The sequence below is a fragment of the Pseudomonas sp. NFX71 genome (assembly GCF_048079215.1).
Lineage (GTDB): Bacteria > Pseudomonadota > Gammaproteobacteria > Pseudomonadales > Pseudomonadaceae > Aquipseudomonas > Aquipseudomonas fluorescens_B.
In genome coordinates, this window is sequence record NZ_CP182230.1 from 649,042 (window position 1) to 764,384 (window position 115,343).

The 115,343-nt window shown below is 59.9% G+C and carries 91 protein-coding genes, 1 other RNA gene and 3 pseudogenes (2 of these 95 only partly in view); 48 read left to right on the forward strand and 47 right to left on the reverse strand.

Annotation, left to right across the window (positions count from 1 at the left end):
* Window positions 1-619, reverse strand: partial view of an HD domain-containing phosphohydrolase gene (locus ACM1ZW_RS03000; RefSeq protein WP_416740145.1) — the beginning only. 761 nt of this gene lie to the left of the window's left edge; the window shows 619 of its 1,380 coding nt (coding positions 1-619); the start codon lies at window positions 617-619; its stop codon lies beyond the left edge, outside the window.
* Window positions 620-878: 259 nt separating this feature from the next.
* On the opposite strand from ACM1ZW_RS03000, the gene ACM1ZW_RS03005 reads away from it, so the two are divergent.
* The 5 genes from ACM1ZW_RS03005 to ACM1ZW_RS03025 are packed head-to-tail and all read left to right on the forward strand — an operon-like array spanning window position 879 to window position 9,229.
* Window positions 879-3,143, forward strand: a complete 2,265-nt coding sequence (locus tag ACM1ZW_RS03005; RefSeq protein WP_416740791.1) for an EAL domain-containing protein — start codon at window positions 879-881, stop codon at window positions 3,141-3,143.
* The gene (locus ACM1ZW_RS03010; protein ID WP_414880571.1) at window positions 3,140-5,014 is read left to right on the forward strand and encodes a putative bifunctional diguanylate cyclase/phosphodiesterase; all 1,875 of its coding nucleotides are present in this window, start codon (window positions 3,140-3,142) and stop codon (window positions 5,012-5,014) included. Before ACM1ZW_RS03005 ends, ACM1ZW_RS03010 begins: the two co-directional genes overlap by 4 nt.
* Window positions 5,015-5,058: 44 nt before the next feature.
* Window positions 5,059-6,018, forward strand: coding sequence for a cytochrome-c peroxidase (locus tag ACM1ZW_RS03015; RefSeq protein WP_017340599.1), 960 nt, complete (start codon window positions 5,059-5,061; stop codon window positions 6,016-6,018).
* Window positions 6,015-7,826 carry a DAHL domain-containing protein gene (locus ACM1ZW_RS03020; protein ID WP_017340600.1) on the forward strand — a complete coding sequence of 604 codons (1,812 nt, stop codon included), beginning with the start codon at window positions 6,015-6,017 and terminating at the stop codon, window positions 7,824-7,826. The genes ACM1ZW_RS03015 and ACM1ZW_RS03020 overlap by 4 nt, the downstream gene beginning before the upstream one ends.
* The gene (locus ACM1ZW_RS03025) at window positions 7,823-9,229 is read left to right on the forward strand and encodes an ATP-binding protein (RefSeq protein ID WP_017340601.1); all 1,407 of its coding nucleotides are present in this window, start codon (window positions 7,823-7,825) and stop codon (window positions 9,227-9,229) included. The genes ACM1ZW_RS03020 and ACM1ZW_RS03025 overlap by 4 nt, the downstream gene beginning before the upstream one ends.
* A 175-nt stretch (window positions 9,230-9,404) precedes the next feature.
* Here ACM1ZW_RS03025 and ACM1ZW_RS03030 read toward each other — a convergent pair whose 3' ends face one another.
* Together ACM1ZW_RS03030 and ACM1ZW_RS03035 are read right to left on the reverse strand one after the other, a co-directional pair.
* Window positions 9,405-10,730, reverse strand: a complete 1,326-nt coding sequence (locus tag ACM1ZW_RS03030) for an APC family permease (protein ID WP_008032234.1) — start codon at window positions 10,728-10,730, stop codon at window positions 9,405-9,407.
* A gap of 118 nt (window positions 10,731-10,848) precedes the next feature.
* The gene (locus tag ACM1ZW_RS03035; RefSeq protein ID WP_414880569.1) at window positions 10,849-11,670 is read right to left on the reverse strand and encodes a carbon-nitrogen hydrolase family protein; all 822 of its coding nucleotides are present in this window, start codon (window positions 11,668-11,670) and stop codon (window positions 10,849-10,851) included.
* Between the two features lie 126 nt (window positions 11,671-11,796).
* On the opposite strand from ACM1ZW_RS03035, the gene ACM1ZW_RS03040 reads away from it, so the two are divergent.
* On the forward strand, window positions 11,797-12,597 hold the full coding sequence (locus ACM1ZW_RS03040; protein WP_017340603.1) for a helix-turn-helix transcriptional regulator: 801 nt from the start codon (window positions 11,797-11,799) through the stop codon (window positions 12,595-12,597).
* Window positions 12,598-12,807: 210 nt separating this feature from the next.
* Complete coding sequence (locus ACM1ZW_RS03045) at window positions 12,808-14,427, forward strand: FMN-binding glutamate synthase family protein (RefSeq protein ID WP_017340604.1); 1,620 nt, start codon at window positions 12,808-12,810, stop codon at window positions 14,425-14,427.
* Window positions 14,428-14,442: 15 nt separating this feature from the next.
* Here ACM1ZW_RS03045 and ACM1ZW_RS03050 read toward each other — a convergent pair whose 3' ends face one another.
* Together ACM1ZW_RS03050 and ACM1ZW_RS03055 are read right to left on the reverse strand one after the other, a co-directional pair.
* Window positions 14,443-15,951: a glucosyltransferase domain-containing protein gene (locus ACM1ZW_RS03050; RefSeq protein WP_416740146.1), complete on the reverse strand. Its 1,509-nt coding sequence runs from the start codon at window positions 15,949-15,951 to the stop codon at window positions 14,443-14,445.
* A gap of 1 nt (window position 15,952) precedes the next feature.
* Window positions 15,953-16,894: a glycosyltransferase family 2 protein gene (locus ACM1ZW_RS03055; RefSeq protein ID WP_017340606.1), complete on the reverse strand. Its 942-nt coding sequence runs from the start codon at window positions 16,892-16,894 to the stop codon at window positions 15,953-15,955.
* 261 nt (window positions 16,895-17,155) lie between these two features.
* Between ACM1ZW_RS03055 and ACM1ZW_RS03060 the strand changes: the two genes are divergently transcribed.
* Window positions 17,156-18,286 carry an OpgC family protein gene (locus tag ACM1ZW_RS03060; protein ID WP_414884209.1) on the forward strand — a complete coding sequence of 377 codons (1,131 nt, stop codon included), beginning with the start codon at window positions 17,156-17,158 and terminating at the stop codon, window positions 18,284-18,286.
* Window positions 18,287-18,377: 91 nt separating this feature from the next.
* Here the strand turns inward: ACM1ZW_RS03060 and ACM1ZW_RS03065 are convergent, their stop codons facing one another.
* Complete coding sequence (locus ACM1ZW_RS03065) at window positions 18,378-19,799, reverse strand: amino acid permease (protein WP_414880566.1); 1,422 nt, start codon at window positions 19,797-19,799, stop codon at window positions 18,378-18,380.
* Window positions 19,800-20,480: 681 nt separating this feature from the next.
* On the opposite strand from ACM1ZW_RS03065, the gene ACM1ZW_RS03070 reads away from it, so the two are divergent.
* The 3 genes from ACM1ZW_RS03070 (at window position 20,481) to ACM1ZW_RS03080 (ending at window position 29,529) form a co-directional block, all read left to right on the forward strand.
* A complete protein-coding gene (locus ACM1ZW_RS03070; RefSeq protein WP_414880584.1) occupies window positions 20,481-20,939 on the forward strand; it encodes an REP-associated tyrosine transposase in 459 nt (152 codons plus the stop codon).
* Window positions 20,940-21,182: 243 nt separating this feature from the next.
* Window positions 21,183-24,299, forward strand: a complete 3,117-nt coding sequence (locus tag ACM1ZW_RS03075; RefSeq protein ID WP_017340610.1) for a transglycosylase domain-containing protein — start codon at window positions 21,183-21,185, stop codon at window positions 24,297-24,299.
* A 154-nt stretch (window positions 24,300-24,453) separates the two neighbouring features.
* Window positions 24,454-29,529, forward strand: coding sequence for an NEL-type E3 ubiquitin ligase domain-containing protein (locus ACM1ZW_RS03080; RefSeq protein ID WP_416740147.1), 5,076 nt, complete (start codon window positions 24,454-24,456; stop codon window positions 29,527-29,529).
* Between the two features lie 45 nt (window positions 29,530-29,574).
* Here the strand turns inward: ACM1ZW_RS03080 and ACM1ZW_RS03085 are convergent, their stop codons facing one another.
* The 6 genes from ACM1ZW_RS03085 to ACM1ZW_RS03110 all read right to left on the reverse strand — a co-directional run bounded on the left by ACM1ZW_RS03085 (window position 29,575) and on the right by ACM1ZW_RS03110 (window position 36,603).
* Complete coding sequence (locus ACM1ZW_RS03085) at window positions 29,575-30,822, reverse strand: hypothetical protein (RefSeq protein ID WP_416740792.1); 1,248 nt, start codon at window positions 30,820-30,822, stop codon at window positions 29,575-29,577.
* 66 nt (window positions 30,823-30,888) lie between these two features.
* Entirely contained in the window at window positions 30,889-31,389 is a 501-nt protein-coding gene (locus ACM1ZW_RS03090) for a CS1 type fimbrial major subunit (RefSeq protein ID WP_416740148.1), read from the reverse strand.
* Window positions 31,390-31,394: 5 nt separating this feature from the next.
* Window positions 31,395-32,135 (reverse strand): molecular chaperone, encoded by a 741-nt coding sequence (locus ACM1ZW_RS03095; RefSeq protein WP_414880563.1) that lies wholly within the window; start codon window positions 32,133-32,135, stop codon window positions 31,395-31,397.
* Window positions 32,136-32,178: 43 nt separating this feature from the next.
* Window positions 32,179-33,450 (reverse strand): hypothetical protein, encoded by a 1,272-nt coding sequence (locus tag ACM1ZW_RS03100; protein WP_193393038.1) that lies wholly within the window; start codon window positions 33,448-33,450, stop codon window positions 32,179-32,181.
* 35 nt (window positions 33,451-33,485) lie between these two features.
* Window positions 33,486-36,008, reverse strand: coding sequence for a TcfC E-set like domain-containing protein (locus ACM1ZW_RS03105; protein WP_416740149.1), 2,523 nt, complete (start codon window positions 36,006-36,008; stop codon window positions 33,486-33,488).
* A 103-nt stretch (window positions 36,009-36,111) separates the two neighbouring features.
* Window positions 36,112-36,603, reverse strand: a complete 492-nt coding sequence (locus ACM1ZW_RS03110) for a CS1 type fimbrial major subunit (protein ID WP_017340617.1) — start codon at window positions 36,601-36,603, stop codon at window positions 36,112-36,114.
* A 506-nt stretch (window positions 36,604-37,109) separates the two neighbouring features.
* Here ACM1ZW_RS03110 and ACM1ZW_RS03115 point away from each other — a divergent pair.
* A complete protein-coding gene (locus ACM1ZW_RS03115) occupies window positions 37,110-37,685 on the forward strand; it encodes a PadR family transcriptional regulator (protein ID WP_017340618.1) in 576 nt (191 codons plus the stop codon).
* The gene (locus tag ACM1ZW_RS03120; RefSeq protein ID WP_416740150.1) at window positions 37,682-38,467 is read left to right on the forward strand and encodes a siderophore-interacting protein; all 786 of its coding nucleotides are present in this window, start codon (window positions 37,682-37,684) and stop codon (window positions 38,465-38,467) included. The genes ACM1ZW_RS03115 and ACM1ZW_RS03120 overlap by 4 nt, the downstream gene beginning before the upstream one ends.
* Before the next feature lie 35 nt (window positions 38,468-38,502).
* On the opposite strand, the gene ACM1ZW_RS03125 is transcribed toward ACM1ZW_RS03120, so the two are convergent.
* Together ACM1ZW_RS03125 and ACM1ZW_RS03130 are read right to left on the reverse strand one after the other, a co-directional pair.
* Complete coding sequence (locus ACM1ZW_RS03125; RefSeq protein ID WP_031319104.1) at window positions 38,503-39,138, reverse strand: Pr6Pr family membrane protein; 636 nt, start codon at window positions 39,136-39,138, stop codon at window positions 38,503-38,505.
* A 2-nt stretch (window positions 39,139-39,140) separates the two neighbouring features.
* The gene (locus tag ACM1ZW_RS03130) at window positions 39,141-39,371 is read right to left on the reverse strand and encodes a VF530 family DNA-binding protein (RefSeq protein ID WP_017340621.1); all 231 of its coding nucleotides are present in this window, start codon (window positions 39,369-39,371) and stop codon (window positions 39,141-39,143) included.
* A gap of 285 nt (window positions 39,372-39,656) precedes the next feature.
* Here ACM1ZW_RS03130 and ACM1ZW_RS03135 point away from each other — a divergent pair, with 285 nt between their 5' ends.
* Complete coding sequence (locus ACM1ZW_RS03135; protein WP_017340622.1) at window positions 39,657-41,039, forward strand: carbohydrate porin; 1,383 nt, start codon at window positions 39,657-39,659, stop codon at window positions 41,037-41,039.
* Window positions 41,040-41,151: 112 nt separating this feature from the next.
* A complete protein-coding gene (locus ACM1ZW_RS03140) occupies window positions 41,152-43,560 on the forward strand; it encodes a glucose/quinate/shikimate family membrane-bound PQQ-dependent dehydrogenase (protein ID WP_017340623.1) in 2,409 nt (802 codons plus the stop codon).
* A 144-nt stretch (window positions 43,561-43,704) separates the two neighbouring features.
* Here ACM1ZW_RS03140 and ACM1ZW_RS03145 read toward each other — a convergent pair whose 3' ends face one another.
* Both ACM1ZW_RS03145 and purL read right to left on the reverse strand, forming a co-directional pair.
* Window positions 43,705-44,016, reverse strand: a complete 312-nt coding sequence (locus ACM1ZW_RS03145; RefSeq protein WP_416740151.1) for an NGG1p interacting factor NIF3 — start codon at window positions 44,014-44,016, stop codon at window positions 43,705-43,707.
* Between the two features lie 5 nt (window positions 44,017-44,021).
* Complete coding sequence (gene purL, locus ACM1ZW_RS03150; RefSeq protein WP_017340625.1) at window positions 44,022-47,918, reverse strand: phosphoribosylformylglycinamidine synthase; 3,897 nt, start codon at window positions 47,916-47,918, stop codon at window positions 44,022-44,024.
* Window positions 47,919-48,192: 274 nt separating this feature from the next.
* On the opposite strand from purL, the gene mltF reads away from it, so the two are divergent.
* Window positions 48,193-49,653 (forward strand): membrane-bound lytic murein transglycosylase MltF, encoded by a 1,461-nt coding sequence (gene mltF, locus ACM1ZW_RS03155; protein WP_017340626.1) that lies wholly within the window; start codon window positions 48,193-48,195, stop codon window positions 49,651-49,653.
* Between the two features lie 85 nt (window positions 49,654-49,738).
* Here the strand turns inward: mltF and pdxJ are convergent, their stop codons facing one another.
* From pdxJ to lptF, 8 genes are all read right to left on the reverse strand, one after another.
* Window positions 49,739-50,485, reverse strand: a complete 747-nt coding sequence (gene pdxJ, locus ACM1ZW_RS03160) for a pyridoxine 5'-phosphate synthase (RefSeq protein ID WP_008151581.1) — start codon at window positions 50,483-50,485, stop codon at window positions 49,739-49,741.
* Window positions 50,486-50,534: 49 nt separating this feature from the next.
* Window positions 50,535-51,218, reverse strand: a complete 684-nt coding sequence (gene recO, locus ACM1ZW_RS03165) for a DNA repair protein RecO (RefSeq protein ID WP_031319106.1) — start codon at window positions 51,216-51,218, stop codon at window positions 50,535-50,537.
* 162 nt (window positions 51,219-51,380) lie between these two features.
* A complete protein-coding gene (era, locus tag ACM1ZW_RS03170) occupies window positions 51,381-52,283 on the reverse strand; it encodes a GTPase Era (protein ID WP_017340628.1) in 903 nt (300 codons plus the stop codon).
* Window positions 52,276-52,965 (reverse strand): ribonuclease III, encoded by a 690-nt coding sequence (gene rnc, locus ACM1ZW_RS03175; protein WP_017340629.1) that lies wholly within the window; start codon window positions 52,963-52,965, stop codon window positions 52,276-52,278. Before rnc ends, era begins: the two co-directional genes overlap by 8 nt.
* 184 nt (window positions 52,966-53,149) lie before the next feature.
* Window positions 53,150-54,004: a signal peptidase I gene (lepB, locus tag ACM1ZW_RS03180; protein ID WP_017340630.1), complete on the reverse strand. Its 855-nt coding sequence runs from the start codon at window positions 54,002-54,004 to the stop codon at window positions 53,150-53,152.
* Window positions 54,005-54,009: 5 nt separating this feature from the next.
* Window positions 54,010-55,809 carry a translation elongation factor 4 gene (gene lepA / locus ACM1ZW_RS03185; protein WP_017340631.1) on the reverse strand — a complete coding sequence of 600 codons (1,800 nt, stop codon included), beginning with the start codon at window positions 55,807-55,809 and terminating at the stop codon, window positions 54,010-54,012.
* Between the two features lie 171 nt (window positions 55,810-55,980).
* Window positions 55,981-57,042, reverse strand: coding sequence for an LPS export ABC transporter permease LptG (gene lptG / locus ACM1ZW_RS03190; protein ID WP_017340632.1), 1,062 nt, complete (start codon window positions 57,040-57,042; stop codon window positions 55,981-55,983).
* On the reverse strand, window positions 57,035-58,153 hold the full coding sequence (gene lptF / locus ACM1ZW_RS03195) for an LPS export ABC transporter permease LptF (protein WP_017340633.1): 1,119 nt from the start codon (window positions 58,151-58,153) through the stop codon (window positions 57,035-57,037). The genes lptG and lptF overlap by 8 nt, the downstream gene beginning before the upstream one ends.
* A gap of 303 nt (window positions 58,154-58,456) precedes the next feature.
* Between lptF and ACM1ZW_RS03200 the strand changes: the two genes are divergently transcribed.
* From ACM1ZW_RS03200 to ACM1ZW_RS03210, 3 genes are read left to right on the forward strand one after another with little or no spacing between them, the layout of a single operon-like run.
* Window positions 58,457-59,947, forward strand: coding sequence for a leucyl aminopeptidase (locus ACM1ZW_RS03200; protein ID WP_017340634.1), 1,491 nt, complete (start codon window positions 58,457-58,459; stop codon window positions 59,945-59,947).
* Window positions 59,948-60,007: 60 nt separating this feature from the next.
* A complete protein-coding gene (locus ACM1ZW_RS03205; RefSeq protein ID WP_017340635.1) occupies window positions 60,008-60,436 on the forward strand; it encodes a DNA polymerase III subunit chi in 429 nt (142 codons plus the stop codon).
* A gap of 8 nt (window positions 60,437-60,444) precedes the next feature.
* Window positions 60,445-60,834: a hypothetical protein gene (locus tag ACM1ZW_RS03210; RefSeq protein ID WP_017340636.1), complete on the forward strand. Its 390-nt coding sequence runs from the start codon at window positions 60,445-60,447 to the stop codon at window positions 60,832-60,834.
* Window positions 60,835-60,920: 86 nt separating this feature from the next.
* On the opposite strand, the pseudogene ACM1ZW_RS03215 reads toward ACM1ZW_RS03210, so the two are convergent.
* A pseudogene (locus ACM1ZW_RS03215) lies at window positions 60,921-61,079 on the reverse strand (IS5/IS1182 family transposase); the annotation flags it as partial.
* 219 nt (window positions 61,080-61,298) lie between these two features.
* On the opposite strand from ACM1ZW_RS03215, the gene ssrA reads away from it, so the two are divergent.
* The 3 genes from ssrA (at window position 61,299) to rlmF (ending at window position 66,320) form a co-directional block, all read left to right on the forward strand.
* Window positions 61,299-61,704: a transfer-messenger RNA gene (gene ssrA, locus ACM1ZW_RS03220) on the forward strand.
* Between the two features lie 481 nt (window positions 61,705-62,185).
* Window positions 62,186-65,032 (forward strand): valine--tRNA ligase, encoded by a 2,847-nt coding sequence (locus ACM1ZW_RS03225; protein WP_416740152.1) that lies wholly within the window; start codon window positions 62,186-62,188, stop codon window positions 65,030-65,032.
* Window positions 65,033-65,297: 265 nt separating this feature from the next.
* Window positions 65,298-66,320 carry a 23S rRNA (adenine(1618)-N(6))-methyltransferase RlmF gene (rlmF, locus tag ACM1ZW_RS03230; RefSeq protein WP_414880555.1) on the forward strand — a complete coding sequence of 341 codons (1,023 nt, stop codon included), beginning with the start codon at window positions 65,298-65,300 and terminating at the stop codon, window positions 66,318-66,320.
* 135 nt (window positions 66,321-66,455) lie between these two features.
* Here the strand turns inward: rlmF and ACM1ZW_RS03235 are convergent, their stop codons facing one another.
* Window positions 66,456-66,737, reverse strand: a complete 282-nt coding sequence (locus tag ACM1ZW_RS03235) for an HU family DNA-binding protein (protein ID WP_007905514.1) — start codon at window positions 66,735-66,737, stop codon at window positions 66,456-66,458.
* Between the two features lie 406 nt (window positions 66,738-67,143).
* Here ACM1ZW_RS03235 and yejK point away from each other — a divergent pair, with 406 nt between their 5' ends.
* On the forward strand, window positions 67,144-68,148 hold the full coding sequence (gene yejK / locus ACM1ZW_RS03240) for a nucleoid-associated protein YejK (protein ID WP_017340640.1): 1,005 nt from the start codon (window positions 67,144-67,146) through the stop codon (window positions 68,146-68,148).
* Window positions 68,148-68,498 carry a glutaredoxin family protein gene (locus tag ACM1ZW_RS03245; RefSeq protein WP_414884200.1) on the forward strand — a complete coding sequence of 117 codons (351 nt, stop codon included), beginning with the start codon at window positions 68,148-68,150 and terminating at the stop codon, window positions 68,496-68,498. Before yejK ends, ACM1ZW_RS03245 begins: the two co-directional genes overlap by 1 nt.
* 134 nt (window positions 68,499-68,632) lie before the next feature.
* On the opposite strand, the gene ACM1ZW_RS03250 is transcribed toward ACM1ZW_RS03245, so the two are convergent.
* From ACM1ZW_RS03250 to ACM1ZW_RS03265, 4 genes are all read right to left on the reverse strand, one after another.
* Window positions 68,633-69,568 (reverse strand): glutathione S-transferase family protein, encoded by a 936-nt coding sequence (locus tag ACM1ZW_RS03250; protein ID WP_031319108.1) that lies wholly within the window; start codon window positions 69,566-69,568, stop codon window positions 68,633-68,635.
* Window positions 69,569-69,656: 88 nt separating this feature from the next.
* The gene (locus ACM1ZW_RS03255; RefSeq protein WP_017340643.1) at window positions 69,657-69,974 is read right to left on the reverse strand and encodes a GIY-YIG nuclease family protein; all 318 of its coding nucleotides are present in this window, start codon (window positions 69,972-69,974) and stop codon (window positions 69,657-69,659) included.
* 40 nt (window positions 69,975-70,014) lie between these two features.
* Complete coding sequence (locus tag ACM1ZW_RS03260; RefSeq protein ID WP_416740153.1) at window positions 70,015-70,485, reverse strand: nuclear transport factor 2 family protein; 471 nt, start codon at window positions 70,483-70,485, stop codon at window positions 70,015-70,017.
* 115 nt (window positions 70,486-70,600) lie between these two features.
* Window positions 70,601-71,233: a response regulator gene (locus ACM1ZW_RS03265; RefSeq protein WP_416740154.1), complete on the reverse strand. Its 633-nt coding sequence runs from the start codon at window positions 71,231-71,233 to the stop codon at window positions 70,601-70,603.
* A 352-nt stretch (window positions 71,234-71,585) separates the two neighbouring features.
* Here ACM1ZW_RS03265 and ACM1ZW_RS03270 point away from each other — a divergent pair, with 352 nt between their 5' ends.
* The 8 genes from ACM1ZW_RS03270 to ACM1ZW_RS03305 all read left to right on the forward strand — a co-directional run bounded on the left by ACM1ZW_RS03270 (window position 71,586) and on the right by ACM1ZW_RS03305 (window position 79,557).
* Window positions 71,586-72,215: a DUF1120 domain-containing protein gene (locus ACM1ZW_RS03270; RefSeq protein ID WP_414884199.1), complete on the forward strand. Its 630-nt coding sequence runs from the start codon at window positions 71,586-71,588 to the stop codon at window positions 72,213-72,215.
* A gap of 66 nt (window positions 72,216-72,281) precedes the next feature.
* Window positions 72,282-72,902 carry a DUF1120 domain-containing protein gene (locus ACM1ZW_RS03275; protein ID WP_414884198.1) on the forward strand — a complete coding sequence of 207 codons (621 nt, stop codon included), beginning with the start codon at window positions 72,282-72,284 and terminating at the stop codon, window positions 72,900-72,902.
* Window positions 72,903-72,951: 49 nt separating this feature from the next.
* The gene (locus ACM1ZW_RS03280) at window positions 72,952-73,668 is read left to right on the forward strand and encodes a fimbria/pilus chaperone family protein (protein ID WP_017340648.1); all 717 of its coding nucleotides are present in this window, start codon (window positions 72,952-72,954) and stop codon (window positions 73,666-73,668) included.
* 111 nt (window positions 73,669-73,779) lie between these two features.
* On the forward strand, window positions 73,780-76,245 hold the full coding sequence (locus ACM1ZW_RS03285; RefSeq protein ID WP_416740155.1) for a fimbria/pilus outer membrane usher protein: 2,466 nt from the start codon (window positions 73,780-73,782) through the stop codon (window positions 76,243-76,245).
* Between the two features lie 10 nt (window positions 76,246-76,255).
* Window positions 76,256-77,398 carry a DUF1120 domain-containing protein gene (locus ACM1ZW_RS03290; protein WP_416740156.1) on the forward strand — a complete coding sequence of 381 codons (1,143 nt, stop codon included), beginning with the start codon at window positions 76,256-76,258 and terminating at the stop codon, window positions 77,396-77,398.
* An 82-nt stretch (window positions 77,399-77,480) separates the two neighbouring features.
* Window positions 77,481-78,101 carry a DUF1120 domain-containing protein gene (locus ACM1ZW_RS03295; RefSeq protein ID WP_414880551.1) on the forward strand — a complete coding sequence of 207 codons (621 nt, stop codon included), beginning with the start codon at window positions 77,481-77,483 and terminating at the stop codon, window positions 78,099-78,101.
* 74 nt (window positions 78,102-78,175) lie between these two features.
* Window positions 78,176-78,799 carry a DUF1120 domain-containing protein gene (locus ACM1ZW_RS03300; protein WP_416740157.1) on the forward strand — a complete coding sequence of 208 codons (624 nt, stop codon included), beginning with the start codon at window positions 78,176-78,178 and terminating at the stop codon, window positions 78,797-78,799.
* A gap of 107 nt (window positions 78,800-78,906) precedes the next feature.
* Window positions 78,907-79,557: a DUF1120 domain-containing protein gene (locus ACM1ZW_RS03305; RefSeq protein ID WP_416740158.1), complete on the forward strand. Its 651-nt coding sequence runs from the start codon at window positions 78,907-78,909 to the stop codon at window positions 79,555-79,557.
* Here ACM1ZW_RS03305 and ACM1ZW_RS03310 read toward each other — a convergent pair whose 3' ends face one another.
* From ACM1ZW_RS03310 to ACM1ZW_RS03335, 6 genes are all read right to left on the reverse strand, one after another.
* Window positions 79,558-80,865, reverse strand: coding sequence for a CynX/NimT family MFS transporter (locus ACM1ZW_RS03310; RefSeq protein WP_017340654.1), 1,308 nt, complete (start codon window positions 80,863-80,865; stop codon window positions 79,558-79,560).
* A complete protein-coding gene (locus tag ACM1ZW_RS03315; protein WP_017340655.1) occupies window positions 80,855-81,514 on the reverse strand; it encodes a FadR/GntR family transcriptional regulator in 660 nt (219 codons plus the stop codon). Before ACM1ZW_RS03315 ends, ACM1ZW_RS03310 begins: the two co-directional genes overlap by 11 nt.
* A gap of 280 nt (window positions 81,515-81,794) precedes the next feature.
* Window positions 81,795-82,559 (reverse strand): amino acid ABC transporter ATP-binding protein, encoded by a 765-nt coding sequence (locus ACM1ZW_RS03320; RefSeq protein WP_017340656.1) that lies wholly within the window; start codon window positions 82,557-82,559, stop codon window positions 81,795-81,797.
* Between the two features lie 29 nt (window positions 82,560-82,588).
* Complete coding sequence (locus ACM1ZW_RS03325) at window positions 82,589-83,686, reverse strand: amino acid ABC transporter permease (protein ID WP_416740159.1); 1,098 nt, start codon at window positions 83,684-83,686, stop codon at window positions 82,589-82,591.
* 10 nt (window positions 83,687-83,696) lie between these two features.
* Window positions 83,697-84,878 (reverse strand): amino acid ABC transporter permease, encoded by a 1,182-nt coding sequence (locus ACM1ZW_RS03330; RefSeq protein ID WP_017340658.1) that lies wholly within the window; start codon window positions 84,876-84,878, stop codon window positions 83,697-83,699.
* A gap of 65 nt (window positions 84,879-84,943) precedes the next feature.
* A complete protein-coding gene (locus tag ACM1ZW_RS03335; protein ID WP_017340659.1) occupies window positions 84,944-85,975 on the reverse strand; it encodes an amino acid ABC transporter substrate-binding protein in 1,032 nt (343 codons plus the stop codon).
* Between the two features lie 467 nt (window positions 85,976-86,442).
* On the opposite strand from ACM1ZW_RS03335, the gene ACM1ZW_RS03340 reads away from it, so the two are divergent.
* The 5 genes from ACM1ZW_RS03340 (at window position 86,443) to ACM1ZW_RS03360 (ending at window position 91,700) form a co-directional block, all read left to right on the forward strand.
* Window positions 86,443-87,099, forward strand: a complete 657-nt coding sequence (locus ACM1ZW_RS03340; protein ID WP_017340660.1) for an alpha/beta hydrolase — start codon at window positions 86,443-86,445, stop codon at window positions 87,097-87,099.
* Window positions 87,100-87,197: 98 nt separating this feature from the next.
* Window positions 87,198-88,685, forward strand: a complete 1,488-nt coding sequence (gene rhlB / locus ACM1ZW_RS03345; RefSeq protein WP_017340661.1) for an ATP-dependent RNA helicase RhlB — start codon at window positions 87,198-87,200, stop codon at window positions 88,683-88,685.
* A gap of 127 nt (window positions 88,686-88,812) precedes the next feature.
* A complete protein-coding gene (locus tag ACM1ZW_RS03350; protein WP_017340662.1) occupies window positions 88,813-89,760 on the forward strand; it encodes an ornithine cyclodeaminase family protein in 948 nt (315 codons plus the stop codon).
* A 95-nt stretch (window positions 89,761-89,855) separates the two neighbouring features.
* Complete coding sequence (locus ACM1ZW_RS03355; protein WP_416740160.1) at window positions 89,856-90,983, forward strand: NAD(P)/FAD-dependent oxidoreductase; 1,128 nt, start codon at window positions 89,856-89,858, stop codon at window positions 90,981-90,983.
* Window positions 90,984-91,073: 90 nt separating this feature from the next.
* On the forward strand, window positions 91,074-91,700 hold the full coding sequence (locus ACM1ZW_RS03360) for a helix-turn-helix transcriptional regulator (RefSeq protein ID WP_017340664.1): 627 nt from the start codon (window positions 91,074-91,076) through the stop codon (window positions 91,698-91,700).
* A gap of 120 nt (window positions 91,701-91,820) precedes the next feature.
* On the opposite strand, the gene hmpA is transcribed toward ACM1ZW_RS03360, so the two are convergent.
* On the reverse strand, window positions 91,821-93,002 hold the full coding sequence (hmpA, locus tag ACM1ZW_RS03365; protein WP_416740161.1) for an NO-inducible flavohemoprotein: 1,182 nt from the start codon (window positions 93,000-93,002) through the stop codon (window positions 91,821-91,823).
* Window positions 93,003-93,158: 156 nt separating this feature from the next.
* Between hmpA and norR the strand changes: the two genes are divergently transcribed.
* The 5 genes from norR to ACM1ZW_RS03390 all read left to right on the forward strand — a co-directional run bounded on the left by norR (window position 93,159) and on the right by ACM1ZW_RS03390 (window position 97,474).
* Window positions 93,159-94,709 (forward strand): nitric oxide reductase transcriptional regulator NorR, encoded by a 1,551-nt coding sequence (gene norR / locus ACM1ZW_RS03370; RefSeq protein WP_017340666.1) that lies wholly within the window; start codon window positions 93,159-93,161, stop codon window positions 94,707-94,709.
* Between the two features lie 165 nt (window positions 94,710-94,874).
* Window positions 94,875-95,777 (forward strand): chemotaxis protein CheV, encoded by a 903-nt coding sequence (locus ACM1ZW_RS03375; protein WP_017340667.1) that lies wholly within the window; start codon window positions 94,875-94,877, stop codon window positions 95,775-95,777.
* Window positions 95,778-95,803: 26 nt separating this feature from the next.
* On the forward strand, window positions 95,804-96,262 hold the full coding sequence (locus ACM1ZW_RS03380) for a GNAT family N-acetyltransferase (protein WP_416740793.1): 459 nt from the start codon (window positions 95,804-95,806) through the stop codon (window positions 96,260-96,262).
* A 52-nt stretch (window positions 96,263-96,314) separates the two neighbouring features.
* The gene (locus ACM1ZW_RS03385; protein ID WP_416740162.1) at window positions 96,315-96,641 is read left to right on the forward strand and encodes a hypothetical protein; all 327 of its coding nucleotides are present in this window, start codon (window positions 96,315-96,317) and stop codon (window positions 96,639-96,641) included.
* A gap of 83 nt (window positions 96,642-96,724) precedes the next feature.
* Window positions 96,725-97,474: a YkgJ family cysteine cluster protein gene (locus ACM1ZW_RS03390; RefSeq protein ID WP_416740163.1), complete on the forward strand. Its 750-nt coding sequence runs from the start codon at window positions 96,725-96,727 to the stop codon at window positions 97,472-97,474.
* Here ACM1ZW_RS03390 and ACM1ZW_RS03395 read toward each other — a convergent pair.
* The 4 genes and pseudogenes from ACM1ZW_RS03395 to ACM1ZW_RS03410 all read right to left on the reverse strand — a co-directional run.
* Window positions 97,471-98,517, reverse strand: coding sequence for a methyl-accepting chemotaxis protein (locus ACM1ZW_RS03395; protein WP_416740794.1), 1,047 nt, complete (start codon window positions 98,515-98,517; stop codon window positions 97,471-97,473). The genes ACM1ZW_RS03390 and ACM1ZW_RS03395 overlap by 4 nt on opposite strands.
* Before the next feature lie 255 nt (window positions 98,518-98,772).
* Window positions 98,773-99,054: pseudogene (locus tag ACM1ZW_RS03400) on the reverse strand (PAS domain-containing protein); the annotation flags it as partial.
* 152 nt (window positions 99,055-99,206) lie between these two features.
* Window positions 99,207-99,464, reverse strand: a complete 258-nt coding sequence (locus ACM1ZW_RS03405; RefSeq protein WP_008026610.1) for a hypothetical protein — start codon at window positions 99,462-99,464, stop codon at window positions 99,207-99,209.
* Window positions 99,465-99,785: 321 nt separating this feature from the next.
* Window positions 99,786-100,247, reverse strand: a pseudogene (locus tag ACM1ZW_RS03410) (transcriptional regulator); the annotation flags it as partial.
* Window positions 100,248-100,439: 192 nt separating this feature from the next.
* On the opposite strand from ACM1ZW_RS03410, the gene ACM1ZW_RS03415 reads away from it, so the two are divergent.
* The 6 genes from ACM1ZW_RS03415 (at window position 100,440) to ACM1ZW_RS03440 (ending at window position 109,030) form a co-directional block, all read left to right on the forward strand.
* The gene (locus ACM1ZW_RS03415) at window positions 100,440-101,600 is read left to right on the forward strand and encodes an efflux RND transporter periplasmic adaptor subunit (RefSeq protein WP_017340674.1); all 1,161 of its coding nucleotides are present in this window, start codon (window positions 100,440-100,442) and stop codon (window positions 101,598-101,600) included.
* Window positions 101,597-104,704: a multidrug efflux RND transporter permease subunit gene (locus ACM1ZW_RS03420; RefSeq protein WP_414880543.1), complete on the forward strand. Its 3,108-nt coding sequence runs from the start codon at window positions 101,597-101,599 to the stop codon at window positions 104,702-104,704. The genes ACM1ZW_RS03415 and ACM1ZW_RS03420 overlap by 4 nt, the downstream gene beginning before the upstream one ends.
* Window positions 104,705-104,713: 9 nt before the next feature.
* Complete coding sequence (locus tag ACM1ZW_RS03425) at window positions 104,714-105,391, forward strand: heavy metal response regulator transcription factor (protein ID WP_007916978.1); 678 nt, start codon at window positions 104,714-104,716, stop codon at window positions 105,389-105,391.
* Complete coding sequence (locus tag ACM1ZW_RS03430) at window positions 105,381-106,745, forward strand: heavy metal sensor histidine kinase (RefSeq protein ID WP_017340676.1); 1,365 nt, start codon at window positions 105,381-105,383, stop codon at window positions 106,743-106,745. The genes ACM1ZW_RS03425 and ACM1ZW_RS03430 overlap by 11 nt, the downstream gene beginning before the upstream one ends.
* A gap of 275 nt (window positions 106,746-107,020) precedes the next feature.
* A complete protein-coding gene (locus ACM1ZW_RS03435; protein ID WP_017340677.1) occupies window positions 107,021-107,245 on the forward strand; it encodes a hypothetical protein in 225 nt (74 codons plus the stop codon).
* A 282-nt stretch (window positions 107,246-107,527) separates the two neighbouring features.
* On the forward strand, window positions 107,528-109,030 hold the full coding sequence (locus tag ACM1ZW_RS03440) for a diguanylate cyclase (RefSeq protein WP_416740164.1): 1,503 nt from the start codon (window positions 107,528-107,530) through the stop codon (window positions 109,028-109,030).
* A 113-nt stretch (window positions 109,031-109,143) separates the two neighbouring features.
* On the opposite strand, the gene lpxC is transcribed toward ACM1ZW_RS03440, so the two are convergent.
* The 6 genes from lpxC to murC all read right to left on the reverse strand — a co-directional run.
* On the reverse strand, window positions 109,144-110,055 hold the full coding sequence (lpxC, locus tag ACM1ZW_RS03445) for a UDP-3-O-acyl-N-acetylglucosamine deacetylase (protein ID WP_017340679.1): 912 nt from the start codon (window positions 110,053-110,055) through the stop codon (window positions 109,144-109,146).
* A gap of 112 nt (window positions 110,056-110,167) precedes the next feature.
* Window positions 110,168-111,361 (reverse strand): cell division protein FtsZ, encoded by a 1,194-nt coding sequence (gene ftsZ, locus ACM1ZW_RS03450; RefSeq protein ID WP_017340680.1) that lies wholly within the window; start codon window positions 111,359-111,361, stop codon window positions 110,168-110,170.
* A gap of 69 nt (window positions 111,362-111,430) precedes the next feature.
* The gene (gene ftsA, locus ACM1ZW_RS03455) at window positions 111,431-112,690 is read right to left on the reverse strand and encodes a cell division protein FtsA (protein ID WP_017340681.1); all 1,260 of its coding nucleotides are present in this window, start codon (window positions 112,688-112,690) and stop codon (window positions 111,431-111,433) included.
* A gap of 15 nt (window positions 112,691-112,705) precedes the next feature.
* Entirely contained in the window at window positions 112,706-113,575 is an 870-nt protein-coding gene (locus tag ACM1ZW_RS03460; protein WP_017340682.1) for a cell division protein FtsQ/DivIB, read from the reverse strand.
* Between the two features lie 4 nt (window positions 113,576-113,579).
* Window positions 113,580-114,536: a D-alanine--D-alanine ligase gene (locus ACM1ZW_RS03465; RefSeq protein ID WP_017340683.1), complete on the reverse strand. Its 957-nt coding sequence runs from the start codon at window positions 114,534-114,536 to the stop codon at window positions 113,580-113,582.
* Window positions 114,533-115,343, reverse strand: partial view of a UDP-N-acetylmuramate--L-alanine ligase gene (gene murC, locus ACM1ZW_RS03470; protein WP_416740165.1) — the 3' portion only. Its footprint extends 650 nt past the window's final position; only the last 811 of its 1,461 coding nucleotides appear in the window; the start codon falls outside the window, past its right edge; the stop codon is at window positions 114,533-114,535. The genes ACM1ZW_RS03465 and murC overlap by 4 nt, the downstream gene beginning before the upstream one ends.

Here is a 115,343-nt window from a genome sequence, read left to right on the forward strand (position 1 = left end):
TGGCCGGCGGCATGCGCAGGTTGGCCAGCAGCGAGAACATCTCGGTGCCGGTGACGTAGCTGTGCTTGAGCTCCTCATAGGCCAGGTCGAGCATGTCGGCGGTCTGCTGCAGCTCGGCAGTGCGGGAGGCGACGCGTTTGTCCAGGGTGGTGTTGAGCCGCCTCAATTCCTCGTTCTGATCCCACGTTTCCTGGACCAGACGCAACCTTTCACGTTCGGAATGCTGGTACGCGAGTGATTGCCGCAATATCAGCAGCATTTCCTCATCGTGCCAAGGCTTGCTGATGTAGCGATGAATCTGCCCCTCATTGATGGCTTTGATAATGGCTGACGGGTCGGCATAACCGGTGAGCATGATCCGCACGGTATCGGGATAGAGCTGGTGGATATGGGCCAGCAGCGTGGCACCGTCCATGTTGGGCATGCGTGCATCGCTCATCACCAGATCGATGGACTGTTGCGCCATGATTTCCAGGGCCTGGGCGCCGCTGGTGGCCAGCAGCACGTCGTAGGGCTGGCCGCGTAACAGGCGACGCAGGCTGTTGAGAATGGGTTCCTCATCATCGACCAGCAACACCTTGGGTTTATAGACGGACGTCGCGGGGAGTTGCTCTTCCATGGCATTACCTCAGGCGAAAACGGGTACAGCATCATGTCGGAATCCGGGCAAACATCCGCTATTGCCGGATCCTGACCTTCAGGCTAGATGATTTTCGTGCCATCACCGCAATGATTCGTTTCAGTCAGTTGCGCGAACTCTGGTCCGGGCGACTATGCTCTGGTGACTCGGATCCATAATCTGTACGTTCGGCCAGGTGGTCAGGGAAAAGGATGACCCTTATGAACACTGCGCATCAAACCGCTGCCGGTCCAGGGATCTGGCGATGAATACGCTGCTGGCGCGAACCAACCGGCGAATTCTCATCGTCGACGACACGCCTTCAATCCATGAGGACTTCATCAAGATCCTCAGCCCGCCATCGTCCGATGACGACAGCCTCACCAGCTCGGAACAAGCCCTTTTCGGCACTGCGGTGACGGCCACGCTCCAGCGTTTCATACTCGATTCAGCCTTCCAGGGCCTCGAAGCGCTGGACAAGGTCGAAACGGCCCTGGCCAACGATATGCCCTACGCTATGGCGTTCATCGACATGCGCATGCCACCAGGCTGGAACGGCCTGGAAACCATCGAACGCTTGTGGCAAGTCGACCCCAAGTTGCAAGTGGCGCTGTGCACGGCCTACTCCGACTATTCCTGGGAAGACATCGACGAACGCCTGGAGCTGGGCGACCGTCTGCTGATTCTCAAGAAACCGTTCGATGCGATCGAAATCCGCCAGATGGCCAGCGCGCTGACCGCCAAGTGGCAAATGACCGAAGATGCGGAGCTGAAGATGTCGCTGCTCGAGCAAGCGGTCGAGGAGCGCACCCGGGAACTGTCCGATGCCAACATCATCGTGCAGAACAGCCCGACCATTCTGTATCGGCTGCGGGGCGAACCGTCGTTTCCGTTGATGTACATCTCGCACAACATCACCAAGTACGGGCATGTCGCGGCGAAACTGGTCGCCTCGGCCAATTGGGCCCGGGAGTTGATACATCCCGAAGATCAATTGAAGGTCGACACCGCCATGGCCCGGGTGCTGGACCGCCACGCTGCCGGCGCCTCCATCGAGTTCCGGATGCGCACCGGCAACGGTGACTGGCGCTGGGTGGAAAACCGCTACATCCCGGTACGCGACGACGAAGGCCGCCTGCTGGAAGTCGAAGGCATCATCATCGACGTCACAGAACGCAAGGTGGCCGAAGAGAAAATCTTCCTGCTGGCGCGCACCGACGGACTGACCGGACTGGCCAACCGCGCCACGCTGATCGAGCGGCTGCACCAGGCCTTCGCCGCCGCACGTCGCGGCGCGACGCCATTCGCCATGTTTTACCTGGACCTGGACCACTTCAAACGCATCAACGACACCCTCGGGCACCCGGTGGGTGACTTGTTGCTGCAAGAAGTGGCCCGGCGCATCAAGGCCTGCGTGCGGGAAAACGATGTGGTCGCCCGCCTCGGCGGCGACGAGTTCGCGATCCTGCAGCTGGACGTCAGCGACCCGACCCATTCCGCCGCCCTCGCCACCAAGGTCCGGGATGCACTGGTGCTGCCCTACTCCCTGGCCAGCAACGATATACGGGTATCGGTCAGTATTGGCATCAGCAGTTACAGCCCGACCATCACCAGTGCCGACGGCATGTTGACCCAGGCCGACATGGCGCTCTATCGCTCCAAGGAAAAGGGCCGCAACCAGTACCACTTCCATTCAGAGGAGATCAATCAGGAAGTGGTCGAACGCATGACCATCGCCAGCGAGTTAAGAGAGGCCATCGAACACAATGAACTCGAACTGTGTTACTGGCCGGAAGTCGACCTGACCAGCGGCAAGATCCTCGGAATGGAAGCGCAGGTCACCTGGAACCACCGCGAGCGCGGTTTGCTGGAAGCCACTGCGTTCCTGCCCGCCGCCGAAAAGACCGGCACGATCATCGCCCTCGGTCATTGGGTGCTGGATCGAGCCTGCCGGCAAATGCGCCAGTGGCGGGATGAAGGTGTCGCGCCACCGGTGATTGCGATCAAGCTGTCCCTGGCCCAGCTCAAGAGCGGCCCCGAGCTCATCTATGACGTGCTGCGCACCACCGCACGCTGGGAGCTCTGCGCCGCGGACCTGCGGTTCGACGTCACCGAAGCGACGCTGGCCCAGACCAAATGGACCCACAACGACGTGTTGCCACGCTTGCGTGACCTGGGCGTGAAGATCGCCATCGACGACTTCGGCACCGAGTATTCTTCGTTCGATTACCTCAAGACCTATCAGGTCAATCACCTGAAACTCGCCCAAGCCTTCATCGACACAGCCGCTCGCGATCCGTCCAGTGCCAACACGTTGCGCGCCATCATCAACTTCGCTCGGGATGTCGGGATCGGCATCATTGCCGAAGGCGTCGAGACCCAGGAACAGCGCAGTTCGTTGATGGCCACCGGGTCACCGATGAACGCCCAGGGTTTTTTCTTCAGCAAGGCCGTCAGCAGCCAACAGGCTGCCGAGTTGCTGAAAGCCGGGAGAATCATGCCGTCCACGGAGGACAAAGGATGAAAACCCCTTTCGTGCGGACCAACCGGCGCATCCTGATCGTCGACGACACACCCTCTATTCATGATGATTTCCGCAAGATCCTCGGCGCCGAAACGGAAGGTGAACTGAGCCTGGCCGGCACTGAAGCAGCACTGTTCGGCACGCTGCCGATGGAACGGCTGACGTTCCAGCTCGACTCGGCCTATCAGGGGCAAGAAGCCCTGGAGCTGGTAAAACGCGCATTGGCCGAAGGTCACCCTTACGCCCTGGTGTTCACCGACATGCGCATGCCTCCGGGCTGGGACGGGCTGGAGACCATTGAACAACTGTGGAAGGCCGATCCACACCTGCAAGTCGCCTTGTGCACGGCGTATTCGGATTACACCTGGGAAGCCATGGCCGAACGGCTGGAGTTTGGCGACCAGATGCTGGTGCTGAAAAAGCCCTTCGACAGCCTGGAAATCCGCCAGATGGCCAGCGCCCTGACCTGGAAATGGCAGATGGCTCAGGACGCGGCGATGAAGGTGCTGAGCCTGGAGCAAACCATCGAAGCGCGGGTTCACGAATTGCTCAAGGTGTCTCATCTGTTGCAGTACGACGTGTTGACCGAGTTGCCCAACAGCACGTTGCTGGGTGACCGGCTGAACCAGTCGCTGGCGTTGTCCCGACGCCATGACAAGCAACTGGCGGTGATGTTTCTGGGGCTTGATCGCTTCAAGCGCATCAACAATGCCCTCGGCCATCCGGCCGGTGACGAAATGTTGAAACAGGTCAGCCGCAACCTGGTGGCCACCGTGCGCGAGTCAGATTCGGTGTTTCGCTATGGCTCCGACGAATTCGTGGTGATCCTCGCCGATATCCGCCATCCCCAGCAGACAAAGGGCATCGCCGAAAAACTCTTGAACGCCATTCGCGCCCCCCTGCACATCGCCGGGCATGACCTGAGCGTGACCGCGAGCCTGGGCATCAGTATTTATCCCGATGACGGTTTCGACGCCATCGAGCTGATCAAGAAAGCCGAAACCGCGATGCGCAACATCAAGGAAAGCGGCCCGAACGATTTCAGTTTTTTCATCGATGAAATGAACAAGCGGGCCCGGGATCAGCAAAGCATCGAAACCGGTATTCGCCTGGCGCTGGAGCGCAATGAGTTTGTCCTGCATTACCAACCCAAACTGGATCTGGGCAGCGGCATGGTAGTCGGCGCCGAGGCCTTGATCCGTTGGCAAAGACCCGGGCACGGCCTGGTCTATCCGTCGGATTTCATCGCGGTGGCCGAAGACAGCGGCCTGATCGTCCCGCTGAGCAAATGGGTGCTTGCCGAGGCCTGCCGACAAGCCTGCGCCTGGCAAGCGCGCGGGCTGCCAAATCTCTGCATGTCGGTGAACATGTCAGCCATCGATTTCCGTCAGCGGGACTTTGTCGATGGCATCGAACAGATCCTCGAACAGACAGGCCTGGAGCCGTCCTTGCTGGAGCTGGAGATCACCGAAGGCGTGTTGATGCAAAACATCGAGACCACCGTCAATTCCCTGAACCGACTCAAGGCGCTGGGTGTGCGTCTGGCCATCGATGACTTCGGCACCGGCTATTCCAGCCTGAGTTACTTGCAGCGTTTTCCAATCGATGTACTGAAAATCGACCAGTCGTTCATTCGCGGCTTGAGCAACGACAGCAACGACGCTGCCCTGGTCAGCGCCATCATCAGTCTTGGGCGCAGCCTCAAACTGACCATCATCGCCGAAGGCGTGGAAACCCTCGAACAATTGAATTTCCTCAGGGCCCATCATTGCGAGGAAGGCCAGGGTTACTACTTCAGCAAAGCCGTGGAAGCGGACAGCTTCGTGCAGTATCTGTGTTCCGTGAAACCTGCTCCATTTACCGCCACGTGAACGATGCGTAACGACACATGGGCTATTAGCCAAGGAATCATCAGATGTCGCCATCCATTCACCACCAGCTCCTGGTGCCGCTGCTCGGATTCTGTCTGAGCGCGGTCGCGGCACCGCTGGATGAACCGCTTAAACCACTGCCTCCGGTGCCACAACAAAACCCGCTGCGGGTCGAACTCGGTCGCCAGTTGTTCAATGAACCGCGCCTCTCAGTCAACAACACGCTGTCCTGCGCCAGTTGTCATCATCTGGACAAAGGGGGTGCCGATTCCGTACCGTTTTCCATCGGCTTCAACGGTGTGCCGGTGACGATCAACACCCCCAGCGTGTTCAACGCCACCCTGAATTTCAGGCAGTTCTGGAACGGCCGCGCCAACTCCCTGGAATCCCAGATCCATGAAGTGGTGAAGAGCCCCAGCGAAATGGGCAGCAACTGGGAGCACGTGGTGCAAGTGCTGTCCGCCGACCCTGCGTACCACAGCGCATTTGGCAATGCCTACCCGGACGGCGTGACCATGAACAATGTGCAAAACGCCCTGGCCGCCTATGAACGTACGCTGCTCAGTAGCAACTCGCGGTTTGATCAATACCTGCTGGGCGACACCGACATCCTCACGACCGAGGAAAAATACGGTTACCAGCGTTTCAAGGACTACGGCTGCATCGCCTGCCATCAAGGCGTGAACATCGGCGGCAACATGTTCCAGAAGTTCGGCGTCATGGGCGATTACTTCAAGGTTCGCGGCAACCCGACCGACACCGACCAGGGTCGCTATCTGGTGACCGGGGAAGAAGAGGACCGCAATGTGTTCAAGGTACCGAGCCTGCGCAATGTGGCAGTAACCGCACCGTACTTTCACGACAGTTCGGCCAAGACCCTCGAAGAGGCCGTGGACGTGATGTTCAAGTTCCAGCTCGGGCGCATTCCTTCCGCCGAGGACAAAACCCTGATCATCAAATTCCTCAAGACCCTGACCGGTGAATGGGGAGGCAAACCCTTATGAAAATGTCACGCCGTCGCAGTCTTGCCCTGCTGGGGGCCGTCGCTTTGTTGCTGGCCTCGACGCTGCTGTTCCTGTACATCAAATCGAATTCGAACCAGACATCGACCTACGCCGAATCCCGTGACCTGATCGGTCGCATCAAGCAGTTGAACGCGCAATGGGAAACCGAGATCCTCAAGGCCCGGATCACCATCAACCACAATTACGATCCGCTGGTCACGCCGCTGATCGAGATGACGCAGCTGTGGGAGCGGTTCGATACCCTGGAATCGAACCACGGCCGCAACGATTCGCCGATCTGGCGTGCCAGCCATGAAACGTACCTGACCGCCGTCCAGGAAAAGACCCGGCTGGTGGAGCAGTTCAAGTCCCACAACGCTGTGCTGCGCAACTCACTGGCGTTCCTGCCCACCGCCGAGGACGATATTCAGGAGCAGTTGGCCCGGCTGGTCGATGGCGACAAACTGCAACTGCAGAACATCGCCACCGACACTTACGATCTGCTGCTCAGCAGTCTGGAGTTCGCCCAGGTCACCTCCGACGACAGGGCCGCGGACATTTTGGTCGGTCTGAACAAGCTCGGGGTGAACAAGTTGCGCCTGCCCGAACAGTTTCACAGCCCGATCGATATTTTAAGCAACCACATTTCACTGATTCTGCGCGAACAGCCGGTGGTCAACCGTTTGCTGGAAAACATCGAAGCGATTCCCGTCGCCGAGCGTCTGGACGACATCACCAGCCTGTTGAACACTGACCAGCAACAGGCCGATGCGGTCGAGCAGCGCTACCACTTTTACATGTTGGTGTTTTCAGTGCTGCTGGTCCTGTTGCTGGTGTACCTGGCGATTCACCTGATGCGCAGTTTCACCACCATCAATCGCGTCAACAAGGCCCTGAAAACCGCCAATGACGAACTGGAACTGCGCGTGGAAGAACGCACCCGCGAGCTCAAGGATACCCAGAGCGAACTGCTCGACACCGCACGCCAGGCCGGCATGGCCGAGATCGCCACCAATGTGTTGCACAACGTCGGCAACGTGCTCAACAGCGTCAACATTTCGGCCGATCTGGTCAGCCGCAAACTGCGCGCCAGCAAGGCCCAGGGGTTGGGCAAGGCCATGCAGCTGATCAACGAACACCCGGATGACCTCGGTGCCTTCCTGACCCGGGACGAGAAAGGCAAATTGCTTCCCGGTTACCTCAATCAACTGGTGGAGGCCATCGCGCTCGAACAACAGAGCATGACCGACGAACTCGCGCAGTTGAGCAAAAGCGTCGACCACATCAAGGACATCGTCGCCACCCAGCAATCCTACGCGGGCGCCAACAATCTGATGGAGCCGCTGCACATCAGCGAATTGCTCGAGGACGCCCTGCGCATGAACGCCGGTGCGCTGACCCGGCATCACGTCAAGGTGGTCAAGGAGTACGGCGAGGTGCCGCAGGTCATGGGCGACAAACACCGCTTGCTGCTGATCCTGATCAACCTGATCAGCAACGCCAAATACGCCATGTCCGACCTCAGCAACCGCCCGCGGCAAATGACCCTCGGGGTCAAAATCGTCGACGACGCGACACTGCAAGTCAGCGTCAAGGATGACGGTGAAGGCATTGCCCCGGAAAACATGACGCGCATCTTTGCCCACGGTTTTACCACGCGCAAGGAAGGTCATGGCTTCGGCTTGCACAGCTGTGCCCTGGCCGCCATCGAAATGAACGGCCACCTGACCGCCTACAGCGACGGGCCGGGCAAGGGCGCGCAGTTCACCCTGCAGATCCCGCTGAAAACCGTCACGGAGGAAGCATGAGCGAACAGTCGAACCGGCGCATTCTGCTGATCGACGACACACCGTCCATTCATGAGGATTTCCGCAAGATCCTGACGCCGACGCCGGTGCCGACTGTCGAGCTGGACGCGATGGAAGCGGCGCTGTTTGGCAGTGAACTGAAATCCACCCGCGCCCTGTTCGAGCTGGATTCGGCGTATGGCGGGCAAGAGGGCCTGGGCAAACTCAAGGATGCCTTGCAGGTAAAGCATCCCTACGCGCTGGCCTTCGTCGACATGCGCATGCCGGAGGGCTGGGACGGCGCGAAGACGATTGAGCATTTGTGGCAGGAAGACCCGCGCCTGCAAGTGGTGGTGTGCACCGCATATTCCGACTATTCGTGGGATGATCTGCTGGACCGGTTGCAGGCCCATGACCGGCTGCTGATTCTGAAAAAACCGTTCGACAACATTGAAGTCCAGCAGATGGCCAACACCCTGCTGACCAAATGGGACATGACCGAACGGGCCTTGGTGCAGATGAGCCACCTGGAGCATCTGGTGGATCAACGCACGGCCCAGTTCAAACAGGCCAGCGAGGCGTTGCAGCGGGAAATCGACGAGCGCAAACAGCTTGAGTCACAACTGGTGCAATCGGAGAAACTCGCTTCACTGGGGCAACTGGCGGCCGGTGTCGCCCATGAAATCAACAACCCCATCGGTTTCATTTCCTCCAACCTCGGCGCCCTCGATGGCTATTTCAAACAGCTGCAGGAAATGCTCGACGCCTACCGTGATGCGGAAAAGGCGATGGGTTCCAGCGAACTGGTCGAGCGTTTGCAACAGCTTCGTGACCGGGTGGAACTGGAATTCCTGCGCGACGACATACCGTTGCTGATCAAGGAATCCAAGGACGGTATCAACCGCGTCGGGCAGATCGTCAGGGACTTGAAGGACTTCTCGCGGGTGGATTCCAACCAGGAATGGCAGTGGGCGAATCTGCAAAACGGCATCGAATCGACGCTGAACATCGTGGCCAATGAACTGAAGTACAAGGCCGATGTGGTGAAGGACTATCAGGCCCTTCCCGATATCGAATGCCTGCCTTCGCAGATCAACCAGGTGATCATGAACCTGATCGTCAACGCGTCGCAGGCCATCGGCGCGGAACGCGGCACCCTCACCCTGCGCACCGGGTCTGAAGGGGAAACCGTATGGATCGAGGTCGCCGACACCGGCACCGGCATCCCGCCGGAAAGCCTGCAGAAAATCTTCGACCCGTTCTTCACCACCAAACCGGTCGGCCAGGGGACAGGGCTGGGGTTGTCCCTGTCCTATGGCATCGTGAAGAAACACCGGGGGAATATCCTGGTGCGCAGTGAAGTCGGCGTTGGCAGCACTTTCCGCGTCGAATTGCCGATCCACCAATCAAAACCGGCTGCCTGAAGACAACTCCACATGTGGGAGCGCCCCCTTGTGGCGAGGGAGCTTGCTCCCGCTGGGTCGCGAAGCGGCCCCAAAAGCATTGCGACTGCTACGTCCGGACGCGGATCGGCCGGCGGGAGCAAGCTCCCTCACCACAAAAGGCTCGCTCCCACAGCGTTCTTCATCAGTCCGGTGGTCAGGTGGCTTCCTGAAAATCCATCTCCGGTGGCTGACGACGGAATCCGCCCGTCAGCACCGCCAGGTACACCACGCCAATCGCCAGCCAGCTCAGCCCCAGATAGATCGCCAGGTGATCGAGGCTGACCATCAGCCACAAATCCGCCGCCAGGCCTATGAACGGGAAGATCAGGAACAGCACCAATTCACGCAGGCCTTTCTTCTCGCCGCCGATCCAGTAGTGAAAGATCACCGACAGGTTCACCAGACTGAACGCCAGGAACGCGCCGAAGTTGATGAAGGACGTCGAGGTGGTGACGTCCAGTTTCAACGCCAGCAACGCTACCACTGCGCACAGCAGGATGCTGTTGATCGGCGTCCCGAAACGTTCATGCAACGTACCGAAGAAGGATTTCGGCAGCACGCCGTCCCGGCCCATGGCATAGAGCAGGCGCGAACCGCTGGCCTGAGCCGACAGCCCCGAGGCAAATTGACCGACGATCAGACCGATCAGGAAGATCGACACAAACAGGTCGCCACCGATGTTGCGGGCAATTTCATAGGCCGCCGAATCGACGCTGTCGAACTGGAACGACGGGTGCGCAATCTGCACGAAGTACGACACGCCGACGAAGATCAGCCCGCCGATCAGGGTAATCAGCATGATCGCCCGCGGGATGGTGCGGCGCGGGTCGCGGGTTTCTTCGGTGAGGGTGCTGACCGCGTCGAAACCGAGGAACGAGTAACAGGCGATAGCGGCACCGCTCATGATCAGTGGCATCTGCATGTCACCGTTGAAGAACGGTTTGACCGACCACAACGGCGTGCTCGCATCGCCGCCGACGTAATGCACGCACAGCGCAACGAAGGCGATCAGCACCAGAAACTGCACCAGCATCAGCAAGGCGTTGATACCGTTGGCCAGTTTCAGGCCGACGATGTTGATCGCGCTGGTGATGCCGATGAACGCCAGCACCCAGATCCACTGCGGCACCGCCGGGAACGCGGAGTTGAGGTACGCCGCGCCGATCAGCCAGATCGCCATCGGCAGGAACAGGTAATCGAGCAGCACCGCCCACCCGGCGATGAAACCGAGTTTCGGGCTGATCGCCTTGCGCACATAACTGTACGCCGAGCCCGCCACGGGAAATGCCGAAGCCATTCGGCCGTAACTCATGGCGGTGAAGAACATCGCCACCAGCGCCGCGAGGTACGCGGCCGGCACCATGCCAGCGGTGGATTGAGCAAGGATGCCGAACGTGCCGAGCACAATGATCGGCGTCATGTAGGCGATGCCAAACAGCACCACCGACCCTAACGAGAGGGTGCGTTGCAAACGAGCCATGAGCGACTACTCCGGATTTTATTGGATTTATGGCAGAGCCGAGTTCGGCGCAAATTACGGGTGTTGCGTTTGTTGTTTTGAAGTTTTTCAGATGAATTGTGGGGCGCCGCAAAGATCTTCAGCTCCGAGGAATCAACAGCTCCCGAAGTCCAGAAGCATGTTCAACCCTCTCCCCCGGCAACTTCAGCCGCTGATCATCCAGGTACCGATAATCCTGTCGCGCCGCTTCCAGCTGACTGAAGTCCAGCTCCACCGCAAACTGCCCCTCATCGCGTCCGGCCTCGAACAACAGCGTGCCCAGCGGATTCACCAGCGCACTGCCACCGGCGAACAACAACCCGCCATCGCCCTCTTCCACCCGGTTGACCATCAGCGCAAATGCCTGGTTTTCCTGGGCGCGGGCCATGATGGCGGTACGGTGAGTCGGGCCGTACGGGTCCATGTTGCCGTTGGTGACGATCAGCAGTTCGGCGCCCAGTTGCGCCAGGGCGCGGGCGGTTTCCGGGAACTCGATGTCGTAGCAAATCAGCAGGCCGACCCGCACGCCATTCCACAGGCACGTGGCGTAGCGGTCGCCCGGCTCGTACACACCGCGGTCCGACGCCCACAGGTGGGTCTTGCGATATGTCAGCGCGATGCCTTCAGGGGTGATCAGCAACGTGGTGTTGAAGAAGCGACCGTTGTCGTTCTCGGCCGTACCGATCACCACGGCGATGTTGCGCTCGCGGGCAGCGGCGACGATCGCGCTGACGGTGGGGCCGGTCAGGGGTTCGGCGACCGCCGCGACGGTCTCGGCGGACGGGAAGCCCATCAGATGGCTTTCCGGAAACATGATCAACTGTGTGTCGCTCGCGCAGGCAGCAATGGCCGCCAGCGCGTGTTCGAGGTTGTAAGCCGTGTCGTTGTCACGGCCCGCCAGTTGGGCGAGTTCGACCTTCATGGGTAGTCCTTGTTCGAGTGGCCGGGCGGCAGAAAGATTGCCCGGCCGTTGTCTGTGCGCCAGTATGCGCAGCAAGCAACCGGCCAGGGAATCACGCGGCCGGGGTAACCCGATAGGGGTAGACCCATGACACTCTCGTTAGACGACATCGCCTGGCACCGTTCGGTCGGGCAACTGATCGACGCCCTCGACAAGCCCAATTTCTGGACGCAGCTGGTGCGCCTGCTGGATCAGTACGTGCCTTTCGACAGCTGGGTGGCGCTGCTTTTCAGCGCCGACCAGCACCCGCAAGTGTTCGCCGAATGCCCGGGCGAGGACGGCAGCCCGGATCAGTTGTTCCAGGATTACCTGCGCGGCTTGTACCTGCTCGACCCGTTCTACATCGCCTGCCGCGAGCAGTCGCGCACCGGGCTCTATCGCCTCTCGGAAGTGGCGCCGGAGCACTTCGAGCTGACCGAGTATTACCAGCGCTACTTTCGTCTGAATGTGGTGGCCGACGAAATCCAGTTCAATTGCCAGCTCGAGGGTGACCGTACGCTGTGCCTGTCGTTGGGCAGCAAGCAGCGTTTCAGCAGTCAACAGATTGCCTTGCTGTCGTTGATTCAACCGTGGGTGCTCGGCCTGTTGCGCCAGCGCCTGCCTTACGAAATCAACGAAGTCGTGGCCCTCGCGCCGGCGCCGGTCCAGGGTGACTGGCGCGTTCAACTGGAAGCTTCGGTGCAGCAACTCAAAGGTGCACAACTGACCGCGCGCGAGCTGGATGTCGGACGCTTGATGCTCAGCGGTTGCTCCAGTAAAGAAATCGCCCGTAAGCTGGAAATCTCTGTTGAAACCGTGAAAGTCCATAAGAAACACATGTACAGCAAACTGGGGATCAAATCCCAGTCCGAGCTGTTTTCGATTTTTCTCCAGGCCCAAAATGCCTGACAACCGCTGCGGCGCCGCAAACGCCTGTGGCGAGGGAGCTTGCTCCCGCTGGGCCGCGAAGCGGTCCCGATACAGGCACCGCGTGCAGCCAGACAGAACCCGTCAGCAGGTTTTGCGGTTGCTGCGCAGCCGAGCGGGAGCAAGCGCCCTCGCCACAGAACTTGAACAGCATTGCCAAACAATGACCGAGTCCGAACCCAAGGAAACCGTATGAGCCTGTCACTCCTGAGCCGCTACGCCTTCTTTGCCGCTTGTGTGATCTTCACCCTCGCCAGCCTGCCGTTCCTGGCGCACGACTGGCTCTGGCCGATCACCGCCGTCACCGGCGTGCTCAGCCTCGTGGGCCTGTTCGATCTGCTGCAAAGCCCCCACGCCGTGCGTCGCAATTACCCGATCCTCGGCAACATCCGCTATCTGGTGGAGGGCATCCGTCCGGAGATCCGCCAATACCTGCTCGAGTCCGACAGCGACGCCCTGCCCTTCTCCCGGGCCCAGCGTTCGCTGGTCTATTCGCGCGCCAAGAACGAAAGCGCCGACAAACCCTTCGGCACGTTGATCGACGTGTACCAATCGGGTTTCGAATTCATCGGCCACTCCATGCGCCCGGCACCGTTGAGTGACCCGAGCAGTTTCCGCACCCTCGTCGGTGGCCCGCAGTGCACCCAGCCGTACTCGGCATCGGTGTTCAACATCTCGGCCATGAGTTTCGGCTCCCTCAGCGCCAACGCCATTCGCGCCTTGAACCAGGGCGCCAAGCTTGGCAACTTTGCCCATGACACCGGTGAAGGCAGCATCAGCGCCTATCACCGGGAAAACGGTGGCGACCTGACCTGGGAGCTGGGCAGCGGCTACTTCGGTTGCCGCACCGCAGACGGGCGCTTCGATCCGGAACGCTTCGCCGCACAAGCGCAGACGCCGCAGGTGCGGATGATCGAAATCAAGATGTCCCAAGGCGCCAAACCGGGCCACGGCGGGATTCTGCCCAAGCACAAAGTCACCAAGGAAATCGCCGAGACCCGCGGCATCCAGATGGGTGAAGACTGCATCTCGCCGTCGCGGCACAGTGCATTCTCCACGCCAATCGAACTGATGCACTTCATCCAGCAATTGCGTGAACTGTCCGGCGGCAAACCGGTGGGCTTCAAGTTCTGCCTCGGCCATCCGTGGGAATTCATGGGCATCGCCAAGGCCATGCTGGAAACCGGCATCCTCCCGGACTTCATCGTCGTCGATGGCAAGGAAGGCGGCACCGGTGCGGCGCCTGTGGAATTCACCGACCACATCGGCGTGCCGATGCGCGAGGGCCTGCTGTTCGTGCACAACACGCTGGTGGGCCTGAACCTGCGGGACAAAATCAAACTCGGCGCCAGCGGCAAGATCGTCAGTGCCTTCGACATCGCCAGCGTGCTGGCCATCGGTGCCGACTGGGCCAACTCGGCGCGCGGCTTCATGTTCGCCATCGGTTGCATCCAGTCGCAGTCGTGCCACACCAACAAATGCCCGACCGGCGTCGCCACCCAAGACACCTTGCGCCAGCGCGCCCTCGTCGTCCCGGACAAGGCCCAGCGCGTGTTCAACTTCCACCGCAACACCCTCAAGGCACTGGCGGAAATGCTCGCCGCCGCCGGCCTCGAACATCCGTCGCAGTTGTCGGCCAAGCACCTGGTGCGGCGCATGTCGGCGACCGAGATCAAGCTGTTCTCGCAGCTGCATGTGTTTTTGAAACCGGGGGAATTGCTCACCGGCGAGGTCAACGGCGAGTTTTATTCGCGGATGTGGCAGATGGCGCGAGCGGACAGTTTTGAACCGAATGAAATGGCAGCAGCTTGAGTCCAACGGGGCGCTTCACCAGCGAAGCGTCTTGATCGGGGCGGGTTCTTTCATGACGATGAAACCGTAATCACCGATCAGATAAATCCGGTAGTACTGGCGCTCCAGCAACGGTGGATAGCCCTGATAACCCACGCGCGTCGCATTGCGGCGCTCCTTCTCCGCGACCACATTGGTAATGCCCACTTTTGGCAGGTTCTCGGCCAGCATGAAAAAGTCGATGTTCAGCAAATAGCGCAACACCGGCATCTGTTTGAACGAACCCGCAGCCCCCCGCAACCAGTGATCGGAGTACGTCACCGACATGTAAATCCGCTTGGCCTCGCGCAATTGTCGATGAGTCGCTATGTCGCGCTCCAGGCTGAACAGCGCACTGGTCGTGAAGGCTTTCTGCACCGTCAGTACCCGACCGTACGCGAACGACAACGACAACATCGCTAGCAATGGCACCATCAGCAACAGCGGCAGCCGTTCGTGGATCTGCGCCAGCGCCAGGCGGCTCAAGTAGAACAACAGCACCAGCAACACGGCGAAGCCCATCAAGGTCCGGGCGCCCTCGTTGAAGTCGCGAAAAAACAGCGCGACGCCCGACACCAACAGCGTCACCACCGGCAAGGTCAGCAAACACAACAGGCCGATCAGGCTTTTCTTCACTCCGCTGTCCTGACGCGCACGCACCTTCAGCCCCACCTGGACAGCACCGGCAATGGCGCAGAGCAACAGTGCGGCGAACACCCAGGCGAATCCGCCATGAAACAGGAGCACGACTTTTTCCAGCACTCTGCCGATGTTGACGTGCAGTTGCAGCAGCGGCGCGGCGGCCCAGTTCAACAACAACGCGCGATCCTGACTCATGAACGCCACGGCACTGCCGCAATACATCAGCCAGCCCATGGTCACCTGCGCCACTTTCCAGCCAACCAATTCGCACAGCTGCGGCCAGGCCAATCGGTCATTTGCGCCCCTGAGCAACTCCAGGCAACACAAGCCCAGAAACACATTCAGGCTGATCTGATACAGCCCCAGCGCCAGCGCAATCAGCAACGCTGGCACCAGCCATTGCCAACTGCGCGAGGGGTGACGAAAAGTGATCGCATAGATCATCGCCACCAGGCTCAAGGCCATGGCGGGACCGTCATATTGATAGGACAGGTTCTGCAGAAAAAACGGGTTGTACCAAAGTGGCAGCGGCACCAGGCAACAGGCTATCGTTGGCTGTGGAAAGTAATGAAACGTCAGCCGGGTCAATGCCGTGGCCATGCCCAGCGTGGCAATCAACAGTGGCAATGGAAAGATGTTTGGCGCGGCGTTGCCGAACGTCAGCAGGTTATAGAACAGCTGGGTAAACAAGCGTCCCTGTTCCGCCCACGCCATGCCGGCCGACAGCGAACGCCAGTTGTCATCGATGTACGGGTAGTCTGCGAGGATCAGAGGCACGACATACAGCAACGTCGCCAGCAGAAAAAACAGCCAGACCTGGCGTGCCCCCAGTTCTTTACCGAGAAAATCGCTGAACCGGCCCATGCTAGAGCCCGAGCCGGTCTTTGCCGCCGACGATGTCTCGCACCACATAGCGCGGTCGATGCTTGGCTTCGATGTAGATCCGCCCGACGTACTCGCCAAGGATGCCGATACCGATCAATTGCACACCGCCGAGAAACAGAATGGCGGTCATCAACGACGGGTAACCCGGGACGCTGTTGCCGAAGAAAACCTTGTCCAGGACCATGTACACCGCGTAAAGCACCGCGAAGATCGAAATGCCGCCGCCGATGTACGTCCATAAACGCAATGGCACGGTGCTGAACGAGGTCACGCCTTCGAGCGCCAGGTTCCAGAGTTTCCAGCCATTGAACTTGCTGGCACCGGCCACCCGCCCGGCTCGCTCGTATTCGACCACCGCCGTGGTGAATCCGGCCCACGACAGCACACCCTTCATGAACAACTGGTGCTCGGGCAGTGCGCGGATCACGTCGACCACCTTGCGATCCATCAACCGGAAATCGCCAACGTTTTCCTCTATCCGGGTGTACGAAATACGGTTCAGCACATGGTAGAACAGCGATGCCGTGAGGCGTTTCAGGTAACCATCGGTGGCACGATTGCGGCGCTTTGCGAGCACCACGTCCGCGCCCTTCTGCCACTCGTCTATCAGCAGGGGAATGACGCTGATCGGGTCTTGCAGATCGACGTCCATCGGGATCACCGCGTCGCCGGTCGCATATTCCAGACCGGCGAACAGTGCCGGCTCCTTGCCGAAGTTGCGCGAAAAGTTGATCAGCAGCACCAGATCATCGACCCGCGCCAGCGCTTTGGCCTGCTCTGCCGTGCCATCGGAACTGCCGTCGTTGATGAACACGATCTCGACCTCGTTGCCGCCAAGCCTCAACTCGTGGCGCACCGCCTGATAGAACAGGCCGATCGCCTGCTCTTCGTTGAACACCGGAACGATCAGCGAAACCTTCACGTTTCACGCTCCTGAACAATGCCGTGTAACCGTTCGACAGAGTCCGTTCGCCGTCGTTCTTGTGCGCCGTCGCCCCGCCAGACCGGTGGGCGGATTCGTACATCCAGCTTAGGTCAAGGCGGGCATTTGAGACATTCAGTAATATCGGGATTTTGCAATTGCCCACGAATCGCGCCACCCTGCGCGCCGCCGATGTGCGGCGCGCAACCTTTTGCGGCGCTGGCCACTCCTTATTCAACACCCGTTCACGAGCCCGCTGTCATGACGTTTGAACGCGATCATCGAATCGACTTTTTTCGAGGCCTGGCGCTGATCTTCATCTTCTGGGATCACGTGCCCCACAACCCCCTCGGTCAAATCACCCCGCGTAACTTCGGTTTCAGCGATGCCGCCGAAATTTTCGTGTTTCTGGCCGGTTATGCGGCGGCCCTGGCCTACGGCAAAATCCTTCAGCGCGATGGTTACCTGATCGCCTGCGTGAAGATCCTGCGCCGCGCCTGGGTGCTCTACGTGGTGCATATTTTCCTGCTGGCGATGCTGATGGGCATCGTGTTCTTCGCCAACAGCCATGTGGAAACCCGGGATCTGGTGGAAGAAATGGGCATGCACCATTTCATCACCAACCCGCAGCAAGCCCTGGTGGATGAACTGCTGCTGCGCTTCAAACCCAACCTCATGGACCCGCTGCCGTTGTACATCGTGCTGCTGGCCGGTTTGCCGCTGGTGTTGCCGATGCTGGTGCGCAAGGCCTGGGCGGTGGTGGCGGTGTCGTTGACGGTGTACCTGCTGGCGCCGTGGTTCGGCTGGAACCTGGCCGCCATCAAGGACGGCGTGTGGTACTTCAACCCGGTCGTCTGGCAACTGTTGTTTGTACTCGGCGGTGCCGCTGCGACTCACGGGCAGCGGCCACGGTTACCCGAGACTCGTGCGCTGCGGCGTCAGCCATTGTTTATCAGTGCGTTGATGTACGTGGTCATCACCGGCGTGATTACCGTCTCGTGGCGATGGCCGGAAATTCATGACGCGGTCATGCCGGGCTGGCTGAGCAACCTGATATACCCGATCAGCAAGACCGACCTGTCGCCGGTACGGCTGCTGCACTTCCTGGCGCTGGCGTACGTCACTGCGAAATTGTTGCCGGATAACGGCTGGACCCAAAACTGGCTGGCGCAGCAAAGTTGTCGCATGGGGCGTTACTCGCTGGAAATTTTCTGCCTCGGCGTGTTGTTGGCGCCACTGGCCGATATGGTCAACGCCATGACCGACGATGCCTTTGCCATGCAGATATTCACGGCGCTGGTGGGGCTCGGGTTAATGGCTCTGCTGGGAGCATGGCTTGATTTCAACAAACGATTGACCGCTCCGGCACAGGTCGCCGCCGCCCGATACTGACTGTGTAAATCCCCTCGCCACAGGAGATCTCATCAGCCAATAAAAAGCCCCGGTCAATTGACCGGGGCTTTTTCATTTCAAGCGTAACGATTTACGAAGCCGAAGGCACCGCACCTTGCGATACGTTGGTCGGTTGCAGCTTGAACACGTAGAACAACACTGTCAGCAACACCAGGAACGCCGGCCCCACATACAGCGCAACGCGGGTGTCCGGGAAGTAAGCCATCAGGCCGACCACCAACACCAGGAACGCCAGCGCCAGGTACGAGCTGACCGGGTACAGCCACATCTTGTATTTCAGGCCGGCCCGTTCGCTGGCGCTCAGGCCTTTACGGAATTTGAGCTGGGCCAGCAGGATCATCACCCAGGTCCAGATGGCGCCGAAGGTGGCAATCGCCGTCACCCAGACGAAAACCTTCTCAGGCACCAGGTAGTTGAGCAGTACGCCCAGCAGCAAGGCGAAAATCGACAGCAGCAGTGCACGACGCGGCACGCCGTTGTTCGAAGTCGTGGCGAAACCGGCCGGGGCCTGGCCGTTCTGCGCCAGGCTGTAGAGCATGCGCCCGGTGCTGAAAATGCCACCGTTGCAGGACGACAGCGCCGCGGTGATCACCACAAAGTTGATGATGCCGGCGGCGGTCTTGATGCCCAGACGCTCGAACGTCATCACGAACGGGCTGCCCTGGGTGCCGATTTCATTCCACGGGTAGATCGACAGGATCACGAACAACGCACCGACGTAGAACAGCAGGATCCGCCAGAACACCGAGCCGATGGCATTGGGAATGGTCTTCTGCGGGTTCTTCGCTTCACCGGCGGTCAGGCCGATCATCTCGACGCCGAGGTAGGCGAACATCACCATTTGCAGGGACATCAACACGCCTTGCACGCCGTTGGGCATGAAGCCGCCATGGGCCCAGAGGTTGGAAACCCCCAGCGCCACGCCGTCGTTACCGAAACCGAACGCGATCACACCGATGCCGCCAACCACCATCGCAATAATGGTGACGATCTTGATCAGGGCGAACCAGAACTCGAATTCACCGAAGGCTTTCACTGCGATCAGGTTGATCGAGCCCATGCTGACCAGCGCCGCCAGCGCCCAGATCCAGCGCGGCACCTCGGGGAACCAGACGCCCATGTACACCGCCACCGCGGTGATTTCCGCGACGCAGGTCACCAGCCACAGGAACCAGTAGTTCCATCCGGTCAGGAAGCCCGCCAGGGGACCGAGATAATCCTGGGCATAACGGCTGAACGAGCCGGCGACCGGGTTGTGCACCGCCATTTCGCCGAGGGCACGCATGATCACCAGGATCGCCAGACCGCCGATGATGTAGGACAGCATGATAGCCGGGCCGGCCATTTCAATGGCCTTGGCCGAACCGAGAAACAGACCGACGCCGATACAGGCACCGAGCGCCATCAAGCGAATATGCCGTTCGCCGAGTTCGCGTTTAAGCGGGCCGCCTTGAGCGGTCTCGCCGTGGGGCAGGTGATTGCCGACTGGCATAGGGGTACAACCTCGTCTTGTTATTGGATATGACCACCGAGTGTCGAAGCACTGACCGATAAGCCAGCGCTTGCCTGAAACCGGCCCTGCTTCGTGGGCAGAACCGTCCTGTAGGACAAAACCTCCAGGATCAGCGGGGCATGCAGTATAAAAAGCTGACAGCAGAGATTTTCACTCTATAAATCACAAAATTCAGGCGTACATCTCGATAAAAATGCGATTTCAGGAGATGGATTGTCTGGATTTGTAGGATTTTTCGCCATTTGAAACACCGCCGAGTATTGCACGGTATTGGTGCAGCGTCATGCCCCTGCCTACGCGGAATTTACCTGCCGACCCCTCTACCTCAACGATTTCAGACCAATACGTTGCCTTTTGGGTGAGGTTGTCGTTGTGGCGAGGGGATTTATCCCCGTCCGGCTGCGTAGCAGCCGTAAACCCTTCAAACGCGATCTCTTTGAAAGAACGGGGATGACTGATTTGGGGCGGCTGCGCCACCCAACGGGGATAAATCCCCTCGCCACAAAGGCACTTTCACCACAAGGGCAGCTTCAGCACAAACGCATCCTCGCCACATCCTTCTCAGGAAACAGAATTTTCGCTCAACAATTGCAGCGCCGAACCGGCCTATCGGGCACTAGCCTGAAAGCGTCATCCGACGATCCCCAAGGAAGCAATGGATTGCCTACTCAACCTAACTCTCATCGTCTGCGCTTCGGCCGACATTCCGAAACCGGTCGTGCCTATCTCATCACCGCAGTCGTCCATGATCGCCAACCTGTATTTTCTGACTGGCGATTGGGTCGCCTTCTCGTCGCAGAAATGCAATGGACTCATGATTCGGGTGTTGTAGATTCACTTGCCTGGGTTGTCATGCCCGATCACTTTCATTGGCTGATGCAACTGCAAGACAGCAATTTAGGGAATGTCATCGGCGCTACCAAGGCACGCTGTACCCAGGCAGTGAACAAAATGACCGGACGACGCGGCCCCCTGTGGCAAACCGGCTTTCACGACCGGGCAATCCGTGATGGCGAAGAACTCCTGCCCTATGCTCGCTACATTGTTGCCAACCCATTGCGTGCTGGGTTGGTGAAAAAAATCGGCGATTACCCGCTCTGGGACGCCTGCTGGCTCTAACATCGAACACCACTTCTGTGGCAGCCCCCTGTGGGGAGGAGACTTATTGTGGAGAGGGGATGAAGGGTTTACGACTGCTGCGCAGCCGAACGGGGATAAATCCCCTCGCCACAACCGCTCCGTCTTGCCAAAAATTTCGACACTCCACGCATCATTTACTACTCCACAATTTTTTCACCATCGCCAACCACCGTCTAAGCTTCAAACAAGTCCGATCAATCTGCGTGAATGGATCAGTCGACTATGGGTGCTTTGTGGCAAACCGATTCGAGTAAAACTGTGGTTCCGACTGAACGTTTGGATGAAGCGCCTTTACCTGAAAAACCTCGCCGTAGTCGCACGAAACACGGCTGGGGCGCCTTCTGGTTGTTGCTGTTGATTATCGCGATTGTCGTGGGTCTGGCTGCCGCCAAGGAAATGCGCACCTCGAAGCTTCAATCCCGGGAAGCCAGCAAATTTGCAGCGACCCTGAAATATGATTTGCAACCCGGTCCCAGCGACGCCATTCGCTACCCCGGCACCGGGCCGTTCGATCTGCGATTGGGCTACAGCTCGCTGGGTGAATTCCTGCCGCGATTGCTCAAGCGTGATTACGTCATCTCGGCCCAGACCCGATTTTCCCAGGCGCTGATGGACTACAGCGACAACGGTCTTTTCGTGCCCTACCCGGAGAAGATCCAGGCCGGGTTGTTGATCACCGATTGCCGGGCGGCACCGTTGTATCAGTACAAATATCCGCAACAACTCTATTCGAGCTTTGATGCAATTCCACCCGTGGTCGTCAACAGTTTGCTGTTCATCGAAAACCGCTTCCTGCTCGACCCTCGTCAACCCCGGGCCAACCCCGCCGTGGATTGGCCACGGTTCGGCATGGCCGCGTGGTCGCAGGTTGCCAAGTTGCTGCACATGCCCGGCCAGTCAGCGGGCGGCAGTACCCTGGCGACGCAACTCGAAAAATACCGTCATTCACCGGATGGCTTAACGGTGTCGGGTGGGGAAAAAATCCGCCAGATGATTTCCGCCACCGTGCGCGCCTATCAGGCCGGCCCGGAAACCCTTGAGGCTCGCAAGAACATCGTGCGCGATTACCTTAATAGCGTGCCGCTGTCGGCCGTGCCGGGGCACGGCGAAGTCCATGGCATGGCCGAAGGTCTACGTGTCTGGTACGGCGCCGATTTCAACAAGGCCAACGAGGCGCTGGCCAGTACTGCCACGGACCCGCAGAGCCTGGCCGCCAAAGGCCTGGCCTTGCGTGAAATGCTGTCGTTGATGATCGCCCAGCGCCGCCCTTCCCACTACCTGACCAAGGGCCGTGACGAACTGGCCGACCTCACCGACAGTCACATTCGTCTGTTGGCACAGAACAATGTCATCGATGCGCCGTTTGCGGCAGCCGCACTGGCCAGCAAAGTGACCTACCGCGACTGGCAGACCCAGCCGACCATTCAACCGATCGAAACCAACAAAGGCATCAGCGTGGCGCGCAGTCGACTGGGCGGCTTGCTCAATCGGCCGCTGTACGACCTCGATCGCCTCGATCTGTCGGCCACCACCACCCTGCAAGGTGACCTGCAAACCCAGGCCACCGAATACCTCAAGCATTTGGCCGACCCCGCCTTTGCCGCGCAAATCGGCCTGATGGGCGAACGCCTGCTCACGCCCACCAGCACCACGCAAGTGCGCTATAGCTTCACGCTGTTCGAACTGACCCCGGACGGCTCGCGGGTGCGGGTGCAGACCGACAGCACCGATCAGCCATTCGACATCAATGAGGGCAGCAAGCTGGAGTTGGGCTCCACCGCGAAAATGCGCGTGCTGACCACTTATCTGCAAATCATCGCCGAGCTGCACGACAAGTACGCCGAAATGACCGTACCGGAATTGAAGAAAGTCGACGTCCCGGATCAGGATCGCCTGAGCCGCTGGGCTGTCGATTACCTGATTGAGAACAAGGACCGAAACCTGCCGGCCATGCTCGGCGCCGCGCTGGACCGCAAATACTCCGCCAGCCCCGGCGAAGCTTTTTTCACCGGTGGCGGGCTGCACACCTTCGTCAACTTCCGCAAGGAAGACAACGGCCGCCTGCCGACCCTGCGCGATGCCCTGCGCGAATCGATCAACCTGCCGTTCATTCGGCTGATGCGCGATCTGGTGCGCTACACCACCTACTCCGGCCCGAACAACAGCGCTGCACTGCTCGGCGACGACCGCGATCCCCGGCGTCAGGAATACCTGGCCGAGTTCGCCGACCGCGAGGGCACTTCGTTCCTGCTCAAGTTCTGGAAAAAGTACAAGAACAAGGACACCCAGGCACGGCTCGAAACGTTCCTCGACAGCATGCGCCCGACGCCGATCCGTATAGCCGCCGTGCATCGTTATCTGCTGCCGCAGGCCAGCCAGGAAAGCTTCAACACCTTTGTGCGCGCGCACCTCACAGGCGTCAAGCTCACCGAAAAACTCACGGATGAACGCCTTCAACGGCTCTATGAAAATTACAGTCCCGGCCGCTACGACTTGCCGGATCAGGGCTTCATCGCCAAGGTTCACCCGTTGGACTTGTGGCTGATGGGCTATCTGCTGAACAACCCGGATGCCAAGTGGAGCCAGATCGTCAAGGCCAGTCAGTTCGAGCGTCAGGAAGTCTACAGCTGGCTGTTCAAGAGTCGTCACAAGGGCGCCCGCGACAGCCGTATCCGCACCATGCTGGAAATCGAGGCGTTTCTCGACATTCACGCGCGCTGGCAGAAAGTCGGCTATCCGTTCGATCACCTGGTGCCCTCGCTGGCCACCGCCATCGGCAGTTCCGGCGACCGTCCGGCGGCGCTGGCGGAGCTGATCGGCACCATTCTCAATGACGGCGTGCGCATGCCGACGTTGCGCATCGACAGCCTGCATTTCGCCGCGAATACGCCCTATGAAACCAAGCTGATCAACGATCCGGATGTGGGCAAACGGGTGATGCCCTCCGAAGTCGCCACGGCCATGCGCGAGGCCTTGTCACAAGTGGTCGATGCCGGTACGGCGAAACGCGTTTCCGGCAGCTTCATCACACCCGATGGCAAACCGTTGGGAATGGGTGGCAAAACCGGGACCGGGGACAACCGCATCGAAGCCATTGGCTCCGGTGGGCGAATCCTGAGTTCGAAGTCGATCAACCGTACCGCCACCTTTGTGTTCTTTATCGGTGAAAGCCACTTCGGCACGATGACCGCGTTTGTGCCCGGGCGCACGGCCGAAGCCTTCAAGTTCACCTCGGCGCTGCCTGTGCAGGTGCTCAAGGGCATGGCACCGATTCTCACGCCGTATCTGCAACCCGGCACGCATACCCAATGCCTGCCGGTGGAGGTGGCGCGACGCTGATAAACAATGGCGGTAATTAATTATTTTCGGCATTGATAATTCCAATGTCTTTTCACAGAGGAACGCGGATCAAGCAGCGGTAATTCAAACTTTTACTTTGAGCCTCGGGCGTTAGGCTGGTCACTCCACTTAATGCTCAAGGTTTATTAAAAGCATGACTGACTTACACGGACGTATATCAGCGCTACCGACACCCGGGGACGACGACAACAAAGGCCGCCACTACGCGTTCATCAAGCGCCGTATCCACCCCGCTTTCAAGGGAGCTTCGCTGCGACGGATTCGGGAGCTGAGCCTCACTCGAGCGACTTCGGGGCATTGGGTACAGACCACCAGGGATTTCGATCACACGCCGTTACAGGAAGCCAACCTTGAACTCTGGTCCGCTCAAGACACAGTCGACCAGGTCATGGAAAAGGTGCAAGGCGTTTACGAGTTCGCCGAACCGTTGCTGACCGACGCGTTACTGAAACAGTTCGGTGTCGACGTCAATGTAAAGACAACCTGCTTGTACCTTTATCTACCCAAACAGCTTCCCTGGTATGCCAGCAACATCAACGGCGTGGTGACCCGAACCGTTTCCTTGCTGGACGCGGCACTGCATAACTTCTCGAGCAAGGAAACCTGCGAGGTCGACTCGAATTACATCAGCCAGCCTGATGCGCTCGGGCACTTCGACATCCTGCCGATCAAACGCAAAATGCCCATTGCCCGGTTCCAGAGCCTCTGTCGCGAACTGGATATCGGGGCGCGTTACACGAAGTACCTCGAAGAACAGTTGCTGCCCAGTGACGGCCTCGCGCAGGTTGTTTTGAAACGCAAGATCGTCGAGAGCGAAAAAGCCGCGTTCAAAGCGGCCGCTGAACTGGCCGTTCTGACAGGCGAGATCGATGCCGAGGCCCGCGACCTGGTCCTGAAGATGCTCGATGGCCAGCGCAACCTGACCCGCAAAGGCCGGGTGATGCACTTCGCCGAATTGTCCATTCTCGACAGCCTGCTGACCGGAATCGTGTTGATCGCACCGAGGCCGGAACAACGCATCCGTGACGTGACACCGGTGATTGTTTACGTCCCGCAGGACCCTGAGCACCCGTTGAAAGAGTACCCCTCGACCGTCGCGTTCATGAATGAACTGACGCGTCAGTTGCGCGACAACGACATCGCATCGTCCACCGGCATGACCTACCAGCAATACTTCAGCCGGTTCGTCGATCAATCAGATCGAGGGCATTTTTTCGGTGGGCTGCAACAACGTCTGTTCGAGGTGAAATCGCATCAGAAAGAGCCGCTGGACCAGGGGCCGAGTTGGCGGGAAGTGCCGGTTGACAACCCTAATCTGCATGTCAAAGCCGCACCGATTCCCGGCGAACTCTGGGAGTACCTCTTCCAGCAAAAACTCAACAAAGTCCTTAATGACGCCCGGCACATTGCGGTGTCCACCGCCGATGCCGATTCCAATGCCCGATGGGCCTGGTGGGATAACTTCAAGAAAATAGTCTCGGACATCTTCAACATCGCCCTGATGGTCGTCACGCCGTTCGTTCCCGGGCTGGGTGAAATGATGATGGCCTACTCCGTGTATCAGATGACCAGCGACGTCGTCGAAGGCATTGTCGACATGACCTTCGGGATGTGGACCGAAGCCGGCGAACATATTGCCGGTGTGGTCTCGGACGTTCTTTCGCTGGTGGCGTTTGCCGCCGGCGCGAAGATCGGAAACCTTGCACGCCTGAAACTGTCGCCGCTGATCGAAGGCATGAAACCGGTCACCCTGCCCAACGGCGAACCCCGGCTGTGGCATCCCGACCTCAAGCCTTATGAGCGGGCCGATGTGAAGTTGCCGGCTGACGCCAGCCCTGACGCGCTGGGACTGCATGCCCACGAAGGCCAGGACATTCTGCCACTGGACGACAAGCACTACGCCGTGCAAAAGGACCCGCAAACCGGCAACTACCGTGTCAAACACCCACATCGCGACAATGCCTATTTACCCGAGATAAGACACAACGGCCGCGGTGCCTGGACTCATGAAGCCGAGAACCCGCGAGCATGGGATCGACCGACATTGATGCGTCGCCTCGGCCACTCGGTGGATGGCTTCAACGACCTGCAACTGGACAACGCTCGCATCGCCAGCGGCACTGACGACGCTGCGCTGCGCCGGATGTACGTCGACAACACCGCCCCGCCACCGCTACTGGACGACAGCCTCACACGCCTGAACATCCAGCAACAGACCCGACAAGCCATTGAACGGATTCGCACCGGCCAGCCCCTGGATCCTGCCTCCTGGTGGTTTGAACCCCTGGCGACTTACCTGAACGGCTGGCCGGCGGATAAAGCCCTGAAGGTTTACGAAGACGTCGACATGAGCGGCCGGTTCCGCCAGTACGGCAATGCCGAGGCGAGCGAGGCGCAGACGCTGTCCACCAGCCAGTCGCAGCTCATGAGCGAGCAGTTTGCGCCCAGGCTTGTCGAGTTCCTCAGCGAGGAAGAGCTGCAAGCGGTGCTCGGCCGGTCAACCGTCAAAAGCGAACGGGTGCAAGCATTGCGTGATCGTCTGGCGGACGAAGCCAGTCGACTGAACGCTGACATCGTCAATCAGCTTTACCAAGGTGCCCAACCGTCCGACGATCCGCAGATCCGGCTCGTTCGCCAGGCATTTCCCGAGCTGCCAAGCCGTGCGGCACAGACGCTGCTGAACAGTGCCGACGCTGCCGACCTCATGCGCCTGACCGAGGAGCAACGTCTGCCGTTGGGCCTGAAAAGCCGAGCGCGTGAAGCGGCCTTCGAAGCCCGGACCAACCATGCGTACGAAGGCTTTCATGACGGCGCGCAGTGGGTAGCGGAAACCGAACGCCTGGTGCTGAACGCATTGAGGATTCATACCGACACGTTCGCGCAATTGCGCATCGAGGTTCGCGAAGGCAACGATGCCGGCCCCTTGCGCAGCAGCGTGGGTGCACACGATTCGGCGACGGTCCGGGTGCTGGTCAAGGATGATGTGAACCAGTTCGAGGTCTGGGACGCCGCCAACCACAAACTGCACGAAGCCACGGATTTTTACGAAGCGGTCCTCAACGCGTTGCCGAAAGACAAACAGGCGCAGTTGGGTTATCGGCCGGGCCAGGGTGCCTTTCTCAAGCAATGGGTGATGGCCAAGACCGAGACACCGGCGCAGCGCCGCACTGCCCTCGCCGCACCGCCGATCCGCCCGACGGCGGACCACGAAGCCATGACGCTGTTGCGCGGCCCCGGTTTCTCCACGACAGCCGCCACACTCACCGAACGGGTGCAGGATATATACCCCCACTTCAACGAACGCGAGGTCAATACCTTCGTCCGCTCCCTGGGATCGCAGGAACAGGGGCATCAGACACTGACCCGACTGGACCGCGAACTGGATGACCTGCGGGTACTGTTCAATCGCTGGCGCTACCAGCAGCCGGACAGTTGGGGCCCGGATCAACGCGGATTCATGAACAGCGGCGGGTTGCACATCGTTGAACGGTTCATCGATTGTTTCAAACGCAAGTCCACGGTCTTTGGTGAGCGCAGTCTCACAGCCGACGGCGGTTATGCGCTGGACCTGTCCACGGAGTTCGAGGTGCTCGACCTCGAACGCTGGTGGAAGGATCTGCCGGACATCAAACACTACCTCGATCAGATCAGCACCTTGAATCTCGACCGCACGACCTTTTCCGAAACCGCCTCCGGCCTGTTGAACGACTTCCCTCATCTGCGGCAACTGAGCGCCCGCAGTTGCGGGTTGACGCGACTGCCCGAAACCATTGGCAAGATGCACCACCTGCAAACCTTGCGGCTGATGAACAACGACATCACGTTGACCCCGTCCGCCGTCGAGCAACTGCGCAACCTGACACGCCTGGAATCCCTCAGGCTCGATGACAACAGGCAACTGGGCAGGCTCCCGGACGTCGGGCGCATGCCCAAACTGAGAATCCTGAGCTTGAGCAACACCGGGGCCACCACCTGGCCCGATGGCCTGTTCGGCCCCTTCAACAAGCGTCGACCCCGTGGCTTTTTTCTGGATTTGCAGGAGAACCCGATCAGCGTCATTCCGACGGTTGTACCCGGCTCCGAGGATGCCTTCCTCCTGGCGCGGACCCGCTTGTACGAAAAGCAACTCTCGGACAAAAACCTGGTCATTTTCAAAGCGTATCGACGGTCAGTCGGCATCGCACCCAAACAGGTCTACGCCGACGCTGCACGAGACACGATGAACCTGTGGCCGATGAAAGACGACTCGGTCTGGTGGAGTGCCGAGGTCTCAGGGCTGGGGACTTTTCGGGAGGAAGCCTGGCACGATCTGATGACCGAGCCTGGCTCTGAAGATTTCTTTGCCTTGATCCAGAAGCAGACCCGCTCGGCCGATTACCGGGCCGGCGGCGAATTGCGCCAACAGCTCAGCAGCCGGGTATGGCGCATGATCGAAGCCATCGATCTGGACACCGGGTTGCGCAAGGATCTGTTCGAAATGGCCAGGGCGCCCACCACCTGCGCCGATGCCGGGGCCCAGGTGTTCAACCACATGGGCATCAAGGTGCTCGCCTCCGAAGCCTATGCCCTGTCGACGTCCAACGCCGTCCTTGAAAGCAAACTGGTGAACCTGGCAAAGGGCGCCGCTCGCCTTGCGCGCGTGGATGACATTGCCCGTGCCGATTTCGGCAGCCGGCCCGGCAATCCCGATGAAGTGGAGGTGTACCTCGCCTACGAAACCGGCCTGGCCCAGCGCCTCGGTTTACCCTGGCAATCGGAGTCGATGCTGTATCGCCGTGTAGCCGGCGTAAGCGCAGAAACCCTCGACACGGCCTTCGAGACGGTGATGTCGATGGAAGCAGGCGATGGCTTGGTCAACGACATGCTGGAACAGCCGTTCTGGCAGAAATACCTGCGTGACACCTACCCGAACGAGTTCCGGCGCAACACCCGGCTGTACGAAGCCAGGAGCGACTTGCTGGAAGAGTTGCGCGAAGTCCAACACGCCTGGGCCAACGCCAAAGGCCAGCAGATTGCGCAACGACGCGCACTCAAACAACGCCTGCTGGACCTCGCTCGCCGACTGGATATTGATGAGAGCGTGGTACTGACTGATCAAGACATGACCGATGAGGTCTACGGCGGATTGCTTCACGACATGGGCTACGAAGAAAAAGAGCTGAGCAGAAAGCTGACCCGTGCAGCGCTGCAAAAAGACGCACAGCCGTAATCGGCAAAACCCTGATGCATCGAGTGATGCATCAGGGTTCAACCCTTAACCCACTTCCGAATCCCAGACGACCGTGACAAGGCCGGAATAGGATCGGGCGGTACCGGGCTTGATCATTTCGTCGACCTCGTCCCGGGCAATCTCGAAGTGCAATGTTCCCGGCCTGCGATCGACATAAAAGTGTGGCAGGAACAGCTCGGTTCCAATGCCGTCGCGCCGCAACGGTCGGCGGTTGACCGGTTGCGCGGTGGCATCCACCAGGCCATTGGGCAGGGTCACGCTGACGTCGAGCGGTACGAAATGACCGGAAACCGGGTCGCGCACCGAACAGCGGTTACCGTCCATGGTGTACTGGCAGTCGAGGTTCATCTTGAAGCGACTCGACGAAGACACATTGAACGTCTGATCCCGGAACAGCCGTGTCGGCTTGCGCCCCTGCGTCAGCCACGCTTGCCAGCCGCCCTGCGGGACCAGTTCAACGCGATTGCCACCCGGTGGGATCTCGACCTTGAGGGTGTGTTGCACTTCCAGCGTGAAATTCAGCAGGAGTGTCGAATCGGTTGGCTGCATGACGTCACCCATATCGAAATCGCCGTTCGGTCCGACGCTGTAGGTCAGGCGTCCCGAATAACGGCCCGAAGACATGCCCAACGGGTTCGGTGTGATCAGTTCATAGGCGAAATCCAGATAGCTGTAACGCAACCAGGGCACGTTGAACCTGGCCTGCTTATCGCAGCTGGCCTCCGCGGGTGTTTTCCAGAAAAAGCCATAGGTATTCGACCCCACAAGCCCTACGCCACTGTAAAGACAGGGAGCGGGCGCATACACCCAACTGGCGCCCCAGAGTTGAGCGTGAGCAAGTTGATAGCTGCTCCCTCCACCGACAAGACTGAGAACGTCCTCCGTCACATACCGGGAGCCCAGACCTGCAATTCGAACCTTGACCGTCTCGGGTTCGCCCGTCGTTTCATGCACCACGGACAACTCACGCCACTGTGCAGGGACCTTGAACGTGGCACCCTGGCGCGACGACGGGTGATTCGCCTGGATCGGCGCATTGGAGCTGAACTGAATCGGCACGCGCAGGCTGAACATGTCGTTGTCACGGCACTCGCCAGGGTAACTCGCGCAATAACCACTGGAAGGTGTGTCATTCCTGAATTTATTCTGCTGAGGGTTTGCAGAATCCGGTCTGAACGACGCCAGGATCGAGACTTCTTCCGACCAGGCTGAAGAACAGGTGAGCAACGATAAAATCCCGATCCCGACACAGCAAAGTACCTGCCGCCCCATGCCATGTGAATGATTCATGTTTTTTCCTCTGAAACGAGTCAGGTCAACAGCCAATCCTGCATGGCATCACGCACCCGGCAGCACTGCGTTGAAAATCAAATTGACGCTGCCGAAATAGCTGCCCGGTTTATAAATCCCATCCACAGGCGGCATCGGCACGATCTCCAGCAACACACGTTTACCCGGCGCGGCATCGCTCATCGACACCACCTCGCTACTGTTCAGTTCATTCAGCACATGGCCGTTGAACAGCACGCGCAAACCAATGTCATGGGCATCCGTCCCGTTGGACAGATAGGGCCTGCCCTCAAGGCGGGCTTCGATGGAACCGGACTCATTCTTGACATCGAAATACTTGCGCAAGCTGCCCAACGTCGAGGTCGACAGATTCCATGGCAATTTCTGTTCGCGGTGAATCCAGCCAGGGTCAGCGGGGATGACGTAGAACGCCTGGCTCGGGATCGTCACGAACACGTCGAATTGATGCACCTCGCGAGCGGCAAACGCCGAACTGCTTGCCCACAGAACCAGCGCTGGCATCAGCAATACCATCAGTTTTCTGAACATGATCATCAGCCTTTCACGTCGAGTTTCTTGCTGCTCTCGCCTTCAACCAGGGTGAAGCGATACTCGCGACCGGCCTGTTTCTCGAACTCGAAACTGCGGCCCGCCAGAATGTGATGCTTGGTAGTCGGCTGGCAGTCCTGTTCTTTCTTGACCGCGCAGTCCTTGAATTCGTCGATCACCACCACGGTGTTGCCGTTGTTGCGGATACGGTAACGGCTCGCGTCGTTCTCGATCACGCTGGCGTAACGCGTATCCTTGGGACGGACGAAAAACACCGCGCCATACCCGGCCAGCACCGTGACGCCGGCGGAGAGGGTTTTCTTGTATTCCTCGCGTTCTTCACCCGAGACCGCGAATTCGTCTTCCTTCTCGGGCACCACCGGCACGAAACGCACGCGGAAGTATCGCTCGCGATCACGCTCGCCCATGTACAGCAGTCGCGTGCCCTGCATGCCACCGGCGGGCACGATCAGCCGCGCCGGGCTGGCCATCAAGCCGTCCCGGGCGCTGCCGTCGGCACTGGATTCGAGCGGCACTTCCTGCGACTTGCCGTCGGCGTCATAAAGGATTTCCAGGATGTTGACCTTGACGAACGCGGTGCTGTCGCCGCCGTTGAACACGCGTTTCAAGAACGTACTTTTGTCGCCATCCAGATAGTCGTAAACCGTGCCGATATTGATGCTCGGCCCAGCGTGTGCGATTTGTGCAACCAGTAAAAAACCAAACAGTGCCAACAGGGATTTCATTGTTCTGAACCTCGTCAAATGAACTACAGCAAAGTGCGACCCGCTAAACTTCCGAATCCCAGACAACCGTCACAGTCCCGGAATACTGTCGCTGATGACCCGGTTGCAGCATCTGCTCCACTTCGCGGGAAGGAATCTCGAAGTGCAGCGTTCCGGGTCTGCGCTCCACGTAAAACGCCGGCTGGAACAGTTCGGTACCGCTGCCATCCATCAGCAAGGGCCGCCGTTCGACGGCTCTGCCGCTTGCATCGCTCAAGCCACGGGGCAGGCTGACGCTGACGTTCAGCGGCACGAAATTGCCGGATACCGGCTCGCGCAACGAGCAAGTCCTGCTGTCTTGGGTGTGCTCACATTCGAGTTTCATCTTGAAGCGCGAACTGGCCGAGATGTTGAAGGTCTGGTCACGGAACAGCCGCGTGGGTCTGCGGCCCTGTTGCAGCCAGGCCTGCCAGCCGCCTTGTGGCACCAGTTCGACGCGATTGCCACCCGGCGGGACTTCGACTTTGAGGGTGTGCTCGACGGTGAGGGTGAAGTCGAGCTGGATGATGTTGTCCGAGGGCACAACGATGTCACCCAGATCGAAGTCGCCGCCCGGGCCGATCGTGTACACCTGGGTCCCGGTGTACACCCCGGTGGACATTTTCAGCGGGTCAGGGGTGCGCAGCTCGTAGGTGAAATCCAGATAGCTGAAATTGAAACCGGGAATAAGAAACTTCGCCTGTTTCGCACACACCGTTTCCTGAGGCGTCAGCCAGAAGAACTGATAACCGGTAAATCCGTATTGATTATTTGGGCCAATCGCCACGCATGGACTGGGCGCCGTTTGCCAACTGGTGCCACCCCACAGCACGCTGTGAGCCATATTGGTGTTTGTTTCGCCGGTAAGCTGTCTTACATCATTACTGAGGTTGTGAACACCGCCCAGCCCGGCTATACGGATTTCCACCTCGGCGAGCTCGCCGGTGTCACGATTAAGGACCGTCAACGAACGCCACGCGGCGGGCGTCTTGATCATCGCGCCCTGTCGCACATCCTGGTGATTGGGCAGGATGGGACCACCGAACGGAACATTCCCCACGTGGGAGCGCAGGCTGAAAATATTGTGAGTCTTGCAGATGGCGGGATAGTTGCGACAGAAGCCCTGATTAGGCGTGGTATTCCTGAACTCATTCTTCTGCGGATTGCTCGGGTCAGGGTTGAAGGTGGCTGTAATCGGCATAACCCTGGCCTCGATCTGCGGAGCCGAAACGATCAGGCAGGCGCCAAGGAGCAAGGCGCTGGTGCTCGTACGCCCGAGGGCAGTCAATGATTTCAGCACATTAAAAACTCCAGAAAATTGAGCAGCGTCCATCAACCCGCCCTCTGCACGGCATCGGCGACGTCCGCCAGGGTGTCCGGCGTGCAACGCAGGTCGCCGATCATCAGCACGTTGTTTTCCGCGCGACCATTGCTCGGGTCGAGGCGGAACTGGCACAGCAACTGGTTGCCGTGGCGCACTTCCAGGGTCGGGGAACCAGCGTTCATTTCCATGGAGAAGAAGCCGTCCACTTCACTCACCCCACGGCTGGCGTGGTTGATGATGTGGTGGCCCTTGAGCGGCTTGCCCTGAGGGTCGATCAGACGACCGAGCACGGTGAGAGTTTTCATCACGCGAATCTGGCGATAGTCCACGCCGCCCTTGTTCAGGTGGTAGCTGGAGCGCGCCGGCTGGATGGTTGCAGCCGGAACGTGATTGCCCTCGAAATCGAAACTGACCGAGCTGCTTTTGTAAGCCGTGATCGGTACGAAATTGCGCCCCGGCTTGAGTATCGCGCTGCCGCCGCTCAAGTCGTCGGCACGCAGGGCGATGTCATCGATGTCCGATTCGACATCGATGATCATGCCCGCACCGTTGCGGTGGTACTGGCTGGTCATGACCATTTTTTGCCCGCCGACGGCGACGGTGCTGTCGAGGTTCAGGCCACCGGTGAAGTCGTTGTTGTAAGAGGAACGCTGGATAAATCCGTCGGCGTTGGCCAGGTCCGATTGCATCGTCGCCATCGCGTTCATGCCGATGCCATAGGTGTCGGTGATGGCCGTGGCGGAAACGCTTTGCAGCAGGTGATCCTGCAAGTCTTTGCGGTAGGTGACCGAAGCATTGTTATCGCGCCCGCCGTCGCGATCGGTACGAGTGCCGATGCTGCCGGAGATCTGTTCGCCCGGACCGCCCAGGGCAATGTTGAGGCTCAGGTCGACGCCGCGATTACGGTCATTCCCCGAGCTGAAGCTGCCCGGTCTGTCGAACAGCGACAGCCGCCAGTTGGCGTCGCTGCCGAACAATCGGCCGCGCTGGCTCCAGCCCAGATCCACGCCAACGCCTTCGGTGTTGCCCTCGCTGTGGGACACCCGGGCATTGACCGAACTTTTACTGGTGAGCCGATGGTTCACCGACAGCGAAGAGTTACTGGTCTGGCCGATAAATACGTTGCGTTGCCGCACTCGCGTGCCGTCCGGCAGCGTGTCGTAGAGCCGGGTGGTGTCGAGCCAGCTGCGATTGTGGCTGGCGACGATACTGCCGCTGCCGTAGGAATACAGACCCTGCACGTCGAGGCCGGTGCCGTAGTCCTCGGTCTTGTAGACGTTGGCATAGACACTCGCGTTGTTGACGATCGCCCAGTCGACCGACGTGCCGTATTGCAGGGTGTCTTTCACCTGTCGGCCCGACAGGCCGAGGATCACCCGCGGGTGCAGCAGGAAGTTGAATGCGGCGCCGGCCGTCATCTCGCCGTCAGCCTGATCATCCCAGTTGCTGAGCATTTTCGATTCACGCCCGGCGAACAGGTTGTAGCGCCAGCGCTCGTCATGATTGCGCCAGTTGTTGGGTTTATAGACCAGTTCCTGCGTGCTGGAGGTGATCTGGCCATCTTCGATCAGACGCACTTCCACTTCATAAATGCCACCGGGCAGTGGCCGCGTATCGAGGGTCTGCAAACCGGCCGGTATCGCCTGAGTATTGATCAGCAAACCGTCGCGATAGATTTCCACCGAACCCTGCCGATTGGCCGTGACGTAGATCGGGTAGACCGCCGGTTTCGGGTTGTTGATGGCCAGGCTGTCGGAGCTGCCGTACATGACGCCCAGCGCGGTGTCGGGGCTGGCGCCAAAGGAGCGCGGCTGACGGGTCAGGCCTTCCGAGTTGGGCGTGAATAAACCCAGGCGCAGAAAATTGCCTTCCAGTTCGCGCTGAGTGAAAAGCTCGTGCACGGCGTGATAAAGCTGATTGTCCACACCGCCCAGTCGCGACAGTTGCAGGTTCACCGCTTGAGTCCAGTTACCGAGACTGCTGCTGGCTTCCAGACCGTAACGACCACCGAGGTCCTGGTTCTGGCCACCGTTGAGGTTCAGCTGATTGCGCACGATCAACCCGGTGCTGCCGCCTTCGGGCTGGTTGTAGTAACGCTGGACCTGATCGTCGCGTTCGGCGTTTTCCGTGAGAATCGACACCAGCGAGTTTTCCAGGCTGTAGTACACGGCCAATAGCTGCTCGGGGCATTTCGCCTTGCAGTCGCCCAGCGCCACGCCTTGTTTCAGGTAATTGGTCCAGGTCTCGCGTTCACTGGCTTTGATCGTGCTGTCGCTGACATCGGTGAAGTCAACGAGGGTGATGCGGTCGTCGCGGGTTAACACGACCATCGCCTCACCGAGAAATTGTTGGTCACGTTCCACGCGCACCGCCAGCGGCACATCAAAGAAGTGTTCTTCAAACTCGCTTGGCAGCCCCTTGGCCTGCGCCAACAAACTTCTCGGTGTATTGCCGTTTTCCATGGGTGCGGCCAAGGCCGATGCGCAAAAAAAAAGGGCAAGCGCCGTCGCGATGGGAGTCATCGGGAACATGAACAAAATACTCAATGGATAAATTCGTTAAAGCCGATCGACAGACAAAAACTTGCCTGCCGACCGGTCAGGCTACCAAGCAGGACGAGCCTTGGTTCAAGACTTAAATGCGGGGGACAGCATCGAAAATCACAGTAGGACTAACGGTGTACAGGCCGTTCTGGTCGGCAGCCGGTTTGGCGGCGGATATACGCAGTTCCGCGCGCATGCCGCCATTGGATTCGGCGTCACCTACCACCTCCTGAGTGGTACCGGTCAATACTTTTCCATTGAAGGTGTAAGTCAGGGGAATGTTTTTCGCCGTATTACCGTTGAACAAGGGTTGCGGGCCGCCTTCGACGTAAGCGTTCACCGAACCTTCGGTGTGTTTGATATCGTACATGCCAACCACGTCTGTCAGGGTTCCGTCAAGGACGCGGTATTGCATTCTCTCGTCTTTACCAAAGTCCGGGTTTACAGGCTGGGCATAAAAGATCGAGCTCGGGATTTCCGCGGTAATGTTGATCGAGGAGCGCGATTCTTCCGCAGCGAACGCCATCGAAGAACTCAGGGCCAGGAGGGTCATCGGAACGGCGATTGCAAACTTCTTGAACATTGTTGAGTACCTGTCTTTTTCAAAGTGATTGGTCCGTGGAAAGCGTGAGCGATGCAAATAGCGGACTTAGATAGTGGCAATTTGGCTCAACTTTCAACGCAGAGAATGATCGACCAATTTTCGTAGAAAGTAAGTACGAAACTTCCGAAGAACATGTAGTCACAACAGCCCATAACAAGAAAGAAAAAACCTGAAATTCAATAATTAATCCGTTAACCCGACAGAAACATACTACAAACAGTTTTAATAAAAAAAGCATACAGACAAATAGAAACAAATGTTCCGTGAGAAAAAGACTACTCAGGCGTAACTATTAAAAATTCCCGCTGTTAGTTGCGCACAATTAGATCAACCACTCTAAAACAGCAAGCCACAAAACGGCGTTTTCCCACCCCTGCACTGAAATCCGCCCTACGTCCTTCGGCGACGACCGTTGGTCCTGTTCGCTTGCCTTGCCATTACGATATATCTTAAGTTGTATCTAAACACGCCAGAGACAAGGAAAAATGAGAGACCATCATTCCCCCCACCGCGAACACGGTGACGGCCGCGACGGCTTCGAGAAACGCCCCGGTCGCGAGCGTGGCGGCCGAGGCCCCCGGGTGTTTGCCCCCGGCGATCTGAAATTGCTGCTGCTCGCGCTCATCGCCGAACGGCCCTGCCACGGCTATGACTTGATCCGTCAGATCGAAGGTATGTTCGACGGTGCCTACAGCCCCAGCCCCGGCGTGATCTACCCGACCCTGACCTTCCTGGAAGAAAGCGAAATGATCCAGGGCGACGCCGAAGGCGGGAAAAAACGCTACAGCGTGACCGAGACCGGACGTCTGTCTTTAAGTGAGCAAGCGGTTGCACTGGACGGGGTGCGCATGCGCATCGATGTCAGCAAGCGCTCGTTACGCGGCCATGACCGTCCGGCCGAAATTCACGAAGCGGTGCATAACCTGCGTCATGCGTTACAACTGCACCACGGTCGCTGGAGTCCCGAAGAAATCCTGCGGGTCGCCGCTTTGCTCAACGACACCGCCAAAGCCATCGTTGATGGTCCCTTGGTTCAATCCCCTGCGGAGAAAGCTGAATGACTGAAGTGATCGAGCACACCATTCACCGCGTCATGCATGAAATCAAACGCCGCCGCCTGCAAGTCTTGCGCGTGGTTGACCTGACCCCGCGCATGCGCCGGATTACCCTGGGCGGCCCTGAACTGGCCGGCTTCATCAGCCTGGGCACAGACGACCACGTCAAACTGCTGTTCCCGCAGAACGCGGCAGAACAAGCGGCGCTGGAAACCCTGGTTCTCGGTGCGGGCAAAGACAACGGGCCGATGCCGGCGATGCGCGACTACACCCCGCGGCGCTATGACCTGGACACGCTGGAACTGGACATCGACTTCGTCCTGCACGGCGACGGCCCTGCCTCGACCTGGGCCGAGCAGGCCAGGCCGGGGCAATTCCTGCACATCGGTGGGCCACGGGGATCGATGATCGTACCGGACATGTTCGACAGCTATTTGCTGATCGGCGATGAGACGGCAATTCCCGCGATTGCGCGGCGTCTGGAGGGTTTGGCGGCCAATCGGCGAGCGCTGGTGATCATTGAGGTGGAGAACGGCGCGGAACAGCAAAAGCTCGAAAGCCCGGCGCAGGTCAATGTGATCTGGGTGTTGCGCGACGGTGGCACGAACAATCTGCTGACCACGGTGAAGGAATTGCAGATACCCGCCGGCCATCTGTACACGTGGGTGGCCACAGAGAGCAAAGTGTCACGGCAGATTCGTCGGGTATTGCTGGACGAGCACGGGCTGAACGATCAATTCCTCAAAGCCGTCGGCTATTGGCGGCTGGACGACAGCGACGAGGAGTAACAACGCAGGTCAGGGTTGATCAGACGTCAGTGTGATCAGCCTCGACGGCGATCCAACGCGATCACCACCAAGGCAATCAGCACAAACCCCGCCAACAATCCCCCGGCATTCACAAACACCTGTGGATAACCCAGCGTATCCACATCAATGAACGGGTATGGATAAGTCGCCAGCAGATGCCCGCGCAGCAGTGCATACGCGAAATACACCAACGGGTAAATCACCCACAGCGCGATGTGCCGCAGACGCAAGGTGCCTTTGGGCACGCACAACCACCACCAGGCCAGAAACAGCAACGGCATGACATCGTGCAGCAGCTCATCGGCCAGCCATTGCCAGCCTTCGGGATGCCACAGATGGCGCAACAGGACGTTGTAGGCCAGGCCGACCACGGCGATGCTCACGGCAATCCCGCTGCTCACCCACGGTTGCAAAAACCAGCGCCGTGCAGCGGATTCGCGGGACGTCAGTGCGCAGGTCAGCACAGTGGCCACCAACGTATTGGTGAGCACAGTGAAATAGCTGAAAAAGCTCAGCAGCCCACCCAGCAAACTGGCGCCCAGGGCCCAGCGCGAATAGAAAATCAGGTACAGCTGAATGCTCAATCCTGCCCAGCCGAGCAGCACCGCCACCGCCACAAAACGACGCCTCGCGGCAGACTGGCTGACCATGTTCAGAGCGGTCGCTTGGTGCGCATCAACTTCACATACAACCGCTCGACTTTTTCCCGCGCCCACGGGGTCTTGCGCAGGAACGTCAGGCTCGACTTGATGCTCGGATCACTCTTGAAGCAGCGGATATCGATGCGCTCGGCCAGCCCCGTCCATTCGTAATGTTCCACCAGAGTGTTCAGGATCTGCTCCAGCGTCACGCCGTGCAGCGGGTTGTTGTTCTGTTCGGTCATGCCGGGCCTTCGAGCGATGAATGAAATGCAAGGCGCGCACCTTATCCGAGGGGGTGGTCCGGTGGAAGGGCTGTGCGCGCTATCTGTTAAATGTAGGTGAACTGCGACAGATCGCCCCGCGACACTGTTACCAAATCCGAAAGAATTCATGTCGGTAAAAGCGCTTTCTCTATTTGTAACAGAACATTATCCTTGCGCCCCGACAAGCTGAAACGATTCTTCCATTCGCTTCAATCCTGCTGTTCCCCGTTCACTCCCTAGAAAAAGACCAAGAATTTCTTCTCTATGCCTTATTTTCAATCTTCGCGAGACAGCGCTGTCTGCCTTGCTGTTGCCAGCCGAAAAGCCTTGAACCTGGTCGGCGGATTCACCGCAATGGGTCTCGCCACCTGCGCTCAGGCTGCACCGGCCTTTGATAGCGAATCGCCTTGGATGCTCGGCGACTGGAACGGCACGCGCACCGAGCTTTCGGAAAAAGGCTACGACTTCAAAGTCGATTACACCGGCGAAATGGGCAGCAATCTGCACGGCGGCTACGACCACGATCGCACCGCACGCTACAGCGATCAGTTCGGCCTCGGCGCACACCTCGATCTGCAAAAGATCCTGGGCTGGGACGACGCTGAATTTCAGCTGACCATCACCGAGCGCAACGGCAACAACATCAGCAACGACCGCATCAACGATCCACGGGTCGGTGGTTTCACTTCCGCTCAGGAAGTCTGGGGCCGCGGGCAAACCTGGCGCCTGACGCAGATGTGGTATCAGCAGAAATTCTTCGACCGCAAGCTCGACATCAAGGTCGGCCGTTTCGGCGAAGGCGAAGACTTCAACAGCTTCCCCTGCGACTTCCAGAACCTGGCGTTCTGCGGCTCTCAGGTCGGCAACTGGGTCGGCGGCATCTGGTACAACTGGCCGGTCAGCCAATGGGCGATGCGGGTCAAATATCACCTGACGCCAGAGCTGTACGCGCAAGTCGGCGCGTATGAGCAGAACCCGTCGAACCTGGATCGCGACAATGGTTTCAAGCTCAGCGGCAGCGGCACCCAGGGCGCGATCCTGCCGGTGGAACTGGTCTGGACACCCAAGCTCAACGGCCTGCCGGGGGAATACCGCGCCGGTTATTACTACAGCAACGCCAACGCCACCGACGCCTACAAGGACCGCAATGGCCAGCCCGCCGCCCTGAGTGGCGAGGCCTACCGCAGCGCGTCCAGCAAGCACGGCGTGTGGCTCGGTGTGCAGCAGCAACTGACCAGCCGTGCCAGCGACCACTCCCGTGGCCTGAGCGTGTTCGCCAACGGCACGATGCACGACAAGAAGACCAACGCCATCGACAACTATGTGCAGGCGGGCGTCGTCTACAAAGGCTTGTTCGATGCACGGACCAAGGATGACATCGGTTTCGCGATGGCCCGGGTTCATGTCAATCCGGCGTACCGCAAGAACGCCGAGGCGAGCAATCAGGCCCGTGCAGTCTACGACTTCGACGACCCGTCCTTCCTGCCACCGCAAGACACCGAATACAGCGCCGAACTCTATTACGGCGTGCACGTCACGAACTGGCTGACCGTGCGCCCGAACCTGCAATACATCCGCCACCCCGGTGGCGTGGACAAGGTCGATGACGCGCTGATTGGCGGGATCAAGGTCCAGTCGTCGTTCTAACCCACAGGGACTTGCATCAACGAACCCAATTGATATGAACCATGCCCGCGCCGGATCGTCATCTACAGTGAACTTGCGCGGGACTACTTGAAACGTCACGGAGAACCACACTATGAGCACTGATGGTGCTTTGAGTCGAAGCCGTCTATTGCCGACCCTGCTCGGCATTCTGCTTCTGCTAATGGGCCTGGCCATGCTGGCCGGGGGGATCAAGCTGAGCATGCTCGGCGGCTCGCTGTATTACCTGCTGGCCGGTATCGGCCTGGCACTGACCGGCGTGCTGCTGATTCTGGCCCGCCGCGCCGCCCTCGGGCTTTACGCACTGGTGCTGTTCGCCAGCACCGTATGGGCCTTGTGGGAAGTTGGCCTGGACTGGTGGCAACTGGTGCCGCGCCTGGCGATGTTGTTCGCGCTGGGTATTGTCATGCTGCTGCCGTGGTTCCGTCGTCCGCTGCTGCGCGAAGGCGAAGCGAAGACGGGCACTGGCGCGCTCAGCATCGCTGTGGTGCTCGCCGGTGTTGCCGCACTGGCCAGCCAGTTCACCAACCCCGGTGAAATCAAGGGCCAACTGGACCGCGACAGCGTCCCGGGCATGACCAACACCGCGCCAGCCATGCCGGATGGCGACTGGAACTCCTACGGCCGCAGTGCCCACGGTGATCGTTACTCGCCTCTGACGCAGATCACTCCGCAGAACGTAAACAAGCTCGTTCCGGCCTGGACCTACCGCACCGGCGACCTGCCGGGGCCGAACGATCCGGGTGAAACCACCGCCGAAAACACCCCGCTGAAAGTCAACGGCATGCTCTACGTGTGCACGCCGCACAGCCAGGTGATCGCGCTGGACCCGGACACCGGCAAGGAAATCTGGCGTTTCGATCCGAAGCTCTCCACGCAGAACGCGGCGAACTTCAAGGGTTGGGCGCACATGACCTGCCGTGGCGTGTCGTATCACGATGACGCCGTCTACGCTTCCGAGCAGAGCCCGACCGGCAGCGCCAGCGCTCCCGTCGCCAGCGTCTGCCCGCGCCGGATCTTCCTGCCGACCGCCGACACCCGTCTGATCGCCCTGAACGCCGACACCGGCAAGATGTGCGAAGACTTCGGCAACAAAGGCCAGGTCGACCTGAGCGCCAACATCGGCGGCTTCAATGCCGGCGGTTACTACTCCACCTCGCCTCCAGCCGTCACCAAAGACCTGGTGGTGATTGGCGGCCACGTCACCGATAACGTTTCCACCGACGAGCCGAGCGGCGTGATCCGCGCGTTCGACGTGCACACCGGCAAACTGGTGTGGAACTGGGACAGCGGCAACCCGGACGACACCACGCCGATTGCCGAAGGCAAGGTCTACACCCGCAACTCGCCGAACATGTGGTCCATGTTCGCCGTCGACGAAAAACTCGGCATGCTTTATCTGCCGATGGGTAACCAGACTCCGGACCAGTTCGGTGGTGCGCGCACCCCTGAATCGGAATTGCACGCCGCCGGCCTCACCGCCCTCGACATCGCAACCGGCCAGGTTCGCTGGCACATGCAGTTCACCCACCATGACCTGTGGGACATGGACGTCGGTGGTCAGCCAACCCTGATGGACCTGAAAACCGCTGACGGCGTGAAGCCGGCGGTCCTCGCGTCCACCAAGCAAGGCAGCATCTACGTGCTGGATCGCAGCACTGGCCAACCGATCGTGCCGATCAACGAAGTGCCGGTGCCTCAGGGCGCTGTCGAAGGTGATCACACGTCCCCGACCCAACCGAAATCCGACCTCAACCTGATGCCACCGCCGCTGCAAGAGCGCGACATGTGGGGCGTCACCCCGTTCGACCAACTGATCTGCCGGATCGACTTCAAATCCATGCGCTACGACGGCCCGTTCACCCCGCCGTCGCTGCAGGGTTCGATCGTTTACCCAGGCAACTTCGGTGTGTTTGACTGGGGCGGTTTCTCGGTCGACCCGGTGCGTCAGATCGCTTTCGTGAACCCGAGCTACATGGCGTTCAAATCGAAAATGATCCCGGCCGCCGAAATCGCGGCCCAAGGCCCGCGCAAAAGCGAAACCGAAGGCGTGCAGCCGAACAAAGGCGCGCCGTACGGCGTGGTCCTCGAAGCACTGCTGTCGCCAATGGGCTTGCCGTGCCAGGCGCCGGCGTGGGGCTATGTGGCGGCGATCGATCTGACCACCGCCAAAGTCCTGTGGAAGCACAAGAACGGCACCGTGCGTGACAGCTCGCCGGTTCCGATCCCGCTGAGCATGGGCGTGCCTAGTCTGGGTGGCACCATCACCACGGGTGGTGGCGTTGGTTTCCTGAGCGGCACCCTCGACCAGTATCTGCGTGCCTACGACGTGAAAAATGGCAAACAGTTGTGGGAAGGTCGCCTGCCTGCAGGCGCGCAAACCACGCCAATGACCTACACCGGCAAGGACGGCAAGCAATACGTGCTGGTCGTCGCGGGCGGTCACGGTTCGCTGGGCACCAAGCAAGGTGACTATGTGATTGCGTACAAACTGTCCGAGTAAGTTTTAGCGGCGGTAAAGGAAAGGCGACTCCTGTGAAGGGGTCGCCTTTTTTGTGGGTGAATGAACGCAATCCTTTGTAGGTTTATAAATACTGGGCAACAAAAAACCCGCCTTGGCGGGTTTTTCATTACAGCGGCCAGGGGATCAAAAATCCTCCAACCGCCACACTTCGTAAGCCGGTGTCTCGTAGGGATGGCTCTGTTTCAAAGCCGCCACCACCTGCCGGATCAACTCATCCGCCACCACCAGCTCAACTTTCCATTCATCAACCTGTTCGACCTGCCCCGCTTCGCCAATGAACGGCTGGCTGCCATCCAATGGGCGAAACTGGCCCTGGCCCAACACTTGCCACGCGCAGTGATCATAAGCCCCGATCCGTCCGCCACCGGCGGCGAATACGGAGCTTTTGACCCTTTCGACATGACTGTCGGGAACAAAAAAGCTGAGCTTGTACACGGCGCTTAGTTCACCCACACGCGAGCGTTACGGAACATGCGCATCCATGGCGCGTCTTCGTTCCAGTCTTCCGAACGCCACGAGTTCTGCACGGCGCGGAACACTCGCTCCGGGTGCGGCATCATGATCGTTACGCGACCGTCGCGGCTGGTCAAACCGGTGATCCCGCGCGGCGAACCGTTCGGGTTGGCCGGGTAGTTTTCGGTGACCTTGCCATGGTTGTCGACGAAACGCATCGCCACGCAACCGGACAGATCGGCTTCCAGCAACGCCTCTTCGCTTTCGAACTCGGCATGACCTTCACCGTGTGCGATGGCGATCGGCATGCGCGAACCGGCCATGCCCTGCAGGAAGATCGAATTCGACTCCTGGACCTGAACCATCGCCACGCGGGCTTCGAACTGCTCGGAACGGTTACGCACAAAGTGCGGCCAGAACTCGCTGCCCGGAATCAGCTCGTGCAGGTTGGACATCATCTGGCAACCGTTGCACACGCCGAGGGTGAAGCTGTCGTTGCGTTCGAAGAAGCCCTGGAATGCATCGCGAGCACGGCTGTTGAACAGCGCGGACTTGGCCCAGCCTTCGCCGGCACCCAGTACGTCGCCGTAGGAGAAACCACCGCAAGCCACCAGACCTTTGAACTCGTTCAGGTCGACACGGCCGGCGAGAATGTCGCTCATGTGCACGTCGATCGCGTTGAAACCGGCGCGGTCGAACGCGGCGGCCATTTCCACCTGACCGTTGACGCCCTGCTCACGCAGCACGGCAACCTGTGGGCGGATGCCTTTCTTGATGTAAGGCGCGGCGACGTCCTGGTTGACGTCGTAGCTCAGCTTGACGCTCAGGCCCGGGTTGTCTTCTTCCAGCAGCACGTCGAACTCTTGTTCGGCGCAGTCGGCGTTATCGCGCAGACGCTGGATCTGGTAGCTGGTCTCGGCCCACTGACGTTGCAGCAGACGACGCTGACCTTCGAACACGGTGTCACCGTTGAAGGTGATGTTGATCTCGCCGTTGTTTATCGGCTGACCGATCACCGACACGCACTCGCCCAGGCCGGCAGCGCTGAACTGCGCGAGGATGTCCGGGGTGGCGTCCTGGCGAACCTGAATCACGGCGCCCAGTTCTTCGTTGAACAGGATCGCGGCGATGTCGGCGGAAGTTTCTGCCAGACCGTCGAGGTTCAGGCTCAGGCCGCAGTGGCCGGCAAAGGCCATTTCCACAACGCTGGTCAGCAAACCACCGTCGGAACGGTCGTGGTACGCCAGCAGGTGACCGTCGGCGTTGAGGCCCTGGATCACCGCGAAGAAGGCTTTCAGGTCTTCGGCATCATCGACGTCCGGCGCTTGCGAGCCAAGCTTGCCGTGAACCTGGGCCAGGATCGAGGCGCCCATGCGGTTCTGGCCACGGCCCAGATCGATCAGGATCAGGTCGGTGGTGCCCTTGTCCATGCGCAGTTCCGGGGTCAGGGTCTGACGGATGTCAGCCACTGGCGCGAAACCGGTCACGATCAGGGACATCGGCGAAGTCACGGTCTTGTCGACCCCTTCGTCGTTCCAGCGGGTGGCCATGGACATGGAGTCCTTGCCCACCGGGATGGTAATGCCCAGGTCAGGGCACAGTTCCATGCCGACCGCTTTCACGGTGTCGTACAGGCGCGCGTCTTCACCCGGGTGACCGGCTGCGGACATCCAGTTCGCCGACAACTTGATGTCGGAAATCTTGTTGATGCGCGAAGCGGCGATGTTGGTCAGGGTTTCGCCGATGGCCATGCGGCCCGACGCCGGAGCGTCCAGCAGTGCCAGCGGAGTACGCTCGCCCATGGCCATCGCTTCACCGGTGTAGACGTCGAAGCTGGTGGCGGTGACGGCAACGTCGGCCACCGGAACCTGCCACGGGCCGACCATCTGGTCACGGGCCACGAGGCCGGTGATGGTGCGGTCGCCGATGGTGATCAGGAAGCTTTTGCTCGCCACGGCCGGGTGATGCAGAACGCGTTCGACGCAGTCTGCAATTTCCAGCGTGGCTGGATCGAAATCGTCACCCAGTTCGTTTTCACGCACGGCCGAACGGTGCATGCGCGGGGCTTTGCCCAGCAGCACTTCCAGCGGCATGTCCACCGGGCTGTTGCCGAAGTGGCTGTCGGTGACCGTCAGTTGCGGCTCTGCGGTGGCTTCGCCGACCACGGCGAACGGGCAACGCTCGCGTTCGCAGATTGCCTGGAAGCGTTCGAAGTCCGCCGGGCCAACTGCCAGAACGTAACGTTCCTGGGATTCGTTACTCCAGATTTCGTGCGGGGCCATGCCCGGCTCGTCGTTTGGAATGTTGCGCAGTTCGAAGCGGCCGCCACGGTTGCCGTCGTTCACCAGTTCCGGGAACGCGTTGGACAGACCGCCCGCGCCGACGTCGTGGATGAAGCTGATCGGGTTCTTGTCACCCAGCTGCCAGCAACGGTCGATGACTTCCTGGCAGCGACGTTCCATCTCAGGGTTTTCGCGCTGTACGGACGCGAAGTCCAGGTCAGCCGAGCTGGTGCCGGTGGCCATGGAGGAAGCCGCGCCGCCGCCCAGGCCGATCAACATCGCCGGGCCGCCGAGTACGATCAGCTTGGAGCCGACGGTGATTTCGCCTTTCTGTACGTGTTCGGCACGGATGTTACCCATGCCGCCGGCCAGCATGATCGGCTTGTGGTAGCCACGAACTTCGTCGCCACGCGGGGTGGTGATCGACTGTTCGAAGGTACGGAAATAACCGGTCAGGGCCGGACGGCCGAATTCGTTGTTGAACGCGGCGCCACCCAGTGGGCCTTCGATCATGATGTCCAGCGCGGTGACGATGCGCTCGGGTTTGCCGTACGGCACTTCCCACGGCTGTTCGAAGCCAGGGATCTGCAGGTTCGAAACGGTGAAGCCGGTCAGGCCAGCCTTTGGCTTGGCGCCGCGACCGGTAGCGCCTTCGTCGCGAATCTCGCCACCGGAACCGGTCGACGCGCCCGGGAACGGGGCAATCGCGGTCGGGTGGTTGTGGGTTTCGACTTTCATCAGGATGTGCACCGGTTCCTGCACCGCGCCGTACTGGCGGGTTTCAGGGTCCGGGAAGAAACGGCCGGCAACGTTACCGACGATCACCGAAGCATTGTCCTTGTAAGCGGACAGAACGCCTTCGCTGTGCATCTGGTAAGTGTTCTTGATCATGCCGAACAGGCTTTTTTCCTGGCTCTGACCATCGATGTCCCAACTGGCGTTGAAGATCTTGTGACGGCAGTGCTCGGAGTTCGCCTGGGCGAACATCATCAGTTCGATGTCGTGCGGGTTGCGCTTCAAACCAACGAAGGCGTTGACCAGGTAGTCGATCTCGTCTTCGGCCAGGGCCAGGCCCAGCTCGGTGTTGGCTTTTTCCAGCGCGGCGCGGCCGCCGCCCAACACGTCGATCGCGGTCAGCGGCTTCGGCTCGGCGTGGCTGAACAGACCGGCAGCCTGTTCCAGGTTGCCGAGGACGATCTGGGTCATGCGGTCGTGCAGCGCATCAGAGATCAGCTGCGCGTCGGCGTCGCTGAACTGGCCGGCCACGTAGAACGCGATGCCGCGCTCCAGGCGCTGGATCTTGCTCAGGCCACAGTTGCGAGCGATGTCGCTGGCTTTACTGGACCACGGCGAGATAGTGCCGAACCGCGGCAACACCAGGAACAGGCGACCGGTCGGTTCCTGGACCGGAACGCTTGGACCGTACTTCAGAAGGCGCGCGAGCACCTGCTGTTCGTCGCCGGTCAGGACGCCGGTAACTTCGGCGAAGTGAGCGAATTCAGCATACAAGCCGCTGACAGCCGAAACCTTCTGGCTCAGTTGCTCAAGGAGTTTGCTGTGGCGAAAGGCAGAAAGGGCAGGAGCGCCGCGCAGGATCAACATCTTCGGGACAGCCTCGGGAAGGGGTGTGCTTTGAGGCCGTGCATTCTAGCCTAAACCGCCCGCGACATCACCCGAAACGGTACGCACGGCCGTACCCGAACGTCGGGCCGGGTATTCGGGCCTGCAACAGCGGTCCGTCAGGTGTTATTTTTTGTGTCACAAATTGCGGTTCAAGCCCATTCCTGCGGGCTCCAGAGCGGTTTTTCACTCTCTAGCAGACAAGGCCTTCGCTGTCGAGATATGGCGCTCGTGGTCCTTTGCGTATACTGCGCAGATGTTTTCCCCAACGGCTTTGCGTCCGCGGTACGCCAAATGGCTGATCGCAACCGGACTCTTCCTGGTGCTCAGTGGCTGTGTTGATAAACCCAACACGCTGGAGCGCGTAAAGGAGGATGGTGTGCTGCGGGTGGTTACCCGAAACAGCCCCGCCACCTACTTTCAGGATCGCAACGGTGAAACCGGCTTCGAATACGAGCTGGTGAAGCGCTTCGCCGACGATCTGGGGGTCGAACTCAAGATCGAAACCGCCGACAACCTCGACGACCTGTTCAACCAGGTGGGCAAGCCCAACGGCCCGGTCATCGCGGCGGCCGGCCTGGTCAGCAGCGAATCGCGCAAGAAGCAGGTGCGGTTTTCCCACCCCTACCTGGAAGTCACCCCGCAGGTCATCTATCGCAACGGCCAGTCGCGGCCGACCGATCCAAAGGATCTGGTCGGCAAGAAGATCATGGTGCTCAAGGGCAGCACCCACGCCGGGCAACTGGCGGAGCTGAAACAGAAATTTCCCGGCATTGAATACGAAGAGTCCGACGCGGTTGAAGTCGTCGACCTGCTACGCATGGTGGATGAAGGCCAGATCGATCTGACCCTGGTCGACTCCAACGAAGTGGCGATGAACCAGGTCTACTTCACCAACATTCGGGTCGCCTTTGACCTCGGTGACGCCAGCAATCAGAGCTGGGCCGTGGCGGCCGGCGACGACAACAGCCTGCTCAACGAGATCAACGACTACCTCGACAAGGTGAAGAAGAACGGCACCCTGCAACGCCTGAAAGACCGCTACTACGGGCACGTCGATGTGTTGGGCTACATGGGCGCCACCACCTTCGCCCAGCACTTGCAGCAACGGCTGCCCAAGTACGAGCAGCACTTCAAAACCTACGCCAAGAAAGAAAAAGTCGACTGGCGCCTGCTGGCGGCGGTCGGTTATCAGGAATCGCTGTGGCAGGCAGCCGTCACCTCGAAGACCGGCGTCCGCGGCCTGATGATGCTGACCCAGAACACCGCGCAGGCCATGGGCGTGTCCAATCGCCTCGATCCGAAACAGAGCATCATGGGCGGCGCCAAGTACCTGGCTTATATGAAGGACCAGCTGGACGAATCGATCCAGGAACCGGACCGCACCTGGTTTGCACTGGCGGCCTACAACGTCGGCAGCGGTCACCTGGATGACGCGCGCAAACTGGCGGCCAAGGAAGGTCTGAATCCGGACAAGTGGCTGGACGTGAAGAAAATCCTGCCGCGCCTGTCCGAAAAGAAATGGTACAGCAAAACCCGTTACGGCTACGCCCGGGGCGGCGAGCCGGTGCATTTTGTGGCGAACATCCGTCGTTACTACGACATCCTGACGTGGGTGACGCAACCGCAGCTGGAAGGCAATCAGGTCGCCGAAGGCAACCTGCATGTGCCGGGGGTCGACAAGAGCAAGCCGAATCAGGAAACCCCGCAGCTTTAAAAAAGAAAAAGATCGCAGCCTTCGCTAGCGCCTACAGGGTATGTGTACACCTGCAGGCGCTAGCGAAGGCTGCGATCTTTTGATCTTAGCCTTTCAAGGCCGCAGCCAGAATCAGCGCCTTCATTTCCGACACCGCCGACTTGAACCCGACAAACAACGCATGCGCCACCAGCGCATGGCCGATGTTCAGTTCATTGATACCCTTGATCGCCGCGACGGCTTCGACGTTGTGATAGTGCAAACCGTGGCCGGCATTGACGATCAGCCCCTGGGCCAGGCCAAACGCCACACCATCCGCCACGCGCTTGAGCTCTTCAGCCACATCCGTCGGTGTCTCGGCGTCCGCGTAACGACCGGTGTGCAGCTCGATGGCCGGCGCACCAACACGGCGGGACGCTTCGATCTGCCGCTCGTCTGCATCGATGAACAGCGACACTTCGCAACCGATCTTCGCCAGGCGATCCACCGCGGCCTTGATCCGTGCTTCCTGCCCCGCCACGTCCAGACCGCCTTCGGTGGTCAGTTCCTGACGCGTTTCCGGAACCAGGCAAATGTGCGCCGGACGGATGCGTTCGGCGAACGCCATCATTTCTTCGGTGACGCCCATTTCAAAGTTCATGCGGGTCTGCAATACATCCTTGAGCAGCAGTACGTCACGTTCCTGGATGTGCCGACGGTCTTCACGCAGGTGCACGGTGATGCCGTCAGCGCCCGCCTCTTCCGCGTCCAGTGCAGCCTTGACCGGATCGGGATAGCGAGTGCCCCGGGCCTGACGCAGGGTGGCAACGTGGTCGATGTTCACGCCAAGAAGAATGCGATTGCTGGTGGTCACGGAAGCGCTCCAGAAGTAGAGAAAGTTCGGTGCACAGCATACGGGGTGATCAGGGCTTGCGAAACAACTCGCGACTGACCAGGGGACGACCGCCCAAGTGAACGGCCAATGCCTGACGCATCAAACGCTTGGCGGCGGATAACGCGCCAGGGGCTGACCAGTCGGCATCGGCCATGGCCAGCAGCTCGGTGCCGTTGAACAGACCGGGTTGCAGCAAGTAAACCCGCTCCAGACCAGCATCGACCTGCAAGCGATAGAGGCCGTCCGGTGCGACGGGTGCGTCATGGATGTCAGTCGTCAGGGCAAAGCCGTAACCGAGATCGTCGAGCAGGCGCCATTCGAAGGAACGCAACAACGGCTCCAGCGGACGACCTTCGGCCAGCGCAAGCAACGTCGCGGCGTAGTGATCGAATACAGCGGGATGGGGGTCTTCGGAGGGCAACAGACGAATCAACAGCTCATTGAGGTAAAGACCGCTGAACAGCGCTTCGCCGTTGAGCCAGGTGGAAACGCCAGCACTTTCCATGCGCCCGACATTCTTCAATTCCCCGCGACCGCGGAACTCGACCTCCAACGGCACGAATGGCCGCGCCAGCGTCCCGGCCTTGCCCCGCGCACTGCGCAACACCGCCCGCAGCCGACCTTGCGGCGTGAGGAAATCCACCAATGCGCTGTTTTCACGGTAGGCACGGGAGTGGAGGACGTAGGCGGGTTGGCCGATGGGTTGGGACATGGAAATCGCAGATCTCAATGAAGGAGCGCAGTTTTACAAACAGCCCAAAACCATTGTGGGAGCGAGCCTGCTCGCGATAGCGGTCTGTCAGTCAACATTGATGTTGAATACCAGGCCCTCATCGCGAGCAGGCTCGCTCCCACGGTGGATCTTTATGCAGGACTACAGGTCGCCGTAACCCAGCGAACGCAGCGCGCGCTCGTCATCGGACCAGCCACCTTTCACTTTCACCCAGAGGTTGAGCATGATCTTGGAGTCGAACAGCAGCTCCATGTCCTTGCGCGCCTCGGTGCCGATGCGCTTGATGCGCTCGCCCTTGTCGCCAATGATGATTTTCTTCTGGCCATCACGCTCGACGAGGATCAAGGCGTGAATGTGCAGGGTTTTGCCCTGCTGCTTGAACTCTTCGATTTCCACGGTGATCTGGTATGGCAGCTCGGCGCCCATCTGGCGCATGATTTTCTCGCGCACCAGTTCAGCGGCGAGGAAACGGCTGCTGCGGTCGGTGATCTGGTCTTCCGGGAAGAAGTGATCGTTTTCCGGCAGGTGCTCGGCGATCACCCGCTCCAGCGTTTCGAGGTTGTGCCCGTGCTGCGCCGAGATCGGCATGATCTGCGCGTTCGGCAGTTGTTCCTGCAGCCAGGTCAGGTGGGGCATCAGCTCGGATTTGTCTTCGATGCGGTCGGTCTTGTTCAGCGCCACGATCAACGGGCCGGTCACGTACTGGACGCGCTCGAGAACCATCTGGTCTTCGTCGGTCCATTTGGTGCGATCCACCACGAAGATCACCACGTCGACGTCTTTCAACGCTGCCGAAGCGGTCTTGTTCATGTAGCGGTTCAAGGCCTTTTCGCCGCCCTTGTGCATGCCCGGGGTGTCGACGTAGATCGCCTGCACGGCGCCTTCGGTCTTGATGCCCAGCATGTTGTGGCGGGTGGTTTGCGGCTTGCGCGAGGTGATCGCGAGCTTCTGGCCGAGGATGTGGTTCAGCAGCGTGGACTTGCCCACGTTGGGACGGCCGACGATGGCAACATAGCCACAGCGTGTTGCGGTTGAATCAGTCATTGCCATTCTCCACACCCAGGGCAATCAGTGCTGCGGCGGCCGCTACCTGTTCGGCAATACGACGACTCACACCCTGACCTCGGCTTTTTTCATTCAGTAAGGTGATTTCACATTCGACGAAGAACGTCCGGCAATGCGGCTCACCCTGGATATCCACCACTTCGTAACGCGGCAGCTCACAACCACGCGATTGCAGGAATTCCTGCAAGCGGGTTTTTGGATCTTTGTTGGTGTCGACCAGCGTCAGGCCTTCGAACTCTCCGGCCAGCCAGGCCAGCACGCGCTCGCGCGCCACGTCCATGCCCGCGTCGAGGTAGATCGCACCGATCAACGCTTCCAGGGCATCGGCCAGAATCGACTCGCGACGGAAACCACCGCTTTTCAACTCGCCGGAACCCAGACGCAAGTACTCGCCCAGATCGAAACCGCGGGCCAGTACCGCCAGAGTCTCACCTTTCACCAGGCGTGCGCGCAATCGCGACAACTGGCCTTCGCGGGCCAGGGGGAAGCGATCGAACAATGCCTCGCCAGCGACGAAGTTGAGGATGGCGTCACCGAGGAATTCCAGGCGTTCGTTGTTGCGCCCGGCAAAGCTGCGGTGAGTCAGGGCCAGGACCATCAGTTCCTGATCCTTGAAGGTGTAGCCGAGCTGACGCTCTAGACGGCTTAAGGAGACGCTCACGGTTTATCCACGCTGAGTTCGTGGCTGGATTCCACCGCCATCGCCGTGGTGCGGCGCAGGCTTGGGACAATTAACGCTGTGTTCAAAAATTACATCCTGAATATCATTGTTTTCATGCCTCTGGCGCCGATTGTGGCGGTTCCAGAAATGCATTCGGCGCTGTGTTCAACAGCGCCGTGTGTGATTACTTGATCAGGCCAACCCGCGAGAAATTCGGCAGGTGACTGAGTTTGGGTTCCGGCCAGCTCATCCAGACTGCGAAAGCCTTGCCGACGATATTCTTGTCGGGAACCATGCCCAGCAGATCCTTGGGAATGTTCGGATCATCCCAGTAGCGACTGTCGTTCGAGTTGTCGCGGTTGTCGCCCATCATGAAGTAGTGCCCGGCAGGCACGGTCCAGGTATGGTCCGGCGATGCGCGATAGCGGCTCATTTCCTTGCGGATCAGGTGCTCGGCGACGCCGAGTTTTTCCTTGTAGAGCTCGGCACTGCCCAGCGTGCCCGGCTCGGAGCCGACGAGTTGCTCGGCGATCGACTCACCGTTGACGAACAGACGCTTGTCAGCGGTGTAGCGAATCTGGTCACCCGGCAGGCCGACTACACGCTTGATGTAGTTGACGTTCGGATCGCTCGGGTAGCGGAACACCATCACGTCGCCGCGCTGCGGATCACCCACTTCAATGACTTTCTTGTCGATCACTGGCAGGCGGATGCCGTAGGAAAACTTGTTCACCAGAATGAAGTCGCCGACGTCCAGGGTCGGTTTCATCGAGCCGGAAGGAATCTGGAACGGCTCCACCAGGAACGAACGCAGCACCAGCACGATGAACAACACCGGGAAGAACGACTTGCCGTATTCGACCAGCAACGGCTCTTTGTTCAGTTTTTCGACCACCACCCCATCAGGCTGGCTGACGCTGCCCTGATAGGAGGCAATGGCCGCACGCCGACGCGGCGCCAGGAAAACCAGATCGAGCAACGCCAACAGGCCGCAGACGAACACGGCGATGACCAGCAACAGCGGGAAATTTAGTGACATAGGACCTAACTATCCAACCTGAGCACTGCAAGGAAGGCTTCTTGTGGAATTTCCACGTTGCCGACTTGCTTCATGCGTTTCTTACCGGCCTTTTGCTTTTCCAGCAGTTTCTTCTTACGGCTGACGTCACCACCGTAGCATTTGGCCAATACGTTCTTTCTGAGTGCCTTGACGGTTGTCCGCGCCACAATCTGACCGCCAATGGCGGCCTGGATTGCCACGTCGAACATCTGCCGTGGAATCAGTTCTTTCATCTTCTCGGTCAACTGGCGACCTTTGTAGTTCGCATTATCGCGGTGCACGATCAGCGCCAGGGCGTCGACCTTGTCACCGTTGATCAGCACATCCAGTTTCACCAGACTAGCCGATTGATAACGATCGAAATGGTAATCCAGCGAAGCATAGCCGCGGCTGGTGGACTTGAGACGGTCGAAGAAGTCCAGGACCACTTCGTTCATCGGCAAATCGTAGGTCACCTGGACCTGCGAACCGAGGAACAGCATGTCGTGCTGCACGCCACGCTTCTCGATGCACAGGGTAATGACGTTGCCCAGGTGCTCTTGCGGCACAAGAATATTGGCCCGCACGATCGGCTCACGCATGTCTTCGATCGAGGACAGGTCAGGAAGCTTCGACGGGTTATCGACGTAAATCGTTTCACCGGTTTTCAGCAACAGCTCGAAAATTACCGTCGGTGCCGTGGTGATCAGGTCCAGGTCGTACTCGCGCTCCAGGCGCTCCTGGATGATTTCCATGTGCAGCATGCCGAGGAACCCGCAACGGAAGCCGAAGCCCAGGGCGTCGGAGCTTTCCGGGGTGTACTGCAGGGACGAATCGTTGAGCGTGAGCTTTTGCAGGGCTTCGCGGAAGTCTTCGAAGTCGTCGGAGCTGACCGGGAACAGACCGGCGTAGACCTGCGGCTGAATGCGTTTGAAGCCGGGCAGCACGTCAACGTCCGGCGTGGAGCTCAAGGTCAGGGTGTCACCGACCGGGGCACCGTGGATGTCCTTGATGCTGGCAATGATGAAGCCTACTTCACCAGCCTTCAGGTCAGCGGTAGGGGTATGTTTCGGGTTGAACACGCCGACGCTGTCCACCAGGTGGATCTTGCCGGTGGATTTGACCAGGATCTTGTCGCCCTTCTTCACACGACCGTGACGCACACGTACCAGGGAAACAACGCCCAGGTAGTTGTCGAACCAGGAATCGATGATCAACGCTTGCAGCGGATCTTCGATGTTGCCGGTCGGCGCAGGAATGGTGTGAACCAGACGCTCGAGCACTTCATCGACGCCCAGGCCGGTCTTGGCCGAGCACTCGACGGCGTCGGTAGCATCGATGCCGATGATTTTTTCGATTTCTTCCTTGACGCGCTCCGGATCGGCCTGTGGCAGGTCGATCTTGTTCAGGACCGGCATGACTTCCAGGCCCTGCTCGATCGCCGTGTAGCAGTTGGCTACCGATTGCGCTTCAACGCCCTGACCGGCATCGACTACCAGCAATGCACCTTCACAGGCCGCCAGCGACCGGCTGACTTCGTAGGTGAAGTCAACGTGGCCCGGGGTGTCAATGAAGTTCAACTGGTACTTAATACCATCGCGAGCGGTGTAATAGAGGGTGACGCTGTGGGCCTTGATGGTGATCCCGCGTTCACGTTCCAGGTCCATGGAGTCCAGCACCTGGGCTTCCATTTCGCGCTCGGCAAGGCCGCCGCACATCTGGATGAAGCGATCGGCCAGCGTCGACTTGCCATGGTCAATGTGGGCGATGATGGAGAAATTGCGGATATGACTCAAATCACTCACGGATCAACACTCAAAAAGGCTGCAGGCATAGCCCGCCGAAAAATAGCCGGGAATTGTACCTGATCCACGGCGCAAGCGTCACGTTCGCAGGTCAGACGGCACCTACAAAAAACGCCCCGGTCTTGCGACAGGGGCGTTTTTATCGGCGTCGAGGACGGGAAATACCCGTTATCAACCGGCCCGGCGTAACAACCAGACCCCGGCCAGGGCGCACACACCCGCCGGCACCAGCACCGCAAACAGCGGCGAGAAACCGAACACCAGGCTCGAAGGCCCGAGCAGATCCTGGACGATGCGGAAGGTAAAGCCCACCAGTACGCCAGTGAAGACCCGCTGACCGAGGGTCACCGAGCGCAGAGGACCGAAGATGAAGGAAATCGCCATCAGTACCAGCGCGGCAGTGACCAGCGGTTGCAACACCTTGACCCAAAATGCCAGCCAGTACCGGCCATTGTTCAGGCCCTGATCCGCCAGGTAGTGGATGTATCCCCACAGACCGGTGATCGACAGCGAATCCGGCGACATCACCACGGTACTCAGCAACTGCGGGCTCAACGCCACGTTCCAACGCTCGACCGGAGTCGTCACCACTTCAGTGCTCTTGTCATGGAACAGCGTGGTGGTGACATCGCTCAACTGCCAGTGATCCTTGTCGAACTCCGCACGCTTGGCGAAGCTCGAGGACAGCATATGGCGCTGATCGTCGAAGCGATAACGGGTCACGCCATACAGCAGACCGTTGGGCTGCACCGAGTTGACGTGGATGAACTCGTCGCCCTGACGGTGCCACAGGCCATGCTTGGCGCTTTGTGCATCGCCACTGCCCTGAGCCAGCGAGCGGTTGGCCTGCGCCGTGCTTTCGGTCGCCGGCGCGATGTACTCGCCGATCAACAGACCGACCAGCATCAGCACCAGCATCGGCTTCATCACCGCCCAGACGATCCGCCCGACCGACACGCCCGCAGCGCGCATGATGGTCAGTTCGCTGTGGCTGGCCAGACTGCCGAGGCCGATCAGGCAGCCGATCAGTGCCGCCATCGGCAACATGTCGTACAGACGGCGCGGTGCCGTCAGCAGGACGTAGCTCAACACATCGACCAGGGTGTAGGTGTCGCTGGCGTCACCCATCTCGTCGATGAAGGCAAACAGTGTCGCCAGGCCGAGAATGATCCCCAGTACTGCCAGGATCGCGACGAAGACGCTGCTGCCGATGTAGCGATCGAGCTTAACCACGGGCCACCTCCAGCGCGCTGCGGCGACTTGCCCGCTTCAACTGCAAGGGTTCCCAATAGAGCAGCCCCAGGCCGATGGCCAGGAAAATCCCATGAACCCACCACAGGCCCAGCGCAGGCGGGATCTTGCCCTTTTCGAGGGCGCCGCGAGCGGCAATCAGGATGCTCAGATAAGCCATATAAAGAAGAATCGCCGGCAACAGCTTGAGGAAACGGCCCTGGCGCGGATTGACCCGCGACAGCGGCACCGCCATCAAGGTCACGATGAAGACCAGCAACGGCAACGACAGTCGCCATTGCAGTTCGGTGCGAGAACGCAGGTCGTCACTGCCGAACAAGGAACTGGTGGGCATTGCATCACGGTCGGTGACTTCGCTGCTCACGTCCGGTTTAGGCAGCAATACGCCGTATTCGTCGTACTTGATTGCACGGTAGTCGGCCTGCCCCGGGTTACCGTCGTAGCGATAGCCATTGTCGAGAATCAGGTAGCGGTTACCGTCGGGACGGATTTCCTGACGGCCCTTCTCGGCCACCAGCACGGAAATCCCGCGATCCTTCTTGTCCGACGAGATGTTCTTTTGCGAAATGAACACGCCGCCGAGGTGGATGCGGTCATCCGACAGCGTTTCGGTGTAGGTCACCCGGGTTCCGTCGCGCAGCGCCTGGAAGCGACCCGGCTCAAGGGTATCGAACTCGGTCAGGGCGTCCTGTTTGTTCAGCAGCAACTGGAACTGATTGGCCCCTTGTGGCGCCAGGCTCAGGCTCAGCCAGGCGACAACCAGCGCAACCAGCGTGGCCGGAAACAGTGTCATGGTGAACAGACGTTGCTGGCTCATGCCCGTGGCCGACAGCACCGTCATTTCGCTTTCGAGGTACAGGCGACCGTAGGCCAGCAGAATCCCGAGGAACAGGCCCAGAGGCAGGATCAGCTGCAGAAAGCCTGGCAGACGAAAGCCCATGATCAGGAACAGCGAGCCCGGATCCAGAAGGCCGGCAGCCGCCTGGGCGAGGTATTTGATGAAGCGTCCGCTCATGATGATGACCAGCAGCACGGCGCTGACGGCGCTCAAGGTCAACAGGACTTCGCGGGACAGATAACGGAAGACAATCAAACCAGACACTCCAGGGTTGTCAGGCTAAGGCGGCCAAACAAGCAAACGTATCAGGCAGCCCGCAGGGCAGAGCCGCCGAAAAAAGTTGGCGCATTATCCTGTGATTGGGTGCGCCTGTCACTGCGCACGCTCAAGCAGGCGGCTAAAGCGTAGAAGATCGTACAACCGAGGGTTGTCAGGCTCGGGGCCCGAGGTTCAAACTGCGGCCTTTGTCGCAAGCCGTGACTTGCGTCTTTCTATCTATAAGCAGGCTCGAGCGCAGGTCGTCGAGCACTGGTTGACCCATCACTCAGGGACCCCGACATGGAACTGGTTGTAAAAAGCGTTAACCCGGAAACGTTGAAAACCTCCACCCTGGTAGTCGCCGTCGGCGAAGGCCGCAAGCTCGGGGCCGTTGCCAAGCAACTCGACGAACTGAGCGGCGGCGCGATCAGCGCTGTGCTCAAGCGCGGCGATCTGGCCGGCAAAGTCGGCCAGAGCCTGCTGCTGCACAGCCTGCCGAACCTCAAAGCCGAACGCGTGCTGCTCGTGGGCGTGGGCAAGGACGAAGAACTGGGCGACCGTCCGTTCCGCAAAATCATCGCCGGTGTCCTCAACACCCTCAAAGGCCTGGGCGGCAGCGATGCCGTGCTGGCGCTGGACGAAGTCGTGATCAAGGGTCGCGACAGCTATGGCAAGACCCGCCTGCTGGCGGAAACCCTGGTGGACGGCGAATATTCCTTCGAGCAGTTCAAGAGCCAGAAAGCCGAACCGCGCGCCCTGAAGAAAATCACCCTGGTGACCATCAAGGCCGCCCAGGCTGAAGTGCAACGCGCCGTGGCCCACGCCACCGCCATCGCCAACGGCATGGCATTCACCCGTGACCTGGGCAACCTGCCGCCGAACATCTGCCACCCGACGTTCCTCGGCGAACAAGCCAAGAACCTCGGTAAAGAATTCAAAACCCTGAAAGTCGAAGTCCTTGATGAGAAGAAGATCAAGGAACTGGGCATGGGCTCGTTCTACGCCGTCGGCCAGGGCAGCGCCCAGCCGCCGCGCCTGATCGTCATGCAATACAACGGCGGCAAGAAATCCGAGAAGCCGTACGCGCTGGTCGGCAAAGGCATCACCTTCGACACCGGCGGCATCAGCCTGAAGCCGGGCGCCGGCATGGATGAAATGAAGTACGACATGGGCGGCGCCGCCAGCGTCTTCGGCACCCTGCGTGCCGTGCTCGAGCTGAAGCTGCCGATCAACCTGGTGTGCATCCTGGCCTGCGCCGAGAACATGCCGAGCGGCAACGCTTCGCGTCCGGGCGACATCGTCACCACCATGAGCGGCCAGACCGTGGAAATCCTCAACACCGACGCCGAAGGCCGTCTGGTGCTGTGCGACGCCCTGACCTACTCCGAGCGCTTCAAGCCACAAGCCGTGATCGACATCGCGACCCTGACCGGCGCCTGCGTCGTTGCACTGGGTTCCCACACCTCGGGCCTGCTGGGCAACAACGACGAACTGATCGGCCAGCTGCTGAGCGCCGGCAAGGCTGCCGACGACCGTGCCTGGCAACTGCCGCTGTTCGATGAGTATCAAGAGCAACTGGACAGTCCGTTCGCCGACATCGCCAACATCGGCGGCCCGAAAGCCGGCACCATCACCGCCGCCTGCTTCCTGTCGCGCTTCACCAAGAACCTGAACTGGGCGCACCTGGACATCGCCGGCACGGCCTGGACCAGCGGCGGCAAGGACAAGGGCGCCACTGGCCGTCCGGTTCCCCTGCTGACCCAATACCTGCTGGACCGCGCCAAAGCCTGAAACCGATGACCTTGGGCGGCGTTACTCTCGAGTGACGCCGCTCCAGGCTCAGGAACCGCAATGACCAAAGTCGACTTCTATATCCTGCCCAGTGCCGATCCTTCGGCGCGACTGGATTTCGCCTGCAAGCTCACCGAAAAAGCCTGGCGCATGGGACATCGCATCTACCTGCATTGCAGCGATGTCGCCCAGCGCGACGATCTCGATGCGCGCCTGTGGGCCTTCAAGGGCGAAAGCTTCGTGCCCCACGGCCCCGCCGAAAGCGAGCCCGACGGTTTGATTGTGCTCGGACTTGGCGATGACTGCGGTCAGCATCAGGATTTGCTGGTCAACCTTGACCTGAAAGTCCCGGCCTTCGCCAAACAGTTCGCCCGCGTGGCGGAAGTGGTGGTCGAAGATCCGACGATTCGTGCCGCGGCGCGGGAGAGTTTCCGTTTCTACCGCGAACAGGGCTATCCTCTGCAAGATCACCGTTTACAGCGACTCTGAGCATTCCGATGGACACTCCAAAACCGCTGCAAAAGTCCGCGCACCTGCTGGACGACCTCGAGTCGATCCGCCAGTTGCTCGGCGATGACAACCTGCAACCACCTCTGCTGACCGACACGGTCGAGGACGGAGACCAGGAACAGATTCCGATGTTGTTCGACACGGTCAGCGCGTCTCAGCCGACCGTAGAACCGACTCCACCCGCCGCTGCCACCTCGCCGGCAGCCGCCCCCGGCAAGAACCCCGACGACCTGCTGCACCTGGACAGCGAACTGCGTGCCGCCGCGCAATTGATCATGCAAGACGTGATCGACGACTTCGCCCCGCACATCGAAACCGAAATCAAACGCCGCCTCAGCGCGCGTCTGGAACGGTTGTTGAGCCAATACAACGACTGAGCCACCTGCGGGAGATTCTATATTTGCCCCCCAAATATAGAATCTGGCTCCCGGCATTGGCACTCCTGATCGCGCACGATTGGGGGGATCCACAAAATTCCGCTTGCCAGTTCGCCTTTTTCCAATAGGCGACTGAAGTTGAGTACTGTCGCTTCATCGAAAATCCCGATCCAGATGCAAACCCGAGAACGGACGCAAATCGTGGTTTCGTAAAACGCATCTTCCACTGCCGGATCGCTGCAGCCCGAATAAAGGCGGACACTCCACCAATTCTGGACGTTTCTTTCAGCATTTCCCCTTTGGAAAATAACGTTCCATACAACAATTCGAATTAGTAGCTTAGTTCCCCCGTCAATTACCGCATCCGCCAACTAAATACTGTCAAAAACCGCTCAACAGCCAACAAATAAATCTGTTGATTATTCAACTAAGCCTTCTTATATTTGCCCTGCCTTAGCGCACTTGGGGTCGATCAGGATTCGACGTCGGTAACAAAACTCTAGGGGCATGCCGAGTGGGTAACAGCACTCGTAAATCCACTGTTGCATACTTGATAGTTGCCAAACTTGCCAACTACGGTGCTCCTGCAGTGAACGATTCCTTCTTCAAGGAAAAGCTCTACGCTTAAGCACTTCTGGCTGCCTCGGCGCCAGCAATCACAAGGGGATTTCTGTAAACCCGACCTGATTGTCATACAGAACAGAATCGCCGCGTAGTGTGCTGTGGACGTAACGGCTAAATATTACACAGCTCGCCCTTAGCACCCTGCCCCTCGGGCGGCGACGGGTTAACTCAATTGAACGGGCTAAGCATGTAGAACCGACAGCGGAGTACTGGCGGACGGGGGTTCAAATCCCCCCGACTCCACCAAATGAAGTCAACACTTCACCCGTTTGCTGACAAATGTCATTGGCAGCGAAAAAGGTCATCTGGAGAGGTGACCGCCAGGTCGTCAGAAGTGATGACCGATTTAAAGCCATCCCTAGGGGTGGCTTTTTTTTTGGTTTTTTTACCGTACTCAAGAGACAACAAAAATAAGTAAGCCAATTTGATTGATGCTCTTTTACAAGCAAACACATTAACCAAAAGACATACTTATGCTCTATACAATCAACTACTTTTCTGGAGGGATGGTCTACCGTCTCGATCAAGCCTGATGGCGAACGCCAGGGTCCCCTCTGAAACCCGGAGCTATCTGCCTCCTTTCCAGTGGTTGACGCCAAAAGGACGTTCCGACAAATCCCGTCGCCCAAATCACCCTGCGCCTGTCTACCCCCGCTCGCCCTGTGCCCCATGCCCCGCTATACTCGTCGGCTTTTCCTGAATTAATGCCAATAGGGTCCCGCCGCGCATGGATAAGACCTACCAGCCGCACGCCATTGAAACTTCCTGGTACAACACCTGGGAGTCAGAGAATTACTTCGCCCCGCAAGGCGCGGGCGAGTCCTACACCATCATGATCCCGCCGCCGAACGTCACCGGCAGCCTGCACATGGGTCACGGCTTCAACAACGCGATCATGGACGCCCTGATCCGTTTCCGCCGCATGCAGGGTCGTAATACCCTGTGGCAGCCGGGTACCGACCACGCCGGTATCGCCACGCAAATGCTGGTGGAACGCCAACTCGAAGCCCAAGGCCAGAATCGTCACGACCTGGGCCGTGAGAAATTCCTCGAGAAAGTCTGGGAATGGAAGGATCAGTCCGGCGGCAACATCAGCCGTCAGATCCGCCGCCTCGGCTCGTCCGTGGATTGGGGTCGCGAGCGCTTCACCATGGACGACGGCCTCTCGGAAGCCGTTAAAGAAGCCTTCGTACGTCTGCACGAAGACGGCCTGATCTATCGCGGCAAGCGCCTGGTCAACTGGGACACCAAGTTGCACACGGCGATTTCCGACCTCGAAGTGGAAAACCACGACGAGAAAGGTTTTCTGTGGAACCTGAAGTACCCGCTGGCCGACGGCGTGAAGACCGCTGAAGGCAATGACTACCTGATCGTCGCGACCACTCGCCCGGAAACCATGCTCGGCGACGCCGCCGTGGCCGTTAACCCGAACGATGAACGCTACAAAGCCTTGATCGGCAAATTTGTCGAGCTGCCGCTGGTCCGCCGCCGCATCCCGATCATCGCCGACGATTACTGCGATCCGGAATTCGGCACCGGCTGCGTGAAAATCACCCCGGCCCACGATTTCAACGACTATGAAGTCGGCAAGCGCCACAACCTGCCGCTGCTGAACATCTTCGACAAGAACGCCGCCGTACTGCCGGCCTGTCAGGTGTTCAACCTCGACGGCACGCTGAACGAAAGCATCGACGGCAAGATCCCGGCCGAATACGTCGGCCTCGACCGCTTCGAAGCGCGCAAGCAAATCGTTGCGGCGTTCGATGCGGCCGGCCTGCTGGTCAGCGTCAACGATCACGCGCTGAAAGTGCCGAAAGGCGACCGTTCCGGCACCATCATCGAGCCGTGGCTGACCGACCAGTGGTACGTGTCCACCAAGCCGTTGGCCGAGCCTGCAATTGCCGCCGTTGAAGACGGCCGTATCCAGTTCGTGCCCAAGCAATACGAAAACATGTACTTCTCGTGGATGCGCGACATCCAGGACTGGTGCATCAGCCGCCAGCTGTGGTGGGGCCACCGGATTCCGGCCTGGTACGACGAGTCGGGCAAGGTCTACGTCGGTCGCGATGAAGCCGAGGTGCGGGCCAAGAACAACCTCGGCCCGGACGTTGCGCTGCAACAGGACAACGACGTTCTCGACACCTGGTTCAGTTCGGGCCTGTGGACGTTCTCCACGCTCGGCTGGCCTGAGCAGACCGAATTCCTTAAGAAATTCCACTCCACCGACGTGCTGGTGACCGGTTTCGACATCATTTTCTTCTGGGTTGCCCGGATGATCATGCTCACCATGCATTTGGTGAAAAACGAAGACGGCACACCGCAGGTTCCGTTCAAGACCGTTTATGTGCACGGTCTGGTGCGAGATGGCCAGGGCCAGAAGATGTCCAAGTCCAAGGGTAACGTCCTTGACCCGCTGGACATCATCGACGGTATCGAGCTGGAAGATCTGGTGCAGAAACGCACCTCCGGCATGATGCAGCCGAAACTGGCGAAGAAGATCGAGAAGCAGACCCGCGAGGAGTTCGCCGACGGCATCGCCAGCTACGGCACCGACGCCCTGCGTTTCACCTTCTGCTCGCTGGCGTCCACCGGTCGCGACATCAAGTTCGACATGGGCCGCGTCGAAGGCTATCGCAACTTCTGCAACAAGATCTGGAACGCCGCGCGCTACGTGCTCGACAAGGGCGAAGACTGCGGCCAGAACGGCGAAGCCTACGAGCTGTCGCTGGCGGATCGCTGGATCATCTCGCAGCTGCAACGCACCGAAGCCGAAGTGACTCGTCAACTCGACCAGTTCCGCTTCGACCTCGCGGCACAAGCCTTGTACGAGTTCATCTGGAACCAGTATTGCGACTGGTACCTGGAACTGTCCAAGCCTGTACTGTGGGACGAAAACGCGCCGGTTGAACGTCAGCGCGGCACACGTCGCACGCTGGTTCGAGTGCTGGAAGTTGCCCTGCGTCTGGCGCACCCATTCATGCCGTTCATCACCGAAGAGATCTGGCAGCGCATCGCGCCGCTGGCCGGTATCGAAGGCAAGACGATCATGCTGCAGCCTTGGCCAGTGGCCAATGAAGAGCGCATCGATCCGGCGGCCGAGAACGATATCGAATGGCTCAAGGAACTGATGCTCGGCACGCGCAACATCCGTGGCGAAATGAACATCGGGCCAGGCAAGCCGCTGAACCTGTTCCTGAAAAACGTCAGCGCCGAAGATCAGCGCCGCCTCACCGAAAACGAAGCCCTGTTGAAAAAACTGGCGCGCCTCGAATCGATCACCGTGTTGGCTGCCGGCGAAGAAGCACCGCTGTCCGCCACCGCGCTGGTGGGTGAGATGGAAGTGCTGGTGCCGATGGCCGGCCTGATCGACAAGGACGCCGAACTGGCACGTCTGGACAAGGAAATCCTGCGTCTGCAGGGCGAAGTCCAGCGCGTGGGCGGCAAGCTGTCCAACGCCGGTTTCGTCGACAAGGCCCCGGCCGAAGTCATCGAGAAGGAACGCGCCAAGCTGGCTGAAGCCGAACAGGCTTTGGGCAAGCTGGCCGAGCAGCACGCGCGGATTGCCAGTTTGTAACGGCAGATCGCAATGGAAGAGGGAGGCCCGAGTGGCCTCCCTTTTTTGTGCCTGCTCCGTTATTCCATGCATCGAAAATCCCCTGTGGGAGCAGCCTGCTCGCGAAAGCGAGTTGTCATTCAACATTGATGCTGGCTGACACGGCCTCTTCGCAAGCAGGCTCGCTCCCACAGGGGTATGGCGCTGTTATTCACAATTGCGTTCACAACAGCTGGATGTGGGACAATACCCGCCACTTTTAGCCATACCCGAATCGACCACGCCCATGACTGCCCCCCGCACACCCCGCCCTGCGCGCAAGAAGCCTGACTCCGCCACCCCGGCCAAAACCGTGGAACCGCGTGAAAAGGCCAGCCTGCACCCGCGCAATCGCCATCAAGGTCGTTACGACTTCCCGGCGCTGATCAAAACCACGCCGGAACTGGCGAAGTTCGTGATCATCAATCCGTATGGCAAGGAAAGCATCGACTTCGCCAGCCCGGACGCGGTGCGGGTGTTCAACCGGGCGCTGCTCAAGTCGTTCTATGGCATTGCTCACTGGGACATTCCGGCGGATTACCTCTGCCCGCCGGTGCCGGGCCGTGCCGATTACGTGCATTTCCTGGCCGACCTGCTGGCCAGCGTCAACGACGGCGAAATCCCGCGTGGCGCGCCGGTCAAGGTGCTCGATATCGGCATGGGCGCCAACTGCGTCTACCCGTTGATCGGCTACAGCGACTACCGCTGGCACTTCCTCGGCTCGGAAATCGACCCGACGGCCGTGGCTGCCGCCAAAGCCATCGTCCAGTCCAACGGGCTGAACAAGGCCATCCAATTACGCCAGCAGACTAACCCCAAGCACATTCTGCTGGGCTTGCTCGAACCCGGCGAACGTTTCGACCTGACCATGTGCAACCCGCCGTTCCACGCCTCGATGGACGAAGCGACCAAAGGCAGCGAGCGCAAATGGCGTGCACTGGGCCGCGCCGACCCGAAACGCAAACTGCCGGTGTTGAACTTCGGCGGGCAATCGGCGGAATTGTGGTGTGAAGGCGGCGAAGCGCGTTTTGTGACGCAACTGATCGCCGAGAGCGCGCATTTCCAGCACAAAGTGCTGTGGTTCAGCACCCTGGTCTCGAAAGCCTCGAACCTTCCGGCGATTCAGACGGCGCTTAAAAAGGCCGGCGTGCTGGAAAGCCAGGTCGTGGAAATGTCCCAGGGCCAGAAGCAAAGCCGCTTCGTTGCCTGGACCTTCCAGACCAAATCCGAACAGCAGGTGTGGCGCGAGCGCTGGATAAAGAAAAGCTAACTGAATACTCCAGCCCTGTGATGAACCTGTGGGAGCGAAGCCCGCCCCCACAGGGATCTGCGGTGTTTGAAGAATTCAAGGCACAAAAAAACCGTGCCCGGATCGCTCCGGAGCACGGCTTTTTTTTACTGCGTCTTACTTGTTAACAGCGTCGGTCAGGCCTTTGGCCACAACCAGCTTGATAACTTTCTTGGCAGCGATTTCGATGGCAGCGCCAGTCGAAGGGTTGCGGCCGGTACGGGCAGGACGCTCAGTCACTTTCAGTTTGCCGATACCTGGCAGAGTGATTTCGCCGCCGTTTTCCAGCTGATCGGCAACGATTTGGCCCAGTTGGTCCAGAGCGTTACGCGCGGTGGTTTTTGGCGCGTCGATAGCTTCAGCGATGTCGGCGATCAGTTGGTCTTTAGTAAGAGCCATGTAGTGTTCCTTCCCTATCAAATTCATATGGATTGCAGAGTGCAGTGTCAGCCATCGAGCCCGATCTTCTGGATCTGGCACCCTCGGCCAATAACCACGGGATCGGGGTTATAGATACCGAAATCAGGGTTTGGTTCGACCTGACAAATGCTGAATGCACGCTTAACGCAGTGACTTCGCGTAAGACGGGGCAAAACTAGCACAGAGACGGGGAAATATCCGCCTCTAGCTACCCATTTGGTCAGCTTTATTGCTCTAAAACAGGAAAAAAACGCACAAGGCCCGCCAGACGACTGCGAATTGTCGTTCGCACCGCGCCAAAACCAGTGGTTGCGGTACACTTGGCACTTTTTCGGGAGCCTGCCCTGCTCTCTCCAACCAGCCGCTTCAAACAGCCGAGAAGCCCATGCCGATCCGTCATTGCATCGTCCACCTGATCGACAAAAAACCCGACGGCACGCCCGCAGTTCTCCACGCTCGTGATTCGGAACTGGCCGAGTCCAGCGCCATCGAGAACATGCTTGCCGACCTCAACGAGAGCTACAACGCCAAGCAAGGCAAGGCCTGGGGTTTTTTCCATGCCGAGTCCGGGGCGCATCCGTTCAGCGGCTGGCTGAAGGAATACCTCGACGGTGGCAAGGATTTCACGGCGTTCAGCCGTGTGGCGGTGGAACACCTGCAAAAGCTGATGGAAGAATCGAACCTCTCTGTGGGCGGCCACGTGCTGTTTGCGCATTACCAGCAGGGCATGACCGATTACCTGGCGATCGCGCTGCTGCACCACAGTGAAGGCGTTGCAGTGACCGATCAGCTGGACGTGACACCGTCCCGCCACCTCGACCTGGGGCAATTGCACCTGGCGGCGCGGATCAACATCTCCGAGTGGCAGAACAACAAGCAGTCCAAGCAGTACATTTCGTTCATCAAAGGCAAGAACGGGAAAAAGGTTTCGGAGTACTTCCGCGACTTCATCGGCTGTCAGGAAGGGGTCGACGGCCCGGGCGAAACCCGCACTCTGCTCAAGGCCTTCAGCGATTTCGTCGAAAGCGAAGACCTGCCGGAAGAGTCCGCCCGCGAGAAAACCAAGACCCTGGTGGACTACGCCAGCAGCCAGGCCAAAATGGGCGAGCCCATGGGCCTCGAAGAGCTGTCGGAGCTGATCGACGAAGAACGCCCGAAGGCTTTCTACGATCACATTCGCAACAAGGACTACGGCCTGTCGCCCGAGATTCCGGCGGATAAACGCACCCTGAACCAGTTCCGCCGCTTCACTGGCCGCGCCGAAGGCTTGTCGATCAGCTTCGAAGCGCACCTGCTGGGCTCGAAGATCGAATACGACGAAGAAGCCGGCACGCTGATCATCAAAGGCCTGCCCACCCAGCTGACTGACCAGCTCAAGCGACGCAACTGATGCTCGGCAGCGTACTGAAGAAATTCCTGCTGATCCTGCTGGTGGTCGTGGTCTATCAGAACTGGGGCAAGATCGAGCGGGTGTTCACCCCCTCGCAGGTGGTATCGGAGCAAACACAGGCAAAGGCCAGTGTCGTGCTCTACGCCACCGAGTGGTGTGGTTACTGCAAACTGACCCGGCGCTTTCTTGACCAGAAAGGTATTCCATACAGGGAGTTCGACATCGAGAAAGATGCCGAGGCGCGCAAGGCTTATGAAGCGCTGGGTGGCGGTGGGATTCCGATCATCGATGTGAACGGGACGTTGATTCGCGGGTATGACCCGGATGCAATCCTGGCAGCCCTCAAATAACCCGACTGCCCTCACCAAATCCCCTGTGGCGAGGGCGCTTGCTCCCGCTTGAGTGCGCAGCGCTTACAAAATAGTTGGGCCTGCTGCGCAGTCCTGCGGGAGCAAGCGCCCTCGCCACAGGTGTGTGTGGTTTATCAGCTTTTTTCGATGCTGAACCCAAACCGCGGAAAGTGCACATGCACCACGCCGCCACGTTCGTCTTCACGACGCAGAATCAATTCTTCCCTGCCCGCAAACAACAACTCCCCGGCCACCGGATCAACGCCATAATCGGTCGCGGCGATGACCACCTGCTGACCCGCCTCAAAACCATTCGGTTCATCAAACTGCTCATCCGGCAACGCGGCCGGTGTCGCATTGCGCGCCACGTCCAGCGCCTCTTCGGACGTCATTTCGCTGGACGCGCCATGACCGAAGCCCATCACCCGTCCCAACCACGCGGAAACCGCCGGATAAGCATCGACCAACGGCGCGGTCACCGGCGTAGCCTTGAGGAACCACAGACAATGAGCCAGGGCAAAGTCGGCAATCGATGGCTCGCCTAACAGGAAATCACCCTGCTCGCGCTGAAGCTGTTGCTCCAGGCGCCCCATGATCGTCGGCCATTGATGCCGGGCTTGCTCAGCGGACAACCGGGTAGCGCTGCCACCGCTAAACAGACCGGCGCGATCGGCGATGAACGCCTTGATCGCTTCCGGTGGCATATTGCCGAAGCGCACGGCAATCGATTCCGGTTGAAACACCAGGCTGACCGCATGCTGGAACACCACCGAATCGGCCCAGGCGGCGAAGGTCGCCGCGATCATTTCCTGACCTTCCGGGAAGAACGCCGGCAGGGCTTTTTCCTGCTCCAGACGACGGGCGATCAGCGCGGTGTCGCAATAAATATCAGCGCCAATCTGCAACACCGGGGTCTTGCGATAGCCGCCAGTCAGGGCCGTCAGATCAGGCTTCGGCATCACCGGCGAAATGTTCACCGAGCGCCAGGACAACCCCTTGAAGCCCAGCAGCAAGCGGGCCTTTTCGGCGAAAAGGGACGTCGGGTAATGATGAAGAATCAACTCTGACATGCTCGGCTCCGCCGCACGGAAAATGAAGCCGCAGCTTAACGCGCATTCAGCGAGCATCCCACCCATCCGCCTGATGGGAACTTATCACTCAGATTGATAAGCCGGCAGCAAACGTCGCCACCAGGCATTCCTTGGCGCTTTTCTTGAGTTTTTTGATCAGCCGCTCCTGGCGCAGCGCTTCGCTTTTATCGCGACAGACTTCGGTATAGACCAACGCCACGGCCGGACTGGAAAGGAAAAATCGCGCGCCTTTGCCGCTCTGGTGAGTGGCAAAGCGGCGGACGGGATCGTCGCTGATCCCGCAATAGAGCGAACCATTCTCCGCACGAACGAGGTAGACAAACCAGGGTTTGCTGACGGGCAGCGGTTCGGCGGCAAGAACGGAAGATTCGCTCGGGTTGTTCACGTGACGATCAAGGCTTGAAAGGAAACAAGCCGCGATCTTATCAGCGACTGGCCTGAAATGCCTTCAGCCCCTTCAACGCCTGAGCGCGAACGGCGTTTCTCACCAAAGGCGTCCAGCCCAGCAGCAGGCCCTTGAACCCCAGCGCCTGACGCGACCAGGTCCACAGATCGAAACTGTCGTGATGCTCGCAGATCTTGCCGTCGCGAAACACAAAGCGTGCCTGAATGTCGTTGACCACGGTGTTGCCGGTCTGGCTGAACAGGTACGTCGCCACCCAATGCGCACCGCCGGTGCGTTCATCGCTGCGCACGTTGTCGAAGGTCAGGGAAAAATCCTTGGCCCGAGTGGTGAGCATGCGCCACATGTCGCCCGCGTCGCGCCCGCGCAATTCGCCGAACGCCGGGTCACTGAACACCACGTCATCGGTGTAGCAGGCGCTCATGGTTTCGGCATCGAGGCGCTGGAAGGCCTCGTAGAACCGGGTGATCAAGGCGTTGTGGGCATCACTCATGGACAGGCTCCCTGGTTTGAAAAACGAGTTTCGTAGAATGGCCTGCACGATAGTCAACTAATGACCGGAACACTACCGGCATTCGTGGCGCAAATACCCTCTGGTGTGCCCAAGCCTAATGCACCATGCCACTCTCACGGGCATAGGCAAACAGGTCCACATCCGTAGAAATACCCAGACGCTGCATGGCCATGCTTTTCTGTTTGCTGATGGTGGAAACGCTGCGTTTGAAGTAGCCGGCGATTTCACTGACGGTCATGCCGCTGGCGAGCATTCTGACCACTTCGTGCTCTTTTGCGGAAAGCACGGCGGAACTCGACTGAGCCAGAGCGTCCGCCTGAAGCAGCGCCGTGCGCAATGACTCGCTGATATAACGGCGCCCTTCACCCACCGATTTGATCGCCAGAGGCAACTCCTTTGCCGACGCGCCTTTGTCGATGATCGCCACCACGCCTTGTGCGAACGCCGCCCTCAGCGTGGTGACGTTGGTAAACATCGTGACCAGAATGATCGGCGTTGTCGGGTAGCCACGTCGCAAGCGGCTTAGCATCTGCAGCCCGTCGGCCTGCAGGTTGCCCGGCATGCAAAAGTCGGTGATCAACAGATCACAAGGCGTCGTGCACAGTAGACTCGACAGACTGTCGGGCCCCTCCGCCTCCCCGACCACCACACATGTTCGGTTCAGATCGACGAGCATCCGCAAGCCGATACGAACGACCGGATGGTCGTCAGCAATGATTACGCGCATTGTCGGATTTATCCTGTTTGGTGACTGGAATGCGCGAAAAATAGCGCCGTCCGGGTCCTACCACAACGCCCTTTTCCGAGCGAAAAGCCACCTCACCCAATGTAACCGGGGGCCTGTTCTTTCTCCTATGAAACAAAAAGAACCGCCCTACATTTGCAAGCTACATCGGCGACACAGAAGGACTACAGACAACGCTACGCAGCAGGGCGATTTTTAACCCGCAGCACTCTTTCATACACCGGCCCCTCCGTTTTCGTATTAGTTGCATTCCGCCTGGCAACCTCGACCGATAGATTGCGCCCTGCCCACTCAGGGCAACTCCAAACCATCGTTCATCAAGGAAGAGCCATATATGAACAAGCGTTTACCCCTTCTGACCGCTGCCTTGCTGCTGACCGTTTCCTCATCCGCCTTTGCTGCCTCCAGCACGGACCTGACCGTGAAAGGTCTGATCACTCCGAATGCATGCACGCCAGTACTGGCCGGGGGCGGCATCGCCGATCACGGCAAGTTTTCCGTACAAGACCTCAATCCCGACAAACACACTTACTTGCCTGAAATAATCATGCAAATGACAGTGAACTGCGATGCGGCTACGCCGTTTGCCATAAACCCGATTGATAACCGTGCAGGCACAAGCACTGCGGGCAATTACTTTGGCCTGGGGCTGATCAATACCCACGAAAAGCTGGGCCACTTTCGCGTTGTTCCGCGCAATGTGATGGCGGACGGCACCCACGCTCAAGCCATTCTCTCCACTGATGGTGGCGAGACCTGGCTTAAGGAAGGGTCTGCGGCATTCTGGGGGGCCAACAACATCTGGAGTGTCGGTGCTCCGGGTGCCGTCATTGCTCCCATCGCGATGAAGGAGTTGAACCTTGATCTCCATGTGCGTACCGGCATCGCCCCCGCCAACAGCCTGACCCTGACCGACGAAGTCACACTCGACGGCTCCGCAACCCTCCAGATCAAGTACCTGTAACCCTCCGTCATCAACGAGCAACGCCTGGCACACAGCGTTGCCCGCTCACTCAAAGGACGACCCATCATGGAAAGATGCTCCCTCGCTCTATTGGTGCCGCTGTTGATCGCCTGCGCCCCCGCGGCCTTCGCCGCCAGCAGCGCCGACCTGAGTGTCACCGGCCTGATCACCCCGAGCGCCTGCACACCCAGCCTGTCCGGCGGAGGCATCGTCAACCACGGCAAAGTCACGGTGAAAGACCTGAGACCGGACCAGCCCACAGCCCTGGACAACGGCACGCTGTACCTGGAGGTGAATTGCGATGGCGCCACGCCGTTTACCCTGACGACGATCGACAACCGCGAAGGCACTTCCGCCATCCACCCCAATAGTCACGGGCTGGGGGCCATCAACGACGACCAGAACCTGGGTAGCGTTGCACTGGGCCTGTTCGATACGGTGGCCGATGGGGTCGCGGTAAAACCCATCATTTCCCTCAACAACGGTGCCACCTGGCGAGTGTCCTCCTACCTGGGGCATGCCGGCCGGACCGGGTTCGCGGCGCTTAGCGACCTGAGCACCCCGATTGCCATCAAGGATTTACGCGCACGGCTTACGGCGTTCACCACCATCGTTCGCGCGAACGACCTGACGCTGACCGACGAAATCCCCATCGACGGGCACGTCACTGTGCAACTGAATTACTGATCGGCCGGTGTTTCCGGCTCCATTTTTCGAACATTCAACGAGACACGTCATGACGATGTTTTCCAAAGTCACCCGTCATCTGTTCCATTCCGGCCTCGGCGCATTTGCGCTGCTGCTGACCGCACACGCTCAGGCCGACGGCATGGTGCCGAACACCTCGGTGGTTATCGTCAACGAGGCTGACGGCGAAGCGTCCGTGTCCGTGACCAACACCGATGCCAACCTGGCGTTGATGCACGTCACCCTCGAAGACATTGCCGAAGACAGCGAATCGCTGGTGTTCGTGACGCCACCGCTGGCGCGCGTCGAAGCGGGCAAAACTCAATTGGTGCGGTTCATTCTGCAGTCGGAAAAACCTTTGCTGACCCAGCGTTTGAAACGGGTGATCTTCGAAGGCATACCCCAGGGCAAAGCACCCGCCGAGGCGGGTCAGGCGCGGGTCGGCGTGACGGTGCGGCAGAATTTGCCGGTGATCCTGCACCCCAAAGGCCTGGCGCCCAATCGCACGCCATGGACCGACCTGCAATGGTCGCTGAAGGACGGTCAACTGACCGTGCGCAATGACACGCCGTATGTGGTCCGTCTGGGCCAGGAAGTGCAATTGTTGCCGGCGGCGAGCAACGCGATGTTGCCGAAAACCTACGTGCTTCCCGGTGAGCACATCAGCATCAAGGTGCCCGAAGGCGCCGCCACACAAGTGCGTTTTCAACCGGCGACGGTTTATGGCTTCGCGGTGCCGCATTACGAGGCGCCGATCCAGTCCTGACAGCGCCATGAAGAAACCGTAAGCGCCAATGTTTTCAAGGCGACGGCTCAATGGCCGTTGCCCCTGGCGTACCTGTAATCCCGGTACGCCGCAATAACCCAAGTGAACCCGATGACCACAGTATCCATTTACCGTGACGGCGAAGCCGTGCCCGTTATTCGGGGCCGCGCTCGCTCTCATCCATGGCGGCGGACCCCATTGGCGTTGCTGCTGAGCAATGCGCTGATGATGCTCGACGCCTACGGTGAGGTGTCGCTGCCGGCGTCGTTCGACAAAGACACGTTGCTGCAGCGCGGCATCGATCCGGCGCTGGCGACGTTACTGATGCAGGCGCCGCAGTTCACGGCCGGCCGCCACCCGGTCACGCTCACCGTCAACGGACAGCGCCACGGCCGGGTCGACGTCACGTTCGATCGCGAAGGTGCGTTGTGTTTCGATCGCACGCTGCTCGATGCGGCGAACCTTACGGTGCCTGCGCTTACGCTGGACGATAGCCAGTGCCACGATTTCCTGGGTAGCGCGCCGCAGACCGTCATCGAACCGGACCCTGCCAACCTTGCCCTGTCGTTGATCGTGCCCACCGACGCGATACGCCCCACTGCCCGGGATTTTTCCGGCTATCAAACCGGTGGTGTCGCCGGTTTGATCAATTATGACGTCACCGGTTTGCACAGCCGTTCTGGCGACAGCACCAACCGCTATGCCTCGGCCAACACCGAACTCGGCTTCAATGCCGGTGACTGGATCGTGCGCAGCCGTCAGGTACAGACCTGGCAGGACGACCTGTCCACAACGACTCATATTGCGGCGTACGCCCAGCGTACTTTCGCCAGCCAGGAAGCGGTGCTGCAGGCGGGTCAGATCAACCTCTACAACCCGGTGCTCGCCGGTGCGCAGATCACCGGTGTGCAAGTGCTGAATGAACAAGCACTGCAAGTCGAAGGGCAAAGCGCGGTCATTGAAGGGATCGCCAACAGTCAGGCCCAGGTCGAGGTCCGCCAGAACGGTTCGCTGATCCATTCCACGGTGGTGCCGGCCGGCCCGTTCGCGCTTACCAACGTGCGGCGGCTCAACACGCGCTCCGACGTGGAAGTCACGATCAAGGAAGACGATGGCAGCGAGCGCAGTTTTACCGTGCCTGCCGTGATGTTGGGAGGCAGTTTGCCTGCGCCCGGTTATTCGCTGGGCGCCGGTCAGGTGCGCAGTGTCGGTGACGCGCAGGGTGGCGATCCCTGGGTCATCAGCGGCGGCTGGAGCGGTGCGCTCACCCCGCAAGTGTTGCTCAGCGCGGGCCTGACCGGCGCCGCCGACTATCGCGCGGCGGGCGCCAGCGTCGGCCTGCTGCCCTCGCCCGTCACCCAGGTGCAAGCCACGCTGACCGGCGCGGACGCCGCTGGCAAACAAACCAGTCAGGGACTTCAGGCGGACCTGAGTGTCTCGCATCGTTTGAACGAGCAGTGGGCGCTCAATGCCGGCAGTTCTTACCGAACCTCGGGCTACCGGGAACTGGAAGAGGCGGTGCTCGCCAGCACGGCCGACCACAACCCGTCCCGTTACCGCGATCAGCAAAGCGCAGCCCTGTCGTGGTCGCATCCATGGCTCGGCGCCTTCAGCAGCGGCTTCAGCCGGTCCAGTTCGTTCGACGGCCAAAGCAACAGCCGCGCCCTCGCCTCCTGGGGCACCAGCATCGCTGGGGTATCCGTCTCTGCAACCGCCGAATGGCAGGTCAGCGGTTCGAACCGAAACGATGACAGCGTCTACTTGAACCTCAGCATTCCCCTGGGCGAGAACCGCCGGGCGCGCACCTGGGTGCGCAGTTCCGCCGGCGAATACCGCAGCGGCGTCGGCTTGAGTGAGCGGGTCAACGATCAACTGGGTTACCGGGTTGGCGTCGAACACGACACGCGCAACAAACAGGTGCAATCCACGGCCGGCGTTTCGCTGCTGCCGCGCTACACCCAGCTCGACCTCAATTACACCCGCGCCGATGCGGAACGCTCCAGCTATCAGGCCAGCGCTCGCGGCGGCGCGGTATTGCACGGCGGTGGCGTGACGCTATCGCCGTACCCGGTGAGCGACACCTTTGCGCTGCTGTCGGTGGGCGACATGGGTTCGATCAAAGTGTCGACGCCCAGCGGTCCGGTGTGGACCGACTGGCAAGGTCAGGCGGTGATCCCGCAAGTGACGGCTTACGGCAACAGCCCGGTGGAAGTCGACACCAAAACCCTGCCGCGCAACGCCGACATTCATAACGGGCTGGCGGTGATTTCGGCCGGTCGCGGCGCCGTCGACAACGTTGAATTCGGCATCACGCTGACCCGTCGTGCCTTGCTCAAGGCCACCACCGCCAACGGCGCCCCCCTGCCGCGCGGTGCCGCGGTGAACACCGAGGATGGCGAGTTCGTGACCCTGGTGCAGGACGGCGGCCTGGTGTTTTTGCCCAACGCTCTCGACCGCCGCGCACTGTGGATCAGCGCGCCGGGGCTGGAGCGTTGCGAACTGCGCTTTGAACTGCCCACCGACGCCGACGCCAATGCGTACTACGAAACCGCCCCCGCCAAGTGCCGAGCCCTCTGAGGATGATTTCATGAACCTGTCGCGCTATCTGCTGCTGACCCTCGCGCCCCTGGCACTGAGCGGATTCACGCCACTGGCCTCGGCGTCCACGGACGACTGCCAGTTCAACCTGAGCCAGCCGGTGCTTGATTACGGACTGATGAACCGGGCGATACGGCCCGATGCCGCACCGGAACGCAACCTCGGTGAACGCCGGCTCAGCCTGACCTTGAACTGTGCGCAGCCCATCGACATGAGCCTGTTCTACCGGGCGATGGCCGCGACCGCCGAACGCTTTCACTTTGCCGAACGCGGCAGCTATCAGATGCGTATTCACGATGCCGTACTCGATGGTCAATCAGTCGAGATCGGGTTGATTGCCGGGGTCGGTCAGCTGCCGACAGAAACGGCGTCGAGCCTGATCTGGCGACCGAAGCACGGGGTCGTCCCGGTGCAGGCCGGCGTGCCGGTGCAGGGTCGCAGTTTCTCGGCACAGCTTGAGCTGACGGCCTGGGTTCAAGAGCAAGGCATGCAAGTGCGTGACGCGGTGACCTGGGAGGCCTTCGGGGCGTTCGACGCCGTCGCCGCCGGACGCACCCGCGAGGTGACTTTGCGCGCCCGCTTCGCTCCCGCGGCCTGCGAGCCGGTGCTGTCCAACGGCGGCTTGGTCGACTTCGGCACCCTGTCGAACAAAGACCTGCACACCGACAAAGACACACGCCTGCCGCCCAAGTCGTTGACGTTGATGGTCGGCTGCGACGCGCCGGCGTCCTTCGCCTTGATCATGCATGACAACCGCTCGGGGTCAGCGACGCTCGACAGCGAGACCGACTACGGCCTGGGCAAGGACAGCCGCGGCAACAGGATTGGCCGTTTTTCACTGCGCGTGGACCCGGCCAACGCCAATGCCGACGGCTTCGCCCGCCTCTATCGAACCGACTCCAGCACCGCCGGCATGGCCTGGAGCACCGGCAGCCCCAGCCCGGCCGCCATCGGCAAAAGCCGCTACCTGGCGTTCACCGACAACACCGGCAGCGGCGCCGGCCCGGTGCTGATCCAGAACCTCAGCACCACGGTGACCGTCGACGCCGTCATCGCCCCCACCAACAGCCTCGACCTGAGCAGCGCCATCAATCTCGATGGCGCAGGAACGATCGAGATTATTTACCTGTAACACCCAACCCGATCCTGCTGGATCCGGGACGCACCTGAGCGTCTCGGGGCAGTCAGGGCACAACCTGAGAAGTGAGTAAACAATGATTAAAAAGTACTTTGCAGCACTCTCCGCCACGGCGCTGATTGGCGTTGCGCCTTATGCGCTGGCGGCTTCGAGCACTGATTTGACTGTCACAGGCCTGATCACGCCGAACGCTTGTACACCTTCGCTTTCCGACGGGGGAATGGTCGATGTCGGCAAGGTGCAGGTAAAAGATCTTAGTCCAACACGGTACACAACAGTCGGCAGTCAGCCGATGCAATTGACGGTTGCGTGTGATGCGCCAACTCCATTTGCAATAAACGCTATAGATAACAAAGCAGGGACATCCGCGTCCGACTTGTATTTCGGATTGGGCCTGACCAGCAATAATGAAAAAATAGGTTACTTCACGCCATTGATCCAAAGCGCTCTTGCGGACGGACAGCCTGCACACTCGATCAGATCAATTGATAACGGTGCGAGTTGGACGCGCATCTATCAGATTATTAAGAATAGCCTCACATCGACAAGCGTTGTCGGCACTCTCATTCCGATCGCCGTAAAGGATCTCACTGTGGAATTGATGGTTCAAACCGTCATTGCCCGCGCCGACAGCCTCACCTTAACCGACGATGTTGCTTTCGACGGTTCAGCCACATTTGAAATGAAGTACCTGTAAGCCGTGCTCCTTGCCCGAGGTCACGCTTCGGGCAAGGACTGATTCCGCTCACCACCCACAGCGAAACCTGTCCCATGAAAAAGATTCCACACGCGCTGACGATGGCGTTCATCGCCCTGACGTCGCCACTCACCTTCGCCGCCTCGTCGACAGACCTGACAGTCACAGGTCTCATCACCCCGAACGCGTGCACCCCGACACTGGCCGACGGTGGCAACATCGACATCGGCAAAGTCCCTGCAAAGAACCTCAATCCAATCGCAAACACGGAAGTCGGCAACCACTACATGGCGTTCAACGTGAACTGCGATGCACCGGTCCTGTTCGCCGTGAAGTCCATCGACAATAAACCCGATACGAACATATCTTCCCCTCTTTTTTTTGGCGTGGGACTGACCCCCGCGGATGAAAAGCTTGGCTACTTCTGGCCATTTGTCGCCAACCTGCAAGCGGACGGTCTGAGTGCGGCCGCCATTCGATCGACGGATGGCGGAGAAAGCTGGACCCGCGCCACCACCATCAATTCGAATGAGCTTCTGGCAACAAGCATTATCGGTACCACCACACCCATTGCAGTAAAGGATCTCTCAATGCTTCTGTGGATCAATACCTACATCGCTCGCGCCGACAGCCTGACCCTGAACGAGGAAGTGCCCATCGACGGCTCCATGACGCTTGAAATCAAGTACCTCCCCTGAGTCAACGCGCTGAGCCGCTCGAATGCCGGTTTCGGTCAAAAAGACCGGTTCAGCGCCGATGGGTGCCTGACACCGGTTGAACAAAATCAACGAAATGGATTTTCACAATGCAGCATTACTTCGCCGTACTTGCGACAACCCTGCTCATCAGCGCCACGCAACACACCTGGGCCGCGTCCACCATTGACTTGACCGTCAAAGGCACCATCACCCCGCTCGCCTGCACCCCGATGCTGTCCAACAACGGCCTCGTCGACTACGGAAAAATCTCCCGGCAAGACCTCAGCGTCGACAAGCGCACACGACTGCGCGACCAGATGCTCGACCTCAACATTCAGTGCAATGCGCCCGCGCGTTTTGCCCTGCTGATGCGCGACAACCGCGACGGCTCGGCCCTCGTCAACAGCGAGATTTACTACGGCCTGAACCTCGACCACAGCAACAATAAAATCGGCTTGTATTCGCTGAACTTCGATCCGGCCAGCACGGTGGTGGACGACCTGACGCAGGTCTATCGAACCGACTCGACCACAGGCGGCAAAGCCTGGAGTTCGTCGAACACCCAGGCCATTCCGATTGGCGCGCGAAGCTATCTCGGATTCACCGACATTGCCGGGAGCAGCGCCGGCCCGATTGCCATTCGCAACCTGACCAGCCGGGTGACGGTTGAAACGGTCATCGCGCCCACCTCCGAACTGGACCTGAGCACCGAGGTGCAGCTCGACGGCTCGGCGACCCTGGACGTTGTTTACCTGTAGTCAGACCTTTTCGCTGACCACCTGCACGTACAACGAACGCCCGGCACCGAGGCCGGCAAGGATGGCACCAAGGCCGATTACGCCGAAGATCCAGCCTATGGCGTTCCAGCCGCCGGTCCAGTCATGCACGATGCCGACCGCGAACGGCCCCATGGACGCCAGGGTGTAACCGAAGCCCTGGGCCATGCTCGACAGGTTCGCCGCCACGTGCGAGTCCCGCGAACGCAACACGATCAGGGTCAGCGCCAGGCTGAACGTGCCGCCCTGCCCCAGACCGAGCAGAATCGCCCAGCCCCACAGGCCTTCGATCGGCGCGTAGAGGCAACCGAACAGACCGCCGAGGGTCAGCGCCATGACGATCACGATCGCCAGGCGCTGATCCTTGCCGCGCGTGGCCAGCCACGGTGCCGCCAGTGAACTGGCCAGTTGAATGATCACCGAACCCGACAGCACCAGGCCGGCCTGGGTCGGCGTCAGGCCGCGACCGATCAGGATCGATGGCAACCAGCCGAACACGATGTAGGCAAGGGACGATTGCAGGCCCATGTACAAGGTCACCTGCCAGGCCAACGGGTCACGCAACAGACCGCGCACCCGGTAGGCCACGTTGTGCGCGCCGTGTTTGTGCCCGACTTGCGGCAACCAGAACATCGCCGCGACCAGCGCCGGAATCACCCAGAAGCCGAGGCCCAGCGCCCAGCTCTTGTCGAAGTGCTCACTCAATGGAACGGTTGCGCCGGCTGCCATTGCCGCGCCCAGGCACAACGCCATGGTGTAGACGCCGGTCATGGTTCCAGCGTGTTTGGCGAAGTCGCGCTTGACGATGCCCGGCAACAGAACGCCGATCACACCGATGCTCGCACCGGCCAGCACGCTGCCGGCAAACAGGCCGATTTCGCCGAATGAACTGCGCAGGATGATCCCACCCGCCAGCGTCAGAAGAATGCCCAACACCACGCGTTCAGCGCCGAAACGCCGCGCCAGGATCGGCGCCAGTGGCGCAAACAAGCCAAGGCAAAGGACCGGCAAGGTCGTCAGCAAACCGGCCTGCGCCGCCGACAGGCCGAGGCTTTTCGACACCTCGCTGAGCATCGGCGCCATGCTCGACAGCGCCGGGCGCAGGTTCAGCGCGACCAGAATCAGGCCCAGTAACAACAGCCACGGACGCCGCAGGATCGGATGACTCTGCTGGACCGCTTCATCATCGGCCTCGGCATCGATCAGCAGCTCTTCGAGCTCCGCCGTGCGTTTGGCTTCGTTGATGTGGCTGTTGCGGCTGGACATGGCGTTCTCGGTTTCAAGGTTCATTGATCAACTGCCTCGACAGGGCTTTGGCGCGTTCCGGGTCGCGTTGCTCGACGGCATCGAGCAGGTCGACATGCAGGTCGAACACTTCCTGACGGCGCGGCGTGATGCTCAAGGTCTGGCGCAATTGCGCGCCGACGACGCTGGAGAAGTAGCGATACAACTCGCTGAGGGTCGGGTTGTGCGCGGCGTCCACCAGGCGACGGTGGAACACCAGGTCGCAAGCGATGTAGCTGTCGAGATCGCCGTGATAATGATCGCCGCTGACGCTGAGCGCCTTGCGTAATTCGATGAGGTCTTCGTCGGTCCTGCGCAGGGCGGCAAGGCCGATGGCCTCGACTTCAAGGATGTGCCGTGTTTCCCGCGCCTGTTCGAGAGAGCAGCGTGACAACGCTTTCAGGGTGTCCAGCGGATCGATCACCGCTCGCAGATAACTGCCGTCACCCTGGCGGATTTCGATCAACCCGGAAAACGCCAACACACGCATGGCCTCGCGCACGGTGTTGCGGCTGATGCCCAGCTCTGCAGACAGCTCGGGTTCGGTGGGCAGACGCTGGCCGACGGTCCAGACACCTTCGGTGATGCGCAGACGCAATTGGTCCAAGGCCTGATCGACCAGGGATCGCTTAATTAATGGAGACATTTCTGACATTGGATTCGCCCTTTCATCCAATCATAGGATGAATTTTCTGACATGTTAGTCAGCTTGGCCCGACAGGACAACTGCGAAGTCGGGGCAAACACAAAAACTGTGGCAAGGGAGCTTGCCCCCGCTCAAGCGCGAAGCACTCAAAATAGCCAATCACTGGCCAACCCCTGGGGGCCGCTGCGCAGCCCAACGGGAGCAAGCTCCCTCGCCACAGGAATGGTGAAATTTCAGGCAAAAAAAAACCCGGAACAGAGTCCGGGTTTATTTCACTGCCTGGCTTCGATCAATGCAGGATCTGGCTCAGGAACAGTTTGGTGCGATCGTTCTGCGGGTTGTCGAAGAAGTCGTTCGGCGCAGCCTGTTCGACGATCTCGCCCTTGTCCATGAAGATCACGCGGTTGGCCACGGTGCGGGCGAAGCCCATTTCGTGGGTCACGCAGAGCATGGTCATGCCGTCTTCGGCCAGGCCGATCATGGTGTCGAGAACTTCCTTCACCATCTCCGGGTCGAGCGCTGAAGTCGGTTCGTCGAACAGCATGATTTTCGGTTTCATGCACAGGGCACGGGCAATCGCCACACGCTGCTGCTGACCGCCGGACAGTTGCCCAGGGAATTTATGCGCCTGCTCCGGAATGCGTACGCGCTCCAGGTAATGCATGGCGATTTCTTCGGCCTTGCGCTTGGGCATCTTGCGCACCCACATCGGCGCCAGCGTGCAGTTCTGCAGGATGGTCAGGTGCGGGAACAGGTTGAAGTGCTGGAACACCATGCCGACTTCGCGGCGGACCGTTTCGATCTGCTTGAGGTCGTTGGTCAGTTCCACGCCATCGACCACGATCCGGCCCTGCTGGTGTTCTTCCAGACGGTTGAGGCAACGGATGGTGGTGGATTTGCCGGAACCCGACGGGCCGCACAGGACGATACGCTCGCCCTGCTTGACGTTCAGGTTGATGTCTTTCAACACGTGGAACTGGCCGTACCACTTGTTCACGCCCTGCATCTGAATAATGCCTTCAGGGCTTGCAGGCTGTTTGATCGCTTCACTCATGACAAAACTTCCTAAATTAGGTACGGCTTTTAGCGCTTGTGGCCTGTGTCCAGCTTACGTTCCAAATGCATGGAATAGCGGGACATACCAAAACAGAAAATCCAGAACACCAGGGCCGCGAATACATAGCCTTCAGTGGCCATGCCCAGCCATTTCGGGTCGGCAGCGGCTTGTTTGACGCTGTTGAGCAAGTCGAACAGGCCGATGATGATCACCAGGCTCGTGTCCTTGAACAGCGCAATGAAGGTGTTGACGATGCCCGGGATCACCATCTTCAGGGCTTGCGGCAGAATCACCAGGCCCATGCTGCGCCAGTAACCGAGGCCCATCGCCGCGGCCGCTTCGTACTGACCTTTTGGAATCGCTTGCAGACCGCCCCGCACCACTTCGGCGACGTAGGCCGACTGGAACAGGATCACGCCGATCAGCGCCCGCAGCAGTTTGTCGAAGTTCATGCCTTCAGGCAGGAACAACGGCAGCATCACCGAGGACATGAACAGCACCGTGATCAACGGCACGCCGCGCCAGAATTCGATGAAGGTCACGCAGACCACTCGAATCGCCGGCATGTTCGAACGACGGCCCAGGGCCAGGACGATACCCAGCGGCAGGGCGCCGGCAATGCCGACGGTGGCGATCACCAGCGTCAGCATCAGGCCGCCCCACTGGCTGGTCGCCACGGTGGTCAGGCCGAACAATCCGCCATGCAGCAGGAAGTAGGCAATGATCGGGTACAGCACCAGGAAGCTCAGCCCGTACACCGCTTTACGCGGGAAGCGCGAGATGAACAACGGTGCCACGCCGATCACCGCCAGCCACACGGTCAGGTCTACGCGCCAGCGCAGGTCCAACGGGTAGTAGCCGTACATGAACTGGCCGAATCGCTGCTGGATGAACACCCAGCAGGCGCCTTCCTTGGTGCAGTCGGCGCGGGTAGTGCCGACCCAGTTGGCGTCGATGATCGCCCATTCCAGAATCGGTGGAACCACCAGGTAAATCAGGTAGAACGCGAACAGGGTCAGCAGGGTGTTGAGCCAGCTGGAGAACATGTTCGCGCGCATCCACGCCATCGGCCCGAAGACTTTGCTTGGTGGCGGCATGTCAGGTTTGAAAATATGAGTACTCATGCGCTTTTCCTTACCGCTCGATCAGCGCAATGCGCTTGTTGTACCAGTTCATCAGCAGGGAAATGCTGATACTGATCGCCAGGTACACGCTCATGGTGATGGCAATGACTTCGATCGCCTGCCCGGTCTGGTTCAGCACCGTACCGGCAAACAACGAAACCATTTCCGGATAACCGATACCGGCCGCCAGCGAGGAGTTTTTCGCCAGGTTCAGGTACTGGCTGGTCAGCGGTGGAATGATCACGCGCAGGGCTTGCGGGATGATCACCTTGCGCAGGGTCGGACCGTTGCGCAGGCCCAGCGAGTGTGCCGCTTCGGTCTGGCCGTGGCTGACCGACTTGATGCCCGAACGCACGATCTCGGCGATGAACGCCGCGGTGTACACGGTCAGGGCCAGGGTCAGCGCCAGCAGTTCCGGGATCAGCACCCAGCCACCGACGAAGTTGAAACCTTGCAGCTTGGGCATTTCCCAGTGCAGTGGGGCACCGAAGATCAACGCGCACAACGCCGGGATCACCAGGAACAACGCCAGGCCGGTCCAGAACTTGTGGAACGGAACGCCGGTGGCTTCGAAACGCTTGTTGGCCCAGCGGCACATCAGCACGATGGCGACGATGGCCACGACGACGCTGACCGCAAACGGCCAGAAACCGTCCGCCGTCAATGCGGCCGGCATGTTCAGGCCGCGGCTGCTGACGAAGAAGGTGTCACCGAAGTTATGACTGTTGCGTGGCCCTGGCATGGTCAGGAACACCGCGAAGTACCAGAACAGGATTTGCAGCAGCGGGGGAATGTTGCGGAAGACTTCCACATAAACAGTCGCCAGCTTGGCGATGATCCAGTTCTTCGACAGCCGTGACACGCCGACGATGAACCCGAGGATCGTCGCCAGGATCACGCCGATGAAGGTCACCAGCAGCGTGTTGAGCAGGCCGATGACAAACACCCGGGCATAGCTGTCCGATTCGGTGTAGTCGATCAGGGTTTGAGCGATGCCGAAACCGGCACTGCGCTCCAGAAAGCTGAAACCGGAGGTAATGCCCCGGTGTTGAAGGTTGGTCTGCGTGTTGTCGAACAGATACCAGCCCATCGAGACCACCGCCACAATGGTGATGATCTGAAATAGCCACGCACGCACTTTGGGATCGCTGAGGCTGAGCCTCTGCTTTGGTGCGCCGATTGAATTTTGCATGAAGTGCCCCGGATGTAATGGAACAGAACATCACCCGGCGGTTGGCCCACCGGGTGATAGAACCATCAGCGCACTGGTGGTGCGTATTGAATGCCGCCGTTGTTCCACAGAGCGTTCAGCCCGCGGTCAATTTCCAGAGGAGTGCTCTTGCCGAGGTTCTTCTCGAACACTTCGCCATAGTTACCCACTTGCTTGACGATCTGGACGACCCAGTCTTTCTTCACTTTCAGGTCTTTGCCGTATTCACCGTCGGTACCCAGCAGACGTGCAACGTCCGGGTTCTTGGTGCCCTTGGCTTCGGCTTCAACGTTTTTCGAGGTCACGCCTGCTTCTTCAGCGTTGAGCATGGCGTAGCCAACCCAGCGCACGATAGCCAGCCACTCGTCATCGCCGTTACGCACGACCGGGCCCAGCGGTTCCTTGGAAATGGTTTCCGGCAGAACCACGTAGTCCTTCGGCGAAGCCAGCTTGCTGCGCTGGGCAAACAGTTGGGACTTGTCGGAAGTCAGTACGTCGCAACGACCCGATTCCAGCGACTTGGCGCTTTCATCGGAGGTGTCGAAAGTGATCGGGGTGTATTTCAGACCGTTGCCACGGAAGTAGTCGGAAACGTTCAGCTCGGTGGTGGTGCCGGCCTGGATGCAGATGGTCGCGCCGTCCAGTTCCTTGGCGCTCTTGACGCCGAGTTTGTTGTTAACCAGGAAGCCGATGCCGTCGTAGTAAGTGATGAAGCCTGGGAATTTCAGACCCATGCCCGAGTCACGGGAGCTGGTCATGGTGGTGTTGCGCGACAGGATGTCGATTTCGCCGGACTGCAGCGCGGTGAAGCGCTCCTTGGCGTTCAACTGACTGAACTTGACCTTGGTCGCGTCGCCAAAGACGGCAGCGGCAACAGCACGGCAGTAGTCAGCATCGATACCAACGATCTTGCCAGTGGAATCCGGAACCGAAAAACCAGGCAGGCCATCACTGACGCCGCACTGTACGAAACCTTTCTTCTGCACTGCATCCAGGGTTGCACCCGCCTGAGCGAACCCGCTGACACCGAGTACTGCGGCTGCAGTCACGATGGCCAGGGTGGATTTCAACATCTTCATTCAAACCTCCAGTTTTGCTCTTGTTGTGTCGGAGCTTGAGTCCAGTCGCACCCTTATGAGGCGTAGTCGACCCGTGTTGGCTTTTTTTAGGGTCAACCGACGTAGGACCTGCGCTATGAGTCTAGTAGGAGAAAATCCAAATCATGGATCACTCACTTCTCACCAATCGGCCGAACGGGCTGTAGCCCTTTCACGTTCGCGAAGCCCGTAGCGGCCACTGGCGAACATCCATCACCGGATTTTTTGCTATCCCACCACGAACAATGGCCTGATAGTGTTACCGACAGGCGTGGGATTTTCGTACAGGCTTTCCTATAGCAAAGCCCGTACCAGACCGGGCGCTAAAGCGATTCAGCGACAGGTCAATAGCAAAACTTGCACCCTTGCGACATCTTCGTAACTGATCAACCCGATACGCACTCACATCACGCACTCAATGAGAGCGCACGCACACATTTGGAGCAGCCATGACCGAGCCCCTTATCCTTGAACCCGTCAAGCCCGCAGACGCCTGCGTTATCTGGCTGCACGGCCTGGGCGCCGACCGTTACGACTTCCTGCCGGTGGCCGAAGCGTTACAGGAAACCTTGCTGACCACTCGCTTCATTCTCCCTCAGGCACCGACCTGCGCCGTGACTATCAACGGTGGCTACGAGATGCCGAGCTGGTACGACATATTGGCCATGAGCCCTGCACGCGCGATCAACCGCGAGCAGCTTGAAGAGTCGTCGGACAGGATCATTAAATTGATCGACGTGCAGCGAGCCGCTGGAATAGACGCCTCGCGGATATTTCTGGCAGGCTTTTCCCAGGGCGGCGCCGTGGTGTTCCATACCGCATTCCTGAAATGGCAGGGGCCGTTGGGTGGCGTACTTGCCCTCTCTACTTATGCACCGACTTTCAGTGATGAACTGGAGCTTTGCGCCAGCCAGCAGCGCATTCCGGTGCTGTCGCTGCACGGTCAGTACGATGATGTGGTGCAGAACTCGATGGGACGGACCGCCTACGAGTATTTAAAGCAGCGTGGTGTCACCGTGACATGGCAGGAATACCCAATGGGTCACGAAGTGTTACCCGAGGAGATTCGCGACATCGGCGTCTGGCTCGGCGAGCGCTTGCGTTAACGGCTCAGCTGAAAAACAGCCCATTGATCCATCCCCCTACGCCGCGCCCGATTCTTGCATTACACTGGCCGCCGTATATTCCTTAATCAATTGATGAGATGACCGTGCTCAAAGCACTCAAGAAAATGTTCGGTAAAAGCGAGACTGAGCAGCTCGCGCCAGTCTCCAGCGCTCCGTCTCACACCCCCAGCCACCGCACCGACGGTAATCAGCCTGGCCGGACCGCACCCGTATCGGCACCGAAACACGCGCCGACGCCTGCACCAGCCACCCCCGCTGTCGAAGCCATTGCCGCTGAAGCCCCGTCCGGCGAAGCCGCGAAACCTGCCAGGCCGCGTCGCGAGCCCAAGCCAAAAGCACCGGTCATCCCCTGGAAACTTGAAGATTTCGTCGTAGAACCCCAGGAAGGCAAAACCCGTTTCCACGATTTCAAGCTTGCCCCGGAACTGATGCACGCCATCCAGGATCTCGGCTTTCCGTATTGCACGCCGATTCAGGCCCAGGTGCTGGGCTTCACTCTCGCGGGCAAAGACGCCATCGGTCGCGCCCAGACCGGCACCGGTAAAACCGCTGCATTCCTGATTTCGATCATTACCCAGTTGCTGCAAACCCCACCGCCGAAAGAGCGCTACATGGGCGAGCCTCGGGCGCTGATTATCGCGCCGACCCGTGAACTGGTTGTGCAGATCGCCAAGGACGCCGCCGACCTGACCAAGTACACCGGCCTCAACGTCATGACGTTTGTCGGCGGCATGGACTTCGACAAGCAGCTCAAGCACCTCGAAGCGCGTCATTGCGACATCCTCGTCGCGACGCCGGGCCGCCTGCTCGACTTCAACCAGCGCGGCGACGTGCACCTGGACATGGTCGAAGTCATGGTCCTGGACGAAGCCGACCGCATGCTCGACATGGGTTTCATCCCGCAAGTGCGTCAGATCATTCGCCAGACGCCGCCAAAGAACGAGCGCCAGACGCTGTTGTTCTCCGCGACGTTCACCGAAGACGTGATGAACCTCGCCAAGCAATGGACCACCGACCCGTCGATCGTCGAGATCGAGTCGCAGAACGTGGCCAGCGAAAACGTCGAACAGCACATCTACGCGGTGGCCGGTGCCGACAAATACAAACTGCTCTACAACCTGGTCAACGACAACGGTTGGGAGCGGGTGATGGTCTTCGCCAACCGCAAGGATGAAGTGCGGCGCATCGAAGAACGCCTGGTACGCGACGGCGTCAATGCCGCGCAATTGTCCGGCGATGTGCCGCAACACAAGCGCATCAAGACGCTTGAAGGCTTTCGCGAAGGCAAGATCCGCGTGCTGGTGGCCACCGATGTCGCCGGTCGCGGCATTCACATCGACGGCATCAGCCACGTGATCAACTTCACCCTGCCGGAAGTCCCGGACGACTACGTGCACCGTATCGGCCGTACCGGTCGTGCTGGCGCCGACGGTGTGTCCATCAGTTTTGCCGGGGAAGATGATTCCTACCAGCTACCGTCCATCGAAGCGCTGCTGGGTCGCAAGATCAGCTGTGAAACGCCACCGACGCATCTGTTGCGGGCGGTTGAGCGCAAGCGCCCGTAACGCGGGCCTTGCTGAAAGAGGCGCAGCCGGAAACGGACTGCGCTTTTTTTTTGCCCCGGATATTGCTCGCGATAACTAAAAGTCCATAATGGACAAATTAGTTTACTTCCAGCTCCCGGAGCCGACCATGTCCAGCACGCCTTTTGTGATCACCCAACCCCAGGCCCGTGAATTGTTGGCACAGGTCGACGTGCCGCAGATCCTGCGCAAACTGTTCCGCGACCTGGCCACCGGGCAAGCGGTGCAACCGGCGCAGCAACTGGTGGAATTCCCCAAGGGTGCCGGCGACTTCATCAACTACCTGGGCGTGCTGGCCGAAGACGGGGTCTACGGGGTCAAGACGTCGCCCTACATCGTGCGCGAACAAGGCCCGCTGGTGACCGCATGGACCTTGCTGATGTCGATGCAGACCGGCCAGCCGCTGTTGCTCTGCGATGCGGGCGAACTGACCACTGCGCGTACCGCCGCAACCACCGCCGTCGCTGTCGACGCCCTTGCTCCGTTGAACGCCCAACGCCTGGCGATCATCGGCAGTGGCAAGGTTGCCCTGGCGCACCTGCATTACGTCAAAGGTTTGCGCGATTGGCAAAGCATCCACCTTTTCTCGCCAAACCTGAGCGACCTCAGCCCTGAAGCCCTGTCCGAGATCAAAAGCCTCGATCCACGCCTGAAGCTCGTCGACAGTCGCGAAGCGGCCGTTGAGGACGCCGACGTCATCATGCTGTGCACCTCGTCTGCTGGTCCGGTGATCGAGCCGTCCAGCCTGAGCAAACCAGCGCTGATCACCTCCATCAGCACCAACGCTCCACGCGCCCACGAAGTGCCGCCGCAGAGCCTCAACGACATGCAGGTGTTCTGCGACTATCGTCTGACCACTCCGGGCTCGGCGGGCGAAATGCTGATTGCCGGTGAGCAACATGGCTGGGACACGAACGCGATTGTCGGCGACCTGCCGGACTTGATCAGCGAAAAAGTCCAGCGCCCCCGCTACGACCGCCACGTATTCTTCCGCTCCATCGGCCTGGGCCTGGAAGACATCGCGCTGGCCAATGCCATTTACCGCCTACATTCCTGACACCACAACCCCCTGTAGGAGCTGACGAGTGAAACGAGTCAGCTCCTACAGGGGATTTCTACAATTTTGGCATTTGCGCTCGACAGGAGACGTACATGAGCCAGGCAGATTTCATCATCATCGGCGGCGGGATTGCCGGCGCTTCCACCGGTTTCTGGCTGTCGCAGCACGCCCGGGTGATTGTGCTCGAACGCGAATCCCATCCGGCCTATCACTCCACCGGACGCTCGGCTGCGCTGTTCACCGCCGCTTATGGAACACCGCAGGTCCGGGCACTGACCCAGGCCAGCCGCGATTTTTTCGACGCCCCACCCGCCGACTTCTGCGAACACCCGCTGCTGACCCCGCGTGGCGAGATGACCGTGGACTTCACCGGCGACCCGGCCGAATTGAACAATCAGTACCTCAGCGCCAAAGCCACGGTGCCCGAGATGCAACTGCTCAGCGCCGACGAAGCCTGTGCACGCCTGCCGATCCTGCGCCGGGAAAAAGTCCACGGTGCGATCTACGACCCGACCGCCAGCGACATCGACACCGATGCCCTGCACCAGGGTTACCTGCGCGGCATCCGGCGCAATAAAGGTGAAGTGCATACCGACACGGAAGTCCTGAGCCTGACCCGCGACGGCGAAGGCGTGTGGCAGGTCCGGACCAACGGCCAGACCTTCAGCGCCCCGGTCATCATCAACGCTGCCGGCGCCTGGGCCGACAAGATCGGCGAACTGGCCGGCGCCAGGCCGCTGGGTCTGCAACCGAAGCGCCGTGCGGCCTTCATCTTCGCCGGACCAGAAGGCGTGGACATCCACCATTGGCCGATGCTGGTCAGCCTCGACGAGTCGTTCTACATGAAGCCCGACGCCGGCATGTTCCTCGGCTCACCGGCCAACGCCGACCCGGTGGAACCGCACGACGTACAGCCCGAAGAACTGGACATCGCCATGGGCATCTACCAGATCGAAGAAGCCACCACCCTGACCATCCGCCGTCCGACCCGCACCTGGGCCGGCTTGCGCAGCTTCGTGGCCGACGGCGACTTGCTGTGCGGTTTCGATCTGCAGGTACCCGGCTTGTTCTGGGTGGCCGCGCAAGGCGGTTACGGCATCCAGACCTCGCCCGCCATGGGCCAGGCCAGCGCCGCACTGGTGCGCGGCGTGCCCTTGCCCGAGCAACTGACGCGCTTCGGCCTGGATGCCGGGATGCTCTCCCCCGCTCGCCTGGGCTGATCCGCGTCCTCAGGTGACGTGTCGACACGATTGCGGCAAACTTCCAGCGCCCTTTTTGCAGGGCGCTGACGCTGCCTGGAGCTCCACTGTATGAACGCACCTTTAAAAGACCCGGCCCTGGACAACTTCCGAGCGATTGCCGATGCCATCGCCACGTTGTTCTTTCCCCACGCCGAGGTGGTGCTGCACGATCTGCGCACACAGAAAGTCGATTACATCGCCAATAACCTGTCGAAGCGGGAAGTCGGTGACGACTCCGCGCTGGAAGACATGCTCAGCGATGACATCAGCGAACGGAACATCGGCCCGTACGAAAAACTCAATTGGGATGGTCAGAAGATTCGTAGCCTGAGCAGCGTGCTGCGCGACAGCAACGGTCATCCACTGGCCGTGCTGTGCATCAATCTGAATATTTCGCTGTTCGAAAATGCCAAGGCCGCGCTGGACCTGTTCCTGTCGCCGAGCAAGTTGATCCCGCAACCGGATTCACTGTTTCGCGATGACTGGCAGGAGAGGATCAACACTTTCCTCCACGGCTGGCTGCGCGAGCGTCAGCTGAGCCTGAACCTGCTGACCCGCGACCATAAACGCGAACTGGTGCTGGCCCTGCACGCCGAAGGCGCCTTCAAGGGCAAAAGCGCCTCCAACTATGTGGCAAACGTGCTGAACATGGGACGGGCGACGGTGTACAAACACCTGAAGGAATTGAAAGGCTGACAAGCAATCGTGGCGAGGGAGCTTGCTCCCGCTGGGTCGCGAAGCGGCCCCAAAAGATGGGCCTGCTACGCAGTCCAGGGGGAGCAAGTTCCCTCGCCACAGGTTCAGCCGCTTTAACGGTTATTCCAGCGCCGAGGCCGGGCCGAAGAACTCGTAACGGCTTTGCTTCTCAGGCACGCCCAAGGCTTTCAGGTGAAGTTTCACTGCCGCCATGAAGCCTTTAGGTCCCAGGAAGTAAGCGTCCAGATCGCGCTGCTGCGGCAGCCACTCGCCCAGTTGCTCCTGACTCAACAAACCAACCTTGTCCGCCGCCGGGCTGACGCCGTCATCTTCGTCGTAGCAATAGAAGCGCTTGAGTTGCGGGTGACGCTCGGCCAATCCATCAATCCAGTCGCGGAAAGCGTGGACGCTGCCGTTGCGTGCGCAGTGGATAAAGTGCACCGGCCGCTGGGTTTCCAGCGCTGCTTCGAGCATGGCCAGGGTCGGGGTGATGCCGACGCCGCCGCTGATCAGCACCAACGGTTTGTCGCTGTCGGTCAGGGTGAATTCGCCCGATGGCGGAAACAACTGAATGCTGGCGCCTACATGCAATTGATCGTGCAGATGGTTCGAGGCGCGGCCACCGTGTTCACGCTTGACGCTGATGCGGTACTGGCCTTTGTTCGCCAGGGCTGACAGCGAATAGTTACGACGAATCTCTTCTCCATCGAGGATCAGTTTCATGCCGATGTACTGGCCGGGTTCTGCGGCGAGGATCGGACCTTTGTCCGCCGGCTCAAAGTAGAACGAGGTGATTTCCGCGCTTTCCTCGACCTTGGCCGCGACGATGAATGCCCGCGCACCGCGCCAGCCGCCCGGCGCCTGCTCTTTCTGGTCGTAGATGCTGGTTTCAGCGCCGATCAGGATTTCGGCCAGTTGACCGTAAGCGGCGCCCCAGGCACTCATCACTTCCGGCGTGGCGATCTCGTCACCCAGCACCTCGGAAATCGCACGCAACAGGCAAGTGCCGACAATCGGGTAGTGTTCCGGGAGAATTTGCAGGGCCACGTGCTTGTTGATGATCTTGGCCACCAGGTCGCCCAACTGGTCGAGCTGATCGATGTGGCGCGCATACATCAACACGCCGTTGGCCAGGGCGCGGGGCTGATCACCGCTGGCCTGGTGAGCCTGGTTGAACAGCGGGCGGACTTCCGGGTATTCGGAGAGCATCATGCGGTAGAAATGCGTGATCAATGCTTCGCCACCGCTTTCCAGCAACGGCACAGTGGATTTGACGATTGCACGGTCTTGAACGCTAAGCATAAGGTGACTCCTGAGCTACTGGGCTTTCTAATTGACTGCCCTCTCTATATCAGTTTTCGTGCCAGCTATTTAGTTGTTAAAAATCAACTACTTAAAAACATTCTAGTCATAACGACACAGCCTGACTTATAGTCATCTCGACTACATGGAGTCACTATGACTGCAAAATCCCTGCTCACTACGTTGCTTCCCCTGGTCTCGGACCTCTCCCGCGAACTCCCCGAGGGCGAGCGTTATCGGCGTCTGCTCGAAGCCATGCGCGCCCTGCTGCCCTGCGATGCCGCCGCACTGCTGCGCCTCGATGGTGAATGGCTGGTGCCGCTGGCCGTCGACGGCTTGAGCACCGACACCCTCGGCCGGCGCTTCAAAGTCAGCGAACACCCGCGCTTCGAGGCCCTGCTCAGCAGCCCCGGTCCGACCCGTTTTGCCGCCGACAGCGACATGCCCGACCCTTACGACGGCTTGGTCGATGGCCTCCACGAGCATCTGGAAGTCCACGACTGCATGGGCTGCCCGCTGTTTATCGACGAGCGCCCGTGGGGCTTGCTGACCCTCGACGCCCTCGACCCGGAACGTTTCGAACCGATCGAACTGGACGCCCTGCAAGCCTTCGCCAGTCTCGCCGCCGCCACAGTCAACGCCGCCGAGCGCATCCAACGGCTGGCCAATCGTGTCGAGGACGAACATCAGCGTGCCGAGGTTTACCGTCAGGCCAGCGGTCAGCAGAACCGTGAAATGATCGGTCAGAGCAAGGCCCACAAACGGCTGGTGGAGGAAATCAGCCTGGTGGGCGGCAGCGATCTGACCGTGCTGATCACAGGAGAAACGGGGGTCGGCAAGGAGCTGGTGGCCCAGGCGATTCATGCCGCCTCGCCCCGGGCCGACAAGCCGATCATCAGCCTCAACTGCGCCGCGCTGCCAGACACGCTGGTGGAAAGCGAACTGTTCGGCCATGTGCGTGGCGCCTTTACCGGGGCAACCAGCGACCGCCGTGGCAAGTTCGAACTGGCCAATGGTGGCACGCTGTTTCTCGATGAAGTCGGCGAGCTCTCGCTGACTGTGCAAGCCAAGTTGCTGCGGGTGCTGCAAAGCGGTCAGTTGCAGCGGCTGGGTTCAGACAAGGAACATCAGGTCGACGTGCGACTCATCGCCGCGACCAACCGCGACCTCGCCGAAGAAGTGCGCAGTGGCCGTTACCGTGCCGATTTCTATCACCGTTTGAGCGTTTACCCGCTGCTGGTGCCAGCCCTGCGGGATCGCGGGCGGGATGTGCTGCTGCTCAGCGGCTTCTTCCTGGAGCAGAACCGCTCGCGCATGGGCCTCAACAGCTTGCGCCTGAACAGCGACGCCCAGGCCGCGTTGCTCGCGTATGACTGGCCGGGTAATGTGCGGGAGCTGGAGCACTTGATTGGTCGCAGCGCGCTGAAAGCCTTGGGGCACTGCAAGGAGCGGCCGAAGATTCTTAGCTTGAGTGCGGCGGATCTGGAGTTGCCCAGCGGCAGCGTTGAGGTCGCGTCAGAGCAACCGGCTACGACTCCGGCGGCATTGGTGTCGGGAGACCTGCGTGAGGCGACTGAAAATTATCAGCGGCAATTGATCAGCGCTTGCCTGGATCGGCACCACAATAACTGGGCGAGCGCGGCGCGTGAGCTGGGCCTTGATCGGGCGAATCTTGGGCGGATGGCGAAGCGCCTGGGCATGAAGTAGCGAGTTTTTCCTGGCGAGGGAGCTTGCTCCCTCGCCACAGGGTTCACCGTTTGGCCGCCGAAATGCATTTGGCCTAAAGCCTGCCCCCAACAAGTCGATAACCCGGCATCAATAGCTTTTGGCGACTTTCCATTCGCCCATCACCTTTTTCCTCAGAAGGTTTTTATGTCCACCACCAAAGCCCGCGCAGACTCACTTTCGCTTCTGCTGTTTACCTTGCGCAGTGGCAAGCTGATGGCGATCAACCTGCTCAAAGTCAGTGAAATCATTCCCTGCCCGCCGCTGACCAAGCTGCCGGAGTCGCACCCCCACGTCAAAGGCATCGCCACCCTGCGCGGCGCGTCGTTGTCGGTGATCGACCTCAGCCGCGCCATTGGCGAGCGGCCGCTGGAAGACCCGAACGGCGGCTGCCTGATCGTCACTGACGTCAGCCGCTCCAAGCAGGGCCTGCACGTTCAGGCCGTGAGCAAGATTGTCCATTGCCTGACCACCGACATCCGTCCGCCGCCCTTCGGCTCCGGCGGTGTGCGCTCGTACATCACCGGTGTGACGTCGGTCGACGGTACGCTGGTGCAAGTGCTGGACATCGAAAAAGTCATCCACGGCATCGCCCCGGCGCAGATCGAAATGGCCCCGACCGAACTGAGCATGGAAGACGCCGAGGTGTTGGGCAACGCGCGCATCCTGGTGGTCGACGACAGCCAGGTCGCCTTGCAGCAGTCGGTGCACACCCTGCGCAACCTCGGCCTGCAATGCCACACCGCGCGCAGCGCCAAGGAAGCCATCGACTGCCTGCTGGACCTGCAAGGCACGGCCCAGCAAATCAACCTGATCGTCTCGGACATCGAAATGTCGGAGATGGACGGCTACGCCTTCACCCGCACCTTGCGCGAAACCCCGGACTTCTCGCACCTGTATGTGCTGCTGCACACCTCCCTGGACAGCGCGATGAACAGTGAAAAGGCACGTCTGGCCGGCGCCAACGCGGTGTTGACCAAGTTCTCCTCGCCGGAGCTGACCAAGTGCCTGATCGAAGCGGCCAAGGCGGTCGCCGAACAGGGTCATTGAGTTTGAACGACGCCTTTTGTTTTCTGATGCGGCGCAACCTGGTGGAGGTGGTGCCCGCCATCACCTGGCCTCCGGGAATCGTCCTGCACGATTACCGCCCCGAACTGGCTGAAGCCGTTCATCGCCTGATGGAACTGGGCTACCTGGAAGGTGGCGGTCGCGTGCCGGCGCTGGATACCTGGCAACAGCGATTCGAGACCGATCCCGAGTACGATCCTTCACTGTGTTTCATCGCCCTGGATGCCGACGGTATCGTTGGCGTGTGCCAGTGCTGGACCAGCGCCTACATCAAGAGTCTGGTGGTGCATCCACGCGCGCAGGGCCGGGGGCTGGGTCGGGCATTGCTGTTGAATGCTTTCAATGTGTTTCAGCAGCGTCATGAAGGGTTTGTGGATTTGAAGGTGCTGGAAGACAACGTTCGGGCTCAGCGGTTGTATGAAAGTTGCGGGATGTATGTGGTCCGCCGGGAGCCGGTTCCAGCCTGACACATCGCCATCAGGCATACTCTGCCCACACACGCCCAAGGATGCCTGATCAATGAAAGCCACCACCCTCGCCTTTCTCTTTCTCACCGCCCTCGCCGCTCAAGCACATGCTTCCACCCCTGAAGCCTGGGCCGCCTTCGACAAAGCGATGCTCGCCAGTTGCATCAAGGCCAGCGGCCTGACAGACGCCTTCCCCGTCGGCAAAGCCGCACAGTTCGATGACCGTGTCGACTACACCGCCATGCTCCTGCAAGGCCGCTACCCGCAAAAACACATGAAAGGCCAGCAAGGCACCGAGCTGTGCCTCTACAACAAGAAAAGCAAAACCGCCTACGTGACCGAATGGGACTCCATCCGCCTGCCGGCCAAATCCAAGTGAATGGCGCATAACTTGCTTCGAAGCAGACCTTCGCGGTGGCATTCTGTCGCCGTTTCGGGCCCAGACAGGCGACTGATCCTTCGATGAATACGACGTTTTCCTGCGTAGGTTGTGGCAAGTGCTGCAATGACCACCACGTTCCCCTGACCCTGACAGAAGCCCGGATGTGGGCGGCCGACGGCGGTCAGGTGATCGTGCTGGTGGAAGGTTTCCTGGGCAATGGCCTGGGCCTGCCGGCGCAGCAACGCGAACATGCCGAACGCCGTTCGGCGGTGGTGCAAAGCGGCGCGTCCGAAGCGTTCGTGGCCATCACCTTTGCGGCTTACAACATTGGTCCCTGCCGGAATCTTGACGAAGACAACCTCTGCCGCATCTACGAACGCCGGCCGCTGGTGTGCCGTATCTATCCGATGGAAATCAATCCGCACATTCCCCTCAACACGTCGATCAAGGAATGCCCGCCCGAATCGTGGGAGCAAGGACCGGATCTGATCGTCGGCGGGGAACTCGTCGATCAGGAACTCGCAGGACTTATCCAGCGCTCGCGTCAGGCGGATCGCGATGACATCCGCACCAAGGATGCGATTTGCGCGTTGCTGGGAATTCGGACTACAGCGCTCAAGGGCGATGGATTCACCGCGTACCTGCCGGACATGAGCGCATTCGCCACGGTTATCGACCAAGTCGCGCAACAACCGCTGACGGACGCGAGCAGTGACTGGCAGTTCCACGTGTCCGGCGACGACATCGCCGGGCAAGTGTTGGCGGCCGGCGCAGAAGTGACCACCGAAACACCGCTCAACTACGCGTTCATTTCGTTACGCGCGGCTTAACGGCGTTCTCGCCAGAACTCCTGCGCCAACTGCCGCAAATCCCCTGCCAGCCCCGCCACGTCTTCGGAGTTGGCCTGGCTTTGCCGGCCCTCGCTCACCGTGACTTCACAGGCGGAGCGAATGCGGCTGATGTTGCGGTTGATGTCTTCGCTGACCGTGCTCTGCTCTTCCACCGCCGAGGCGATTTGCAGACTCATTTCGGTGATCTGATTGACCCGCCGACTGATCGCGTCCAGTGCGGCGGCGGCGCGCCGGGCCTGTTCGACGCTGCTTTCCACCTGTTCACTGCTTTGCTGCATCACCACCACCGCATCCCGCGTGCCGTTTTGCAGGGTGCTGATCATGCGCTGAATCTCGTTGGTCGATTGCTGGGTGCGCTGGGCCAGGCCCCGCACTTCGTCGGCCACCACCGCAAAACCGCGCCCGGCATCCCCGGCTCGTGCGGCCTCGATGGCCGCGTTGAGGGCCAGCAGATTGGTTTGCTCGGCGATGCTGCGGATCACCTCCAGCACTCCGGTGATTTCGCTGCTGTGTCCTTCCAGCTGATGAATCACATCGGTTGCGTGCGCCAGTTCCTCGGCCAGACGCAAGACGGCGTGGCGACTCTCACTCACCAGTTGATGACCTTCGCGGGTTTCGCTGCCGGCCAGATCGGCCGCCAGCGAGGCTTGCTGCGCATGGCTGGCAACCTGAGCCACGCTGGCGGACATCTGATGAATCGCCGCCGCCACCTGATCGGTTTCAGCCTGTTGATCCAGCGTGCTGCTGTGACTGCTTTGCAAGTGATCGACCAGTTCCGCCGCATGCCCGGCCAGTCGCTGCGACGCATCACCGATGCGCCCCACCACCGCGCCGATCTGCGCTTCGAGCATTTGGAAGGCAAACTCGATCTGGCCGAACTGATCCCGGCGGCCGGTGTAAATGCCCTGGCTCAACGGGTTGTCGGCAATCTGTCGGGCGCGCTCGGCAAGCGCTGTCAGCGGGCGCAACATCCGTCCGGTTCCAACCGCCGCCAACCCGCTGCCCACGACAAACGCCAGCATCCCGAACACGGCTGATGACGGGTTAAGCCACACCTCGATGCCCACTACACAGGCCAGCGTCACACTGAACAATGCCACCACTTTGAGTCCCGGTGCGAACACAGGCAGGCGTTGCAACAGCGGCACCCGACCGTCGCGAAGGTTTGCGTAGGCTTTTTCCGCTGCTTCGATCTGCCGCACCGAGGGCCGGGTCCGGACCGACTGATACTCCACGGCCTGACCGTTCTGCGTCACCGGCGTGGCGTAGGCGCTCACCCAATAGTGATCGCCATTCTTGCAGCGATTCTTCACCAGCCCCATCCACGAACGGCCGTTTTTGAGGGTCTGCCACATATGCGCGAAAGCCGCCGCCGGCATGTCCGGGTGACGCAGCAGGTTGTGCGTCGAGCCCTGCAACTCCTCACGGCTGTAGCCGCTGATCCTGATGAAGTCGTCGTTGGCGTAGGTAATCGCGCTGGTCAGATCAGTGGTCGAGAGGATGTTCGCATCAGCCGCAACGTCGACATTACGGCCGGTCACCGGGAGGTTGATCTTCATGGAAAGCGCGCTCGTTGGATGGAAAGAGTCGGCAGGGCTGCTGACTCTAAGCGCACTGATTCCACAAACGTTGATCTGGCTCAGGATATGAGCACTTAGCCATCATCGCGATTGAAAACCGCGGCGGATGACCAATGGCGGAGGGTGGAAACTCAGCGCTTGCCCATCGAACGACGGGTGCCGGGAGGCGCTGCGCCGGGGGTCTTGGTGTGGCCGTTCTTGGCGCCGTTCTTGTACCACGGCTGGCTGGCGGTTTTCGCGGCGGCCAATTCACCCGGCTTGAACGGGAACTTGAACGCCGGGATCGCGGCTTTGGTTTCGCTGTCTGCGCTGGAGTCGACGCTGTCTGGCAGGTCTGCCTGGTCGTCGCTCAAGGCGTCGGCAACCGGCGGTTGTGTCGGGGAAGTCATGAAAGCTCCGGGTGATGCAATAGAGTCGGGCCCGGTCAGCGAGCCGCGAAAGGCAGCAGTATACCTGTGTCGGGGACGGCAGGCTTTATGCCGCGAGTGAGTCTGTCGGGTTTTATGCTGGCTGGGCTGACGTCATCGCAGGTAGCGGCTGCTATCAGAGTCCGGTAAGCCGCTGCATCACACAGCTCAACAATTGCGATGCGCTATCCAACAACTGAGTCAACAACGCTTCATCCTCATCCTCATCCACGTAACCTTCGGACTTCGCCAAATTGCGCCGTTCATGGCACAAGGCGAACAATCGAACCTGCACTTTGTTCACCTCGGCGATTGCTCTTCCATAGGTATGAGCCGCTCCATCACGTCACTGTAGTGCAGCCCCTCGCCGATCAACATCAGATCAATGTCACTGGATGCGTTTGCCTGATCCTTGGCAATGGAACCGTACACAAATGCCCAAATGACCTGTTCGGCAAAGGGCTGCAGTGCCTGGCGCAGAGGCTCGGCGATGCCGAAAGTCTTGCGAGTGATACCCGATAGTTCGGCATAAATCGGGCAATCGGGGTTGGCTTGATAATGGGTTTGGTTGCCCTGCCGGGTCATGGCCAATACGCCCGGGCGTTGTAACCGATCCAGCTCACGCATGAGACTGCCTTTCCCTACCTGAGCCCAGCGAGCAATTTCGTTAGCGTAGAAACTTTGGTCAGGTCTGCCAAACAACAAGCCCGGCACTTTTTGCTGCGTGCCCGTAAACAAAGCTTCGCTGAGAGAAAGGTTCTTCACAGTGACGACCAAAGAGTCCCAAAAAGGGAACGACAGGTCCCTTTTCGGGACCTATCAAGGCGAAAGAGCCACACACCCCAAACTGACAGCGCCGTCAGTTAGCCGTCACCTTCCTGACCGGCGAACAGGTTTATAAAGGGAGGTATAACCCTGACCAGACTCCGTCCCCCCCAGCCCCGGCGCCCCATTCGCATGCGAATTCAGAAAAAACCCGCCTTGATCGCCGCTCTTCTGATTGTCCTGGCAGCGTTGGGCGTGTGGTATGCCACCAAACCCGTGACAGCCAAACTCGCTGCGCCCACGGCGATCCCGGTTAGGGTGGTGAACGTCGCCGAAAAAGACGTCCCTCGCTACGTCAGCGGCATCGGCTCGGTGTTGTCTTTGCACAGCGTGGTAGTGCGCCCGCAGATCGACGGCATCCTCACTAAAATCCTGGTCAAGGAAGGTCAGTTGGTGAAGAAGGGGGACCTGCTGGCCACCATCGACGACCGCTCGATCCGCGCCAGCCTCGACCAGGCCCGCGCACAACTCGGCGAAAGCCAGGCGCAGCTGCAAGTGGCGCTGGTGAACCTCAAACGCTACAAACTGCTTAGCGTCGACGATGGCGTCTCAAAGCAGACCTACGACCAGCAACAAGCGCTGGTCAATCAGCTCAAGGCCACCGCCCAAGGCAATCAGGCTTCGATTGATGCCGCGCAGGTGCAGCTTTCCTACACGCAGATTCGCTCCCCGGTCAGCGGTCGAGTCGGTATTCGCACGGTGGATGAAGGCAACTTCCTGCGCATGACCGACACCCAGGGCTTGTTCACGGTGACCCAGATCGACCCGATCGCCGTGGAGTTTTCCCTGCCGCAGCAAATGCTGCCGACTCTGCAAGGCCTGATCAACGATCCGGAGCACGCTCAAGTGAAGGCCTACATCGGTGCCGACACCGACGGCGAAACCGGCAACCTGCTGGGCGAGGGTCACCTGACCCTGATCGACAACCAGATCAGCGCCAACACCGGGACCATCCGCGCCAAGGCCGAATTCAACAACCCCGGGCAGAAACTCTGGCCGGGCCTGCTGGTGACGGTAAAGATTCAGACAGCATTGGATAAAGATGCCCTGGTGGTGCCGCCCACCGTCGTACAACGCGGGCTCGATCAACACTTCGTGTACCGGGTCAAGGGTGACAAGGTTGAAACCGTCCAGGTACAGATGGTCTATCAAGGCAGCGGCCAGGACATCATCAAAGGTGTGAAACCGGGCGACGTGCTGGTCAGCGACGGCCAATCGCGGCTCAAACCCGGCTCGACCGTGCAGGTCCTGACCGAGCCACCGCAAGTGGTCCAGTCGGAGTCGAGGCCATGAAGGGCCACGGCTCGGTTTCGGCGTGGTGCATCGATCATCCGGTGGCGACGATCCTGCTGACGTTTGCCCTGGTGTTGCTGGGTGTCATCGCCTTCCCACGCCTGCCGATTGCACCGCTGCCGGAAGCCGAATTCCCGACCATCCAGGTCGCCGCGCAACTCCCCGGCGCCAGCCCGGAAACCATGGCGTCGTCGGTGGCCACGCCGCTTGAAGTGCAATTCAGCGCCATCCCCGGCGTGACCCAGATGACCTCGAGCAGCGCCCTCGGCTCGACCAACCTGACCCTGCAGTTCACCCTCGATAAAAGCATCGACACCGCCGCCCAGGAAGTTCAGGCCGCCATCAATACCGCCGCCGGCAAACTGCCCAAGGACATGCCGAACCTGCCGACGTGGCGCAAGGTCAACCCGGCCGATAGCCCGGTGCTGATTCTCAGCATCAACTCAACCTTGATGCCCGGCACCGAACTCAGCGATCTGGTGGAAACCCTGCTGTCCCGTCAGATCAGTCAGATCGACGGCGTAGGACAGATCAACATCACCGGTCAGCAACGTCCGGCGATTCGCGTGCAGGCCTCGGCGGACAAACTCGCGGCCATCGGCCTGACCCTGGCGGACATTCGCCTGGCGATCCAGAACACCAGCCTCAACCTGGCCAAAGGTGCTTTGTACGGTGAGTCGAGCATTTCCACGCTGTCCACCAACGACCAGTTGTTCCATCCCGAGGAATACAGCCAGCTCATCGTTTCCTACAAGGACGGTGCCCCGGTTCACCTCAAGGATGTTGCCACTGTCGTCAACGGTTCGGAGAATGCCTACGTGCAAGCCTGGGCCGGCGACAAGCCCGGGGTGAACCTGGTGATTTCCCGGCAGCCGGGCGCAAACATCGTTGAAACCGTGGACCGCATCCAGGCCGCCCTGCCCGGCCTCGAAGCGATGTTGCCGGCCTCGGTGCAAGTCAAGGTGCTGGTCGACCGAACCCAGACCATCCGCGCCTCGTTGCATGAAGTGGAGATCACCCTGCTGATCGCGATCATGCTGGTGGTGGCGGTGATGGCGCTGTTCCTGCGCCAATGGTCGGCGACGCTGATCGTGTCGGCGGTACTGGGTGTTTCGCTGGTCGCCAGTTTCGCCCTGATGTACATCATGGGTTTCAGCCTGAACAACCTGACGCTGGTAGCGATCGTGGTGGCCGTGGGGTTCGTGGTCGACGATGCGATTGTGGTGGTGGAAAACATTCACCGACACCTGGAGGCCGGCGATGGCATGCGCGAAGCGGCGATCAAGGGCGCCGGCGAAATTGGCTTCACCGTGGTCTCGATCAGTTTTTCGCTGGTGGCGGCGTTCATTCCGTTGCTGTTCATGGGCGGCGTGGTCGGGCGACTGTTCAAGGAATTCGCCCTGACGGCCACGTCTACGATCATGATTTCAGTGGTGGTGTCGCTGACCCTGGCGCCGACGCTCGCGGCGCTGTTCATGCGCGCCCCGGTGCATCACGCCCACAGCAAACCCACGTTCGGCGAACGGTTGCTGGCGTGGTACGAAAAAGGCCTGCGCCGCGCCCTCGCCCATCAGAAATTGATGATCGGTGTGTTCGGGTTGTCTCTCGGTCTGGCCATTGCCGGCTACATCTTCATTCCGAAAGGTTTCTTCCCGGTCCAGGACACCGGGTTTGTCCTCGGCACCACAGAAGCGGCCGCCGACATTTCCTACCCTGACATGGTGAAAAAACACCTGGCGATGGCGGAAATCGTCGCGGCCGATCCGGCGGTCGCGGCGTTTTCCCACTCGGTTGGCGTTTCGGGCAGCAACCAGACCATCGCCAACGGCCGCTTCTGGATTTCCCTGAAAAAACGCGGTGACCGCGACGTCTCGGCCAGCCAGTTCATCGACCGGATTCGCCCGCAACTGATGAAAGTGCCCGGCATCGTGCTCTATCTGCGCGCTGGCCAGGACATCAACCTGAGCTCCGGCCCGAGCCGCGCGCAGTACCAATACGTGCTCAAGAGCAACGACGGCGCGACGCTCAGCACCTGGACCCAGCGCCTGACGGAAAAACTGCGCACCAACCCGGCGTTCCGCGACATTTCCAACGACCTGCAACTGGGCGGCAGCATCACGCACATCAGCATCGACCGCAGCGCCGCCTCGCGTTTCGGCCTGACCGCCAGTGATGTCGACGAAGCGCTGTACGACGCGTTCGGTCAGCGGCAGATCAACGAATTCCAGACCCAGATCAACCAGTACAACGTGATTCTGGAGCTGGACACCCAGCAACGCGGCAAGGCCGAAAGCCTCAACTATTTCTACTTGCGCTCGCCCCTGAGCGGGGAAATGGTGCCGCTGTCGGCGCTGGCGAAATTCGATGCACCGACCGTGGGTCCGTTGTCCATCGCCCATGACGGCATGTTCCCGGCCGCCAACCTGTCGTTCAACCTGGCGCCCGGGGTGGCGTTGGGCGATGCGGTGATCATGCTCAATCAGGCCAAGGCTGAAATCGGCATGCCGGCGGCCATGAGCGGCAACTTCCAGGGCGCGGCCCAGGCGTTCCAGAGTTCGCTGGCCAGCCAGCCATGGCTGATTCTGGCGGCGCTGGTGGCGGTGTACATCATTCTTGGCGTGCTCTATGAGAGCTTCGTGCATCCGCTGACTATCATCTCGACGCTGCCCTCGGCGGGGCTCGGGGCGGTGATCATGCTGTGGATTTGCGGCCAGGACTTTTCGATCATGGCGCTGATCGGGCTGGTGCTGCTGATCGGCATCGTGAAGAAAAACGGCATCCTGATGATCGACTTCGCCCTCGAAGCCCAGCGTAAAGGTGGCCTGCCACCGGAAGAAGCGATCTACCAGGCCTGTATCACCCGATTCCGGCCAATCATCATGACCACCCTCGCCGCCCTGCTCGGCGCGCTGCCGCTGATGCTCGGCTATGGCACCGGCGCCGAACTGCGCCAGCCATTGGGGATCGCTGTGGTCGGCGGCTTGCTGGTGAGCCAGGCGCTGACGCTGTTTACCACTCCAGTCATATACTTGTGGCTTGAGCGGCTATTCCATCGGCCCAAACCAGCGCCAGCACCGATGCCGGCGTTGGCGACCACAGACTGAGGCGGGGTCATGCGCGTTCTGATTATCGAAGACGAGGAAAAAACCGCGGACTATCTGCACCGCGGCCTGACGGAACAAGGTTACACCGTGGACCTGGCGCGGGACGGCGTCGAAGGCCTGCACCTGGCGCTGGAAAGCGACTACGCGGTGATCGTCCTCGACGTCATGCTGCCGGGCCTCGACGGCTTCGGCGTGCTACGCGCGTTGCGTGCGCGCAAGCAAACCCCGGTGATCATGCTCACCGCCCGCGAGCGTGTCGAAGACCGGATCAAAGGCCTGCGCGATGGCGCCGACGATTACCTCGGCAAACCGTTTTCCTTCCTTGAACTGGTGGCACGCCTGCAAGCCCTGACCCGTCGCAGCGGCGGCCATGAACCGGTGCAAGTGAGCATCGCCGACCTGTGGATCGATCTGATCAGCCGCAAGGCGACCCGCGCCGGTACGCGACTGGACCTGACCGCCAAGGAGTTCTCGCTGCTCAGCGTGCTGGCCCGCCGACAAGGGGAAATCCTCTCGAAAACGGCGATTGCGGAAATGGTCTGGGACATCAATTTCGACAGCGACGCCAACGTCGTCGAAGTCGCGATCAAACGCCTGCGCGCCAAGCTCGACGGGCCGTTCGACGAAAAACTGCTGCACACGATCCGCGGCATGGGTTATGTGCTGGAGAGCCGTGGTGTCCAGTAATTCGATTGCGCTGCGTCTGAGCGGGATGTTTACGCTGGTAGCGCTTCTGGTGTTTCTGTTGATCGGCTGGGCGCTTTATCAACAGGTCGACAAGGGCCTGGGCCTGCTGCCCGAAGCCGAGCTGGACGCGCGTTACAGCGTGCTCGAATCCACCGTCGGCCGTTACGGTACGCCGGAGCATTGGGTGAAGATCAACAACAAGCTCAAGCTGTTGGGTGAAGAAGACAAACGCATCAGTTTCTGGATCATCAGCGGCGATCCGCACTACGAATACGGCAACCTGACGCCGCAGATCCGCGCCTTCGCCGATGGGCCGCTGGGCATGCGGGATCTGCAGTTGCCGGATCAGCCTTATCCGCTGAAAGTGCTGGTCAGCCAGTTTCCGGCCAAGGATCAACGACCGCCATTGCGCTTCATGATCGGCATCGACACAGAGACGTTTTTCCAGACCCAGCATCATCTGCTGGTTGCCCTGATCAGCCTCGCGATTGTCGGTGTGCTGTTGGCCTCGGCACTCGGTTATTGGGTGGCACGGATCGGTCTGAAACCGTTGATCAAGCTGTCCCAGGAAGCCCAGCGACTGGCGCCGCCGTTGCGTTCCGGGCGCTTGCGCCTGTCGTCGCTGCCACCGGAACTGAATCAGTTCGTCAACTCGTTCAACTCCACGCTGGAGCGGGTCGAACAGGCCTACTCGCGGCTTGAGTCGTTCAATGCCGATGTCGCCCACGAATTGCGCTCGCCGCTGACCAACCTGATCGGCCAGACCCAAGTGGCGCTGACGCGTGGGCGCTCGGCCGAACACTACTTCGAAGTGCTGCAATCGAACCTCGAAGAGCTGGAGCGGCTGCGCTCGATCATCAACGACATGCTGTTCCTCGCCAGTGCCGATCAGGGCAGCAAGGCGACCAAACTGACATCCACCTCACTGGCCGATGAAGTGGCGACGACGCTGGAGTATCTGGATTTCATTCTTGAAGATGCGCAGGTCCAGGTGCAGGTCAGTGGCGATGCGCAGGTGCGGATCGAGATTGCGCATCTGCGGCGGGCGCTGATCAATTTGCTCAGCAACGCAGTGCAACACACCGAGCCCGGCCAGGTGATTCAGGTACGCATCGAGGTCGAGGAGCATCAGGTCAGCATCGGCGTCGCCAACCCCGGCTCGCCGATTGCCAGCGAGCATTTGCCGCGGTTGTTCGAGCGCTTTTATCGGGTCGATGCGTCGCGCAGCAACAGTGGCAACAACCACGGTCTGGGGCTGGCAATCGTCAAGGCGATTGCGCTGATGCATGGTGGCGATGTGTTTGTGCACAGTGACCACGGCATGAATACCTTCGGCATCCATTTGCCGGTCTGAGTCACCTTGCTCCCTGTGGCGAGCGAGCTTGCTCGCGCCTGGCTGCGAAGCAGCCCCAATCGGTCACTTGGTTTTTCTGACAAACCGAGGCGCCTGGGTGCGACTGCTGCGCAGCCGAGCGCGAGCAAGCTCCCTCGCCACAAAAGCCGTCGCCCAAGCAGGCACTGTTGCCTTAATCGCAACAGTCCTTTCATGAATCCGCTCTTTTTCCCCTCTCCAAAGCGCCTTATCTTTGCCGCACCAAACAGCACTTGCCAAGCAAGAAGGTTTTAAAGATGTCCAACACCATGGGTATTGCCAGCGCGTTCGTTTTGTCCTCTTTGTTCCTCTCCCCGTTCGCCATCGCTGAAGAGTCGCAGACCTTCGTCGCGCACAATGCAGCACGCGCTGCAGCGTTCGAAGCGTATCAGAACGAAATGACGGCCAAGGCTCCGGACGCTGCGCGAACCCCTCAATCCTCTTCTTCTCAGGCCCAGCCACAGGTCGAGAAAGATAGCTGAACGCAAACTATCGCTCTATTTTCCCTCGACACTTTCATCGGCTCTTCCCGTTGAACAGTTGTCTTCAAAGCCGCTGCTGTCAGCGGCTTTTTTTTGTTGCCGCTTCATTGATCATTACATCCATTGCAACGATGCGGGTCAGTGTTCAGCCAGTCGACATCAGGACACCGATGAATACCTGCTGATCGTCGACTACCCGCTCAATGTCTTCTAAGCTTGGGTAAGTAAAGGCCAGCGCGTTTTGCTGGTCTTTTTTTTGCTCCTCAAGCAGACATCTTCCCCATGCCCGCGAGCCGCCCCAGACACGTTTCAGGCAAGACCGGTCGCCCCGAGCTCATGGTGATCCTCGGCAGCACCCTGACCGTTATCGCGATCATCAGCATCGTCACTTTCCTGTTGATCCGAGAACACGCCAACGCGCAACAGGCCGCCACCCGCAGCGCCACCACGATTGCGCAACTGATCGACGCCGACGTGCTGCGCACGGTCGAACTCTACGACCTGACCCTGCAAGGCCTGATTGCCGCTTCGCAGCGCGACGACTTGAAACAGGTTTCGGCGCAGATCCGCCATCTGGTGCTGTTCGACCGCTCTACCACGGCGCGCTTCAAGGGCGACATTCTGCTGCTGGACAAGCAGGGCGAGGTGATTGCGGACTCCTCGCTGATCGAGCCCAAGCCCGGCAACTTTGCCGATCGCGATTATTTCCTCGCACATGCTTTCAACCGCGACACCGGCATGTTCATCAGCCGACCGTTCCAACCCCGCTGCGATTGCGAGGACAGCGACGAATGGCGAATCAGCTTCAGCCGCCGCATCTCATCGGCTACGGGTGAGTTCCTCGGGGTTGCCGTCGCTTCGATGCGCCTGGGTTACTTCGATCAGTTGTTCAACAGCCTGAACATCGGCGCCGGCAGCGCGCTGTCCATCATCAACGACGACGGTATATTGCTGGCGCAGAAGCCTCATCTGGTCAATGACTCAATCGGCAAAAGCTTCGCCAATCGCCCCAATGTCCAGCGCATCCTGCGCGAACGCAACGGCAGCTTTGACAGCGTGTCGAGCGTCGACCGTGAGCAACGCCTGTATACCTTTTCCAGGGTTGGCAACCTGCCATTGACGGTGATCGTCGCGCTCTCGGGGAACGACGTGTTTGCCGCCTGGAAGCGCACGGCGATTGTGATCAGCGGTGCGACCGGCGTGTTGTGCATCGGCCTGCTTTGGCTGACCTGGCTGCTGTGCCGGGAGCTGCGACTGCGCCACCACGCCGAGCAGGAACTGGCACAGCTGGCCGCCACTGATGACCTGACCGGCGTAGCCAACCGCCGAACGCTGGATCAGACACTGCGTCATGAGTGGTTTCGCGCCCAACGGTCGGGTAAACCGCTGTCGGTGTTGATGATCGACGCCGACCACTTCAAGGCCTTCAACGATCAACATGGCCATCAGGCGGGCGACGATGCGCTACGCGCACTGGCCAAAGTGATCGCCGAGAACGTACGGCGACCGGCGGATCTGGTCGCCCGGTACGGAGGGGAAGAGTTTTCGGTCATCCTGGCGGAAACGGACAGTGCGGGCGCACAGCAGATTGCCGAACACATCCGCGTTGCCGTGGAGCAACTGCCGTTTGTGGCGGGTATTGAATCGCCGATTACTGTCAGTATTGGCATCAGCACCTGGACCACGACCACCGACACCAGCCTCGAGCAGTTGCTGTTTGCGGCGGACAAGGCGCTGTATCAGGCGAAGGAAAGCGGGAGGAATCGGGTGGTGGCTACGCAGTGAGATCGTCGGTGTGGCGGTCCGCGATAGGGCCAGAACGAACACCGCATCACTTTCCGGCAGACATAAAAAAAGGCCACCCGAAGGCAGCCTTTAAAAACTAGAGAGGTTTTTACTTACACCGCCGCAACCGGACGCATGTAAGAGATCGGTGCAGTGCTGGCGTCTTCGAAAGTCACGACTTCCCAAGCATCTGTCTGCTCAATCAACTTGCGCAGCAGCTGGTTGTTCAATGCATGTCCGGACTTGAAGCCCTTGAACTCACCAATCAGGCTATTGCCCAGCAGGTAGAGGTCACCAATTGCATCGAGGATCTTGTGCTTCACGAATTCGTCTTCATAGCGAAGGCCGTCTTCGTTCAGTACACCATCCGCGTCGACCACAATAGCGTTTTCAACGCTGCCGCCGAGTGCGAGGTTGTGCTTGCGCAGGTACTCGATGTCACTCATGAAACCAAAGGTACGGGCGCGGCTGACTTCTTTTACGAACGAAGTGCTGGAAAAATCCACGCTTGCACTTTGTGTGCGGTTACGGAAAACCGGGTGATCGAAATCGATCTCGAAACTCACCTTGAAGCCTTCGAAAGGGACGAAAGTGGCGCGCTTGTCGCCATCTTCCACTGTCACTTCCCGCAGGATCCGGATGAACTTCTTCGGTGCGTCCTGTTCTTCCAGGCCGGCCGATTGAATCAGGAATACGAAAGGTCCAGCGCTGCCATCCATGATCGGGACTTCGGACGCGGAGAGCTCGACGTAGGCGTTATCGATGCCCAGGCCAGCCATGGCCGAGAGCAAGTGCTCCACCGTATCCACTTTGGTGTCACCACTGACCAGCGTGGTCGACATCGTGGTTTCACCAACGTTTTCCGCGCGGGCAGGAATCTGCACCACAGGGTCGAGATCGGCACGACAAAACACAATGCCGGTGTCGATAGGTGCGGGCTTGAGGGTCAGGTATACCTTCTCCCCGGAGTGCAGGCCTACACCTGTGGCACGGATAATATTTTTCAGTGTGCGTTGTTTAATCATGGCTTGGGCCGCTTCAGCGCAAATTGCGAACTGGTATCAACAAAGGCTGGCGATAATAGCAGACCAGACCTTTGCTGAACACCAATCACCTTCATAGCCCTGATACATTCCATTAATCGGCCTGACGACGCAGGAAAGCCGGGATGTCCAGGTAGTCCAGATCATCTTGCGGATTCATCTTCGCAGCAGTCGCAGCACCGGCCTGAGCCTGGTTGCGCATGACGGTCGGACGGTCCAGGTCACGGTAGTTTACCGCTGGCGCTTCCTGACGAGCGGGAGCCGATTGTTGCGGCTGAGACGCCATGGAGGTGTGAACGGTGTTGTCGATGACCTTCACAGGCTTCTCGATTTTCGCGCCCAGACCGGTGGCAACTACAGTCACGTGCAACTCGTCGCGCATGTCCGGATCGATAACGGTACCGACCTTGACCATGGCGTGCTCGGAAGCGAAGGCTTCGATGATGCTACCCACGTCGGAGTACTCACCCAGGGACAGGTCAGGACCGGCGGTGATGTTCACCAGGATGCCGCGTGCACCTTGCAGGTTCACGTCTTCGAGCAACGGGTTGCGAATGGCCGCTTCGGTGGCCTCGCGTGCACGGTTCGGACCGCTGGCGCAGCCAGTGCCCATCATCGCCATGCCCATTTCGCTCATCACGGTACGCACGTCGGCAAAGTCGACGTTGATCATGCCCGGACGCTTGATGATGTCGGAGATACCGCGAACGGCACCGGCCAGTACATCGTCAGCCTTGGCGAAAGCCGACAGCAGGCTGGCGTCCTTACCAAGGATGGTCAGCAGCTTCTCGTTGGGAATGGTGATCAACGAGTCGACGCTTTCGGACAGCAGACGAATACCTTCGTCGGCGATCTGCATGCGCTTGCGACCTTCGAACGGGAATGGACGGGTCACCACCGCAACGGTGAGGATCCCCATTTCCTTGGCCACTTCAGCAATGATCGGCGCAGCACCGGTACCGGTACCGCCGCCCATGCCGGTGGTGATGAACACCATATTGGTGCCCTGCAGGACTTCGGCAATGCGCTCACGGTCTTCGAGAGCGGCCTGACGACCTACTTCAGGATTGGCGCCAGCGCCGAGACCTTTGGTCACGCCGGTGCCCAGTTGCAGGATGGTCCGCGCGCCAATGCTCTTGAGCGCCTGGGCATCAGTGTTGGCGCAGATGAATTCAACGCCTTCAATGTTGCTCTTGACCATGTGATTGACAGCGTTGCCGCCGCCTCCGCCAACACCGATAACCTTAATGACCGGGCTTGCGGGGATGTTGTCTACGAGTTCGAACATTTTCCCTCTCCTTTGATTCTCTAGTTTTTTCGCCTACTGCCTGTATCTACAACGGTGCTGCGGTAATTCTTAGAAGTTGCCTTGCACCCAGCTCTTGATGCGATCGATCAAGGCGGCTTTCGGCTCTTCATTGCTGTAGCTGTCGCGGCTGCTGATGCCCGAGAACGAAATCCCGTCGGACTGCTTTTGCAGGCCGTACATCAACAGGCCAACGCCGGTGGAATAAATCGGGTTGCGCACCACGTCGTCCAGACCCTTGACGCCATGGGGCACGCCCAGGCGGACCGGCATGTGGAAGATTTCTTCGGCCAGTTCGACCGCGCCTTCCATCTTCGACGTACCACCGGTCAGCACGATGCCGGCCGGGATCAGGTCTTCGTAGCCGCTGCGACGCAGTTCGGCCTGGATCAGCGTGAACAGCTCGTCGTAACGCGGCTCGACCACTTCGGCCAGGGCCTGGCGGGACAGCTCGCGCGGTGGACGGTCGCCGACGCTTGGCACTTTGATGGTTTCACCGGCGCCGGCCAGTTTGGCCAGGGCGCAGGCGTAGCGAATCTTGATTTCTTCGGCGTACTGGGTCGGGGTGCGCAACGCCATGGCGATGTCGTTCGTCACCTGATCGCCCGCAATCGGGATCACCGCGGTGTGACGGATCGCACCTTCGGTGAAGATCGCGATGTCGGTGGTGCCGCCGCCGATGTCGACCAGGCACACGCCCAGCTCTTTCTCGTCGTCGGTCAATACCGAGTAGGCCGAGGCCAGCTGCTCGAGAATGATGTCGTCGATTTCCAGACCGCAGCGACGCACGCATTTCTCGATGTTCTGTGCCGCGTTGACGGCGCAGGTGACCACGTGGACCTTGGCTTCCAGACGTACGCCGGACATGCCCAGGGGCTCACGAACGCCTTCCTGGTTATCGATCACGTAATCCTGCGGCAGGGTGTGCAGCACGCGCTGGTCAGCCGGGATCGCCACAGCCTGGGCCGCGTCGAGGACGCGTTCAAGGTCGGCGGAGCTGACTTCGCGATCACGAATCGCGACGATGCCGTGGGAGTTCAGGCTGCGGATGTGATTGCCCGCCACACCGACGAACGCCGAGTGGATCCGGCAACCGGCCATCAGCTGCGCTTCTTCGATCGCGCGCTGAATCGACTGGACGGTGGACTCGATGTTCACCACCACGCCTTTCTTCAGGCCGCGGGACGGATGAGTGCCGATCCCGACGATTTCCAGCGTGCCGTCGTCCGAGACCTCGCCTACCAGCGCCACCACCTTGGAGGTGCCGATATCGAGACCGACGATCATTTTGCCGCTTTGCACGTTTGCCATGGGTCCTGCCTCTTCTTAATTCTTCGCGACAGCGGGTTGGGCTGTCGTGGGCGCTACAGGTTCCCGCCAGCCAACAGCGAGGCCGTTGGCGTAGCGCAGATCGATGCGCGCAATGTTCGTAATCTGTTCTTTAAGCGTCTTGTCGTAGATGGCAATGAAACGGCGCATCTTTTCCACCTGGTTGCCGCGGCCCAGCAGCAGTTCGATCCCCGGGCCTGCACTGCCGGCGCCGGTGGTCAGGAACCAGCTGCCCCGCTCACGCAACTCCAGGCGTGCAATCGAGAAACCCAACGGCCTGAGCATCTGGCTCAGCACCTGGTATTGCTGCATCACTTGCTGCTGAGCCCGTTGTGGGCCGAACAGCTGTGGCAAATGTTCGTAGTTCGCCAGTTCACGCGGGGTGAACGCCTGACCCTGGTTGTTCAACAGCGATTCGTCGCCCCAGCGGGCCACCGGCAGTTGTTCTTCCAGGCGGATCACCACTTGATCCGGCCATACCCGACGCACTTCGGCGTGGGCAATCCAGGGCATCTGTTCCAGCTCGGTGCGCATGCTCGCCAGGTCGATGGTGAAGAAGCTCGACGCCACGTAAGGGGCGATCCGCTGCTGCACCGCTTGCTGGCTGATGTAGCTCAGGTCGCCCTGCACCGCGACCTTGGAGATCGGCCGGTCGGCGTACGGCAGCAACCGCTGTGCGCCTTCGTAAGTACCGAACCCCACCGCCACTAACATCACCGGCCAGAACAAGGCTTTGAGAAAACCAAAATTGGCTTTCGGCAGGCGCGCGGACATCGGCTCTTTGGCCACCATTCGGCTGGCACCCCGCGGCACCGGCTTGCGGCCGGGTGCTGGTGGGGGCTGATGTCTCAACTGTGCGCCTTGCATGGTCTTACCCTCGCGCCTCGATGCTGGCTGCCAGAATCGCCAGAACCAGCTGCTGGAAATCCAGACCGGCAGCACGGGCCGCCATCGGCACCAGACTGTGATCGGTCATGCCCGGTGCGGTATTGACCTCGAGGAACCAGAACTGCCCGTCGGCGTCCTGCATCACGTCTGCCCTGCCCCAACCGGCGATACCCAGCGCCTCACAGGCTTTCGCCGTGAGGTCCATCAATTCTTTTTCCTTGGTGCTGTCCAGGCCACACGGAATCCGGTACTGGGTATCGGAAGCCACGTACTTGGCGTCGTAGTCGTAGAAGCTGTGCGTCGTGCCCAGGGCAATGGGTGGCAACACCTGGTCACGCAGGGTGGCGATGGTGAACTCCGGACCTTGAATCCATTGCTCGACCAACACTTGCGAATCGTAGGTACTGGCCGCTTTCCACGCGTCGATCAACTCGGACGCGGAGGTCACTTTGGCCATCCCGATACTTGAACCTTCATGGGCCGGTTTGACGATCAAAGGGAAGCCCAGTTCCGTCGCCGCCGAAATACAATCGGCCTCGGAACTCAATACCGCGTGGCGTGGCGTCGGAATGCCGAGGCTGTGCCAGACCTGTTTGGTGCGCAGCTTGTCCATGGCCAATGCCGAAGCCAGAATGCCGCTGCCGGTGTACGGAATGCCCAGGCACTCCAGCAGGCCTTGCATGCTGCCGTCTTCACCGCCACGACCGTGGAGAATGATGAAGGCGCGGTCGATTTTTTCGTTGAGCAAACGCTGCAACAGGTCATCGCCCACGTCGAGACCGAACGCGTCCACGCCGGCGCTTTGCAGCGCGTCGAGAACCGCGTTACCCGACTTCAGGGATACCTCTCGCTCGGCACTCTTGCCGCCGAACAGTACGGCGACGCGGCCGAAATCTTTCGGCGCGATCGTGGAGACGAGGTTGGCGTAAGCAGCAGTCATTTCAACTTCCCCACGCTTGGCGCGGCAACGGCGCCAGCGAACAACGGACTGTTCAACAGTTTCGGTGCAAGACCGCCGATATCACCGGCGCCCTGACACAGCAGAATGTCGCCGGCACGCAGCAGCGGCTTGACCACCGGCGCGAGGTCGACACCGCGCTCGATGTAGATCGGGTCGAGCTGGCCGCGCTGACGGATGCTGTTGCACAGTTTGCGGCTGTCGGCGCCCGGGATCGGCTCTTCACCGGCCGGATACACTTCCATCAGCAACAGGACGTTGGCGTCGGCCAGTACATTGACGAAATCGTCGTAGAGGTCGCGGGTGCGGCTGTAACGGTGCGGCTGGTAAACCATCACCAGGCGGCGCTCCGGCCAGCCACCGCGCACGGCCTTGATCACAGCGGCCACTTCAGTCGGGTGGTGCCCGTAGTCGTCGACCAGCATTACGCTGCCGTCTTCGACCGGCAGTTCGCCGTAGACCTGGAAGCGTCGGCCAACACCCTGGAAGCCGGACAGGCCCTGGACGATGGCTTCATCGCTGACGCCTTCGTCAGTGGCGATGCAGATGGTGGCCAGTGCGTTCAGCACGTTGTGGTTGCCCGGCATGTTCACCGAGACATCCAGCGGCTCGCGGTCAGGACGCAATACGGTGAAGAAAGTCTGCATGCCCTGCTGACGCACATTGATTGCGCGCACGTCGCAGTCATCGCCGAAGCCGTAAGTGACGGCTGGACGTTTGACCTGCGGCAGAATTTCACGCACCACCGGGTCGTCCAGGCACACCACCGCCAGACCGTAGAACGGCAGG

Bases quoted from the DNA above. Each gene is read 5' to 3' on its own strand.
- ACM1ZW_RS03010 (WP_414880571.1), top strand. From the start codon at position 3,140: ATGAAAACCCCTTTCGTGCGGACCAACCGGCGCATCCTGATCGTCGAC.
- ACM1ZW_RS03015 (WP_017340599.1), top strand. From the start codon at position 5,059: ATGTCGCCATCCATTCACCACCAGCTCCTGGTGCCGCTGCTCGGATTC.
- ACM1ZW_RS03020 (WP_017340600.1), top strand. From the start codon at position 6,015: ATGAAAATGTCACGCCGTCGCAGTCTTGCCCTGCTGGGGGCCGTCGCT.
- ACM1ZW_RS03025 (WP_017340601.1), top strand. From the start codon at position 7,823: ATGAGCGAACAGTCGAACCGGCGCATTCTGCTGATCGACGACACACCG.
- ACM1ZW_RS03030 (WP_008032234.1), bottom strand. From the start codon at position 10,730: ATGGCTCGTTTGCAACGCACCCTCTCGTTAGGGTCGGTGGTGCTGTTT.
- ACM1ZW_RS03035 (WP_414880569.1), bottom strand. From the start codon at position 11,670: ATGAAGGTCGAACTCGCCCAACTGGCGGGCCGTGACAACGACACGGCT.
- ACM1ZW_RS03040 (WP_017340603.1), top strand. From the start codon at position 11,797: ATGACACTCTCGTTAGACGACATCGCCTGGCACCGTTCGGTCGGGCAA.
- ACM1ZW_RS03045 (WP_017340604.1), top strand. From the start codon at position 12,808: ATGAGCCTGTCACTCCTGAGCCGCTACGCCTTCTTTGCCGCTTGTGTG.
- ACM1ZW_RS03050 (WP_416740146.1), bottom strand. From the start codon at position 15,951: ATGGGCCGGTTCAGCGATTTTCTCGGTAAAGAACTGGGGGCACGCCAG.
- ACM1ZW_RS03060 (WP_414884209.1), top strand. From the start codon at position 17,156: ATGACGTTTGAACGCGATCATCGAATCGACTTTTTTCGAGGCCTGGCG.
- ACM1ZW_RS03065 (WP_414880566.1), bottom strand. From the start codon at position 19,799: ATGCCAGTCGGCAATCACCTGCCCCACGGCGAGACCGCTCAAGGCGGC.
- ACM1ZW_RS03075 (WP_017340610.1), top strand. From the start codon at position 21,183: ATGGGTGCTTTGTGGCAAACCGATTCGAGTAAAACTGTGGTTCCGACT.
- ACM1ZW_RS03080 (WP_416740147.1), top strand. From the start codon at position 24,454: ATGACTGACTTACACGGACGTATATCAGCGCTACCGACACCCGGGGAC.
- ACM1ZW_RS03085 (WP_416740792.1), bottom strand. From the start codon at position 30,822: ATGGGGCGGCAGGTACTTTGCTGTGTCGGGATCGGGATTTTATCGTTG.
- ACM1ZW_RS03090 (WP_416740148.1), bottom strand. From the start codon at position 31,389: ATGTTCAGAAAACTGATGGTATTGCTGATGCCAGCGCTGGTTCTGTGG.
- ACM1ZW_RS03095 (WP_414880563.1), bottom strand. From the start codon at position 32,135: ATGAAATCCCTGTTGGCACTGTTTGGTTTTTTACTGGTTGCACAAATC.
- ACM1ZW_RS03105 (WP_416740149.1), bottom strand. From the start codon at position 36,008: ATGTTCCCGATGACTCCCATCGCGACGGCGCTTGCCCTTTTTTTTTGC.
- ACM1ZW_RS03110 (WP_017340617.1), bottom strand. From the start codon at position 36,603: ATGTTCAAGAAGTTTGCAATCGCCGTTCCGATGACCCTCCTGGCCCTG.
- ACM1ZW_RS03115 (WP_017340618.1), top strand. From the start codon at position 37,110: ATGAGAGACCATCATTCCCCCCACCGCGAACACGGTGACGGCCGCGAC.
- ACM1ZW_RS03120 (WP_416740150.1), top strand. From the start codon at position 37,682: ATGACTGAAGTGATCGAGCACACCATTCACCGCGTCATGCATGAAATC.
- ACM1ZW_RS03125 (WP_031319104.1), bottom strand. From the start codon at position 39,138: ATGGTCAGCCAGTCTGCCGCGAGGCGTCGTTTTGTGGCGGTGGCGGTG.
- ACM1ZW_RS03130 (WP_017340621.1), bottom strand. From the start codon at position 39,371: ATGACCGAACAGAACAACAACCCGCTGCACGGCGTGACGCTGGAGCAG.
- ACM1ZW_RS03135 (WP_017340622.1), top strand. From the start codon at position 39,657: ATGCCTTATTTTCAATCTTCGCGAGACAGCGCTGTCTGCCTTGCTGTT.
- ACM1ZW_RS03140 (WP_017340623.1), top strand. From the start codon at position 41,152: ATGAGCACTGATGGTGCTTTGAGTCGAAGCCGTCTATTGCCGACCCTG.
- purL (WP_017340625.1), bottom strand. From the start codon at position 47,918: ATGTTGATCCTGCGCGGCGCTCCTGCCCTTTCTGCCTTTCGCCACAGC.
- mltF (WP_017340626.1), top strand. From the start codon at position 48,193: ATGTTTTCCCCAACGGCTTTGCGTCCGCGGTACGCCAAATGGCTGATC.
- recO (WP_031319106.1), bottom strand. From the start codon at position 51,218: ATGTCCCAACCCATCGGCCAACCCGCCTACGTCCTCCACTCCCGTGCC.
- era (WP_017340628.1), bottom strand. From the start codon at position 52,283: ATGACTGATTCAACCGCAACACGCTGTGGCTATGTTGCCATCGTCGGC.
- lepB (WP_017340630.1), bottom strand. From the start codon at position 54,004: ATGTCACTAAATTTCCCGCTGTTGCTGGTCATCGCCGTGTTCGTCTGC.
- ACM1ZW_RS03200 (WP_017340634.1), top strand. From the start codon at position 58,457: ATGGAACTGGTTGTAAAAAGCGTTAACCCGGAAACGTTGAAAACCTCC.
- ACM1ZW_RS03205 (WP_017340635.1), top strand. From the start codon at position 60,008: ATGACCAAAGTCGACTTCTATATCCTGCCCAGTGCCGATCCTTCGGCG.
- ACM1ZW_RS03210 (WP_017340636.1), top strand. From the start codon at position 60,445: ATGGACACTCCAAAACCGCTGCAAAAGTCCGCGCACCTGCTGGACGAC.
- ACM1ZW_RS03225 (WP_416740152.1), top strand. From the start codon at position 62,186: ATGGATAAGACCTACCAGCCGCACGCCATTGAAACTTCCTGGTACAAC.
- rlmF (WP_414880555.1), top strand. From the start codon at position 65,298: ATGACTGCCCCCCGCACACCCCGCCCTGCGCGCAAGAAGCCTGACTCC.
- ACM1ZW_RS03235 (WP_007905514.1), bottom strand. From the start codon at position 66,737: ATGGCTCTTACTAAAGACCAACTGATCGCCGACATCGCTGAAGCTATC.
- yejK (WP_017340640.1), top strand. From the start codon at position 67,144: ATGCCGATCCGTCATTGCATCGTCCACCTGATCGACAAAAAACCCGAC.
- ACM1ZW_RS03245 (WP_414884200.1), top strand. From the start codon at position 68,148: ATGCTCGGCAGCGTACTGAAGAAATTCCTGCTGATCCTGCTGGTGGTC.
- ACM1ZW_RS03250 (WP_031319108.1), bottom strand. From the start codon at position 69,568: ATGTCAGAGTTGATTCTTCATCATTACCCGACGTCCCTTTTCGCCGAA.
- ACM1ZW_RS03260 (WP_416740153.1), bottom strand. From the start codon at position 70,485: ATGAGTGATGCCCACAACGCCTTGATCACCCGGTTCTACGAGGCCTTC.
- ACM1ZW_RS03265 (WP_416740154.1), bottom strand. From the start codon at position 71,233: ATGCGCGTAATCATTGCTGACGACCATCCGGTCGTTCGTATCGGCTTG.
- ACM1ZW_RS03270 (WP_414884199.1), top strand. From the start codon at position 71,586: ATGAACAAGCGTTTACCCCTTCTGACCGCTGCCTTGCTGCTGACCGTT.
- ACM1ZW_RS03275 (WP_414884198.1), top strand. From the start codon at position 72,282: ATGGAAAGATGCTCCCTCGCTCTATTGGTGCCGCTGTTGATCGCCTGC.
- ACM1ZW_RS03280 (WP_017340648.1), top strand. From the start codon at position 72,952: ATGACGATGTTTTCCAAAGTCACCCGTCATCTGTTCCATTCCGGCCTC.
- ACM1ZW_RS03285 (WP_416740155.1), top strand. From the start codon at position 73,780: ATGACCACAGTATCCATTTACCGTGACGGCGAAGCCGTGCCCGTTATT.
- ACM1ZW_RS03290 (WP_416740156.1), top strand. From the start codon at position 76,256: ATGAACCTGTCGCGCTATCTGCTGCTGACCCTCGCGCCCCTGGCACTG.
- ACM1ZW_RS03295 (WP_414880551.1), top strand. From the start codon at position 77,481: ATGATTAAAAAGTACTTTGCAGCACTCTCCGCCACGGCGCTGATTGGC.
- ACM1ZW_RS03300 (WP_416740157.1), top strand. From the start codon at position 78,176: ATGAAAAAGATTCCACACGCGCTGACGATGGCGTTCATCGCCCTGACG.
- ACM1ZW_RS03305 (WP_416740158.1), top strand. From the start codon at position 78,907: ATGCAGCATTACTTCGCCGTACTTGCGACAACCCTGCTCATCAGCGCC.
- ACM1ZW_RS03310 (WP_017340654.1), bottom strand. From the start codon at position 80,865: ATGAACCTTGAAACCGAGAACGCCATGTCCAGCCGCAACAGCCACATC.
- ACM1ZW_RS03315 (WP_017340655.1), bottom strand. From the start codon at position 81,514: ATGTCAGAAATGTCTCCATTAATTAAGCGATCCCTGGTCGATCAGGCC.
- ACM1ZW_RS03320 (WP_017340656.1), bottom strand. From the start codon at position 82,559: ATGAGTGAAGCGATCAAACAGCCTGCAAGCCCTGAAGGCATTATTCAG.
- ACM1ZW_RS03325 (WP_416740159.1), bottom strand. From the start codon at position 83,686: ATGAGTACTCATATTTTCAAACCTGACATGCCGCCACCAAGCAAAGTC.
- ACM1ZW_RS03330 (WP_017340658.1), bottom strand. From the start codon at position 84,878: ATGCAAAATTCAATCGGCGCACCAAAGCAGAGGCTCAGCCTCAGCGAT.
- ACM1ZW_RS03335 (WP_017340659.1), bottom strand. From the start codon at position 85,975: ATGAAGATGTTGAAATCCACCCTGGCCATCGTGACTGCAGCCGCAGTA.
- ACM1ZW_RS03340 (WP_017340660.1), top strand. From the start codon at position 86,443: ATGACCGAGCCCCTTATCCTTGAACCCGTCAAGCCCGCAGACGCCTGC.
- rhlB (WP_017340661.1), top strand. From the start codon at position 87,198: ATGACCGTGCTCAAAGCACTCAAGAAAATGTTCGGTAAAAGCGAGACT.
- ACM1ZW_RS03350 (WP_017340662.1), top strand. From the start codon at position 88,813: ATGTCCAGCACGCCTTTTGTGATCACCCAACCCCAGGCCCGTGAATTG.
- ACM1ZW_RS03355 (WP_416740160.1), top strand. From the start codon at position 89,856: ATGAGCCAGGCAGATTTCATCATCATCGGCGGCGGGATTGCCGGCGCT.
- ACM1ZW_RS03360 (WP_017340664.1), top strand. From the start codon at position 91,074: ATGAACGCACCTTTAAAAGACCCGGCCCTGGACAACTTCCGAGCGATT.
- hmpA (WP_416740161.1), bottom strand. From the start codon at position 93,002: ATGCTTAGCGTTCAAGACCGTGCAATCGTCAAATCCACTGTGCCGTTG.
- norR (WP_017340666.1), top strand. From the start codon at position 93,159: ATGACTGCAAAATCCCTGCTCACTACGTTGCTTCCCCTGGTCTCGGAC.
- ACM1ZW_RS03375 (WP_017340667.1), top strand. From the start codon at position 94,875: ATGTCCACCACCAAAGCCCGCGCAGACTCACTTTCGCTTCTGCTGTTT.
- ACM1ZW_RS03380 (WP_416740793.1), top strand. From the start codon at position 95,804: ATGCGGCGCAACCTGGTGGAGGTGGTGCCCGCCATCACCTGGCCTCCG.
- ACM1ZW_RS03385 (WP_416740162.1), top strand. From the start codon at position 96,315: ATGAAAGCCACCACCCTCGCCTTTCTCTTTCTCACCGCCCTCGCCGCT.
- ACM1ZW_RS03390 (WP_416740163.1), top strand. From the start codon at position 96,725: ATGAATACGACGTTTTCCTGCGTAGGTTGTGGCAAGTGCTGCAATGAC.
- ACM1ZW_RS03395 (WP_416740794.1), bottom strand. From the start codon at position 98,517: ATGCTGGCGTTTGTCGTGGGCAGCGGGTTGGCGGCGGTTGGAACCGGA.
- ACM1ZW_RS03405 (WP_008026610.1), bottom strand. From the start codon at position 99,464: ATGACTTCCCCGACACAACCGCCGGTTGCCGACGCCTTGAGCGACGAC.
- ACM1ZW_RS03415 (WP_017340674.1), top strand. From the start codon at position 100,440: ATGCGAATTCAGAAAAAACCCGCCTTGATCGCCGCTCTTCTGATTGTC.
- ACM1ZW_RS03420 (WP_414880543.1), top strand. From the start codon at position 101,597: ATGAAGGGCCACGGCTCGGTTTCGGCGTGGTGCATCGATCATCCGGTG.
- ACM1ZW_RS03425 (WP_007916978.1), top strand. From the start codon at position 104,714: ATGCGCGTTCTGATTATCGAAGACGAGGAAAAAACCGCGGACTATCTG.
- ACM1ZW_RS03435 (WP_017340677.1), top strand. From the start codon at position 107,021: ATGTCCAACACCATGGGTATTGCCAGCGCGTTCGTTTTGTCCTCTTTG.
- ACM1ZW_RS03440 (WP_416740164.1), top strand. From the start codon at position 107,528: ATGCCCGCGAGCCGCCCCAGACACGTTTCAGGCAAGACCGGTCGCCCC.
- lpxC (WP_017340679.1), bottom strand. From the start codon at position 110,055: ATGATTAAACAACGCACACTGAAAAATATTATCCGTGCCACAGGTGTA.
- ftsZ (WP_017340680.1), bottom strand. From the start codon at position 111,361: ATGTTCGAACTCGTAGACAACATCCCCGCAAGCCCGGTCATTAAGGTT.
- ftsA (WP_017340681.1), bottom strand. From the start codon at position 112,690: ATGGCAAACGTGCAAAGCGGCAAAATGATCGTCGGTCTCGATATCGGC.
- ACM1ZW_RS03460 (WP_017340682.1), bottom strand. From the start codon at position 113,575: ATGCAAGGCGCACAGTTGAGACATCAGCCCCCACCAGCACCCGGCCGC.
- ACM1ZW_RS03465 (WP_017340683.1), bottom strand. From the start codon at position 114,536: ATGACTGCTGCTTACGCCAACCTCGTCTCCACGATCGCGCCGAAAGAT.